Genomic DNA, 114,806 nt, shown 5'->3' with positions numbered 1-114,806 from the left:
TGGCAGACTGCTCGATGAGGTGCCTCCCGGCCAGGTATCCGCCCAACTCGTCGTCCACCGACACGGACGGCTGTTCGCTGGCCAGGGCCCGCTGCCCCACGAGGACGCTCGGCGTGCCGAGCCGGCGGATGTGGGCCAGCCGGTCCTCGATGGGGCCATGCGATGCCACCAGGAGGCCGCGGACGCGGTGGGCCTGGAACATTTCCAGATAGGCGTCCTCCCGCTCCCGGCTTCTGTTTGAGTTGGCCAGGAAGACCGAAAGGCCGTCGGCTGCGGCACGCTGCTCCACACCCTCGGCGATGGTGGCAAAGAAGGGGTTGCTGATGTCCGGCGCAATGTACGCGATGGTTGCACTGCTGCCACGGCGCAACTGCGAGGCGGCGTCGTTGCGCACGAAACCCAGTTCGTCGATGGCCCGCTGGATGCGCTCACGCTTTTCCTGGGACACCTTGTCCGGGTGGTTGATGAAATGCGAAACAGTGCCTTGCGCAACCTGCGCGAGCGCTGCGACTTCCCGGATCCCCACCCTGGCAGCCATGGCTTAGTAGAACTCGACGGTGTTGACGCGGTTCAGCAGCGGTTCGCCGTCGAGGAACCGGGTCGCATTCGCGGCGAACAGCTCGGCGATGAGCCGTTCCTCGTCGTCGTTGATTGCGGCGGCGTGCGGGCTGATGAGGACGTTCGGCATTCCCCACAGCCGGCTGTCCGCCGGAAGCGGCTCGGCGTCGAAGACATCGAGGGCGGCAAATCCGATCCTGCCCTCTGCCAGGGCTCCGACGAGGGCGGCCTCATCCACCGTTGCCCCCCGGCCCACGTTGATCAGCGTGGCTCCCGGCTTGACGCTTTCCAGGACCGTACGGCTCAGAACCTGGTGTGTCGCCGTCGTGCTTGGAAGGCAGACGACGATGGCATCCGCCCCGGCGACTGCTTGAGCAAGTTCTTCCATGGCGAAGATCCTTTCCACGCCCGGCACCTCTACCTGCCTACGGTGGGCACCGATGACACGCGCGCCCAGGGCGGTCAGCTTTCCGGCTACGGCCCTGCCGATGCCCCCGAGGCCCACCACAAGGACGGTGACCGACGACAGCTGTCTGAGCGTGCGGCGCTCTCCCCAAGTCCGGTTCCTTTGATCGTTCTGAAGCCTGGAGAGCTCCTTCATCCCGGCCAGGACTCCCAACAGCGCAAACTCTGCCAGCGGCTCCGCGTGGACGCCGCCAGAGGTCGTGAAGGCAATTCGCTCCAGTTGCTCCTGGCCCAGGCCCGCAGCCCGCACCTGGCCGCCGCCTCCGGCAGGCGTCGTGTGGACCCACAGCAGCCGCCGGTTCGCCTCAACCGTGCGCCTGAGCTGCGACGACGACTGATCCGGCACGCCATACAGCGCATCTGCCGAGTCGATCAGGTTCTCGAACCGGGACTGCTCTTCCGGGGTGCGCGTGAAGGTTTCATCGCCACGGTGGTCGCCGGGGTAGCGTTGCACGGGTAGTAAGGCCTGGTCCCGGACAACCTCCAACCTGGGCTCGGTCCGCTCAATAAGCTGGCACAGTTCCTCGGACAGCGGGGTCGGCACAACAACTCGGAGTGTCTTCATGGGTCCACTGTAATTGAACAGCTTGACACGTTTCATTACCCATAGGTAAGCCTGCCAGTGACTAAAAGACTTACAGGGAGATTTCCCTCGTCTCGGCTGGTCATGTCTCTGATAGGCCGGCGCGGAGCATGAATGAAAGTCATCCAAAATGGGATGAGCGGCCGAGAAGGCCCAATGGCCACACGTGTACAGGGTGTAGACAATGTCCACACCCCCCTTTAGCCGGACAACCGATCACATTCCCGCGCCACCGATCTGCGTTAAGGAGACGGGAAGCAGCGAAAACTCTTCAAGAGATCTCCCCCAGGTCATGTCGTCCACACAATCCGTAGCCATGGGTAAGTGATGGCCAACACCGGCCACCGGAACAAGTCAGAAAGAGTGCGAATAGCCCCCACATCACAGCAGGCGGAGGGCCCACCAGCCAGGACCCTGAACCCGCCACCCACACAACTTCACAGGCCACCGCGGCGCCAGCCACAGGCCGCGGCCACAGTCAGAGGGACCCGCGGAGGGTCAATGTACACACATTAAAAGCAAAACCCCCTCTGACGAGGGGGAATGCGTGCCCGAGGTGGGACTCGAACTGCATTCCAACCCCTGCAAACACTGGGAACTCCCGGAAACATGCGGAATCCGGCCCGGTCCGAACGCCGTACGGCACGGTCCAAGCCCTAAATTGTGGACATTGTCCACACGCTCTTTTCCCACTTCGATGCCCGATCCAACCAGCTCGCGCGCCTGCCTGGGCGCCGGAGTTCACTAACTCGCCTGATCCAAAACCAGTCCCGCGCGTTCTCGTCTCGCCCTCCCCTTACCGGCTGGTCGGCTACGACGACATCCCAGAATGGCTAACACGCAAAGGCAAACCAGGATGTGCCGGCTGAGACCAGAACGACGAAATATCCACTACCGGCGTTAACCCACGGGAGTGGAAGTACAGGAGCCTCGGCCGCCCGCCGGGAGTCGGCAATACCCAGCTGAGGAAGAACCTGAAGCAGGCCACCTCCACCATCCGCGGCAAGCGCCTCCACGTCACCGGCGAGCTGCCGGACTGGGAGGAACTGCGAGACGCCGGAAGTGCCCTCAAGACGCCCTATTTTGCTGCTTGGCCCCCAAAGGCGGTCGTTACTCACGCTATTCCCGGATGGGAGTGTCTGAATAACGGTGGATCCAGGGTTGGCCTGACGCGCCGGGCGTTGCCTGGCGGGGAGGACTGATCATGGGCGACACCATGGATTCCATGGCGACTGATGTGGATCAGCAAGAGTTAGCGCGGCAGCTCCTGGCCCAGGCCAGGGCGCAGGGCATCGACCTCGTCGGCCCGGATGGGCTGTTGAACCGGCTCACGAAGAACGTCTTGGAGACCGCGTTGGAGGCGGAAATTGACGAACACCTCGGATACGAAAAGCACGATGTGTCCGGGCGCGGGAGCGGGAACTCCCGCAACGGTACCCGAACGAAAACCGTGCTGACCGAGATCGGGCCCGTGGAGATCGATGTGCCGCGGGACACCGGCTCCACATTCGATCCGCAGATCGTGCGGAAGCGGCAGCGTCGGCTGACCGGTGTTGATGAGATCGTTTTGTCGTTGAGCGCTACGGGGGCTCACAACCGGGGAAATCGCGGCCCACTTCGCGGAGGTGTTCGGCGCCACGGTCTCCAAGGACACCATTTCGCGCATCACGGAGAAGGTCATCGGGGAGATGACAGAGTGGCAGGACCGGCCCCTGGACCGGGGGCAGTGTCTAACGGTCGTTGCGAATCCTGATCGTGAGGGATTCCAATGCCCAGGTACGCCCCGAACAAGATGTCGCCTGAAGTCAAGCGTCGGTATTTCGAGCTGATCCGGCAAGGGCTCAGTGGCTCTGCTGCCTCATCACAGGTCGGCGTGTCGCTGAGCTGCGGCTCGCTGTGGTTCATCGACGCTGGCAGCGTGGACTTTGTAGACAGGCCGATCAGCCGCCGATACCTGACCCAGGATGACCGGATCGAAATTGCAGATGGCCTCGCCGCCGGCGAGTCAGTGAAAGCAATCGCCGCTCGGATCGGGAAAAGCTATCAGAGCGTCTACCGGGAGATTTCGCGCAACCGCAAGCCAAATGGCCGCTACCAACCCTGGTACGCCCATGGCCAAGCCCATCAACGTAGGCTAAGGACTAGAGAACGCCGCCTCGCTCTGGATAAGGCGCTCCGGGACGTCGTGGCCGGGAAGCTTGATAAGCATTGGTCACCCGCGCAGATCAGTCGCTGGCTCAGGCGCCGCTGGTCCAAACGCAGGTCCTGGCATGTCTGCGCCGAGACCATCTACGAAGCCGTCTACCGTGGCCTCATCGCCGCGCAGGACAGCCTCACACTTCGCACAGGCCGGACGTACCGCCATAAACGTGGACGCGGCAGGACCCGTGAAGGGGCGTTGAAGCAGTCCACCAACATGAAGCCGATTAGCCAACGCCCTGCAGTCGTCGAGACTCGCACCCGCATAGGGCACTGGGAAGGCGATCTCATCATTGGCTCCGGTCAGCGTTCGGCCATTGCCACGCTCGTCGAACGCAAGTCCAGGCTCACAGTCCTCGTCCCGATCCGGGGTGGGCGGACAGCCCAGATCGTCGGTGATGCTCTCATCCAGGCGTTTGCGATCCTTCCAAAAGCTCTCAGGGGGACGCTGACTTGGGATCAGGGCAACGAGATGTTCCACCATGAACGAATAGAGCGGGAGACGGGACTTCGTATCTACTTCGCCGATCCGCATTCCCCGTGGCAACGCGGGACGAATGAGAACACGAACGGCCTGCTGCGCCAGTACTTTCCTAAGGGCACCGATCTGGGCCTGATCACCGATGAACGGCTACGGGAAGTCAGCATCGAACTAAACGACCGGCCACGGGAATGCCTAAATGACCGCACCCCGTACCAACTCATGGCACGATGGAAACGCCAGCTCCAAACCACTTAATTCGCAACGATGGCTGGAAACCGCCGGGTCTACCCGGTGATGTTCATCGACGCGATTCACGTCAAGGTCCGTGACGGGCAGGTGACGAACCGGCCGGTCTACGTCGCAATTGGTGTCCGTGTTAACGGCGAACGCGACATCCTCGGGTTGTGGGCCGGGGACGGCGGCGAAGGGGCCAAGTTCTGGCTTTCAGTGCTGACCGAAATCAAGAACCGCGGCGTCGAGGACGTCTGCATCACCGTCTGCGACGGGCTCAAGGGCCTGCCCGAGGCCATCAACACTGCCTGGGAGCAGGCCGTCGTTCAGACCTGCATCGTGCACCTGATCCGCAACACCTTCCGCTACGCGGCCAGGCAGTACTGGGACGAAATGTCCCGTGATCTTCGCCCGGTCTACACGGCATCCTCCGAGGCCGCAGCGAAGGAACGCTTCGTCGAGTTCTCGGCAAGTGGGGCAAGCAATACCCCGCGATCACCCGGCTGTGGGAGACCGCCTGGAGCGAGTTTGTGCCGTTCTTGGACTACGACGTCGAAATCCGGCGGGTCATCTGCAGCACCAACGCCATCGAATCCGTCAACGCCCGCTACCGGCGCGCGGTCAGGGCCAGAGGCCATTTTCCCACTGAGCAGGCGGCCCTGAAATGCCTCTATCTCGCCACCAGGGCACTAGACCCCACAGGCAAAGGCAGGGCACGATGGGCCACACGATGGAAGCCGGCGCTCAACGCCTTCGCCATCAGCTTCGACGGAAGAATCAACTAAATGCCAACCGTGGATCCACCGAAAATCGGACAGTCCCGATGAGATGACTGCCGATCTTGGTGAGTTCGCTTCGCATACGCATGATTTCCCGTGCGTGGGCTGCAAGTCGGCGGTCTTCTGCGGTTCTTTGTGGCAGGTTCGTCAGGCATGGGATTCGTTCGTCGATTCCGAAGATCATTATGCAGCGCGTTGTTAGTGCAGTGCTTTCTGGACTGACCGTTGGTGCTGATCGCACGAGGATGCTGATCTGGACGTCTTGACCGTCGACCAGGATGGCTCTTGCCTCTACTTCGACCAGATACCCGATCTTGATTGGGTGGTGGAAGTGGATGCCTCCTGAGTACCTGTGGCTCGGGCTCCATGCGGACTGAGGAGAACGGCACAGGTAGCGGTGGCCTCGCTTATCCAGCGCATGACAGTGCCGCCGTGGGCATTTCCCGCCCAGTTTGCCGTTTCTGGTCCTGCGACGAAACGCAGGGTGCTTTTCGGTGTTGTCCCTTGATCTGAGTAGTATTCCGCGAGCATGGCTTCTTTAATGCGCTGACGGACAGGGATACGCTCCAAAGCAAGTCGCTGTCTAATATTGTCGTCAGGTGTCGTTTGTTCCCAGCGCCTTACGGGGTGGGGTTTTCCTTGCTTATCAACGGCCACCAGAACCAGGATGCAGTGCATGGCACGGGTGTAATCCGCTTCGTGCAGTGCACGAGCGTGCACCGATACCAGCACGTGGATGCTGGAGTTGCCGGTGTGGATGACGCGGGCATCGACCTCAACTACGTCTCCAGGCCCTATGTAGCCGTCGTAGCGCACATTTCCAACGTAGGCGGTTACGCAGTAGCTGGCGCTCCATGCGGAGGCGCAGGCATAGCCGGCGCGGTCGATCCATTCCAGTACGCGGCCTGCTTGGACTTGCCGGCCGGATTCGTCCATGTCTTGCGGGGTGGTTAGAAAGCGCAGCGTCAGCCGGTCGTTGCGGACCTCTTGCGCGCTGTCAGAGCTCGTTGCAGTGATTGTGTTTCCTCTTTTTGGTTGTGAGGCTTCCCCGGCGAATGAGAGCGGTTTGGTGGGCCAGTGCGGTGGCCGATGACAGCGGTCAGTGGGTCCGGCAACAGCTGACGGCCCGTCCGTCAGTCTGTTTCAGGGCCCTGGCAAAAGTGGCAGTCTGAGTCGCAGCTGTCTGTGGAAGGCGGTTGCGAGGGTGATTTGGCATTTGGCTTGTTGGCATTCAGTGGGAGAGTCAAAGTCTGGATCCTGTTCTGTGCCGGGTCGTGGCGTGCTGCGTGGCGGGTCAGTGGGTGCTGAAGGCGGCCGTTCGGAGACTGCGAAGGGTGCGAAGGACGATGGTGAGGATTTCGAAGTTTCTGTTGGTCGAGGTCTCGCCGGTGAGTTCCGTGAGAGCTTCTGCAATGAGTCCGAGACGGCTGGCGATGGCGGGGCCGCTTCTCTGCTCCGAGACGTCATCGCGCGGTGTAGCCAGGGCTCCGGCTGCGCTGATGAGGACGTCGTAGAAGTCTTCGCGGAGCGCGGCCCGTGCCATTGTTTCCCAAGGGTCGGTGCGTGGCAGTGAGTCGATTCTGCTCAGGAGGCGTCGGCCGTCGATTTGTTCGAAGAGGTTGAAGTACGTTGCGGCCAGCGCGGCTGGTGCTACGCTTGCGGGCGCGGCCGAGCGGGTGATGTCCAGAAGCGGATAGTGGTAAAGCAACGCAGCAGCTTGGTGTGCCAGGGCGGCAGGTGCTCCCTTGGCTTCTAGTTCAGCAGCGCCGGCTTGGATGTCTTGAAGCTGGTTGGGCTGCAGCAGTGTGTGCAGTTGGCGAGTGAGGTTCGCGACGGGCTGGCGGTATCGTTCGATTTCTGCCGAGACATCCAGGGTTCCTGTTTGATGTTTGAGGAACCAGCGGCTGGACCTGTCCAGAAGGCGCCGCATGATCCGGTCCATGCGTTCTTGGGTTGATGACGGCACGTGTCCGTCAAGGCTGCGGATAACACTGAAGAATTCCGGTTGGTTCCAGATCCCGGCTGAAATGAAGTAGGCCCGCACGGCATCGGCTTCGCTGACTCCTGTCTCCTCGCAGAGACGGAAGACGAAGGTGATACCCGAGTGGTTGAGGATCCTGTTTGCAAGGGACGTGGCGATGATTTCCCTTTTCAGCGGGTGCGCCTGCAAGTGCTTCTGGGCATGTTCTAGCAGTTGATGGGGAAAGTATGCCGTCAGTTCCTGCTGCGCCCACTGTTCGTCCGGGATGCCGCTGGTAAGGATCTCGTGGCTGAGGGATGATTTCATGTGGGCCAGCAGAATACTGATTTCTGGCCTTGTCAGGCTTTTGCCGTGCTCCAGACGCTGGAGGACTTCCTGGTCGCTTGGCATGGCATCCAGTTGGCGGTGCAGTCGGCCTTTGCTTTCCATGAACTTCATTGCCCGGAGGTAGACATGGGTCATCGAACTGCTGTGTCCCGCGGTCGTTCCCAGCGCAAAGTTTTGTTCGTAGTTGTTGGCGAGGACTGACTGTGCCACATCATCGGTCATGCCGCTGAGTAGCGCGGTCCGTTCGGTGGCGGCGATATCTCCTGCCGCGACAGCGGAATCCAGCAATATTTTGATGTTGACTTCGTGGTCGGAGCAGTCAACTCCGGCAGAGTTGTCGACCGCGTCGGTATTGATCCGGATTCCGCTTAAGGAGGCTTCGACCCTTCCTCGGGGAGAAACCCCGAGGTTTCCGCCTTCGCCAATGATTTTTGCCCTGACCTCGTTCGCGCTAATTCGGACGGTGTCATTTGCTTTGTCCATCGCTTGAAGGTCGGATTCTTCACTGTGCTTGATGTAGGTGCCGACGCCGCCGTTGAAGAGCAGTGTGGCGGGCGCCTTCAGGATTACCTTGATGAGGTCCTCGGGCGTGAGTGTGACGGGCCCTTCGTATCCGAGTGCGTTTGCGGCCTGTGGCGAGATACGGACTATTTTGGCGTTTCGGGAGAATATGCCTCCTCCTGGTGATATGACGCCGCGGTCGTACTCGTTCCAGGAAGAGCGGTCAAGTGCAAATAGCCGTGCTCGCTCTTGGAATGACAGCTCCGGGTTCGGTGTCGGGTCCAGGAAGATGTCACGGTGATCGAAAGCCGCTTTTAGCGCGATCTTATCTGTGTAGAGCATGCCGTTACCGAAGACGTCCCCGCTCATGTCGCCAATCCCAATGGTGTCGATGACGGCCGATTCCCACGGGACGTCGGACTCCATTAGATGCCGTTTGATTGATTCCCAAGTGCCGCGGGCGGTGATTCCCATCGCCTTGTGGTCATAGCCGGCTGTCCCACCGGAAGCGAAAGCGTCGTTGAGCCAGTACCCGTGCCCCGCGGCAATCTCGTTGGCGAGATCCGAGAAGCGCGCCGTTCCCTTGTCGGCGGCCACGACCAGATAGGGGTCCTCGGCGTCATGCGTTACGACATCGTCCGGTGGCTGGACAGTCCGGCCGTTACCCGAAGCGATCACGTTATCGGTCAGATCCAACAATCCGTTGATGAAGAGTTTGTAGGCGTCCCGCTCAGGGCTGTCCACTGGGCCTGTCCCCGAGGCAGCTTTGACGTAGAAACAGCCCTTTGCGCCGGTTGGCACGATTACAGCGTTCTTGACGACCTGGGCCTTGACGAGATCCAGAGCTTCAGTGCGGAAGTCTTCCCGGCGGTCACTCCAGCGAAGACCCCCTCGGGCGATGGAGCCAAACCGGAGGTGGATTCCTTCTACTGTGGGCGCGTAAACCCAAATCTCGTGCTCGGGGCGAGGTTCCGGCAACAGCGGCAGCTGCCCGGAAGCGATTTTCAGGGCAATGTAGTTTTTGGCTTCACCTCCCGGAAGGGACTGGTAGAAATTCGTTCGCATAGTTGCCTGGATGGCCTCCATGTAGGAACGGATGATTCTGTCGTCGTCCCGTGCTGTGATGTCGTCGAGTTTTTCGAGAATGGCGTTTAGGGCCGGCTCTGCTGGTCGGCCTTCGTGGTCCTCGTCAGGTGCGAAGCGGGCACGAAAGTATGAAAGAAGGTCCGCCGTTAGGGAACTGTGTACGGCCAGGACATGGGCGACGCGTTCCAGTGAAAAGCTAAGACCGCATTGTCTGAGGTACCGAAAGTAGGCGCGAAGCAGGAGAGCTTCACGGTACGAGAAACCCGCTGCTGGAACGAGCGCGTGGAAGGCATCAGATTCTGTCTGCCCGGTCCATACTGCCCGCATCGTCTGTTCAACCCGAGTGCGAAGGTCTTCGCTGTCGGGCTGATTGATTGTGGTGCTGATGCCCAGATCGTAAATCCAGACCGCTGGATGTCCCTCCGGAGCCAGCCGGTAAGGCCTTTCATCGTTGATCAGAATGCCCAGATGCCGGAGAGGCGGGACGATGTCTTCGAGGGATAGTTCCGCCGAGGTGATGATCTTCAATCTCCCGTTGCCAGACGCGAAGTGTGGCCGGGAGAACCGAAGGACGTAGCCCGGGCGTCCGTTGGTGTCCTGCAATCCTTCAATGGAAAGGCAGTCCCCGACCGCTTCGGCGGCAGTAAAGATTTCCCGGTATGAGAGGGGGAACGCGCCGATCCAACGGATCAGCACATCCGCCCGGTCTCCGGTGAGTCCTGCAAGCCGCCTGAACTGTGCGTCCCAGTCTGTGATCCAAGCAGCTAGGCAGGAGGATGCTTCGGAGTGGTTTTCCGGTCGGTGGGTTTCACCTTCCGCGTTGGCATGGTCGTGGAACTGGTCTTCGGTCAGGTGCGGCATTGGGTCTTCTTTGATCCTGATGAGGGGTGGTTTATGTGGTAGCCAGGCTCGCCATGACAACGGCGGAGAGGAGTTCCACGACCGCAAGGTGTGTGGAAATCTCGATGTTGTCGACCTTGGCGTCGACGATTCCTACGACAGAGTTAATGAGGCCGACGTCGACACCGCGGCGAAGCAGGGCAGCCTCAAGGTGAGGAGTGTGGACGAGCCGGTGGTTGCCGAGGCGGGTGGCCAGTGCGGCAGCGATAGCGTAGCAGCCCCAGTTGGAGCAGGCCGCCGTCACCAGTGCTTCAACCCTGGTGGTGGCGCCCAGCCCTCCACCGCAGGCGCAGGAACCGTCTGCACCGTGGGGGATGTGTGCTGCAACCGCATCGGAGACGTTACCCATTCCGATTTCGTTGCCGCCGTCCCCAACAGCCACGGTGGGGACGCCCAAGTCATGGGCAAGGTCGAACACGTGGTCCACGCGTGCCCGGTCTTGGCCGAAGTTCACGCCGCGCATGTTGTAGTAGAAGCCGTTCCTGTTCCGGCCAACGCGTTCGGTGGAGAACAGCAGGGCCGGCTCGTATTCTTCAAGGACCTGCCGTGCCGCCGCGGGAGCCTCGTCGTCGTTGGTTGTGAACGGAACAAGTGCAACAGCCAACAGCGTCCCGCCCATGTTGGCTTCACGGGCCTTGTCCGGCGGGAGGACCGTGAGGCCGGCCGTTTCGAAGATCGGTCCCAGCGACGGAATGAGGGTTTCCTCTGCGAGAACAATCGGGGTGACGCGTTTGCCCAAGGCCAGCGCCCTGGCGATGACCGCGGCGCCGGCCGGTCCGTCGTTCTCTCCAATGGTCGGTGAGATCCAGGCGCGGGAGACCGATCCTGTTGTCATCAGTACGGTGGACTTGTCGGGAACGGCGGCGAGAAGATCAGCGGCCCGCCCCACCAGGGGCCAGCCGTCCTGCGTTTGCAAGGCAGCTTCATAAAGGTGCTCCACACCTCGACCGCCGATGTCGACGTTAACGATGCGGTCGAGCCTTCTGTCCTGCGGGGACAGTGTCCGGCTCAGTGCAGATGGTTCGTAGGTGGTCAGTTCAGGCATTTTAGCTCCCAAGGATGAGGGTGGACATGGCGTGGGTGTCGTTGAATTTGACGGCTAGCGCATCAAGGGACTCGTCAACTGCCGATGCGACCTTCAGCGGTCCGCCGGTTCTGCGCAGGGCGTCGAGAGTCGGCTTTAGCCGCAGGGAAACCCGTGCCCCTGGCTGACCGTGTGTGTTGACAGTCAGGATGCCATGCTCGCGGAGCAGAATTGCTCCAAGGGCCGACGTGGTCTCGGCGGGCACCAGGGTCGTTTCGGTGAGACCGGACCTCTGCAGAGCGATCGCGTGGACATCGTCCTCGTGGATCATGGGGCCCAGATCGCTTCGTTCGACAACAGCACCCAACCGTGCTTCCAGTGCGTCGGAGATTTCCTGCCCCGATGCCGATTCGGTGAGGAGGTCTTGCGGGTTGAAACCTTGGAGTGAGCGCAGGGCGCCGGCGGCGATGGGAGCGCGTGCTTCTGCCCCGACCTCGGAGGCTTTTGCCGAGGCGGCAGCGACCAGATCGGGACGGCCAACCATGATGCCTGCACGCGGACCGGCCAGTCCGGCCTTATCGCAGTTTGTGATGCTGATATCCGCACCGAGCTGCAGGGAGGGCACGCCGCCGTGGAGGACGGTTCGCAGGCGGGCGCCGTAGGCTTCATCGAGGAGGACGACGGCTCCTTCGGCCTGGGCGAAGCCGACGGCAGTGAGGGTGTCCTGGTCTGCCAGCCGTTCAAGACTGGAAGTCACGGTGGTGACGATCACCAGCGCCGGACGGCTGGCGCGGATGATTTCGCGCCAGTCCTGGTCGATGGCGACTTCGTGACAAAGAACGCCGGCAAGCCTCGCTCCCCGCGGCACGGACGCGTGGGACCGGGCCCCTGCCGGGACGACGGACACGACCGGCTGGTCGGCGGCGAGAGCGCAGATAGCGGCGATGATGCCAGCTGTGGTCCTGTTGAACGCGGCCGCTGCGTCATCCGGGCGTCCGCCGAGGTGACTGATGGCTGCGTCCTTTAGCTCATCGGCGAACAAGCCCGGACCGACCCATTCCTCGGCATACGTTGCCAGGTCCTCAGGCCGGAGGGGAAGGTCTCGTTGGTTGCCGGTGTAGACCGCCACTGCATCTGCCCCTGAGGCCCGCACCCGTTGGGCAGCGATGGCCTGCCCGTGCCTCAGGCGGCGGCCTTCTGCAATGCTGGAGTCGATGATGGTTCCGCGTGCGTAACCGACCATGGGGTCGATGGGGTTGCCAAAGCGGTCTGTTTTGACCGTTGACACTGTGGCTTGGTTAGCTGACAAAACGGCTCCTATGTGGTGCTGCGGGTGTCGCGAAGACCGGAGTTGGTTGAGGCCCGATTGTTGTGGTTCGTGCCAAGGTAGTGGCTGCGATGGTCTTCATGAGGGCGATGACGTGCTGATGGGTCTCCAGCGGGATTCCATCTGTCTGCAGTGCCGTGGATCCGGTGGCTCCGTCTCGTGCTCCTGCTGCGATGCAAGCCCGGAGCAGGAGGTCTTCTTCTTCCGGGGTATGGCATACTTCGGTGTCGCCGAAGCTGGCGGCCAGACCGGCGGTGAGGGCGTAAGCTCCCCAGTTGGAGACTGATGCGCTGATGGTCACCTGGGTCTTGGTGACGGTGTAGATCCCTGAGTCGCAGCCCGACCGGCAGGTGCCGTCGCCCGGGAGCCTGCTGGCGATGCGGCGCCGGTGGGCGCCAAATCCGATTTCGTTGCCGCCGTCCCCGATGCCGATGGTCAAGACCGAAGACCTGTTGGCCAGGTTGGCCAAGTGGTGGAGTTGGGCCACGTCGTTGGCGGAGCGACAGTCTCCCCGCACACCGTGAAACCGTCCTTGGGTACCGGGGCCATCCCTTTCGATGAAGATCACGGCTGTGGGCCGGTACAGCGTGATGAGCCGCTGGGCTGCCTGTCGGCCTTCCTTTTCCCCGGCCTCTACCAGTTCGATTTCCGGGCGGGCACCCTGGGGGTAGGTGAGGGCATCGATGGCTGCCCTGACCGCGGGCTCGTGACGGGCTTCGGTGACGAAGACGATTCTGGCCTTCAATGTCGAGGCAATAGCCCGGCCGAGTACCGCAGCCCCCATCGGCCCGTCCGTCTCACCCTCTGGAAGCCAGGGGCCGATGCCTGCCCCGGTGGCGATGAGCACGGTTGAATTGGTTACTACAGAAGCGTGCAGCCTTCGTTCAGCAAGCCCGGTAAGTGGCTCTCCGAAATAGTCGCGGCATGCGCCGTACAGGCCCGAGACGATTCCGGCGGGGAGCTTGCCGTCTGCTGGCCTAATTTCAATGGTCATGAGCCGGTCAAGGCTTTCCATCACGGCAGCGAGGTGGCGTTCGTCGGCGACTGGGGCGGCGGTGGGTGCTTCGTCGAGCGCGGGAGTAACGGATTGGCTTGTCATGGCTAGTGGTCGATCCGGCTCTTGTACGTTTCCTTTAGCAGGAACGTGCAGGTGACACTGATGGCGGCCGCGATGACGACGTATACGGCGACGAGCTTTGATTCACCGGTGGTGCTTACCAACCATGCTGCGACGAGGGGTGTCGGTGCGCTCGAGATGATTCCCGAGAGCTGGTAGGCCAGGGAGGAACCGGTGTAGCGGTAGCGGGACGGGTACTGCTCGGCGTAGATGACTGCGTGCAGGGAACCGGTGGAAGCGTGTCCGATGCCAAGACCCAGGATGAGTGCAATCCAGACGAGGGGCTCGGAGGCTGATTCCAGGAGCCAGAAGAAGGGGAAGGCGTAGAGGCCGAGGAACAGGGATCCTGCTCCGTACACCTTCTTCCGTCCGAAGCGGTCTGAGAGCCATCCGAAAACGGGCTGGAGGCAGAGGTCCACGGCGGCACCCATCAGCAGGCCGGTCACAGCCCAGGTCCTGGGCAGGTGAAGGGTTTCAGTCACATAAACGAGCGAGTAAACGGTGATCAGGAAGTAGCCGACGTTTGCTGCGCTCTGCAGGAAAACAAGGTTCAGGGTGCGGCGCTTGTCGTTGGCCAGGACTTCGCGGATGGGCAGCTTGGCGACTTGGCCTTCTTGTTTCACCTTCTTGAAGGCGTCGGATTCGGAAACTGCAAGGCGGATGTACATGCCGACAACCAGGAGCAGGAAGCTGGCCAGGAAGGGGACACGCCACCCCCAGCTGAAGAACGCTTCATCGGGGAGAGCTGAGACAGCGGCGAAGGCGCCGGTGGAGAGCAGCAGCCCGGCGGGAACACCCATCTGCATTGTTGCCCCGAAGAGGCCGCGACGGCCGTCGGGTGCGTGTTCGACGGACATGAGGGCGGCGCCGCCCCACTCGCCGCCGAGGGCGAAGCCCTGGAAGACACGAAGGACGATCAGGAGGACAGGGGCCCATATGCCGATAGCGTCCTCTTCGGGAATGAGCCCAATGAGGCCGGTGCACAGGCCCATGATCATCAGTGTCAGGATCAGCATTTTTTTGCGGCCGAGTTTGTCGCCGAAGTGTCCGATGACGACGCCACCAACAGGCCGCAGCAGGAAGGCCACAGCGAAAGTTGCCAGCGAACTCAGGGTGGCGACGGCCGGCTCCAGGTCCGAGAAGAACACCCGGGGGAAGATCAGTGACGCGGCCGTCCCGTAGAGGAAGTAGTCGTACCATTCGATGGTCGTTCCGATGAATGAACTGGCGGCGGCTTTGACTGAGACTTTGCCCTTGGTGTCAACCGGAACCGGTTCGATTACACCTTGACTCATGATGGGTCCTTTCAGTCCGGGGCTATTGCCGGAACAGGCTGGGTAGGAAGGGCTTGTGCGGCGTTTCGGGCCGTACGGCCGGTATGGCCTGTGGATGGCGGGAGAAGGCGGGTGGGGAGTCCTGCGCACCTTCTCCCGCCGGCCTTTAGAGAGCGATGGTGACGCTCTTGCGCTGGGTGTAGCTTTCGAGGGCTCCTTCGATGGAGTACTCGGCACCGATGCCGCTTTGTTTGCGGCCACCATAGGACATGCCCGGGAGCTGCCCGCCGGCTCGATTGATCTGAACCCACCCGGCGTCGACGTTTTCTGCCATCCGGAGGGCTGTGGTCAGGTCCTGGGTGAAAACATAGGCGGCAAGCCCGTAGTGGGTGTCGTTGGCCCATGCGGTCACTTCAGCTTCGGTCTGCCAGGGGATGGCGACCAGCACGGGGCCGAAAACCTCTTCACGGGCGATCCGCCAGGTGTTGTCCACGCCGGCGATGACGGTGGGTTTCAGCTGAAGCGGCGTCGTCCCGTCCAGGCCAGCGGAGGGGCCGCCGGTCAGGAATTGTGCACCCTGCTCTTCGGCTTCCCGGACGAATTCGGAAATCTCCTGGTACCTGGTGGTGTTGATGACCGCGCCCATGTCGGTGGCCTCGTCGAGGGCGTCACCGATGACGAGGTCCTCCACTGCAGCGATGACCTTGGGCATAAAGTCATCCCAGATATCGGCGTGGACAAAGAGCCGGGAGCCGGCAGTGCATGACTGGCCCTGCCGGGCAAAACGCATCGCTGCAACAATGTTCTTTGCCGTCTCCTCGGTGTTGCTGTCCGGGAAGACAATTGCGGGGCTCTTGCCGCCAAGTTCCAGAGTTGCGTGACCGATGCGGTCTGCTACTGCGTGCAGGACGCCGCGGCCGACTTCACTGGAACCGGTGAAGGAGACTTTAGCAACGTCCGGATGCCCGGCCAGGGCTGCGCCGGCGTCGGACCCGCGCCCGGTGACGAGGTTGAGAACGCCGGCGGGGAGGATTTCAGCGGCGAGTTCGCAAACCCGGATGACGGCCAGGGGTGCGTCCTCCGCTGGTTTGAGGATCAGCGTGTTGCCGGTGGCCAGGGCCATACCAATCTTTACGGCACCGAGCACCAGCGGGGAGTTCCACGGGATGATGGCTGCGACAACACCGAGGGGGTCGCGGGTGGAGTAGCTGAACAGTCCTTGCCCGAGGGGAAGTGTTTCGCCCTTTTGTTCTGAGGCGGTGCCGCCGTAGTAGCGGAGCACCTCGACGGTGGAGGCTACTTCGCCGCGGGACTGGGTTCGGATCGCGTTACCGGTCTCAGAAGCGAGAAGACGGGCTATGTCCTCTGCGTTCTCAGCTACGGCGTTGCCGAGGCGGGTCAGGAATGCTCCGCGTTCACGGGCTGGCAACAGATGCCAGGACTTGAAGGCTTCTGCCGCAGAGGCGACAGCACGGTCAACGTCGGCTGCGGTGCTGCGTCCGATGGTGGCAACAGTGCTGCGGTTGCTGGGGTTTTGGACTTCCAGGGTTCCGCCGTCTTTCGGATCGATCCACTGTCCGTCAATCAGAAGGCCGGTTGATCCCTTGGTGGGAAGCACGAGGTTCGTTTGCGCGGTCATGCGTTAGTTCTCCTTGGTTTGTGCAATCAGCTGCAGGCCGAACAGCTCTTCGTAAATTTCATTGACGCCAGTCGAATCCTGGCCTCCCAGCCCCTTCGCCCGCGCTGCGTTATACGTCTGCATGACGAGCTGACTGAGTGGCATTGGGAACTGCCCAAATTCCTTCAGGCACAGGCTGATGTCCTTGTGCATCAGGTCAAGCGCGAACAGCGGCGGCCGTTCCTCCGTGAAGAGCGTCTTGCCGAAGTGGTCCAGCATCTTGCTGCCTGCTAGACCGGCTCCGAACACCTCGGTGAGGGTTTCAAGGTCGCCGCCAGCCTTCACCGCGGCCGCCAGTACCTCACCTGCCGCCACCGTGTTGATGGCAACCAGCATGTTGTGGCTGAGCTTTGTCAGCTGCCCGGACCCAACGGGACCGCAGTGAACAATGCGTGCGGCGATTTTCTCGAGGTAGGGGCGGACGTTCGCGAGGTCCTCATCGCTGGCCCCGACCATGGTCAGAAGGGTTCCCGCGGCGGCGCCAGCGACTCCTCCGCTGACGGGCGCGTCGAGGAAGTGACCACCTTGGGCCTCCACGGTCGCAGCGAGAGCGCGCGCGGTTTCAGGGTCGACGGTACTGAAGTCGACGATGGTGACACCTGCAGCGGCACCGGCAAGCACGCCGTCCGGTCCCTCAACGGCGTCCCTGAGGATCGCTGGGTTGGGCAGGCTGGTGAAAACAGCTTCGGCGCCCTGGGCAGCCTTCGCCGGCGATGAGGCCGCAATTGCCTCCTGCTGCACAAGAGCGTCAACAGCATCGGTGTTCGGGTCGAAGATCTGTACGGTGTGCCCGGCGCCGAGGAGCCTGGCCGCCATTCCGGAGCCCATTCGGCCGACGCCGATGAATGTGAGTGTAGCCATGAGATTTCTCTTTCTGGTTCGTGTCCTTCTGCCTGCAGATGGACTGCCTGGACAGAGATTGCAAGTACTTATTTCAGAATGCACGGTCAAAAGCGTTAGGTAAAGAGGTCAAAAACTACCCCTATATGAAACTCACACTTACGCTAAAGCCTGTGCAGGTTGGCGGCTAGGGTTAAGACAGGGTTCGGCGGAGGAATTGCCTGGCCCGGTCGGTCTGTGGATTGGTCAGCACCTGGGCAGCCGTACCTTCTTCAGCCACGACTCCGCCGTCAAGGAAAATTACTCGGTCAGCCACTTCACGTGCGAAGGCGATCTCGTGCGTGACGATCAGCATGGTCATGCCTCTTTCAGCCAGGAGCGTCATGGCTTTAAGGACTTCGCCTACGAGCTCGGGGTCGAGTGCTGACGTGGGTTCATCAAAAAGAAGACAGTCAGGGTTCATGAGGACTGCTCTGGCTATGGCCACTCGTTGCCGTTGTCCGCCGGAGAGTTGGGAAGGGTAGGCGTCTCCCCTGCCCTCAAGGCCGAGCGCCGCCAAGAAGTCCAGCCCTTCTTTTTCGACGTCTTTTCTAGGCCGCCGCTGAACAGTGACAGGGCCTTCGACAAGGTTTTGCAGCACCGTCATGTGCGGGAACAGGTTGAAGTGCTGAAAGACCATTGCGAGGCGGGAGCGCTGAACTGACATTGCCCGTTCGTTGAGCTCGTGGAACTTCCCGTGCTTTATTTCGTACCCAACGGGTTGCTCGCGGTTGAAGACGAAGCCGCGATCGGGGCGTTCCAGCCGGTTGATGCAGCGAAGCAGGGTGGATTTGCCTGCGCCGGAGGGGCCAATGATGCAAACCACTTCCCCACGGCGTACCTTCAGATCGATTCCGCGAAGGATCTTGGTCGTTCCGTAGCTTTTCTGAAGGCCGCTGACGCGAATGAAGTCGGCGTCGCTCTCAGGTGAGTGGGTCATCTGTTTTCTCCCTCATGAATGGTGGCGTGGAAAGACCGCGCCCAATTCGTTTTCTCATGTTGATTCGGGTACTTCCTCCGTGGATCCGGCGCTCAAGCAGCGCCTGGAGGAATGTCAGGACCGCGACCACGATGAGGTACCAAATGGTGGCTGCCAGCAGGAGCTCAATCACCAGCAGGTTGTAAGAGGCGACGATCTGGGAGCCTCTGAGAAGGTCGACAAAGCCAATCACGGACGCTATGGAACTGCCTTTGACGAGCCCGATGAAGTTATTGCCCATAGGCGGCACGATCACTCGCATGGCCTGCGGAATGATCACTCGCGACATCCGCTGAAAGGGGGTATGGCCGATTGACTTGGAAGCTTCAGTCTGTCCGATGTCGACGCTTGTGATTCCGGCGCGCACGATCTCAGCGATGTAGGCAGATTCGTTCAGAGCCAGCGCGACGAATGCTGCCGTGGCTGCAGTTAGTATGTCATTCGTTGAGATGTCGAGAAATGGACCTGCCGCGAAAGGAACTTGGAGCGTCAACCGCGGGAAGACCAAGGCGGCGTTATAGAGAAGCAGGAGCAGCACGAGAGCCGGGATCGCGCGGAAGAGCCATATCCAGGCGATTGCAAACCAGCGCGCAACGGGATTCTCCGAGAGGTTCAGCAGGGCAATTGCTGTCCCCAAGACAACCGCGGCAACCATGGAAGCGACGGACAGGACCACCGTTCCAGCAAGCCCTTCCAGGAGGCGTGGAGCGAAGAGGAAACCGGGAACTGATGCATAGTCGATCCGGCCGCCGGCCGCTGCCCAGAGGAAGGTGACCACGGCTAGGAGGATAAGCGCCCCCGTTACCCACCGGCCCACGTGCCGCAGGGGAACGACGGGAACTTCGGTTTCTGGTTTTTGCGTTGTTATTGTCATTGCACTACTTGCCGCCGTTTATGACCGAAGACTTAACTTCCAGGTCTTGAAGGTTCCATGCCTTCATGATCTTGGAATAGGTGCCGTCGTCGATGAGTGACTGCAGAGAACGCTGAACGGCAGTCGTCAGTTCTTTTCGTTCTTTGCTAAATCCAAATCCTGTTGGCTTCATGTCGATAATTTCGTCGTCGATCAGGTCGAAAGCTTTACCGTCATTGACGGAGGTGGCGATATAGCTCAGAGTGGCCAGATCGCCGGGGAGGAAGTTGATACGTCCGGATCGGAGCTGGGACTGCATCTGCGAGGTGTCTTCGGTCTCCGTGAGACCGATCGGTTTTTTGCCCGCTGCTACGCAGTTGTCGCTCCACTTGCGTGCACGGTCGACCGTGATGGTGCCCGTGACCGCGGCAGTCGAGAGCCCGCACAGGGAATCTGGCTTGGAGACCTTGTCGGGATTCCCCTCCGGGACAAGAAACACGACGCCGTCCATTCGATAGTCAACGAAGTCGATCTCCTGCTGGCGTTTCGCCGTGTCACTCATGCCGGCGTTGAGAGTGTGGATGCGGCCGGACTTTAGGCCGGGGATAAGGGCCGCATAATCGATGTCGGCATGTTCCGGTCGCAGCCCGAGGCGCTTGGCCACTGCAACGGCGAGATCCCAATCATGCCCGACCAGGGTCGTGCCGTCTGCCGCATAGAAGTTGAGGGCGGGGAACGTCGCCGGGCTACCTACCACGAGGGTTCCCCGGTCCTTGATGTCTGCGGGTAGGAGCGCTGCCAGAGCTGGATCGGAGGCGATGGCGCCCGTCACCTCGGATGTATCGACAACTCCCGGGCCTAGCTTGCCGGACGATGTTTCAGCAGCATTTCCCGTTGGAGAAGTCGGGGTGGAACATCCGGCCAGGGTGGCGCTTACTAGCAGCCCTGCGGCAAGGATGAGTTGGGTGATTTGGGATCGGTTCATTGGTTCTTCCATCTCAAAAATTGGAGTGATGAGCGGTGGAGTTCGGTCGCTGATGGGACCGGAGCGTACCGGTGCTGGAGTTGATCCACATCACACCGCTTGGCGTAAACAAAAGGCTAGGGCGTCCAATGAGTCGGCACAAGCGTCTTTTTCTTGCCTAATGCGATAGAAAATGTTTCCCTAGACATACCGAGGGGTCTCGCTGGAAAGGTCGACCACCGTGATAAATGTTCAGAGGCTTCGTCTCTTGAGAGAGCTATCCTTCTTGGGAACGATTTCGGCCGTAGCGGACTCGATGGGACTAACGAGGCCGGCAGTCTCCCAGCAGCTTTCCCAGTTGGAGAAAGATACTGGGCTGGTCCTCGTCGAGCGGGCTGGACGCAGTGTACAGCTCACGGGGGCGGGACTACGGCTTGTTGAACAGAGCCACGAAGTCTTTGAGTCCCTCGAGCGGATCGACGCTGAGATTGCGGTCACGAAGAATTCAATTTCTGGAGACATCAGGATTTCCGCATTTCCGTCGTTCTCGTCAACTGTGCTTCCGCCGGCGATGGCACTGCTGCGCTCGACCCACACCCTGCTGAAGGTCCAAATGGTCGAGCACGAGCCCGCAGAAGCACTCGTGGACTTGATGACCAAACGAGCAGATGTTGCCATCCTGGACAACTTGTCACACCAGGACCCCCGAAACGAGGCAGTCCTTTACCAGCCTCTCTTTGTAGACGACTTTTACGTCGTCATGTCCGAAAAGCATCCGTACCGCAAGCTGGACACCGTCCCCCTTCGGCACCTTGCTGAGGAGGACTGGGCATTCAATAGATCGGCGCGGTACTACCACTCATCGATCGTTGACGCCTGCTTGGCGGAAGGCTTCCGTCCCAACATCACCTGTGACTGCAAAGACACCACAACGGTCCTACAGATGGTCCGAGCCGGGCTAGCGGTATCCGTACTACCCGGGCTTGCTCTCGTTGGATCAACCAACGGACTGATCATCAGGCCCCTGGAACCCTTGATCAATCGAGAGGTACTTTTCGCTACCCTGAAGGGCAGGGCGGGGCACCCCGCAATCCTTGAGTGCTTCCGGGCAATGCGAGCCGCTTACGTGCGCCGAGTGCAACCAGGCCTAGGAACTGCAGCACTGTCGAACCAGCCTTCACTCACACTGCACGGCTTGGAATCAGAGCGCGATTCAGTCTGAGTAGATGTGGTCAGCGATCAGCTGAATGAGCGCCGAGCAACCTCAAGCAGGGGGAGCAAAGGCACGTGCGTGCGTCCGGTCGAAGTACACCTCAACCTAACACAGGCCGCCGCTTTGAGCCCCAAAGTTCCGTCGGCGCCAACACCCGGTGACAATCCTCATGGGTTATCCACTGCTACTGCTGCTCCGGGAGCTAATCTGGGCGCCAATATCCAGCGGTGGATAACCCGAATTGACCCCAACTATGGACGGAACAGAGTCACCCAGTGCAACTTGTGCGAGCCTTTGCCAAGGTTGACGGAATCTCCATTATCGGCTGTTAAATCATGGAAGTAAGAGTGGATACGAGAACACGGCTTTTTAGGCGTTTTCGCAGGTCAGGCCGCCTTTACGATGTCGCCGCAACGAAAACATCCCTACAATAACTGCGCACGGGGCTGAAGCCGTTACAGTCCCCTCGAGGGGCGCCAAGTCCGGGTGTCACGCCGGGCCGGCCGTAGGGATGCGTCCTCGACGCGCAGTAACAAATGCCAGCGCGCCCGCCAGCGCACCCGCTAGGGATATAGCGGTGGCGATCCCGTAGGCATCAGGCGAGAACTGGCGAAGGCCAAACGCGAAGGGCAACCAAATTACCGTCCACTGGAATACATCCACGAGCCCGCCCCCACGCCGTCCGCGCGTTAAGCCCACGAGCGCAATGATGGAGAGTCCTGCTTGATCGATTGAATCCCAAGCCGGCGAGGTTTCGCCAGCCGACCGGCAACGCTGAACAATGTCTGGGCTCATCGTCGCAAACAGACAGGAATCCATTGATGACGGTCGGGCGCAGCGCGAACTAGCTGCAGCCAAGCAACTTGCCGATCAAGCCATCCGAATCGAGAATCTTCGCTTCGTTCGCTCACAGCCCGACGATCAGGGGCTGGCCAGGCGTTTGAACGGCCTTGATCTGGTTGGCATGATCCGTCTAACCAGTTTCTGACATGGGACGATTTCTCAGACTCCAACTTCACCGACGGCACCCTGGACGAGTCGAACGTCTCAAAAGCCGACACGCGCCTTGCTAATTTGACGCGGAGTCGCGCCTAGCGAACTTACTTCAAGGACGTCGATTTCCGCCAAGCAACACTTGCCACTGGGAATTTTCGGGGTGCGACGTTTGTAGGATGAGACATGCAAGGCATTGATGGGCGCGGCGCCGATTTCACGGATGTTCACCTTGAGCTTGCCAAGCTCGGGCACGCTGACCTGCACGGGGCGATGCTGACGGGCGCAACCTTGGACAGCTCTGGAACAGTCGGGACGTGCCACGAAGAGACCACCGTATGGCCAGCAAGATACACACCCGCGACCACGGAGTCGCTTGACGCCTGCGGACCCGAAAACTGGAAACCTACCGAGCGAGACAAAACATAGTAGGAGTGCTAGCTAGCTAGCGTCGTTCGTGTGCACCGGCACCGCCCCTCAAAGCTTGGCGATAGCGTCGCGCCAGAGGTCAATAACGATGACGTCGTGCATCTGGGCGCCGTAGACATCCACTACGGAGAGCACGTTCCCGACCGACCCGGATATGTGGTATTCCCGCACGGCGATCTCGACTCAACCGCGGCCGGAAACCTTTCTCGAGGATCTGTGCGTAGGTCAGCCCGCGAGAAGCCGTCCACTGGAGCCTCGGAGGATCAGTTCGGTTTCTGCGCGAAGGGTCCCGCTTGCTTCCGGGACGCCGTTCACAAGATCCAGCATCCGTACGGCGGCCAGGGCACCGCATTCCCTGAGAGGTGAACGGATAGTGGTCAGTGGCGGCGTGGTGAAGTCTGCGCCAAAAATGTCATCGAAGCCAACGACGCTGAGACGGTCTGGCACAGCTACTCCTGCGGCCTGAAGTTCCTGCATGAGTCCGATCGCCAGGAGATCGTTGTAGGCCATGACCGCGGTCGCGCCGCTAGCTCGGATATCACGCGCCAAGAGGCGGCCACCCTCGACGGTGGGTTCGTTGGATTCGAAGCACAGTGACCGGATCCCGGACCACTCGCAGGCAGCCTTCACCCCTTCCCATCGCCTGGCAGACATCCACGACTGCGGGGGCCCTGCGATGAAGGCCAAGTTCTTGTGTCCGTTAGCTGCCAGGCTTCGGATGGCTTGGCTAATTCCCTTTTCCACGTCGGGGGTGACGCACGAGACGCCTTCCACCTCGCGGTTGATGACAACCACAGGCTTCTCCCGGGCGAGCGTCCTGATGTCCTCATCGCCCATGCGGGGGCTTGCCAGAATGAGGCCGTCCACAGTTGGCATCATCCGGCGTGCCGCAGTCAGCTCGGTGGCAGCGGACTCGGAGGACTCGGCCAGGATCAAGGTGTAGTGACGCGAGACAGTTGTGCTCTCCGCCCCGCGGATGACGTTGAAAAACGTCGGGTTGGTGATGTCGGCGACGATCAAGCCGAGGGTACCGGTCCGGCCCGTGAGCAACGCCCGGGCCATAGGATTTACCTGGTAGTTCAGCTCGACGGCGGCAGCCTCGACGAGCTTCCGCGTTCGCGTGCTGACCCTTCCCGGCTTGTTAAGCGCCCGGGAGACTGTGGACGGGTTCACTCCGGCTAACCTGGCTATGTCGTAAATAGTTGCGGTGACCTTACCCGCTTGGTTGTGTTGCAGTGCAGCCGCTTGGTTGTGTTGCAGTGCAGCCGCTTCATGGTGTTCTGCCGTCAAAGTTCTGTTACCGTTCCTTCCCCGGGGAGCCGGCTACGTTTTCCGGCTCGCCGTCATTGCCTGCCGGAGACGGCCTGGACGGCCGGAGTGGGTATGAATTGCTGGACGAGTACTTTCCCGGGATGGTACCCGGGAACGATCCGGCTCGGTGCCGGCAACACGTTGTGTGCCGGCACCGAGCTTGGTGGGTTCAAATTGTTTGTCCCGCGTCCGCGAGGAGCGTGCTACCGGTCATGATGGTGGACAGGTCGCTGGCACAAAACAGGACAACCCGAGCGATGTCGTCCGGGGTTCCCATTCGGCCGATGAGACTGTTGGTCATGACCGCCATCGCCCCGCTTGATTCGGTCCGGGGGTGTGCCGCAGCAGCGGCCATGTTGCCTTCGGTGGGTACGAAGGTAGGGGCGACGCCAAGAACACGGATTCCGAGCGGAGCGAATTCGAGCGCCATCTGCTTCGTCATGCCGCGGACGGCGTGTTTGGATCCGACGTAAGCAGAGAGTCCTGGCGCCGTTCCTGCGAATCCGGCGGTCGAGACGATGTTAATGATGACTCCCCCGTTGTTGCCGGCGCTCATACGGCGTGCAGCTTCGCGGGAACCGTTGAAAACGCCCCGCGTGTTCACGGCGAACACGTCTTCCCAGGTCGCATCCGGTGTTTGGAGTACTTGGACGCTCGGGAAGATCCCGGCATTGTTCACCCAAATATCGATCCCTCCGAACTCTTCGGCCCCGGCTTCGGCGGCGGCCCGGACTGATTCGGAGTCGGTGACGTCCATAGCGACACCACGCGCCCGCTCCGGGAAGCGTTCAGTGATCTCGACTGCTGCGGCGTGGGCCTTGTCTGCGTTGACGTCGCCGATGAGGACGTTGGCACCGGCTTCAGCCAACCGGAAGGCTATGGCTTTGCCGAGCCCTTGCGCACCCCCGGTGACGACCGCCTGCCGCCCGGTCAGGGACAGGAGGTCAGCGACGGGTGTCGTGGAGACGTCGGCGAAAGCCGTGGTCATGAGAGGACCTCGACGTCGAGTTCGTTGTGCTGGGCGACGCTGCCGAGCCATGCCAGGCTTGGCTTCGGTGTACGGGCGAAGGTGTCCCTGTCGACGGCGATCAGGCCGAAGGTGGGTTCCCAGTGTCCCCACTCGAAGTTGTCCAGGAGGGACCAGTGGAGGTAACCGCGCACGTCGATGCCCTCGGTCATGGTCTCGTGGAGGCCGTGCAGTGCTTCCCTTGTGTACCTGATCCGCTGCTCGTCACCGGCGGTCGCGATGCCGTTCTCGGTGATGAGGACGGGCACACCTTCCGTGATCTCCCAGGCGTGGCGGACGGCCATGCTGAGCGCGTCCGGGCGGTATGCGGTGCCTACCAGCGTGTTGTCGGGGTGGGCGGGGTGCGGGACGAGGCCGTTCGCGTCCACTTCCTGGCTGGAGTATGCCTGAACGCCGACGAAGTCGTCGCCGCGGCTGCCCTCCAGATAGACGTCTTCTTTGCCGTATCGGATCTCAAGCAGTTTCTCCTCCCCGCCAGGGGCTGCGGTGAGTGCACCGGCGGCAATGGTCCATCCGACTTTGGCATTGGTGTTGGCCCTGATGATGTCGCGGGCGGCGTGGTGGATGGCAGTGAAGGCACGGCCTATCTCGGGATCTGCGTAGGTGAGGAATTCGCTGTGGGTCTTTTTCTGCTCTCCTTCCGCTTCTACGGTGGGGCTCTGCCACTGGGCCTCCGGGCTCTGCTGCATTCGGCGCATGGCGGTCATGATGGCGGCCTGCATGTTTGGTTCGTTCATCGTGACCACCCACTCAACGCCGTCGAGGATGCCTGTGGCGGCTTGGACGTAGCGCTGGAACTTCTCCGATGCGTCCGGGGCCAGCCAGCCGCCCTCGTTCGCGAACCACTGGGGAGTGGTGAAGTGCTGCAGGGTGACGACAGGTGTGATGTTCCGTTCGAAGCAGTACTCGATCATGCGGCGGTAGTGGGCGAGCTCTGCCTTGGAGAAGTGCCCGGAAACGGGTTCGATCCGGGACCATTCGAGGCTGAACCGGTAGGAGTTCAGGCCGGCATCCGCGAGGAGGGCGATGTCCTCGCGGTAGCGGTGGTAGCTGTCGCAGGCGTCTCCGGAGAGTTCCATTCCGGGTGTGGTCTGCTCGCGTACCCACCAGTCGCTGTTGACGTTGTTGCCTTCGATTTGGTGGCCTGCGGTTGCGGCGCCCCATAGGAAGCCGTCTGGGAAAGTCGTCATGTCATCCTCTTCTGTGATTGTTGTAGTGGTCCGGCCGTGGTAGCGGACGGGCACGCTTCAAATTGCGGTGGCTGTGTGGCTTGGGACTTTGGTGTTTTCCGGCGTGATGGGCCCCGCGCCACGGAACCGGCCGGGGCCAGCGGTGTATTCGGAACCGTCCGGGAAGACAACACGGGCGGACGTCGCCGCGGGGATGTCGGCGTCGATGCGGAGCTCTTCACCGTCGAGCTGCCAATGAACGCGGATCGTTCCGTTCGGTGTTTCGTACCACCCGCGGGCCCACGTGAGGGCCGGACCGGGGGTTGGAGCGATGATGATGGAGCGCCAGGCCGCCGACCCGTGGTCCTGGCGCAGGCCCAGGGTGTACTCGTGGAGGAACCGGAGCACAGTTCCCTTGCTGTAGTGGTTCAGGGACTCGTATGCGTTGCCTTCGTCGTCGACCCCTTCCCATGCTTCCCAGATTGTCGTGGCGCCTTTGTCGACCATGTACAGCCACGACGGGGCCGTGCGCTGCAGGAGCAGTTCGTAGGCGACGTCCGCCCGGCCGGCGTCGACGAGCACGGGGAGGAGATCGCCGGTGGAGAGGAATCCTGTTCCCAGGTGTGTGTCCGCGGAGCGGATGAGGTCGACGAGACGATCGACCGCATTCCCGCGGACGTGCTCGGGCAGTAGTCCGAAGGTCAGGGCACGGACGTAGCTGGCCTGCGTGTCGGTGGCGGTTGTCCCGTCCTGGCGAAGGTAGGCGGCACGCCAGGCGTCACGAACCGCATCAGCGATCTGTGTGTACTTCGACGCATCTTCGGCCCGGTTGAGCACGTGGGCGATACGGGCAAGTGTGGTCACGGATCGGTAGAGGTATGCCGTTCCGACTTCGCCTTTGTCTTCCATGAACCAGGCCATCGGGTTGTCTTTGATAGGGTCGATCAGCTTCCCGTCTGCGTCGCGTTGCTTCGGCTCGGTCCATTCCCCCCAGTGGAAAGTGCCGTCCCACAGGTATTGCTCGAACGGCTCCGGTTCGGGCGAGGTCTGGGCGCGCGTGTGATGGCGGGTCGTGGCGGCTTTTTCGAGGGCCCACTGTACCCAGCGGGCCATGGCGTCCCAGTTTTCGGCCAGCACTGTGTCATCGCCGTATGCCTTGTACAGTTCCCATGGCACGGCGACGATCGCGTCCCCCCAGCCGGCGGATCCCGTCATCATGGCGAACTGGTCATCGAGATTGTTCTTGATCCGGCGGCCGTCCGGTGAGAAGTTGGCGATGCGTCCGTCCTGGAGCTGATCGTCCCGCACGGAGCGCAGCCACTTCCGGCTGAACCCGTGAACGTTCCGCAGTCGGGTGGCCGTGGAGACGAACACCTGGTAGTCACCCGTCCAGGCCATACGCTCGCGCGTGGGGCAGTCGGTCGGTACATCCACGGCGTTTCCGAGGAAGCTCCACTCGCCGATGCGGTGTAGGTGATTGAGGTCCTCGTTGCTGCAGGAGAATTGACCTGTCCGCTCCAGGTCGCTATGGACGACCTGCATTGTCAGGGTTGACGGATCCAGGGCCGCTCCCTCGCGGCTGATGCGGGCGTACTGGAAACCGTGGACCGTGTGGCGCGGTTCGAAGACCGCCCTTGCGGGCCCGGCTATGACTTCGTCGCACTGGGAGAAGATTCGCGCCGGCTCTCCCGGCCGGTGGGAGTCGAGGTGGGAGGTTGAGAGGTCGCCGTCCGGGCCAATGTGTTCGCCGTACTCGATCACGGTCCTTGTGCCCTCGGGGCCGAGGTCCTCGAGTCGGATCCACCCGGATGCGTTCTGGCCGAAGTCGGCGACCCACACACCCGGCCTGAGCTCGCAGATGCGCTCCGGCGGGCGGGAGTCGATGACGCGCACCGGCGGGGCCGGTGACCAACCGATGGCCGGTCCCTCGACGACGCCGACGAGGGCTCTCGCCGGTGCCGCCGCAGGCAGCGTGAGGTCAACGGTTTGACCGTCCATGAGGTCCGCGCGGATCGTCGTTGACGCCGCGCTCGTCCAGGTATCGTCTGTGAGGACGACCTGATGAGACCCGTCGGCCAGTTCGATGTGCAGTTCGGCGCGGGCGGCGAGGGTGGTGCCCCAGCCGGCAGGCAGGCGGAATGCGCCGACCTGGCCGCGGTACCAGCCGTCGGAGAGTTCAATTTCCACCCGGTTATGCCCAGGCTTCAGTGCGGAGGCCACATCTGATGCCTGCGCATACAGCGTGCGGTCATACGAGGTGGATCCGGGGGAAAGCTCAGCGGTTCCTGCCCGCTGCCCGTTGACCGCAGCGGTGTAGACACCGAGAGCGGTCGCGTAAAGGCGGGCAGACTTCACGTCGCCGGGCAGCTCGAATCCGGCAGTGAGGATATACGCGGGTCTTTGGCCGTAACCAGGGGCCTCTGTCTCCACCGGGGAGATCCACGCGGCGTTCCAGTCCGGGTCGAGGAGGCCGACTTCGAACGCAGACCAGTCAGACCAGTCTGCAGTCACCGCGGAGGGGCGCACACGCCACTGCACCCTCTGCCGGCTGCGCAGCGGCCCCCACGGCCACGCAACATACAGGTGGCCTGTGGTCGTTACCGGATGCTGTGGTGCGCCGTCGACAAACGCTTCGAGCTCAAACTCCCGGGCAGCGCCGTCGAGAGCGGGTTTCCAGGACAGCCTGGGGGCAGATCCCGTCACCGGAAACTGATCGCCACCACTGTCAACGGTCAGATCGTAGGGCACTTCGCCCATTCGTGGTCCTTCTTCCTGTGGTGCGGCGGCGCTTCTAACGGATTGATTTGACCTTGGACGCGATGACCAAGCCGCCCAGGAGGGCAAGGACAGCGCCGGAAAGGTACAGGAGTGTGTAGTTCTTCTCCGCTCCCACGGCGCCCAACGTGATGATCAGGGATGCGATGAGTGGGGCGACGGCGCTGGGAATTTTCTGCGCGAAGGCCACGACGGCCATGTAGCGCCCGGTCTCGGTACGGTTCGGGAGAATGGCGAAGATGATGGCCTGATCCACTGTCGCGAACACCGCGATGGCCGTCTGCATAAGAACCGCGCCGAGGATCAGCTGGGGCAAGGACCACGCGAAGGCCTCGGCTACCGCTCCTGCGACGAAGAGAACCGCAGCGATGAGCACGAACAGGCGCCGGCGCTTGAGTTTGTCCGACAGGAACCCGCCCAGCAGCGCTCCCCCGGCGGCCGCGACGACGCCCAGCATGCCGATGGTCGCAACAACCCCGGCGACCTCCCGGACCGGGAGCTCGAGGCGCTGGGCGTAGAAAAAGGTGCCGAAGGTGGTGTTGAAGTACAGGCCCATGAAGAACACGAACCGGCCCAGCCAGTTCCAGGCGAAGTTGGGGTACTTGCGCACATTGAAGCCGTAGCTGGCAACCAGCGACTTCGCCGTGACGTCCGAATGGACGACGAGATCCTTGGAGCTGCCCTCGGGCTTGATGAGCGGGAACAGCGCCAGGAGCACGGCGCCGATGACACCGGGCACAACGAAGACCAGCAGCGTGTTCGACGACACCGCATAAGCGATTCCGATGCCCAGGACGGGCGCGATCTGTGTCATCAGCCCGGTGAGTGCGGAGACCCGGCCGCGCTGCTGCTCGGGCAGCTTATCGGCCATCAGGTTCTGAATGGCCGCACCGGAAATGGACCATCCCGTCATGCCCAGGACCCAGCCTGCGCCCACAATCAGCAGGTTCGGAGCCGAGCCCATCACGATCAGCCCGGCCAGGCCAATCGCCGTGCCCAGGAAGATGAACGGGGTGCGCCGCCCAAACCTGGAGCGCATGCGGTCGCTCCAGATGCCCACCATTGGACTGAGGACAAGGTAGATCAGCTGGGCAGTGCCGGTGATATATCCGAGGATCTCCTCCTGACCCGGGGCCAGTTCTGTAATCCGCACCGCGATGCCGTAGGACAGCGGCACCATCATGGCCATCGATGCCCCAAAGCTGGCCAGCATCAGCCAAAAAATATAGCTCCGACTCACGGGTGACTGGGGCTCCCCGGCATTGGCCGCAGCAGTGTTCTCCGCCTCACCTGTGGGGGGCTGGTTACCTGGCACCGGCTGGGCTGCGGCGATGCCGTCTACAAGGCCTGTGGCCTCACGCTCGTTCGTAGTCACCAATGACTCCTTTATCGGGTGGCTCTTCGCCTGCTCGCATCGCAGACGGACAGGCGGGCGGAAGCCGCACCCAGTAAACAGTAACCACTGTGGTTACTGTTCAGAATAGTAGCCATCATGGTTACAATTGGCAAGACGCGCTTGCGCCGCTCTGCCGGCAGACACAAAGGACCATTCCTGTGACCACCACTTCCGAAACAGACGCCGGGAAGAAGACCGCCACGCGGCGCCGCGGCCCTTACGCGTCGACTCCGGCGCGGCGTGCGGAGATCGTGCGTGCCGCTTTAGCGAGTTTCGCCGAGCACGGCTATGAGCGTGCTTCCCTTCGGGACATTGCCGCCCGGGCGAACGTGACCCACGCCGCGCTGCTCCGGCATTTCGCCACGAAAGATGATCTCCTCCTGGCCGCCCTCGCCCAACGCGACGCCGACGATTTGGACCTCGCCCGCAGCATCATTGAATCAAAAGTGCCTAAGGAACGGGTTCTGAGCGGCGTTCTCCAGGAGGAATTCGCGCATCCCGAACACCTGCGTAATTGGCTGGCCATCACGATCGCGGCAACGAATCCCAGCCACCCGGCACACGATTTCTTCATCGCCCGACGCGAGAGAATGCGCCAGCATTTCACCACCAAACGCCTTGCCACCACTCAGGACAGCGAGGAACTCAGCGCCGCTGACAAGGTGACGATGGTGATGGCGATGACTGACGGACTCCGGATACAGTATCTTCTCGATCCCGAGCGGCCTACGCTGCACATCATGGAGACGCTGATGCGGCTCATCGCCTCGCCCCAGGACGGGTAAGCGCCGGATTCCCCGTTGACGGCTGAGGGGGAATCATGTATGGCACGTGCATGCCGGACCCAATGGCTGGTAACCCCCTCCTGGCTACGGACCCGCCCCCGTTCCTCGACGTGCAGGTGCTCGCATTATCCCGGAAGTGGCGCTCCCTCAAAGGACCCTCACGTGTCGTACAGGGCTCTTCTCAATAATGCGGCGGCACCTCGGCCCGTCCATTTCCAGCCAGAGGACATGCCCGTTCGTTGTCACGTCCTCCACACGGCCTCCATCGAGGATCCTTCCCTGTTCGTGAATCTCGATCCTCAGGCCAACAAGCAGGGTCCAATCGTCCTCGGGCTGCCACATATCCAGTCCGGCCGTCACCCTTAGTGTCCTTGCTTTGTGTTCACCCAACACCTGATCATCGGGCGCGCCAGGATGGACGTTCTCTCATTATGCCGAAAGGAACGTCCTCGGTGAGGGCCACGCTGAGTCGACCGGGCGCCTCCTGAATGACAAGGATGCCGCGTCTGCGTTCCTTGAGCGCGTTTTTTCATGGTGTGGGTCACGGCCTGGTCAAGACTTACGTCCAGACCATCCTTGTCCCTCACGCTGATGGTGACGGAGTGACAGCAGAAGGTTTCATACATGAGGAACTCCTCGTAATCGCGAACACGGAATCGACGGAACACACCCATCTCCTCCGTCCAAGCCTTTTATGCCGCTCCGGGAAAGGGGTCGGCCGGTATGCCAGCCCCTCCCCCGGAGTGCCTAACCGTGTGTACTCACTGAACTGACCAGGCACCGTCTGAGGGCAGGACGGCCCCCGAGACGTTCGTTCCGTCATTGCTGAGCAGGAAAGTGATGGAAGCGGCCAGCTGTGCGGCCTCTGCCACCGGGGGGATCATCTGCATGAACGGTCCCAGCCGCTTTGCGCCCAGTTCCGAACTGAAGTTCGCCTCAATGCCTGTAGCTACGGGTCCGGGGGCGACCGCATTCACACGGATACCTTGCGGTGCGTACATGAATGCGGTGCTGCGGGTCATGCCGAGAACGGCGTGTTTGGAGGCCGTGTAGGCCAGTCCAGCGGAGTTCCCGCGCAGGGCAGCCTCCGAGGCAACGTTGACGATGGAGCCCCGTCCGGCCGTGATCATGGAGGGAAGGACGGCGCGGGTCAGGCGGAACATCCCATCGACGTTGACCGCGAACACCCTGCTCCACACGGCATCGGAGACCTCGTGCAGCGGGGTCATGTCATCCATGATCCCGGCGACGTTTGCCAACGCGTCAATCCGGGTCCCGGCTGCTTCCACGATCCGGGCGATGTCGTCGTCCCTGGTGATGTCGGCCTGCACCGCAACTATTTCTGCCTGCGGGTGGGCTGTGACCAGTGCCTCCAGCCGGTCAGCGGCGATGTCCACCGCGATGACCCGACCGCCTTCCCGGACGATCCTGGAGGCGGTGGCCCGGCCGATGCCGGAGGCCGCGCCCGTGACAATAACAGTCTGGCCTTCAAATCGTCCCGCCGAGATGCGCTCCGCCCAGGGCCCTGTCTGGGCACCGGCCTGATCGACCTCAGTGTCCTCGCCTGGGGCCACTCCCCCGTTGGCTTCGAGCACCAGGTGGTCCAGGCGTGATTGGGGGAACTGGCCGGCACCGAGTTCGACCAGTTGCTGGAGGGCGAAGTGTCCGATCGGTGTCAGGGCTGCTTCGTCCTGTCCGGCGTCGGTGAGCATTCCCCGCAGCAGGGGACCACCGACCGGATGGTCCAGCCATTCCCGGATGGAGCGCGAGCCGGTCAGCGGTTTGATGGTGTCGGTCATTTCGCTCCCTCGAGGGCAGGGACGGGGCGGCTTTCCGTTTGCCCGTCCAGGAGGATGGCTGCCTCATTGACGGAGGGTTTGATCCCGCCGAGGCCGGTCCAGCGGGCACGCAGTGCGTGTGCCGAGGCTTTTGGTTTACGGTCGCGGGTGAAGACGCCTTTTCGGTTGCCGTCCACACGGTGGATGCCGTTGGAGGTCTGGAAGTCCGCGAAGTTCCAGACGTGTTCCCCGACGAAGGCGTCGATCCTGTCAAAAACGCGGTGGTTCATGGCGAGGTAGTTCTGCTGGTATTCCTCGCTCCAGGGCATGTCCCAGACGGAGTGCTGTCCGGGCATGGTGTCGGCGCCGTATTCGCTCATCATGATGGGTTTGCCGAAGGCCTCCACCCATCCACGGAGGTCGGTTTCGAGGTAGTGCTCGGCGGTCGCGAGGTCTCCGGTGAAGACGTACCAGCCGTAGTAGCGGTTGATGCTGATGACGTCGAACAGGTCGGCGATTTTGTCATTCTGGAAGGTGGCGAACATGACAACGGCGTAGGTCAGGGGGCGTGTGGGGTCCAGTTCCCGTGCGAGCTGAACGAGGGGTTCGAAGTATTCGCGTGCGCCGTCCTCGTTGGAGGCCGGTTCGTTGGCGATGCTCCACATGACAACACTGGGGTGGTTCTTGTCGCGGGCGATGAGCTCGCGGATGTGCTGGGCGTGGGCAGCCTGCGTTTCGTCGTTGAAGGTCTCCGGGGAGAAGGTCGGCTTCGGCCCGATACCTGTGAGTCCTCCCTGGACGCCCAGATTAAGTCCGACGGCGGCTGTCTCATCGACGACGACGATGCCGTTGCGGTCGGCGAATTCCAGCACTTCTTCGGCGTAGGGGTAGTGCGAGGTTCTGAACGAGTTCGCGCCGACCCAGTCCAGCAGCTGGAAGTCGTGCACCAGGTAGGCGTTGTCGTGTCCCTTACCGCGGACCGCTGTATCTTCGTGCTTGCCGAACCCGGTGAAGTAGAACGGTGTTCCGTTGATGAGGAACTGGGTTCCGCGCACTTCGACAGTCCTGACACCGAACGGCTGCATGTAGCTGTCGATTACCTCACCATCGTCGAGGAGCTCCACGACCAGGTCGTAAAGGTATGCGGCCCCCGGTTGCCACAAAGTGACATCCTCAATACTGAACGTTCCTTCGCTTCCGTCCGCGGAAGCGACTTCGTGTCCGGCCGCGTCCAGTGCCCGGACGCGGACGCCGGTTTCATGGCTCGCCGCCACGGAATAGTCGATCACGCCTGTATCGCCGATGACGTCGGTGACGATCGTGACATCCTCGATGTGGCGCTCTGGTTTGCTGTAGAGCCAGACCGAGCGGGCCAGGCCGGCGTAGTTGTAGAAGTCGTGCAGGTACGTCTGCTGGCGGCGCCCGTCTTTGGTCACGGTGATGCTGCCGGGGGGAATGCTTGCACTGGTCAGCTCATTGCTCACACCGACCGTGAGTCGGAATTCACCGCCCGGGGAGACGTGTTCGGTGATGTCGGCTTCGAAGGGGGTGTAGCCGCCCACATGCCGGGTGACAAGGACGTCGTCGACGTACACTTTGCCCTCGTGCGTGGCTGCGTCCAGGCGGAGGAGCACTCTTTCCCCTGCCCAGCCGCGCGGCACCCGTACCGACCGCTGATACCAGACCCACCCCACTTGGTCACGGATTTTCGGATCGGTGAAGAGGTCGTTGTAACTGGACGGGACGGGGGCCTCAAGCTTCGTGTCCAGGGTTCCTGTCCAGGGCTGGCGGATCCCGGCATCGTCGAGAGCGAAGCGCCAGAGGCCATCGAGGTTGACAAGTTCACGGGTGGTGGTGGAACGGGGCTTAAGCACTGAATTTCCTCCTGAGGAATGGTCAAAATGGTTGGGTGATAAGGACGTGGTGGTGCGACAAGGGGCTGCCGGTTGTTCCGGTTTGTCGTGGGTTCGCTGCGGTGTTGGCTGCTCTTAGCGGACTGAACGGACCGCCAGCAAGGTGATGAGTCCGCCGGTCAGCGCCAGTGCCCCAGAGCTGAGGTAGAGCAGGACGTAGTTCTTCTCATCTCCCGCGGTTGCCAGCGACAGCAGCAGCGTGGCGGCGAACGGGGCAATCGCCCCGGGGATCTTTTGCGAAAAACTGGTGATGGCCATGAAACGTCCCGCCTGCGTCTGCCTGTGGGGCAGGACGTCCAGGACCAGCGCCTGGCCCACCGCGCTGAAAACCGCGATCCCGAGCGAGGACAACAGCGTGCCCGCGACAAGGGTGGTTACATCGTTCGCGAAGGCGGTGATCGAGGCGCCCAGGGCGAACAGGACCGTGGCGGCCATGATAAACGGCCGACGCCTGGCCCAATGGTCAGACAACCAGCCCGCTCCCAGAGACCCCACGGTGGCGCTGAGAACGCTGGCTGCCGAGACCACCGCCACGACCGGGGCGACCATGGAAACTTCAATCTCAAGGCGCTGGGCGTAGAAAAACGTGCTGAAGCTGGTCGTCAGTGACAGCCCGAAAAAGAAAACGAATCTGCCCAGCCAGGTCCACGCAAAGTCCCGCTCTCTCCGCGGATTGAAAACAAAGCTTGCAAGGAACCCCCTGAGTGAGAGCGGTTCGTAGAACACCACCCCCCGGGTGTCTGGGTCCTTCACGAAGATGATGAAGGAGGCCACACACACGGCTCCGACCAGCGAAGGGATGGCAAAAACCCAAAGGGCCTCTTTGCTGACGACTCCGATGAGGAGGATTCCGGCCACCGGTGAAACGTGCATCGCCAGTACGGTGAGCGCGGAGACTTTCCCCCGTTGATGGAGGGGCAGCCGGTCCGCCTGGTAGTTGCCGATCGAACCCACCGCGGTGCCCCACCCGATCGTGCACAACACCCATCCCACTGTCAGGGTGAACGGATCGGGTGCGAACGCCATGATGGGCGTCGCGGCGAGCCCCAGGACGAGCCCTCCGACCGTGAACGGACGACGGCGGCCCCAACGGCTGCGGGTCCGGTCACTCAGGATTCCCGTGAGGGGTGAGGCAAGGAGTGAAAAGACGGCCCCAATGCCGATCGTGTAGCCGAGCAATTCCTGCCGGCCCGGTGCCAGCGCATCGAGTCGAAGCGCGAGCGTGAACGCCATCGGGACGATCAACGCCATAGCCCCGCCGAAGGTCGCAACGATCAGGAGGCCGATAGTGCCCGCACTGACCGTTCCCGCCCCTGATACAGGCTGGCGGGACGGCTCGAGCGGGTCACCGGACGGGGCAGGCAGCGGCCCGGCCGCCTCGGGCAGACGGGGAGCCTCGGTTTCCGCGTAGACCCGGCCCTTAGGGTCCGGGGTCTGCGCCGTGCCGTTTGGGGCCGGTGCGGTCAACCGCACATCTTCTGCGTCAGGCATAATCGCTGACTTCAGTTCGTGAGACGGAATTGTTTATCTGCCGGCTGATGGTGTCCAGGGTGCGGAATACGGCAATCGTTTCTGATCCGGGATGTATCGGATGTTCGGTGGCTCCTGAACGGATGGCCTGCCCGGCAGCCCTGAGCATGGGAACGTACCCGTTACCTTCGCGTTCGTGCTCCATCGGTTGGGGGGCGAACATTGTGGCCCAGGCGCCTGCGTGGACCTGAAGGGTCGTCGATGTCCAAAACATGCCCGGGATCGTGATCCATCCCAAGGCGCCGCTGATTGACGCCGAGGGGTCGACAAATTCGGTCATGGAACTTGCGCAGTGGGCAAACTGGCCCCCGTCGAAGTCCAGGGTGAAGTGCTCGGCGAAGTCGAGGCCGTCTTCCCGGAGGCGTCCGCCCGCGTGGATGCCTGTTGGCTCGCCGAAGATCGCGTGAGCCAGCGTCACGGGGTAGATCCCTTGGTCCAGCAGTGTCCCGCCGCTGCGTGCCACGTCCCACCGGCTGCCGCCATCAGCAATCAAGGGAAAGCCGAAACCCGCCCGGAGGCTTGATGGTTTCCCGATCAACCCGGAATCCAGGAGCTCGAAGAGGTGCCGGAAGGCAGGGTTGAATTTCATCCACATGGCTTCCATGAGGAACAGGCCCAGGCTTTCGGCCAGGGCGAACAGCTCCTGGACCTCGGCCGCATTCAGGGCCATGGGCTTTTCGACGACCACATGTTTGCCGGCGAGCAGCGCCTCACGGGCCATGGCAGCGTGGGTCGCGAAGGGCGTTGCCAGGTACAGCACGTCAACGGCGGGATCACTGATCATTGCTGCGAAGTCGTCGGTCCAGCGGGGCAGCCCGAACTCCGCCGCGAAGCGGGTTGCGTTGGCTTTGTCTCTGCTGAAGACAATGACTACCCGGTTGCCGGGAATGAGTTGCAGGTCAGGAACGATGCTTCGGGATATGGTTCCGGCCCCGGCGATAGCCCAACGCAGCGGGTCTGGAGGTTCGGTTGTTTCGTTCATGGTTGTACCTCTCAAAACTCGGGGGTGGCGGCGGGTTCAGGCGCACCGGCTGAGTACTCAAAGCGGTCCACTCGAGCCTGCCCGGCCAGCGCTTCCACCCCGATGACTCTGCCGGCGAACCCTCCTGCCACCTCGGTGGAGAGGTACCGGCCATCAATAGCTGCCAGAACTGTGAAGCCGTCCTGCATGTATCCCAGCTCCAGGCGGTCAGGCCCAGTTCGCACACCGTGCTGTTGGGGGTTACCCACTGCCCGCAGGGCAAGGGGCACTCCGGGGGGGATGCCGTTCCTGGAAGCGAGCGTTTGGTCCATCGGCCCAATGACGGCACGGGCCGAAAGTACGTCGCCACGGCGCTCTATTCCTGCCCAGTGCGCGTCATCAATACGGACGATCAGTGACAGATCACCGGCCGGTGCTTCCACGTTTACCTGCCATTCGGCGTCCCGTGCCCGTACCGCGAGCAGGTTTGCGGCTTCTCGGTCCTCAGGCTTGCGGCCTGCGTTCAGGGTCACTCCCCCGGTTCCGTCGAGGTGGCAGAAAGTTGCCGGCGAGACGCCGGGGGCGATCCAGCGCGGGTGCAGTTCGACCGCCCCGAAATATTCAACAAAGGATGTTGTGGGCTGGGGCTCCTCGTGGCCATCCGGAATGACCACCGGCCACTCGCCGGTCCAGTCCACCCCGGCGAGGAAGGTCTCCCGTCCATTTACGTGGAAGCGGGGGAACTCTCCGCGCGGCCGCACGCCAAGATAGACCATTGCCCAGCTGCCGTCAGAGAGTTCCACCAGGTCAGCGTGACCGGTGTTCTGTACCGGGTGGGAAGTGCTGCGGTGAGTAAGGATGGGGCCCTCGGGGTGGGCCTCGTAGGGGCCCGTGACCGTGCGGGAGCGGCCGATGGTTACCGCATGGCCCGGGCCCGTTCCGCCCTCGGCCACCAGGAGGTACCACCAGCCGTTCCTCCGGAACAGGTGGGGGCCCTCAGGGTGGGAGAGGCCAGTCCCCCGCCAAATCAGCTCCGTCTCCGAAAGCAACTGGCCGGTAAGTGGGTCAACCGTTGCGTGCGCGATGCCGCCCCTCGGGTCAGCCCACGCGAGGTGGCAGCGCCCTTCCTCGTTCCATGACAGGTCCGGATCCCATCCTATGGCGCCACTGGTGTAGACCGGGTCACTCCAGGGGCCTGCGGGGTCCTCGGTGTGAACGATGAGATGTCCTTTGCCCACGTCCGTGATGTTGGTCGTTGTCATCCAGAACCGTCCGTCGTGAAAACGGATGGTCGGTGCGTAGATGCCTTTGCCCGCCCCGGCGAGGCCGGGGCTTACGTTGAGCTGGCTTTCGCGGTCCAGGACGTTGCCGATTTGCTCCCACCTTCGCAGATCCCGGCTGGTGAACAGCGGGACGCCAGGGAAATACTCGAAGCTTGAGTTAATCAGGTAGTAATCCTCACCGACCCGGCAGATGGACGGGTCAGGATGGAAACCGGGAAGTATCGGCGCTGCCCCCATCACGCGACGCCCGCCTGGACGTTCTGTTCCCGATGGATTTCGGCCATCCGGTGGCGTTCTGCCCGGCGCTTCTCCTGCTCCACCGGGTCTGCAATCGGTGCCGCCAGCAACAGTTTCTGCGTATAGGGGTGCTCCGGTGCGGATGTCACCGCGTCCGCGGATCCTGTTTCGACGATGTCCCCTTTGTAGACAACGCTGACGCGGTGGCTGATGTGCCGGACAACGGCCAGGTCGTGGGAGACGAAGAGATAGGCAACCCCCGTGCTGCGCTGGATGTCGATGAAAAGATCCATCACCCGGGCCTGTGTGGACAGGTCCAGGGCCGAGACCGGCTCGTCGCAGACGATGAGTTTGGGTTTTGGGGCGAGGGCGCGGGCAATGGCGACGCGTTGACGCTGCCCGCCGCTGAACTCCCGCGGCAACCGCTCTCCAGCGTCACGTGGGAGGCCGACCTGGTCCAGCAGCATCTGGACGCGGGCTCGTGCATCACTGGCCGAGGCGCCCTGCACCACGAGCGGCTCGCTCAGTGTGTCCCCGATAGTCAGTGAAGGGTTCAGCGAGGTGTAGGGGTCCTGGAAGACGACCTGAATGTCTTTGGACAGGGTGCGGCGGTCCTTGGGGCTGGCGTGGGTGATGTCCGCTCCACGGAAGCGGATGCTTCCTCCGCTGGGCTTCACCAGGCCCAAGACAGCGCGGCCGATGGTGGTCTTTCCGGATCCGGATTCTCCCACCACGCCCAGAGTCTCACCCTCACCTATGCTCAGGGACACCCCGTGCAGGACCTCGATGGCCTTGGCGCGGAAGCCGCGGCCGGCAAAGGCGACGCGGAGGTCGGTCACGTCCAAAAGTGGCGTAGTCATCAGTTTCTCTCCCCAGAGGCCGCCGCGACAGGCACGGGCGGGTCAGTCCGGACAGTATGCTCATCGAGGATCGACCCCAGAAGCATCTGCGTGTATGGGTGTTTGGGTTCCCGGAACAGCTCCAGTGCCGTTCCCGATTCGACAACCTGCCCGTTCTGCATCACGGCGATCCGGTCGCAGATGTCGGCGACTACCCCGAAGTTGTGCGTCACGAGCAGGACAGCCATGTTCAGTTCAGCCTGCAGGTCCCGGATCAGATCCAGGATTTCGGCCTGAACGGTAACGTCGAGGGCGGTTGTCGGTTCGTCCGCGATGAGCAGTTTGGGGCGGCTCGCCACCGCGCCGGCGATCAGGACGCGCTGGGCCATTCCACCGGAGATCTGGTGCGGGTAGGAATCGAAGGTTCGTTGCGGGTTTTGGATTCCTACCCGCTCCAGGAGGGCAAGTACCTTGGCCTTGGCATCTGCGCCGGACATCCGTGCCGAGGCGCGGATTCCTTCCACGAGTTGGGCGCCGATGGTGTAGGAGGGGTCCAGGTTCGACATGGGCTCCTGGGGAATGTAGGCGATCTCCCGCCCACGGAGCTCACGCAGTTCCCGTTCCCGGAGGCCGAGAAGACCGCGGCCCTCCAATTCGATCGTGCCGCGCACGATCACAGCTTCGGACGGGAGCACGCCCAGGATGGAAAAAGCTGTTTGGGTCTTGCCGGACCCGGACTCGCCGACCAAGCCGAGAGTCTCCCCAGCACGAAGGCTGAGGGTGACACCTTTGACGACTTCATTCAGCTGACCTGACGGCGTCGGATAAGCGATGACCAGGTCCTCGACGGACAGCAGGTCATCTGAGGTTCCATCGCCGGCATTCCTGGCTTGGGCCTGAACGTGGGGCGTCGCCAGTTTGGACGGCTTCAGTTTCACGCCTTCGAACGCGTCACGGAGTGAGTTGCCCAGGAGGACGAGGGACGCAGTGAGCGTGCCGAGCAAAACGCTGGGCCAGACGAACTGGGTCGGGTCAACGTAGAGGTTGGTGAAACCGTCCGCGATCATCGCGCCGAAGCTGGGAACAAGGTTCGACCCGACACCTAGGAAGGCGAGGCCCGACTGAAGACTGATCGCGGATCCGGCCAGGAACGCGGCGGCGATGATGATGGGTCCACGGACGACGAAGAGGACGTGCCGTCCCAGGATCCGTAGGTTGGACAGGCCTGACACCCGTGCAGCGTCCACATAGAGCTCATTTTTTACACCGATCACGAGGTTCCGCACGATGCGGTAGATCCCGGGTGAGAGCAGCACACCGAAAATGAGCATGGTGGCGCGGTAGTCGCCCTTGGTGACCGGCATGAGGATGATCAGCAGCAGCAGTCCGGGGAAGGTCATGATGAGGCTGAAGACCCACTCGGTTGCGCTCCGCAGCCGCCGTCCGAAGTATCCGCCGATGAGACCGAAGGTGACCCCGATGATCAGGGCAACACTGGCGCCGATCAGGCCTGCAATGATGCTCGTGTTGATCGAATGGAGGAGCCGGGACGCGATGTCGCGACCGTTCTGGTCTGCGCCCAGCGGGTAGCCAGGCGTCCCTGGAACGGCGTTGATGGCATTGAGCTGGGCTTCATTGGCTTCGTGCGGGGCGATCCAGGGTGTGAGGAGGCCGAGGACGATGATGACCAGCAGCAGGGCCGAGGTGATGAGGGCCTGTGGGTCCTTGAGGAGTCTTCGCAGCGGCGACTTCCGGGGCGGGGCTGCCAGCCCTGGATCGATGCTGAGTTCTTCGATGCTCAATTGATTCTCGCCTTCGGGTTGAGCCAGCCGTTGACTACGTCGGTGATGAGGTTCACAGTGACCACGAGCATGACGCTGAACAAGGTGATGCCCATGATGATGGGGATGTCGCCCTGCAGGGACGCGTTGAATGCGTACTGGCCGTAGCCGGGAAGCGCGAACACGTTCTCGATGATGAGCGCTCCACCCAGCATCTGGATGAATTCAAGGGACAGCACGGTCAGTGCAGGGCTGGCCGCGTTCCGCAGGGCATGGCGGAGCACGATGGAGCGTGTCGGGATGCCGCGGGTCCGCAAGGTGCGAACGTAGTCTTTACGGAGTTCATCGATCATGGACCCGCGGACCTGGGCGGCCATGTTCGCCACTCCCCCGATGACCAGCACGATCACAGGAATAGTGATGGATGCCGCCCATTTTGCGGGGTTCTGGGCGAAGGGGGTAAAGCCGGTCGCCGGCAGCAGCTTCAGGTTCACAGCCAGCACCGTCACCAGGACAATGGCGATGAGCAGCCCCGGGACGATGTAACCCACCAAGGAGAGGCCTTGGGCCACCTTGTCAGCCACACCGCCGCGTGACGCCGCCCAGACACCCAGCGCGACGCTGATAATCACGGTAATAATCAGTGCGGTAACGACCAGGGAGAGCGTGACACCCAGACGGGACGCCACGGCCGGAGCGACCGGCTGGCTGGTGAAGAGGGACGTTCCGAAATCACCAGTCAGGACCGACCCGAGCCAATCCAGGTATTGGACGATAGCCGGCCGGTCAAACCCGAGCTGGGTCATCAGGCCCTTGATGGACTCCGGTGTGGCTGCGCTGCCCAGGCGTTCGCGGGCCACGGATTCCAGGGAGCCGCTAAGGAGGAAGAACGTGATCAGGGTGACGAGCAACGCGAGCACGATGCCCGCGCCAAGTCGTCGTAGGGCATAGGTGATCATGAGCTTCCTCGCGACATTTCCTCTGGCATCTTCGAACTCCTTTGTCGTGTGTGATGCCGCCTTGTGGCGGTTGGTGCCCATATGTGTGGATGCACCGTAATGCATGGGTGGCTGAAGCTGTGCCCGGCAGCGGGTTGCAACGAAGGCAGGGCCTGGAAGCCGGATGATCCGGAAGCGGTTGAACCGGTTTGCGGGGTAAGGGGTGGAAGGTCGGGCCCTCCACCTTTTGATGTCAGGGACTTAGCCGCCGCTTACGGCGAAGTCACGAACCGTGGGCAAGACGACCACCGAGGGAAGGAAATCGATTCCGGGGGCTGTCGCCCAGAGCGTGCCGACGTAGGCGATCGGTGCGTTGAGGGCTTCCTTCACCGTGTACTCGCTGACCTTTTTGTACAGGGCCGAGCGGGCACTTTCGTTTCCCTCGTTGGCGACGTCCTCCAGCAGCTTGCTGAATTTAGGATCCTGCCATTTGAAGGGGTTAAGGAACGCCTGGGGCGTGTACATGTCGCCTACCTCGCGCCCAGCCTCGTTAAGTCCTGCGAACCACAGCACCGCCGGATACTTCTTAGAGGCTATCGATGAGGCGGTGTTCTGCGGGGGGACGGGCTCCCAGGTGATCTTGATTCCAATGTCGGCGAGGGCCTGGGTGATGACGGGCTCGAAGTTTTGGGAGATGACGGTGCTGGGCATCGTCATGGCGAAACCGTCCGGATAGCCTGCTTCCGCGAGAAGTTTGCGTGCTTTGGCCGGGTCGAAGTTGTAGGTGCCTTCGAGCTCGGAATTATAGGCGTCCCCATTCGGGTTGAATACCTGGACCGTCGGTTTCCCGACTCCGTTCAACAGCGCCTTTACGACCTGTTCGCGGTCAAATGCCAGGTTAATGGCCTGACGGACCTTCACGTCAGCAAGTGCGGGGACGATTTCGCCCTTGCGGTCAGCCAGTACGAGAAGGAGCGCAGCCGTGGCCTGGACTTCCTTGACGGTGAAACCGGCCCCTTCGGCCTGCTTCCGCTGCGGAGCCTGGATCAGGGCTGCCTTGACCTCGCCGGCCTGGAGCGCGTTGTATTGCGCGGTCCGGTCCTGGATCACGCGGACTTTGACCGTTTTAAAGGGATAGGCGGCCGAGTTCCAGTGATCTTCCCTGCGCTCAAGCACGTATTCGGTGCCGTCCACCGTCGCGTCTGTGAGAACGTAGGGACCCGAACCCGCCGGGCGTAGTTTGGTCGTCTCAGCCGGCAACGTGTCAGGATCCCCGATAACCCCGGTGGCCTGCCCCAAATAGTTCAGGAGTGACGGTTCCGGTGAGGACAACTGGATGACAACCGTTGAATCGTCAGGCGCCGAAACGGATGTCACCTTGGCGAGCTTGGACTGCTGCTGGCCCGGAGTTGCCCGGGTCCGCTCCAGTGTCCCAACAACATCCTTCGAAGTAACCGGATCCCCTGCGCTGAACTTCAGATCGCCGCGAAGTTTGAGAGTGAGAGTGCGCAGATCCTCCGAGTACTTCCAGCTTTCAGCCGCGTTGGGCTTGACCTTCCCGTCTTTATCAACCATCAACAGAGTGTCAAAGATCGATGCCCAGATGTAGGACTGCTGGCCCTCGGCGAGCTGTGCCGGATCCAAGGACGCCGGCTGCGCCTGCACTGCGATGCTGAGCTCCTCATTGCGGGAGGCCGTCTGCCCGGCCGCCGGGTCTCCTGCCGGGGATGAGCAGGCAGCGGTAGCCAGAAGTGCTGCAACAGCCAGAGAGGCGGACGCCGCACGTGTCAGCGATCCGGCTCGGGGCAAAAGTGAAATCATGTTGGGAGACTCCTTTGTCGGTCAGGGAAAATAGGAAAGTGCCATTAATATGCGTGAGGGCTGAATCCCCAATTCGCGCAACTCGGTGATCAGCATCACAAGCAAAGCATTATTGAAACGATAAAACAACCGGTTGCCGCAGAAATTTTGAGGCTTTCTGTAACAGTTTTTTGTAGCTTTATGAGGGCATGCAAAAGCGAATGTCGAGGCTCTTATAGGCCGGTCCACGTACGTGTAATACGGAGTTATCAAGCTGCAGGACGCCGAAGCGTCACTGGCTATGCTGATTTATACTCGCCGTCTATTTCTTTCACGGGTAGCATTTATGGGGGCGTACAGAACGCCTCATATTGACGTTTTCTTGATGTTTAAAGAAATTAAGGAATCAGATTTTCGATATGAGGTCACCAATTTTCTGTTTGGCGTCCATGACCGATTGACCTGTGAGTGCCCGAAAACCCTGGGACACTTCCGCAGCGAGGTCGAAGGATGGATCGACAAGCCATTGCATGCGTAGCCCGCTCCAGAGTGCCACCATCTGGCGAGCAACGCTGACTGGGTCCGGACCAGGCAGGGCGTATCCGTTCGCCTGGCGCCTCTTCACACCCTCCGCAAATTCGAGGACAGCGTTCTCCCGATGGTCCTTCAAGTACGCGTGTGCCGGATGTTCCGGATTCACGGCCTCGGCACTCAACGCGAGAAAGAGGCGAGTTATCGACTCATCCTCCCCGCTAAGCCGCGCGAGCTCGGGTGGGGGCCACTCATCCCGAAGTGCATGGCTTCCCTGGAACTCTTCCGTTAGCAACGTCCGGCTGTCCTGGTCGGCCAACTCCATGGCCGCCACCAAAATATGTTCGCGCGACGGGAAGTGATACAGCATGGCGGTTTCACTCATAGAAGCACGCGACGCTACCTCCGCGGTCGTCAAGGCGCGGTGGCCCTTCTCACGAACGATATCCAGAGCGGCACGTGCGACCGCAAGACGACGTTCCACCGTCTTGGCGTACGGACGTCGAGTCCGCGTTGTGGTCTCCATGTTTTGAAGGATAGACCAAAACTGAGTGCCACACCAGAGTTTTAAGAAACTCGCGGTCTCGTTGGCGTCTTATGTCGTACAGGCCCGCAGAAAACTGCACTTTACTCAATATTTGGGCTTGCCACCCAGATAGACGCTTCGGCCACCAGGCACGCCCGCTGAAAGTTCGGATGCAGAAAAGGGGCCCCTGCCCCGTACTGGACCTCAGAGACGTCTGACGCTGCGCTGCTGCGCTGTGATCGGTGGTCCCGCAGGTGGGCCACGGTGGTCAAGGCTTTGAACCGATCCAGCCTTGAGGGCTAGCGCGTTGTTTCAAAGCCGGAGTCAGCCTCGTCCCGGCGTGGGGCTACGGCATCAGCAGGGGGACCGTCTACCAGTACCTGCGCCGCGCCAGGGTGGAGTGGACTGCTCCCCTACCGGTCCTGTTGGCGTGCCGCAGCCGGCGCGGACCGTATCTTGACGGAATATCCGTTATCGGCGCGGCAACATGGGCGGGGGATAGGTTCTAAAAGTCCTCCCTTACTCCCGATGAGGGATCTCTCCGCTGGCGTCGGGACTGCCTGCGGATCTCCGTCGATCCATGAAGTTGACGGGCTCTGAATTGCGGCTGACAGCAGTTAGCGAACATTGTTTGGCCAAGGCTCTCGCCATCATCGTAGGAAGCTTCTTCGCGGACGGCCGCTAAGGCTTCTCACGAGGCGGCGTCCTTCCACCGCGGCCATGCTTGCGCGAGCGTGGCAAGCCCCTCCTGGAACTGTGCCCGCCCCAGACCAAAGCGTAGGTGCTGCCCGGTGTGCTGGAACATGATGTCCGCGGCGAGGAGTACTCCGTGATGCTCAACAAGCCATTCTGAGAAAGCTTGTGCCTTCGAGTCGGTCAGCCAAGGATATGCGCAGGTGCCCTCGACAGTGGGGATCCAGTCCCAGCCCGGCGTGGAGGCAACGAACGAGGCAAGGGCCGCGGAATTGGTCCGTACGAGGCTGTTGGCCCTGTCCAGAAGGGCCGGTGCTGCCTGTAGACCGGCGATAGCGAGGACTTCACTTGGGGCGCTGGTGGCCAAGGTGGTCCAGTAGCGGTGGTCGAGGAGCTTGACGGTGACTGCCGCGTTCTGGGTAACGGTCCAGCCGATACGGACGCCGGCCATGCCAAGCACTTTGGATACTCCCCCGACCGTGATGGCGTTGGGAGTCATGGCAGCAGCAGATGGAAGCTGGCGCAGCGGATCAAGCTGGATCCCACGATAGATTTCGTCACTGAGCAGGAACGCCTCGGTTCCATCAACCAGATCAAGGAGTTCCGCAAAGACCGCCCGCTCGGTAAGTGACCCCGTGGGATTATGGGGGAAGTTCGCGACCACGAGCCGCGTATCGGGCCGCAGAGCGTTCCTGATCTCAGAAAGATCGAGCTGCCAATCGTTCTCACGGCGGAGGCGAGCCTCAGTCACGTCAGCACCAATTGCCCGCGGAACGTCGATCAGGAGCTGGTAGGTCGGACCAACAACGATCACACCCGGCCGCGGCCATAGCGGTGAGTGTTGTGGCCAGAGCGAGCGGCGCCCAAGCGGCAGCACCCGCTGTCGCTCCTGCGACGGCGGTTCCGGCTGCCCCGCCCGCGATTTTGAGCGCTCCGACCCAAATGAAGATCTGGCCGCGGGATTCGAGGGGGCGAATTCGCTGCGGGCTGCGAGAGTAGCTGCAAAGAACAGCGCGTTGGCAACCCCGGCGAAGCAGAAAGTGACGAGTGAAGCGGCCAGTGTTGGCGTGAAGACTACTGCGGTCAGCGTTACGGCTACGAAGACAGCCAGGAGGCTCATGAGCCGGTCGGCGCCACCGCGAAGCGGCCGGACCATAAGACCGGCTGATCCGAGAAAATTCCCTGCCCCCATAGGCGGCGACGAGTAATCCGGCGGCGGGGCCCCGCCCAGTGCAGGAGCGATGGCCACTGCGTAGATGGGTAAGGCGGCGACTGAAGACGCCACTGCCACGGTGAGTCCAAGGGTGCGGCGAAGGGGACCGTTTTTCCACATCAGACAGAGCGTCTGTGCCGGCGATGGCACTTTGGTTGCCGCGTGAGGTGGTTCTTGCTTGGGGAGCGCGAGGACGGCTCCGGCTCCGAGCACGGCCGCTGCGGCGAGGACCATCACGGCGGTCAGCGGGTCCGTAATTGCCGCTATCCAGGCGACGGTGGCGGGGCCAAGGGTCGCGCTGAGCCCGTACGTAGCGACGTCCCAGCTTTGCGCCCTGCGTTGGCTGCGTTGTTCCGGCCCGGCGATGGAGGGCAGCCGGCTACTGATCCCGCCGGTGAGCATCGGCCCGAAGACCCCGGAGCCAAACAACAGCACCGCCGTCCAGAAGGCTCCGGCTGGAATGAGCAAGGCTGCAGCCCCGAGCAGCAGCCCATGAAGGACGGCGGAGAAGGCGATGACTTTGCACCCGTCACGGGCAGTATCGAGCTTTCGGCCGATGAAGGGTCCCAGCAGATGCGGTGCGGTGATCGAGGCACCCAGCAGTCCGGCCACCCAGCCGGGCAGCCCCTGTGAGTGGGCCAGCAGCACGATAGCGACTACCGCTCCCCCGTCAGCACTGTGAACCAGGGTCGCGGCGAAGACATAGCGGGCCAGTGCCCCGCCCCGGAGTTTCGTCGCGCCTGAAACTCCCGCGCCCGTACTACCTGTGGAGGCCGAGCGCATCGATGACTCCGGCAACACGGTGGCGCTGGTCCTTGCTCAATCCTTGGATCGGCAGCGGCAGGCAGGCGGTGGGAGCCAAACCCAGTTGCTCGGCGATGGCCGCAACCACACGAATGCTCCCACCGAACTCGGCGAACAGATTCCATAACGGTCTAAGGCGCTCGGATTCGGCCAACGCATCCGGGATTCGCCCTTCCAGTGCGGCCCGGGTGATCTCCAGGGCCAGGTCGGGCAAGGTGCCGCCGATGACCGAGTACCACGCATCGCAGCCCGCAGTCAGTCCGGCCGCCGCATAGGCGTCACCTGACACCCCGATCGTCACGTGTTTGGGAACGATCGCACGGATTTCTTCCACCCGTGCCTTAGCCTGCTGCGGGTCACCTGGCACGCCGGGGATTTTGATGGAAGCGATGCCCGGCAGTCCGGCGATGCGTCCGTAAAGCTCGGTCGTGAAGGTGAAGTGCGTGGTGCCCGGATTGTCATAGATGACGACCGGCAGCGACGAATGCGCCGTGACTGTCCGGAAGAGCTCGAACACATCATTCTCAGTCAGGGGCTGATAGGTCATCGGCGCCAGCAGCAGGCCAGAGGCACCGGCCCGCTCGGCGTTCTCCGCGTTCGTCAGGACCTGAGAGGTCCGGAGCGCCCCGACACCAACCATCACTGGCGTCCCGCCGGCATGCCGTACAGCCAGGTGCGCAACCCGGCTTCGCTCCTCGCTGCTCAGGTAGGCGTAGGAACCCGTGGAACCAAGGGCGGTGATGGAGTCGACCTTGGCTTCGCTGAGCCGTTCAATCAGGCGGATGAACGAGGCTTCGTCGACCGCCTCGTGTGCCAGTGGTGTGAGCGGGAAAGCGCTCAGGCCGGTGAACATGTCTCTGACTCCTTTGCTGTATCAGGACGGGTGCTCAGCTTTGGGCGCCGTTGTCCCCCGCGCTGCGCCGCGGCGCCGGCGAGAACGACGAGCAGGATGCCCAGGACCTGCATGGCCGAGGGCTGCTGGTGGAGGATGAGCAGTCCGAGGAGGACTCCGACGGCCGGTTCGAGGGCCATGAGGGTGCCGAACGCTGTGGGTGTCATTCTGCGCAGGGCGAACATTTCCAGCGCGAACGGCAGCACGGGCGGCAGGATGGCGAGCCCGGCCGCGGCGGCCAGGATCCCGAAGGTGAGGTGGGCTGCAGTTTGCGGGATGCCGAGGACGGCTGCTGTGGCTGCCCGCGATGGGCACGGTCATGGAGAGCGCCCCGATTCCGGTGAAGCGGTCACCGATCCGCTGGGTGACCAGGATGTAGGCGGCCCACCCGACCGCTGCCAGCGCCGCGATGGTGACGCCGGTCAGGTTGACGTCGCCCTGCCACGGCTGGGTGAGGAGCACGACGCCGAGCAGCGCCACCGCCGGCCAGATGAGGGCCATTTTGTTGTGGCTGCGCACAGCGGCCACCGTCAGCGGGCCGAGGAATTCAATCGCGACGGCGGTGCCCAGCGGGATGTGCTCAATCGCGGCGAGGAACCCTATAGTCACCAGCCCGGTGGTGATACCGAGACCGAGCAGCGGCAGCATGTCGCTACGGCGGACGGAGCGCAGCGGCGGGCGGGCAATCGCCAGGAGAATGAGGACTCCCATGCTCAGCCGCAGCCATGCTCTTCCGGCCGGGCCCACCGCTTCGATCAGGTCCACCGACAAGGCGGAACCCAACTGGACTGACAGGATCGCCATCACGGCCAGTCCCCACGGCGGGACCGGGACGTCCAAATCGCTTCGGATGCGCACGTCAGTTCCCTTCCTGGATTGAAGGGGGCGCCGCGATCCGACGGCGGGCGGTCCTGACATCCGGCCCGAGCCGATCCAGTCGACCGGCGAGGTCGTCGGCCGCGGCGTTGAGCGCCTCGTCAGACATGGGCTGGAGCGAGTCGAGGATAAAAAGTGCTGTTGTGGTGTCTTCGCGGAGTTGGGTTCTCCGGCCCTGGCGCCAGTTCCAGCGCCGGCATGTCACACCGTCGTCATCGCACCACACCACCTCGCCGGACTCAGGGTGTTCGACCACCCCGACTCCCCCGGTGACGGTGTCGAACGGCTCCGTGCCGGCAGCGCGTACCAGTCGGGGTGCCCCGGTGTAGCCGGTGAGGTCCTCCCCGCCCAAGGGGATCTGGTGCAGCACTGATACGGCGTTGTAGATATCGGTGAGCCGGTTGACCCGCGGGAGGTTCGCGTCTGCCCGGCGCAGTAGCGCTTCGAGGCTGTTGCGGGTGCGCTGCGGTTTGGCTCCGAACAACTTGTAGGCCTCCCGCCATGCAGCAATATGAGGAAGGTCCTCCACTGCCCGGCCATCCAGTGCTTTTCGGGTCGAGGCCTCCGCCGCCTGCAGCAACGTCTCACTTGCCTGAACGCTTGGTCCCGGTACCAGCCCGTCTACCGCCAACAGGACAACGCAGTAGTCCGGCCGCAATGAGAAGACTGCAGGGTCAACCCAGGCACGGTCCAAAAATTCCTGAAGCGTGCCGGGGTCACGCATCCGTAGCCTCCGCCCTGAGCCCGGACCCCACGCCCGGCTCGAAGACGGCCAGGGAGAACCTCGCCGGTTCCGCGCTGGCGTTTGCGTAGGAGTGGTCGATGTCCCCGGGGAACGAAACAGCATCACCGGTATTGAGAAGAAAGATTTCTTGGGCAATTACTACGGTGATGGTTCCATGTTGTACCTGCAACAGCTCCCTGGTGCCGGGCGAGTGGGCCTCACTCTCGTGCCTGTCCCCCGGGCCCAATGTCCAGTCCCACAACTCAACAACATCCGGTGACTCGGTGCCGGCCACCAGCACGCCACGGCCACCGGAAACGGAGCTCCACAGGGCAGCAGCTTCACCATTGCGGGTAACGGTCACCGGCTTAGGGCGGTGCGACTCGACCAAGGCGGGCAGCCCGATACCTAGCGCATCGCTTATCCGCAGCAAGGTCCCAACACTCGGGTTCGTTGCACCCTGCTCTACGTTGACCAGCATGCGGCGGCTCACCCCCGCAGCATCTGAGAGGTGATCGAGGGTCCAGCCTCGCGACTGTCGTTCCTGCCGTACTCGCCCACCAATGGCGGTGGCAAGGGCAGTTGTACTTTCATCCATAAAGTGCTCATACTGCACTGGAAGTGCAGTACGCAGCTTTGAGTGCAATTAGGCGTGAACAGCGCCGATGCGCCTGGACTTCCGTGCCAGAGGCCCTGTGCCGGGCGGGCACTATGTCGCTGGTAGGCTTCCATCGAAACGGGGCAGGCCCGGCTCGGTGCGCAAACCTCTTGTCGGCGCGGCCGTCACTGGGTTGGTGAGAGTGCCGATTGCTTCGACGTTCACTGCGACCTGGTCCCCGGGGAAAAGAAAGCGTGGCGGACTCATGAAGCCGCCGCATCCGGCGGGCGTGCCGGTGAGGATCATGTCACCAGGCTGCAAGGTGAAATGGCGGCTGAGATACGCGATGAGGAACCGCACACCGAAAAGCATGTCGCGGGTGTTTCCGTCCTGGACAGTCTCCCCGTTGACCCAGGTCCTGATCCTGATGTTCTGGGGATCGGGAATTTCGTCGTTGGTGACGATGAAAGGCCCGATCGGGCAAAAAGTGTCCAGGCCCTTACCTCTGACCCATTGCGAGTCTGAGCGTTGCAGGTCGCGGGCGGAGATGTCGTTCGCCGCCGTATATCCGAAGACCACAGATAGCGCTTCGTCTTCAGGAATGTTGCGCGCCTTCTTCCCGATAATGACTGCGAGCTCGCCTTCCCAGTCAACTTCGGTCGTTAGGACTTCGTCAACAACGATGGGCTTCCCTGGACCGGTGATGCTGGAAGCCAGTTTGGGGAACAAATAGGGCGCCTGGGGGGTGGCGAAACCCATGTCACGGATGGTATCCACGAAGTTGAGTCCGATTCCGAATATTGCTCCACCGGGATACGGAGCCAAAAAGTCAGGCTCTTGGCATGGATCCAGGGAATCATCTATTTCAGGTACCTCTCCGGCTGCAATGGCAGCGAGGTCCGTTTGTCTCAGAAAGCGCCAAACCCCCTCGTCCTCGACTGCTAGTCGGTCAGCCCCTTGGTGTGCGATTCGTGCGATCTTCATCTATTTTCTCGTTCCTGCTGCTTGGCCGGAGTAGTTGATGGCCGGGTCGTAGCCGAGACGGCGGGATATGGCTTCGGCGGTACTGGCCACTACGGCGCCGATCCGCGAAAGTTCAGGGCTGATCCGATCGGTTACGCCGGCGACGCTGATGGCGGCCACAGGGCGTCCCATGTTGTCGCGGATGGCAGCGCCGCAGCAGGTGCTAGAAGGATCGATTTCACCATGGTCCTCGGACCAGCCGCGTTCGATGGTGCGGCGGATTTCTTCATCCAAAGCCTCGCGCGTGGTGATGGTGTGTGGGGTAAAGCGGTGATAGACGATTTTGGAGAGGATCCGCTCCCTCTCATCCTCGGGGAGAGCGGCCAGGTACGCCTTTCCGACCGAGGTGCAGTGCATGGGGCGCCGGGCTCCGACGTCGCCATGAACCGCAACGGTTTGCGGGCCCTTGTCCCGGTAGATGAAGACCATCTCTGTGCCGCGGGGAACGCCTAGATTGACGGATTCGCGGGTCTGTTGGACAAGCATTCTCAGGTATTCCGGTGCGATCTGGGCGACGTCGCTTGACTGGACGGCGGCAAGGGCAAGGCGGGCCGCTGCCGGCCCGAGGTGCCAGACACCTGCGTGTCCGATGTCGTCAACGTAGCCGCGCTGCCTCAGGCGCTCCACCAGCCGGTAGGTCGTGCTGCGGCTGACTCGGACGGCGGCCGCGATCTCCCCGGTCGTCGCTCCCCGCGTCGTCGCCAGAAAGTCAAGAATTGAAAGGCTGCGGTCCAACGCGGACGCGGCGGCCTGGTCTCTCACATCACCCACCTCCTGCGTCGTCCCACTGGATGGGAATGTTGGGACGCTCTTGTCTCGCTCATCGATAAATTCAGTCATTCCGGTGCTCCACCTCACATTTCACTAGGAGTTTCCTGATTTCCTGCCCTAGCATCGAGTGTAACAGGAATCCCATTCAGCGAGACGGCTTCCTAATAAATGAAACTTTGAAGCGATTGAGGAGCAGGAATTGAGTAAAGATTCCCAGCAGGTGGACCCGGAGGTCCTCGAAACCCTGAAAAAGGTCAGCACCGCCACGCTGGCGACCCAGCTGTTCAAGCACGGCCTGCGTCAACAGTTCCTGGTCGGTGTGGCACCGGTGGGCCAGGTGAAAGAACCGTTCGCCGGAGAGGCGTTCACGATGCGCTTCATCCCCGCCCGTGAGGACCTGGACACCCTTGAGGGCCTCTCGGGTGAGGACAATCTCCAGTGGGCAGGGGTCGAACAGCTTCAGCCCGGCCACGTGATGATCATTGACAGCCGCAGCGACATCAGCGCAGCCTCCGCGGGCGATATGCTCGTCACCCGCGCCATGCACCGGGGGGCCAAGGCCTTCATCACCGACGGCGCATTCCGCGATGGCTATGTCCTCGAAACCCTCGACATTCCCACCTATGCCCGGGCCATCACCGCAACCACCCGCCTGACCAGCTTCCATGTGGCAGATCTGCAGGTTCCCGTCGGCTGCGCCGGCGTCGCGGTCTATCCCGGTGACATCGTTGTCGGCGACGCTGACGGGGTGATCATCGTTCCCCGCGCGCTGGCTCCTGTCATCGCCGACGACGCCCTGGAACAGGAAACCCGCGAAGCGTACCTTCACACCCGCGTACACAATGGAGAGTCCCTGCTGGGCGTCTATCCCCCGAATGAGAAGACGATGGCGGAGTACCAGGAATGGAAGGCATCACGATGAACGCGGATAAATCGCACCTCGCTGCCACGTACGAAGCTCTGATCAGGACCTACTTCGATGGGTGCAACGAAGCCGACGTCGAGAAAATCGCGGCATGCTTCACCGCGGACGGGGTCCACTACTTTCCCCCCAGCATGTACGGAGGAGCGTGGCGCGGGAACCGCCAGATCGGAGAACGCTGGGCTCAGCTGGTCGCAGACAAGGGCTCCGCATGGACCATCGACCGCCTTGTCGTGGCGCCCGGCTCCCATCAGGCGGTCATCGAATGGACACACTACAAGACCCGTGAAGGAACAATTCTTCGGGGCGACGAATGGTATGTCTTCGACGAGGGGACGGGCCTGATCAAGGAGATCCGCGCCTATTACGCAGCGGCCCAACATCCAGGCGTCCCCGTCACCGAGCTCGAAGGGTTCGATTACGCCGGCCGGGGCTATCACCTCACCTGCCCGATCCCCCGCCCCACAGCCAGCGAACCAGCTGACGTCTAAACAAACTTCAGCCCGCCGACGACGACGGGCACGAGACAACGGAGACTCCCCTTGAAGTACTTGAAAACACTTGCCGCCATCTCACTGGCCAGCGCCATGCTGGTCACCGGATGCAGCGCACCCAAACCGCCCAGCGCCGCCAATGCACCCGTCGGCGACGTAACCCTGCCCACCGAGCCGCTGACCATCAACGTTGTCGACGTCGCCGGAAACCTTCAGCTCAGCCAGAAAATCTTTGACAACTACCAGAAAGAACACCCCGAACTGGTCAAGGAATTCACCTTCCAAAAGGTCAACGCCCCCGAACTTGTCGGCAAGCTGCAGGCTCAGCAAAAAGCCGGCCGCCTGGACATCGACCTCGTCCTGACAGGTTCGGACGGCATGGCATCAGGCCTGAAACAGGACGTCTGGTACGACCTCCTCGCACAGCAGAAAGACAAGCTTCCCGACCCCGCCGCCCTCTACGACGCCAACGTCACCAAGTTCCAAAAGCTTGCACAGGGCAAAGGTCTTTCCTTCGTCTTCTACCCCGGAGGTCCCCTCCTCGAATTCGACCCCGCCAAGGTCCCTAACCCGCCCAAAACCCCCCAGGAGCTCCTCGCCTGGGCAAAGGCCAACCCGAACAAGTTCTTCTACGCCCGGCCCGCCAACTCCGGCATCGGACGCGCCTTCCTGATGGGGCTGCCCTACATGCTCGGCGACAAGGACCCCAAAGACCCCGTCAACGGCTGGGAAAAGACCTGGGCCTACCTGGCCGAGCTGAACCAGTACATCGACTACTACCCCACCGGCACCGCCCAGACCATGACCGAACTGGCCCAGGGCAACCGCTGGATGATTCCCACCACCACCGGCTGGGACATCAATCCCCGCGCCATCGGGCAGGTCCCGGCAGACATGAAAGTCAGCGCCTTCGACAACTTCACCTGGGTCGGCGACGGACACTTCATGACCGCGCCCAAAGGCATCGAAGGCCAGCGACTGGCCGTCGTTATGGACTTCATGAAGTACGCGCTGCAGCCCGAGCAGCAGGCCTTCACCTACGACTCCGGATACCTGTACCCGGGACCTGCGGTCAAGGATGTTCCGTTGTCCATGGCTCCCCAGGAAAGCCAGGATCTGATCAAGAAGTTCGGCCGCCCTCTCTATGACGACCTGATCAAGAGCCAGCCGCTGGAGATCCCGCTCGAAGCCGACGCCATGGTCTCGGCCTTTGACCTCTGGGACCGCAACATCGGCGGCGCCAAGGTGCAGAAAAAGTAACCGGCGAAGAATAGCTTAGGAGACCAAGACATGAACAGCACTAATACCAAACCCCAGCTTGGACAACTCAGGCTGCAGGGTGTCACCCGGAAATTCGGCGACGTGACAGCCCTGGACCATCTCGACCTGACCATAGAAGGCGGCGAGTTCATCGCCCTCCTCGGCCCGTCCGGCTGCGGAAAATCCACGGCTCTTGGCTGCCTCGCCGGCCTGCTGCCTCTGAGCGAAGGCGCCATCTGGGCCGACGACGTCCGCATCGACACCCTCCCCTCGGAACGGCGGGAATTCGGCATGGTCTTCCAGAACTATGCACTCTTCCCCCACCTGAGCATCCGCGACAACGTCGGCTTCGGCCTGAAAGTCCGCGGAGTCAACAAGCAGGAGATGCGCTCCCGGGTCGATGAGGCCCTGGCCATGGTCGACCTGCAGGAGCACGCTTCCAAGCTCCCGGGCCAGCTCTCGGGCGGTCAACAGCAGCGTGTGGCGATCGCCCGCGCCGTCGTCCTTCGCCCCCGGTTGGTCCTCATGGACGAGCCCCTCTCCAACCTGGACGCGAAACTCAGGCTCCAGATGCGCACGGAAATCCGCCGGCTGCACCAGAGCCTGAAGCTCACCACCATCTACGTGACACACGACCAGGAAGAGGCACTGGCCCTCGCTGACCGCGTGGTGGTCCTGCGCCGGTCAAAGGTCGATCAGGTCGGGCCGCCCGAAGAGGTCTACAACCGGCCCGTCAACACCTACGTCGCTTCCTTCATGGGCTTCCGGAACCTGTTTTCAGTGGAAACAACCTCCCCCGCCGGCCAGCAGGGCATCGTCGGAACCCGCTCCCACGGCAACTCCTTCCAGGTCACCGCCCAGCGCCCGATCCAGGCCGGGAAGGCCATCATGGCGATCCGCCCCGAAGATTTCCAGCTCGGCGCGGTGGATGGAAATTCCCTGAGGGTCCGGGCGGTCGTCGTGGAGTTCTCCGGACACACCTTCGTCGTCGAAGGCGTCACCGAGGCCGGCGAGGTCATCCACCTTAGGCTTAAGGACCGGGTCAGGGCAGGGGATACGTTTGAGGTCGGCTTCTCCCCCTACAGCGCGCTCCTGTTCACCGGCGACGCATGCTCCGACGATGTCGTCCAGGCCGCAGCGGCCGTACAAGTCGAGGTCTTCTCATGACCGCCCAGACCGACCGGGCAGGTACCCCCAAGCTGAACTTCCGGCACAAACTGGCGGACCGCGGCATCGACCCCCTGCTGGTCCTGCTGCTCCCGGCGGTGCTGCTCCTCGGCGCACTGTTTGTGTACCCGATGTTCTACGGCGTCAGCATCTCAATGGACCCGCTCAATGGTGGCGGACCGTTTGCCAACTACGTGAATTTCTTCACCGATCCGTTCCAGTCCTCCACCATCTGGAAGACACTGGGCCTGGCACTGCCGGCCGCGCTGATCAACGTCGGCGCATCGGTACCCATCGCCATGCAGATGCGCCGGAAGTTCCGCGGCAAGCGGCTCCTCACGGCAGTTCTGGTGCTGCCCGTCAGCCTCGGAACGGTGCTCGTGGCCGATGGCCTCCTGCGCTACTTCTCCCCCACAGGGTGGTTCAACCAGGTCCTCATGGGCCTCGGACTGGTCGATGAGCCGGTACGCCTTATCTACAACTACGCAGGCGTGCTGTTCTCCCTGATCATCACCGGATTCCCGTTCGCGTTCCTGCTGACCCTGTCCTATCTCTCCGGCATCGATCCGACACTGGAGCGGGCCGCAGCGACACTCGGTGCAACCAAGTGGCAGCGCACGAAGTACATCGTGATGCCGCTGCTCGCACCCGGGCTGGCGATGACCTTCTGTCTCACGTTCGTTCTGGCATTCGGCGTCTTCCCCTCGGCAAACCTCGTCGGCGAACCCACCGGATCGACGCGTGTTCTGTCCATCGCGGCATACCAGGCAGCGTTCGAACAATACGACTTCTCCCTCGCCTCGGCCATCGCGGTCATCATGGGCGTCGTGGAGATGGTCATCATCGGTGCGGTCCTGATCCTGCGCAGCCGCTTCTATGAAGGATCCACAGCAGGAGGCAAAGGCTGATCATGACAACCACAACCACTCCCCCCAGCACGTCCCGTCGGGCAACCGAACCCTCAGCTGCACCCACGGGGAACAAACGCTCACTACTCCGGATCGCGGTCTGGGTCGCTGTCGGATTCTTTCTCGTCAACCTCGCCGGGATCATCCTCTCCGTCATCGTCAACGCCTTCGGAACAACCTGGTTCAAGGGACCGCTCCCCGCCGGCTTCACGGTCGAATGGTTCGGCCAGGCCTGGCAGGACTTCAACCTCGGCAACGTTCTGATCACCACGCTCCAGGTGACCTTCAGCGTCCTGGCACTCTCGCTCGCCTTCGGTGTGCCGGCTGCCTACGCCCTGGCCCGCCGAGATTTCCCCGGCAAGAAGCTGGTCATGCTGCTCATGCTGCTGCCGGTCATGCTCCCTCCCATCACCTACGGCGTCCCGCTGGCGACACTGATGTACCAGCTCCAGCTCGCCGGCTCCCTCACCGGAGTCATCCTGGTCAACCTCGTCCCGGCCCTTCCGTTCGTCATCCTGGTCATGACCCCGTTCATCGGTCAGCTGGACCGGAACCTGGAATCGGCCGCGCGCATGTGCGGGGCAAACACCTGGAAGATGTTCCGGATGGTGCTGGTGCCGCTGCTCACCCCGGGCATACTCGCAGCCGGTGTGCTGATCCTTGTACGGACCGTCGCGATGTTCGAACTGACGTTCCTTGTGGCCGGGCCCAAGAGCGAAACGCTCATCGTCGCCCTGTACTCTGCCGCGTTCTCCACCGGAATCCGCAGTGCCCAGACCATCGATGCGATGGCAGTCATCTACACCGTCATGACCTCGGTGCTGCTGATGATCGCGCTTCGGTTCGTCAACCCCACCCAGATTGTTGGACAGGTGAAGGGCGCCGCAGACGATGACTGACCAAAGCACCATCCAGCGGATCGAAATCTTTCCCCTGGAGCACAAGCTGAAGGACGGCGGCTTCGGCACTTCCAAGGTCAGGGTCGCAGTGCGAACTGCGACCCTGGTCAAGGTCACGACCTCTGATGGCGTCGCGGGCTGGGGCGAGTCCTTCGGGCCGCCCCGCATCGTTGCTGCTTATTTAGAGGACCTGGCACGCGGAGTCATCGGCCAGCCACTGGAACTGAGGGAAGGTGCATGGCTTAGCCGGCTCAACGCCGGATATCACCTGACCAAGGGCGGACTGCACGTTGCCGCCATCAGTGCCCTGGACACCGCGATGTGGGACGCTGCCGCGAGAACCTACGGCGTTCCCGTCTCGGCCCTCCTCGGCGGACGGGTCCGGGATGAGGTGACCGCCTACGCCTCCACCGGCTACTACCACGAATCAAACGATAACGGGATCCTTCGGGCCTACATCGAAGAAGCTGTTGACGAAGGGTTCACTGCCGCGAAGATCAAGGTCGGTTCAGGCGTACGCGACGATGTGGAGCGCACAGCCATCACCAGGGACCTCCTGGGGCCGGACGGGATGGTCATGGTGGACTACAACGCCAACGCCACGGTCGACACCGTCCTGGCATCGCTGCGTGAAGTCGCGGACTTCAATCCCTACTGGATCGAGGAGCCACTGCCACCGGATGAAACACACGGGTGGGCGATGCTGCGCAACAACACCGACCTCCCCTTGGCTGCAGGCGAGGCTCTGTACACACGGTTCGGTTTCCGTGACTACATCGCGGAGAAACGCATCGACATCGTCCAGCCCAACCTCTCGGTCTGCGGCGGATTCACCGAAGCCAAGGTCATCGCACAAATGGCCACCGCGTGGAACCTCCGCGTCGCCCCCCACGTCTGGGGAACCGGCATTCTGATGGCCGCGACCCTGCAACTGCTGTCCACCCTCCCGGGGTCGCCCTTCGGTGAAAGAAACGCCTACCCCCCGCTTCTTGAATACGACCGGGGCGAGAACCCATTCCGTGAAGGCGTCCTCAAGAAACCGATACTGGCCCGCAACGGCCAGGTCACAATTCCGACAGGGAACGGCCTCGGCGTAGACATCAACGAAGACGCAGTGCGGATGTGGGCGCTGCCCTCACACACACTGGACATCACCTCCCCGTGAAAGAGAAGTCATGAATCACCAGCCCCCCAACACCACCTGGGCCTCCCCCGAGATCACCACCGGGCACGGGTCCCTCACCGGCCGCACCGCGTTCGTCACCGGAGCCGGGCGGAACATTGGCCGTGCCATAGCCATCCGCTGCGGAGCCGAAGGCGCCCGCGTAGCCGTCAACGATGTTGACGCGGCCGCGGCCCAGGCCGTCGTGCAGGAGCTGCGGAACGCCGGCGTGGAAGCATTCGCCGCCATCGGCGACATGTCCGACTTCACCCAGGTCGACCGGGTGTTCGCGGAGACCGAGGAAGCCCTCGGCACGGTCGACATCCTGGTCAACAACGCCTACGTCCGTTGCGGCGACACCGCATGGGGCAACTTCCTGTCAGTGGAGCCAGCCGACTGGGAACTGTTCGTCAGCAAAAACATGAACATGCTTTACGGCTGCACACAGCGCACAGCACGCGCCCTTGCCGCCAAGGAAATAAAGGGATCCATCATCAACATCAGCTCCCACGGAGCGGAACGGGCACACCGCAATCACATCCCCTACGACTCCGTCAAAGGCGCCATGGAGTCCTTCACCCGCGCCGTCGCCGTCGACCTCGCCCCATGGGGAATCCGCGTCAACGCCCTGCGCCCCGGCGCAATCGCCGTCGAGGGAGAACCTCCCATGTGGGACGGCAGGAAAGACCTGCGCGCGGCCCAGATCCCGCTGGGCCGGGCAGGAACACCCGAAGACATCGCCGCCGGTGTCATCTTCCTGGCCTCCGCAGAATCAGCATTCGTCACCGGACAGACCTTCAATATCGACGGCGGCATGCTGGCCCAAGGGCGCGCACCCCAGGTCGAAGGCGTGCCCGTCATGCACCCGGGAAACGCCGCAACGGTTCCCGCCACCCTCCTCCACTGATCCCTCCCCTTAGAGTCAAGGATTCCAGCACATGACCACCATTGCAGGCACCAACCCCTACACGGGCACACAACTGGACCCGGTAGCTAAAGAAACCTCCCCGGCTGACGTTGACCGCATCGTCGAGAGCGCGGGCAAGGCCTTCGCCTACCTGGAGAGCATCGGCAGAACCGGACGGGCCGGGCTGCTTCACGTCCTCGGGGACAGCCTGGACCTGAACGCCGAAGAACTGATCAAGGCCGCTGATGAAGAGACCGGAATAGGCCCGGCCCGGCTCAGCGGGGAACTCAAAAGGGCCAGCTACCAAATGCGGTTCTTCGCCGAGGTCCTGGTCGAAGGCAGCTATCTGGAGGCGACCATCGACACGGCAGGTGACACCCCGATGGGACCGCGCCCGGACCTGCGCCGCATGCTCCAGCCCCTCGGCCCCGTGGCCGTCTTCGGATCCAGCAACTTTCCCTTCGCGTTCTCCGTCATCGGCGGCGACACCGCCTCGGCGCTTGCCACAGGCTGCCCTGTCGTCCTCAAAGCGCACAGCTCACACCCCCGCACATCCAAAATCTCGTACGACATCATGGCCGCCGCGGCCACCAACTACGGGGCGCCCGAAGGAACCCTGGGAATAGTATTCGGTCAAAAAGCGGGAACCGCCCTGGTCAGCCACCCCCTCATCCAAGCAGTCGGGTTCACCGGCTCGCTCGGCGGCGGCGCCGCGCTAATGGACGCCATCAGCCGCCGGGCACAGCCAATCCCCTTCTACGGCGAGCTCAGCAGCATCAACCCCCTGATCGTCACCCCCAACGCCGCAACCGAGCGCGGCACCGACATCGGGGCCGGCCTTGCAACCTCCATCACGACCTCGGCCGGGCAGCTGTGCACCAAGCCGGGCGTCGTCTTCGTCCCACACGGTGAGGATGGAGACATTCTGGTTGCCAGGCTTGTGGACGACCTCTCAGTCAGCACGGTGTCACCTCTGCTGAACCGCAGGATTTTCGAGAGCTATGCCGCCATCACCGGTGCTCTGAACGATCAGGAGGACGTGGAGCGGGTCGCCACCGGGAAGGTCCCGGCCGGGGGCGGATTCCGTGTCACCCCGGTCGTCTACAGCATCGACGCTTCCCGGCTGAGCCGGGAGACTGTTGAGGAATGCTTCGGACCCTCTGCCATCATCGTCCGCTACGGGACGCTGCCCGAACTCGAACAGGCACTGTCGATGATCGAGGAATCCCTGACCCTGACCATCCACCTGGGCGAAGGCGAAGGCGATGACGACCTGGCGCGCCGGCTCACAGAAATCGGCCGGTCACGAGCTGGCCGGATCATCTACAACGGCTACCCCACCGGCGTCAGCGTGTCTTGGGCCCAGACCCACGGCGGGCCCTGGCCATCGACCAACTCTCTGCACACCTCCGTCGGAGCAACCGCCGTCCGCCGGTTCCTGCGCCCAGTCACCTACCAGGACGCCCCCGCCATCGTCCTCCCGGACGAACTCAGGAACGGCAACCTCACTGTCCCCACCCGGGTCAACGGGCAGCTGCACCTTCCACAACCCTCGGCATGACCATGACAGCAGAACTCCTGCTCACCCGGCAAGAAGACAGCGCCGACCAAATACCGCCATTGCAATGCCCGGACAACTGCGACTTCTGCACCAGCCCGGAAACGGACTGATGAAAGTCCACCTCCAGACCGACCAGCTCCGCGCCGGACTGGACTCCCACGGCGCGGAGCTGGTCTCCCTCCAGAACAGCACCGGCAAGGAACTTCTCTGGACAGCAGGAACGCAATGGCCGCGACACGCCCCCGTACTGTTCCCGATCATCGGACGGCTCGCCAATGACGTCCTGCACCACGATGGCCGAGGCTACCCGATGACGCAGCACGGATTCGCACGAGACAACCCATTCACTGTCTTGGAAACCACCACCCACACGGCACGCTTCCTGCTCCGCAACAGTCCGGCAACAGAAGCAATGTTCCCGTTTCCCTTTTCGTTGGAAACCAGCTGGTCAGTCAACGGGTCATCACTCGACCTCACCTTTACACTCACCAATACGGGCCGTGCGCCCATGCCTGCATCCCTCGGATGGCACCCGGCCTTCCGGTGGGACCCGTCCCCGGGATGGCAGCTTCTATTCCATGAGGAGGAAACCGACGCGATCCGGCGGGTCGACGCCCAGGTGCAGCTCACCGCTGCCCGGCATCCGACACCTGTGCATGAAAAGGTCCTTACAGTGACTGAAGATCTTTTCGCTGACGGAGCGATCATTTTTGAGTCAGTTAAGAGCCGTATCGTCCGGTACGTCTCGCCGGACGGGCCGCTACTGGACCTGGCCTTCGGCGACTTTACGCAGTTCACAGTGTGGAAGCAGGCGGGTGCGGACTTCGTGTGCCTTGAGCCGTGGGCAGGCCTGCCCGTTCCCGCGGCACATCGCGGGGAAGTACTCACAAGCCCCGGACAAATGCTTGTCCAACCGGGTGAAGAACGAAATTTCAGCTGCCGGATTACCACCCATCCCTAAGATCGCCCTGGAAGAAACGCCCACCACGGATGCAGCAACAGAGAAGAAACCATGGAAAGCCTGCCACAACAATGACTCTCGATATGTCCCATTGGAGAAGCCTCAGCCGCGGCGAGGAAATTGAAGTCCTCGACAACGACCTCGTCATCGCATGCGGCGTCGTCGTCGTCGATTACACGCACGATCGACGCGTACTCTGGCTTCGCCTGACCTACGGAGGCGGCAGACGGATGTTCCACCATGAAGACGGCTGAAACGTCCGTGCAGCCTCCCGAGGTCAATAGCGTCCCATAAAGCCTCCTCAAAAAGGCGCACGTCAGGGTGCGATAAGATTTCCGACTGGCGCCTAGCGCTGGCTGAATCACCTTGCAGGGCATTACGCCGGGTCGGGAAAGCGACGGCTCACAGACCGGGCCGGTCACCCTACGAGCGTCATCGCCCCTACCGGATCCTTCAAGGGGACCAGACGAGGACCCTAAAAAGGACCCCAATCGCTCAATTCCAGGGACTTTTGACCAAGCTGTCGGCTCGAAATCCATAGGGGCAGGTGTGAAGCCATACGGGGAGGAGTTCTTGCTGGCCATCCCTAAAGTGGCCCCTCTTTCGTTGGACGAACGACGCCACATGAAGAGGTTTAGACAGCGCGTTCCTCCGCGCCTGACTTTCGAGGTTCATATCCCAGTCGGCGGGAAATCGCGGCCGCGGTTGCCGCTACCAAGGGACCAAAAGTACCAGTCTGCTCCTGCATTCGATTGGCAGGTCCCGCCACACTGATCGCTGCCACGACGTGCCCTGCGTGGTCGAAAACCGGGGCGCCGCAACAGGTACTGGATAGATCGAACTCCTGGTGTTCCTCTGTCCAGCCTCGCTTTAGCGAGAGCTGTATGTCGTCCTCCAGCCTCGCCCTTGAGGTGATGGTATGGGGAGTATGGCCGGTGAGCTCAAGCTCGCGCATGAGTTTTGACCGCTCATGCTCTCCCATGCCTGACAGGTAGGCCTTACCAATAGAAGTTGCGTGCAGCGGACGGCGGGCTCCCAGTTCGGCACTTACCCGAACTGATTGGGGTCCAAGCTCGCGATAGACGAAGACAATCTCATGACCATTGAGGACCCCAAGGCTTACACTCTCGCGCGTTTGCTGAGCCAACGCCCGGAGTAAGTCAGGAGCAACGTCCATCATTTCGACGGATTGCACCGCAGCCATTGCGAGCCGGGCGATTGAAGGCCCGAGTCTCCACTGGCCGGTTGGGGTTTGGATGATGTACTGATCTTCATGCAACCGCTCCACCAGCCGATATGTTGCACTGCGACTCATGCCCAGGGCTTTGACCAAGTCGGCCGTGGAAGCTTCCTTGTTTCGGGCAAGGTAGTTGAACAGTTCCAACCCGCGGTCGAGGGACCCCTTCCCCATGGTCGTGGTGGACGCCATATCGTTGCCTCTCCGTTAGTTCAAGTGCAGGAAGACCTGCGTTCCGCAGTGATCTCGAAAGTGGTCGATAGGTTCGGGAACCTGTGCGCCTGTCCGACTTATCCCTGTAGCCCTTGGAACATCTTAGTCCCGTTTAGTGGGACGTTGTGGTCGATGGTTTCAGTACATATCGAGATATCTACAATCCTGCCCCTTGAGCTCCCCGAATCGGCTTTAGTGGGCGCGGGGAGGAGGCTGCAGCGGACCGGGCGATTCCCTTCCGTACGCGCTTTGCCGTGGGCTGGGGCGGGGCGAGCTCAGTGTGCAGTCGCGGCGGCTTTGGCATCATGGCGGTCGTGGAGGTCCTGTTCGATCTGCTCCAGACTGCGTCCCTTTGTTTCAGGGACGAATTTCAGGCAGAACAAGAATCCGACGATGTTGCATGCGACGAACAGGACCATCGTCCCGGCTAAGCCCATCGACTCGCGCAGCAGGGGGAAGCCGAAGGTGATCGCGAGAGTCGCGAACCATGTGACCATGCTGGCCATGCCCATGGCCGCCCCCCGGACGCGGAGGGGGAAGATTTCGCCCAGTACGACCCAGTTACCTGGGCCCCAGGTCAAGGAGTAGCTGACAAACATGACGGCCATGGCGATCAGCATTGACATCGGGTTAATTTGATCACCCTTACTCGCTTCGAAAGCCATTGCTGACATGGAGACTGCCATGCATGCGCTTCCAGTGACCAATAGGGTCCTGCGGCCGACTCGGTCGATGAACTGCAGTCCAATCGCCACGGAGACTACCTTGATCGTTCCCAGAATGATCGTGAACATCAGCGCGTTTTCGTGCGGCAGGTTCAGGCCTTCGAAAATTGTGGGGGCGTAGTAAGTCACCATATTCAGTCCGGTAGCTTGGCAAAGAATGGGAATACCAACACCGACGATGATGGACGGACGTACCCATTTGGCCAGGAGTTCTCTGTGCGAGCTTCTGGCTTCCACGCGGGTAATCGCTTCGATGTCCGATGCCGCTTCCTCTGCGGACCGTGTGGCATGGAACAGGCGCGCTGCCTCCTCTGTACGTCCTTTGGTCATCAGCCAACGGGGGCTTTCGGGCAGGAAGGGAAGGCCGGCGACGAGCAGCAGTGCGGGCAGAGCGCCGCTGGCCAGCATGATCCGCCAGTTTTCCGTTTGGGCGAGGAGAAAATTGACGCAGTAGCCAAGTAGAAGGCCGGTTACGATCATCAGTTGGTTCAGGCCCGCCAAGCGGCCGCGCGCTTTCGCGGGTGCCATTTCGGACAGATAGACCGGCACCAGCGCTGAGCATCCACCCACCCCGAGTCCGAGGAAGATTCGACCGGTAATCAGCGCAGCGTTGTTCGGTACGACGGCGCAGGCCAATGAACCCACAATGAAGACAACCCCCAGAACCAGGATGACGCGGCGACGGCCGATGCGGTCGGACAGCCGCCCTGCGGTAACCGCTCCAATGATGGCGCCGATGGAAATTCCGCCGACGATCAAGCCAGTGGTGAGCGCGTTCTGGGGAAAACCCGGAGTCTTATAGATGTAGGACAAGGCTCCCGCAATGATCCCCGTTTCGTACCCAAAGAGAATGCCGCCCAAGGCCCCGAAGAAGTAAATCAGGACAGGCCTTGGCACCGGACTGGTCCGTCCCGCAATGGAGGACCCCTTGGTAGTAGACGACAATTGAAGACCTTCCGGGGCCGAGCGCCGACCGAAATATAGGATGAGCAAGTATCATCCCGATCACCGGGACGCATGTGTACCCACTGGGATGGTTCCTCCGAATACGTTAGCTGACTGTTGAGCCCACCACAACACGCGGGCGCGCTGCCAAGGCTGTTTAGGCCTAAAGACTTTGCCTTGATGTCCCTGGGGGCTGACCGGGAAGCCACAGTGGGCCAAGGCTCCGTCAGCGTGCGGCGCACGTCAACATGACGTCAGGCTGTCACTCAAGTACCGTCAGCATAGGGATCCAGAAGGCGTTTCTACACCCCCTTTGGCCAAGAGTCTTAGATTCCGGCTGACAGTTGGTCGCCCTCATCAAGTGCTCGGCGTTCCAAAATGGTTACGTCCAGTCCGGCCAGCTGCCCGGCTGGTCTTTATGATGGAACTTCCCCGGTCCGGCTAATTGGACGCTCCACCGGGCTGGGAATGTCGTACGCGTGTCCACACTTCACCGGAAGTTTGTCCACACGCTTAGCCTAAAAAGCCTCTGGCCTGGGAAAACATCGGGTCGGTAGGTGGTCTACGGTCCCACACACCGTCACTCCTCACCGGTTCTGGGTCCGGTGACCGCTGAGCCATGGGCTTCACAGACTCCCGCGGCCAAATGCCCCCGGCACAGATACGGTGATCCGCCCCAGCCCCATCTTTTCTACGCTCAGCGATGAGTTTCGCGGAAATCCCGGCAAGCGGTCACGTCGGAACCAGCGCCGATTTCATCTATATGGGGACCGCCCGAAGTAGCTTGCTGCACAGCCGAAGGGAGCACGGCACAGACGAACTTCGATTCACCGGCGCTCAGGGCCTACCGGCGGCCCGTTGAAACAGTGTTGACACTGTCAACACGTGTTTAGCCCGACAAACACGCCGCCGGCCAGCCTGCCAAGCGCGGGGAGCACCTGACGGATGGAAAAGCGGAAAGAATATCCCGGCCAGGTCACGTCGTCAGAACAACTCGGAGCAATGGATGAGTGATGGCCAACAAGGGCCGCATGAACAACCGAGAAGCGAGGACCTATCCCCCCACAAGCCAGCAGGCGGAGGGCCCACCAGCCAGGACCCTGACCCCGCCACCCACACAACTGCACAGGCCACCGCGGCGCCAGGCACAGACCGCGGCCGGTGTCAGAGGGACCCGCGGAGGGTTAATGTCAACACATTAAAAGCAAAAACCCCTCTGACGAGGGGAAATGCGTGCCCGAGGTGGGACTCGAACTACATTCCAGCCCTTGCAAACACCGGGAAGCCGCGAAAACATGCGGACTCCGGAGCAATCCGGCCCAGTTCCAGCCGATCCGAGCCCTAAAGTGTGGACAATGTCCACACCCCAATTTCGGCCCTTCAGAACTATCAAACCCTCGACCGCACCCTACAGCGAAGGAACTCCGTTCTTCTTTGCCCTGAAAGAATTGACGCACTCGAGGACCGCTTCCGGCATCAGGATCTAGCCTTGGCCCGCGATGCAAGTCTTAGCGATTAAGAACAGCCAGAGAGCAGCGTCTCTTACCCGACGTAGGCAGGTGGGAGGACATAGTCCGCAGCCTGAGGGAGAAGCTTCGGGGCCGTGTGAGGCCCTGTGGCGAGCCAGTCATTGCTGATCTCGGTTGCTTTGGCGGCCTGAAGAACGAGTTGCGCGGCGAGGGCCGAACCGGTGATTTTCGCGTAGGCCAGGGCCGTTTCGCCGACAGCCTCCGTATGCTCGAGAAGCGGAAGCAGGTGCGCCGAAGTGACATTGCTTAGTTCCCCGACCCGTTCTCCGTTGAGACGGACTTCGACAAAGGGCCGCTGAGTCCCGTTTTTCAACGTGTAGATCTCTTTGTGGAGAGTCACGAACAAGAGTCCGACACCTTCGGATGGGACGTAGCGGGACAGAACGTCGAAATGGTTTTCCTCCTTCAGGATCTGAATTCCAGACCCCCACGGCAGTAGTGTGTTCACGCCCGTCGGGGCCTCGTTGAGCGGAGCGATCATTGCCGGTTCCGGCAGTGCAACAGTGACACGGGCGCGAAGTTGATCCCCCTCGTCGTAGGCCCAGACCCGAGCAGCGCTAGCGGCGACAAGACCGCTGGCAATAATTCTCCTTACTGGTTGCGCGTAACGGACCGCGTCTTCACGGCTCAGGTAGCCGAGCACTCGCCCATTCCAACGCACACTGATCGCGTTCGAGTCATAGGGGTTGTCCGGCTCCGCCACCAGTTCTACCTGAAGACTTTCAACTTCACCCTCGCTCCTTTGAGCGGTCAGGGCACCACTGGCACGCAAGGCAGCCCTTATGCCTTCGCCGTATGCATGCTCGCCCACAACTTCGACATTCGGCCACTCCGAGCGACCAAGCGACATATGATAAGGCTCTCCCTTAGGGGTCGTAGCGTGATTCCGCCCTGAGGCCGGCGTGGCCGCTTCAAAGGAAACCGGATGAGGCGGAGTGGCATTACCTGAAGCTTCAACTCCGGCGCTGACGGCCGGGGTCGGGGCAGACACATCAGAGTTGCCAGACCACGTCTCGTCCTCCCACGCCTGTCGGCGCCTGCGCCGCTTCCGGATCAGGAACAATAGCCCGACAATTCCCGCAGCCAGCAGTATCCCCGCAGGGGAAGAAAGCGTCACGACCAACAGCAGCAACCCAAGCAAGGTCCACTGGGCAATTACACCAGCCTTCTCGATCCCAGCTACGCCCCGGCCGCCGGCGTTCAATTTTGCAGGGCTCTCACCGATGTAGTTAAGGACATTCGCTGCCTGTCCAAGGGTCAGGTGCATGAGACTGGGACGCGTGCCCGTTACGCGGGCGACAGCTGCGCGCACGAAGTTTCGCTGGAACTTCGATGCCGCAGCCGTACTATCGGGGGCCAGGAGCTGCCGCCAGGTTTCGTCATCAATCAGCACGCGACCGGCCGAGCCGCCAGCGGGACTGGATCCCCGTGCACCGGGCTTCACTACAGGGCGGCGGTTCGAGCTGCTGGTCACATAGGAGATCCCAGTTTTGGGGATTCTCACGGTACTCGTTGTACGGCCTGTCGCCGACTTCGTCACCCGAAACGGGCCAGCCCCAACACTAGCGCTCACGCCACGCTTCGAAGCCGTGATGCGCACAGGTCCAAAACGCTTTGACTTGCGGTAACGAAAACCCAACCCGCACCCCCATTAGGCACACGAAAAGCCAGTTCTCCTCGTACCAGAGATTCTATGCGTCGCACTTCGGGAATAGGACAGTTCCAGCCAACTCCACCTATTCGTGAACAATCCGCTAAAGAGAGGGTGAAAGCCGCTAAATCGGTCGAAGTCATGCCGCTCGATACTTTCGCGCCGATAGACAAGTACAAACACGAACTGCTTGTCATTCTGATAAGTCCCCATGATCGCTGGGAGGGTCCTCCGCGCAACCAGGGCGCTACCGCGCCGACGCCGGAACCGAAAACTTTCCAGAAGAACGAACACACCCTCCGCGACGAAGTTTTCGCCCCCGGCGCCGGTCCCCCAAGTTGCACTCCGGCCCCTCAGCCCACCGGATGGTCCCCTACCAGAACGACGCCCATAACCAACAACCGCAGAAGAAACAGCAATCGCAAGGGTGAAGGAAACGGGATCATGGAAAAGCTCACGATCAAAACACCATCAGATGTTCTCAGCTTCATCGGGCACACCCTGGGCTTCTGGCCTCAGGAAAGCCTGGTCTGTATCACGATGCACGAGAACAGCATCGGCGCGACCCTCCGAATCGATCTCCCCCGCCAACCAGGGCAGGAACTCCCCTACGCACGGACCGTCGCCCACTACCTGGCCAGCGACACCACCGCCACGGCCGTCCTCTTCGCCGTCTACACCAACGAAACCACCCAAACCGGCTCAACCAGGCCGCAGGCCAGCACCATCGCCGCGCTCACCGGCGTCCTCGCCGAACAAGGGATCACCATCCGGGACGGGCTCTTCGCCGGCAAGGACACCTTTTCCCCCTACGACGGCGAACCCGGCACCAGCATCGCCCTGCCCGTCAGCTCCACACAAGCCAGCGCCATTAACGCCGAATTCATCTACCGCGGCAGCTTCGTCGAACCCACCGACCGGATCACCCTTCCGAGCAGCAGTCAGGCAGAGGCTAAAGCGGCCGCCGTCGAACACCACATCGAGACCATCAGGACCGAACCAACAGACACCGCTCTCCAGCAGGGCCGGAAACTCTGGGCCGACATGCTCGCCTCCAAGGATTTCCCCAGCGATGACGACTGCCACGCGCTCGTCGCCAATCTGCAGTTCCCCGCAATCCGCGACCGGCTTATCGCCGACATCGCCGGCGTCGATGAACCTATGCAGCACATCCTGTTCGCCCAGACTGCAACCGCCCCAATGTGGTCACGCATCGAATGGGCACAACAACTGCTCCTGCACGCCTACACCCGCACCAGCCCGGAACACGCAGCGCCGGTCCTCACAGCCATCGGCTACATCAAACAATGGATCTGGACGAGATCGTCGAGGATGATGAAGATGCGGTGCTGCGCCCCGACGATTTGTCCTGAGGGCGACAGCGGGGATCCAGAATGCCGCCAAGAACGATCAAATCAACAGGCTGTGGAGCCGGTCACGGGGCGGTCCTGATACGGCGTTGTTGAGCTACTACCTGACAAGTGTACTGACCTGTCTGTCTGGTTAGGGTGTAGTGTCTGCTGTGATGGAACACTCACAGAGCTCTTTAGCCGACCCGGTTGGCACTCCTGCCCTTTCACAGCCCTCTCCTGTTGGCGCGCGGGAGCGTATCATGGCGGCCGCCTACGAACTATTCGCGCAGCGGGGCATCCGCGATGTCGGCATCAACGAGCTAATTCTGCGTGCAGGGGTTGCCAGGGCCACGTTTTATCAACACTTCACCTCCAAGGATGAGTTGGTACTCGCTTTCCTGGAACGCTGCCACCAGAACCTCACGGTCGAGCAGATCATTGCCGAATGCAGAACGAGCTCCGAGGACCCGGCAGCCCAGTTACTGACGATTTTCGATGTTCTGGACGGGTGGTTCCGGCGGGATGACTTCCAGGCCTGTGCGTTCGTGAGCACCATGCTGGAAATGGGCCCTACCCATTCCTTGGGAGAGGCATCCATCGGCTATCTGGCCCAGGTAAGGGCCTTCATGCGAACACTCGCTGAGGAAGCGGGTCTGGACCAGCCAGAGGCTTTCGCCAGGTCCTGCCACATTCTGACGAAAGGGTCCATTATCTCGGCGGTCGAAGGGGACAGAGAGGCGGCCGTCCTGGCCAAACGTATGGCCGTTTCACTCATCTCCGCCCACGGGGGCATCCTAGCCCTGACCGGCAGCGGTCTGGCGATGCCCGAAAACACGAGAACCGGCTCCTGACAGGGGCTTTCCGGCCCCCGGCGCCGGGAAGTTGAGGCAGCTGTGCCCAAAGACGGACCCCCGCACCTTGTTGAAGGAGCCATCATGGCGTATTCGCAGTTCGACCAGTTCCTCCAGGAAGCCACCTATCGTGAACAGGGGTCAGATTCGACTCTTGACCCGGACTCCTTGTATGGCCTCTACACCAGCTGGTGCAGTGTGTCCGGCAACACCCCGCGCGCTGAGCGCGCCTTCTGGGCTGCGATGCGTGATCGCGCCGGTTCAGGACAGGCCCTGCGCATGAAGGGCCCTGCGGCCGCGGACTACATCCTGACCAGCTACCCGGCCTTGGTGTGAGGCCCACGATGACCACAACGTCAAGCAGCTACGTTCCCCGGGGCATGCATGAGCCACGGGGGGAACGCCCCTGGTGCCCAACGTGTGACACCGACCTGCACCTCGAGCTTGATTCGCCGTCCGTGCCTGGACGGAAGGCAGGCACTCTCGCGGTGGCCGTCCTCTGTTCCAGCTGCCGCAGGTCCCGGGTGGTGAACACTACAGCAGAGCATCTGGCCGCTCTGTCTGCGCGGCCCACCGGTGGTTCTCGGTTCCCAGATCCGGAGGAGCCGTGGACCGTTTAGCTGAGCAGGATACTGCGTCTGCGACCGGCCAGGCCCGGGACTTTCTTGCTAGTCTGTTGCTGCGCACGTCCCAGGGTGATGATCAGGCATTTAGTGAGTTCTACCGCCGCACATGCCGACAGGTCACGGGATTGGTCCGGCGCGTGGTCATTGACCGGGAGCTCAGTGAAGAAGTGGTCCAGGAAGTATTCATTATCGTGTGGCAGGATGCAGCGAAATACCGCCCCGCTGCCGGGACTCCGATGGCGTGGCTGATGACCATCGCCCACCGAAGGGCAGTTGATAAAGTTCGGGCAGCCCAAAGCAGCCGCAATCGTGACCATCGATGGGCAGCGACCGCGCCGAGCGCCTACGACGGCGTACTCGATGCCGTGGCAGAGAAGGTGGACGCCCAGATCCTCACCGCTTCGTTGGCATGCCTCTCGGACCTGCAGCGCGAATCCATTGTCCTTGCCTATTTCGGCTCGTTGACCTGCCAGGAAATCTCGGTGAAGCTCTCTGCGCCGCTGCCTACGATCAAATCCAGAATCAGGGATGGACTCCAACGGCTCAGGGCCCATATCGACCTTGTATGATCCCGCGACACCTGGTATGGCTGAGCCCAGTACATTCCTGGTGGATTGAAAAACTTGTTGGCACCTGGCGTCACACTCCCCAAGCCCCCTTCGCCACCCAATGGCCACATCTCACAAAGCGGCACAAAATTCCTGCAGACCTGGGCGCGTGCTCCTGGGCGAGTGCTACAGAGGACAGGCCTGGTGCATCCTCCAGCCTTCAGCAGGGGTGTAAACCGCGACGACATTGCCCGCACCAAAAGCCGTATTTGATCCCGGGGTATGCCGCAGAACTGCCGAGGAGCACGTCAAACCCCGCAAAGCATCCTCCGCCCTGGCTAGAGCATCGCCCACATTGACGCAGGGGAGAACGGAACGCCCAACCGTCTGCACCGTGACGTATTCCACGAAGTATGGCATGGGCAGAAACATGACACATCCACCGGCCCCGGGAATAGGGCCCAAAGTCACGGCGGTTCCCGGTCCAAAGCAACGACGGGAAGCTCGAGCAGGGCCACGGCCACCTTTGCGATTCTGAGTTCTGAAGAGCCACCAGCTTCCGAGACGGTTCTACATTTCCGCTTCTGAAGAGGCTAAGGCAAAAGACATCTCACGGTGCTAAGGCGTCAAGTACCAGTCCTGCTATTCAAGGCTGTTGCGAGAGATAAACGATCAGCATGCCGATCAGGCCGAGTGCCCCTGACCCGAAAGCCACGGGTAGTACAACTTTTTTCTGCCGAAATAGGATGCCGGTTTTTTGCTTGTCAACGAGGGAAAACAAAACGGTAGCAAAGAGACCAACGCCGCCAACCGCGAAGAGTGTCAGCCCGAAAGCAGTCATCCGCCGGCACCTGTAGTCGACGCCTTTCTCACCCAAACGACCATGGTTAGCCCAGCGAGCACACACAACGCATAGAACGGCCACTCGCCGCTACCTGTCACTACGTGGGTAATGAGCATGATGAGCGCGACCACAGTCAGGGCAGAAGTCCCGACGGTCATTATCAGCTTATGCCCTGGCGAAAAGGGCCCTATTCCACGCATACTCAGCTCTTTTCTAAACGTCAGCCTCGCTACTTAGCGACAATACCGGCCATCTAGTTGGTACACATCTGCTTGCGCCATTTCCGCTGGAGGTCCGCTAATGGGGAAATCACGCATCCCGGTAACCCCTGTCCAAGAAGTTCCCCGAGATGTCGTAGGCGCAGGGCGGCAGCACAGCATCACGACCGATCCCGGCCGTTGGGAAGAGTCTTGGTTTGTTTGATGAGGTTCTGGTCAGGCTGCAGACGCGAAGGCGTGTTGCTCGTCGAATAGGTTCCGGCTTTGAAGGCAGTAGTAGAGCTGGCCGAGGAAGCGGTTGAAGAGGTTGCGTTGGGCAGCTGCATGCCAGTCGCCGGCTGTTCGGCGCCGTCGGTAGTGTTCGTAGGCGCCTGTGGAGCAGTTGAGTGAGGCGAAGGCCCAAAGAAATCCTGTATTCATGAGCCGGTGGTTTTTGACGTATCGTCGGCCGACGTAGGTCTTCTTTCCGGATGCGCGGGTGATTGGGGCTGATCCGGCGTAGGCCTTCAGTGCTCGGGCGTCGATGAATCGGGTGGGGTCATCGCCTACTTCGGCGAGTATTCGTGCGCCGAGTTGGACGCCTAAGCCTGGAAAGCTCAGAAGGATTTGCGCGTCGGGATGCTGCAGGAATGCCTCTTCAACAGCTTCGGCGAGTCGGTCTGCTGCTGTGCATGCAGCATCAAGTTGCAGCAATAGGGATGACAGCTGCATACCCATGGCGTCCTCGACGGTCTGGGGATGCCGGGCGTAGTTGGCACGGAAAATTTCTTTGAGCTTTGCTGCTTCCGTCTCGATTCCCCTGCTGCGGCCTGCTCGGCGGAGAGCTGACTGCAGCTGTGTTGTCGTTAGTTTTGCTGCCCGGGCAGGGGTCGGGGCAAGGGTCAGGATGACACGGGCATCCTCACGCGTGAGACCGTTTTGTTTGCAAAGGAACGCCTGTAGCGCGGCGGGATAGTAGTAGCGCAGGAGCGAGCGGACCTGGTTGGCTATTTGCTGCCGGGCCCAGACGGCGTCTTGTTGAGCACGGGCGAGGACGGTGATGGCCCGGGCCAGTTCGCTGTCCTGTGGCAGGGGCCGGTGGGCTGCCATGTCGGTGCGCAGGATGTTGGCCAGAACCAGGGCGTCGCCGTGATCGGATTTCTTGCCGGAGAGCGCGTACCGGTCCCGGTATCGGGCGGCTGAGAGCGGGTTCACCGCGTAGATTTGTCGTGTTCCTGTTCGCAAGGTGGCTACGAGGAGTCCGTGGCTGGTCTCGATCGCCACCGGGATCGGGGCCCGCGGGTTGTCTCCGTGCTCGGCGCGCAGCTCCAGCAGGGCCTTGTAGCCGGCGGCGTCATCGGTGATGCGTTGTTTTGCTAGTAGCTCGCCGGCCTCATTGACGAGCGCGATGTCGTGGTGATTTTCGGCCCAGTCGAGGCCGCAGTACACGTTCAATTCCTGCTCCTAACTCTTCTCCCTGTCATGGGTGAGCCTGTTCGGGGCACGCGGCGACCTAATTCCAGGACTCGTTGGTCCGCCATCTCACTAGCCGTTCGTGACACCGGCTCATCCAGGGGGCCTCAGTCTTATTCAAGAGCTCGGCGGCTCGGGAAGTTAGAGGGAGGTCGCCCCTTGATGGGCTCGCACCACAAAGAGCTTCAGCCTGTAAGTCCTGCGGAAGTCGCAGACACTCCGCAGGAACCGGTAAGCCGTTGGTCCTTCGAACAGGGAAAGGTCAAGCCAAGCTGTATGACGGGTTTCAAGACATCCAATGCGCCGAGTGGCAGCCGCTCTTTTGCGAGGCCTCCGGGACCAGGAAACTTTAAGGTGTCCACCGGCGCCGGGTTGTCAGGAAACCCGCCGCTTCAGCGGCTTCGGAAGATCAAAACTGGAGCCGCTAATACAGAATTAGGAAATGTGATGACCATAGGAGCATCAGGTAGCGGAAAGGCTTCACTTTCGCAGGTATTGCTGGCGACTGGGCGGCGTGATGAACTCTTTCGAACCCCAAGTCAGGGCAGTCCCTAAGAGTGCGGGTGACGAATAGCGGGTGTGGGGTAGTTTCCTGAAGGGCGCGCCGTCCGGTGTGTTGCAGGACAGAATCCCTTGAAGGGGATTGTCATGAGAACGATCAACCGTATTCTGACCGTAGTCGCCGCTGTGTCGCTGGCGGCCGTCACCGGGTGCGCGGCTCAAGGCGGGGATTCGTCCGCGCCTCCGCCGGCGGCCAGTTCCGCCGCACCCTCTGCCGGCGGGTCGGAGCCGGCGCCCGACGCGGTCATCACTATTGAGGATTTCACGTATGAGCTTCCGGTGTCGGTGACGCCGGGTGCGATGGTGACGGTCACGAACGCCGACAGCGCCCCCCACACCTTCACGGTCAAGGGCAAGGGCGGGGTCGACATTGAGGTCCCCGGAGGTGGAACGGGGATTTTCCCGGCCCCGGACGCCCCGGGTGAGTACGAGATTATCTGCACCTTCCACCCGCAAATGAGCGGGATGCTGGTCGTCAAATGAGCCGCCCCGAGCTGAACCGGCATGACCGGCTTCTGTGGGTGTTGCGGGCCGGGGCCGCGGCGGGCTTGGTGGTCAGCGCTGTCATCCATGTTCAGCTCGCGCCGGATTATCAGCAGGCCGCCCCGGGCGGGATCGGGCAAGGCACACTCTTTCTGGTCCAGGCCGGGGCCGCGGCCGTGGCAGCGGTGTTCGTGCTGCTCAAAGGTTCCCGTATGGCGTTCGCTGCCGCCGCCGTGGTGGCGTTATCGTCCTTGGCCGCGGTCATCCTGTACCGATATGTCCAAGTCCCCGCTGTCGGGCCGCTGCCGTCGATGTATGAACCGGTCTGGTACACGGCGAAGACCGTTACTGCCGTCGCTGAAGCGGCCGCAGGCGCCCTGGCGGTGGCCGGGTACGTCCTGCTGCACAGCAACCGGGCTGGATCAGGACCGGTTTCCCGGGGCCGGCGCCGCGGTGCGCCGGCCCCCTGATCCGTCATCCGGTGACCGCTTGGAGGTCGTATCTGGCCGTCCGCATGGCGGTGGCCTGCAAAAACATGTGAACCCGGCCACATCAGTACCCATCCTTTTCTGGAGCGGGTGCGAAGTACTGTTGTCCCCTTCTCTTGGGGTGCCAACATCACACGTGCGTGTATGAGGAGAAATTGCAATGAATAAGACACTCCGCTTTATGGCTGTTCCCACATTGGCTTTGGGCGCCCTTGCCCTTTCAGCTGCCCCGGTCATGGCCCATGACGGCGCTGAGCATTACCAGTCCACCCTGGGCCAGTTGAATGGCAGCTCAGCTTCGGGCAGCGTCACTGTTGATGTCACGGGCAACCAGGCCCATGTTGTGCTGAACGTTTCCGGCCTGGCAGCGACGTTTATGGACGCCCCGTACCCGCACGTCCAGCACATCCACGGCGGCGCCAAGGGCGTCTGCCCGGCACCGTCGGCGGATACGAACGGCGACAAGGTTGTTAACACCACCGAAGGCGCCCCGTCCTACGGCGGCATCGTCACCACCTTGTCCACCAGTGGTGACACCAGCCCGGCAGCAGGCCTTGATCTTAAGGTCGCCGGCCAGGGCGCTGCTTACACCGTTGACCGGACGTTCGAACTGAATGCTGAGACCAAGGCCGCCCTGAAAGCGGGCACCGCGGTTGTGGTGGTCCACGGCCTTGACCCCGCAACGCTGAGCCCTGCCGCGCAGGCAGCCAAGAGCGACCTTGTCCCTGAACTTCCGCTCGCTGCTACCTCCCCCGCCCTGTGCGGGACCCTGACCGCCGGGCAGATGAAAATGCCCACAGGCGGAGCAGCAACCGGCATCCCCACCGAAACCGGCACCGACACCGGAGCCCTCGCCCTCGGCGGCGGCCTGGCACTTGTCGCCCTCGCCGGCGGAGCCTACGCCGTCCGCCGCCGCACCTCCGCAGCAGCCTAAGCACCAGCTGATCGGATCACTACCGTGACACCCAAGAACCCCGGCCACCGCAGAGGCCCCCTGGCCTCCACGGCGGCCGGGGTTCTGCTCCTGCTCACCCTCGCCGGCTGCGCCGGCGGACCCGCCACCACCCCCGACGCCGGACCGGCTCCTTCGGCCCCGGTCTCAGCCCCTGCTGCCCCTACCACTCCCAGCGCTCCACCGTCTGCGTCCGCCCCGGCCCCCGCCGCGGACACACAACAGCTCCCGCCGGTTATGTCCGCGTCGGCTCCCGTCACCCTGACCATTCCCTCAATCGGGGTCCGGACGGACCTGATCCACCTTGGACTGGAGGAAAACGGTTCCCTCAAGGTGCCGGAGGACACCGGTAACGGGGCCCCCGCCAGCTGGTACGACGGTTCCCCCACCCCTGGGGAACGCGGACCCTCCGTCGTACTCGGGCACGTCAACTCCCCCAACGGTCGCGGCGGCGTTTTCGCGGACCTGCGCAAACTCACCCCCGGCGCTGAAATCACTGTCTCCCGGGCCGACGACAGCACCGCCGTGTTTACCGTGGACCGCGGCGAGCTCTACCCCAAAAACGGGTTCCCCACCCTGAAGGTCTACGGGAACACTCCCGGGTCCGAGCTTCGGCTGATCACCTGTGACGGCTACGACCCCGCCACCGGGGAGTTTGATGACAACTACGTCATCTACGCCACCCTCAAAGCCTGACGACGGCCCGCCACCGACAGACGGGGCGGCCAGGATGGAAAAAACGATGAAACAGCACAAGCCTCTGCTGCTCTCACTTGCATTGACGGCTCTGCTGCTCTCCGGCTGCGCAACAGCGGCCGGGTCCGTTACCGCACCACCGGAACCCCCGACACCGGTAGCCTCAACTGCTTCGACCGGGGACGGGCACACGGACAGTCACGGCGGCGGACACCACGGAAAGTCCTCAGCCCCTGCCGCCACGATCGAGGGGCCCAGCGACGCCGCAAAAATGGTATGCGGGGATCAGCCCATGGACCGCCTCACCGCCATCCTGGACCTTGAGCAGGACCCGCACACAATCAATGACTGGGCCGACAGCACCTTCACCTGCACCTACCACCTGAATGAAGGGGACCTGGTCATCTCCGTCAAGGAAGCCAAGGACAAGGCCACGGCACTGACCTATTTCGACGCGATGCAGGCACTGGCAAAAAACGCCACGCCCATCGAAGGCCTCGCCAATCTCGGCTTCCCCGCCTATGAAACCGCCGACGGCTCAGCAGTCTTCCAAAAAGACAGCTTCATCCTCCACGTGGACGCCGCCGACCTGCCCGCCACCCTTGGACCGGAGAACATCACCCGTAACGCCCTGGCCTACCAACTCTCCACCACCATCCTCGCCTGCTGGATCGAACACCCCTAAGAATCAGTCCGTGCACAACCAGGGATCCGCACTGGCGGGCTCCCACCGAAAGGTCCACCAATGAAGGCAAGTACCAGAACCGGCAGCTCACTCGTACTCGCGGCAGCAACAATCCTGGTTCTGTCAGGCTGCGGGGGCATGTCCGGAACCGGCACCACGGCAGCACCGACGCTGACGGAACAATTCCCCCCAACGCCTGCCGCCACCACAGAGCCCGCTCCCCCCGTTTCCCCTACCGGGGCCTCACCCGCTGAGGCCGCGGCGGAAATCTTGATCAAGGGCTTCAAATACCAAGGCGCGGAGACGGTTAGCCCCGGAGCGCAAATCACCGTCATCAACGAAGACGTTGAAGCCCACACCATCACAGCCGACACCATCAACGCCTTTGATGCCAACATCCAGGTCGGAACCGGCACCTTCACCGCACCAACCGAGCCCGGAACCTACACCTACCACTGCATCTTCCACGGCAACATGAAAGGCACCCTCACCGTAAAACCGGCACCCTAACCCGTCCCGCCGAGGACCTTCTGAATATCAGTGGATCCGTGGTTAGTCTGACACGCCGGGTGCTACTGGCGGGAAGGACTGAGCCTGAACGGAACCATGGAACCTATCGCGACGGAAATGACCCCGGCCAAGTCCGAGAGTGCTATGCACCGAAACGAGGTCCTTGACCGGCGCACAAACACCGGCCCCAACAGGACCCCTCCGGATCACAGGATTCGCGGGCGCCTGGGTCCCGTACCCCGCCAAACCAATTCCGCAGCTCCGCCGAACACACACCGGAGGACCAGCACAATTCCATGCCGGATGGAGTGACCTGGAACGGCCGGCAGTAGCCGCTGTAAGCGAATCATGCTGATGGCATGAGCGATCGCAGCGATTTCCTGGCATAGGTAAGAACCGAGCTGTCAGAGGCTGAACTGGCCATCCACAACGGTGATGCCGCCCCGCGCAGGGCACTCTGGTCCCGCAACGAACCCGTGAGTGTCATGGGTGCTTGGCGCAGTGCTTCCGGACAGCAGGAGCTGGACAACTTGTTCACCGCCCTTGCCAATCAGTTTTCCGACTGCAAATTCGAACTCCTCGCCTACGACGTCGTAGGCGAGATGGCTTATACAGCGGGACTGGAACATACGTCAGCCTCAGTCAAAGGCGAACATCGAAATCACATGCGCGCTGGTGGCCACGCTTCAGCGCTGTCGTCGTAACACTCCGGCCTGATGCTCTCCTCACTCTCCCAGATATAGATGGCCTGCTTTCTGGCATCGAAGAACGTGTGGCCGAAATCGCTCGTGGCTGTGGTGATCGTGGTACCCGGCTCTCGCGTGCTGGACGGCTGACTCGGCAGAGGCTGCGGGCTCACCGGTGTCGGAGTGCTCAGAGTGCTCGCATGGGATCGAAGCCATAGAACGAACGGAACAACACCCACCGGTCGTTCTCCCAGCCCTGCCGGCCCTGCCCGAACACCACGGCGGTGACCGCGCTGGTGAGATTGTCGTAGCGGATGTGTTTGGTACGTCCCAGTCAGTCTTTTAGTGTTTGCGCAGTTGAACAAACGCAGTCATAACTCGGCCGATACATCTCATCAGAGCGTGATAACTGCCACCGTAGTTTTGTGAGGCCTGCGGGGGAAGGTTCAGCGAAGCCGCAAACTGATCAACTTTGGTGACCAGAGAATCGCGGCAACATCAGTTTGCGGCTCAACGGCCTCCACAGGTGGCGGCCAGTACGGCACCGCGGCCTTACAAGCCCTGCGTGATGTCCCCGGGCTGGATCGTCACCACCTGGAACAGGCCGGTTTCCTAGCTGACGTCCGCCCCGGCCATGCCAACGACGGCGACGGCGACGGCGACGGGCATGTGCGATACCAGCAACCCGCCCGGCTGCAACAAACACGTCCAATCACCGAAGGGGTAGACCGCCCGCTCAACTGCAGTCAGCCGAGTAGCGCTACGCCGAATTCAGCGACGACGGCCCGCAATTCACTGAGGTAGCGCTGCGCTTGGTCGGTGAGCGGAATCGCGGCGTGGCCGATCCAGCCGATTTCGATGCGTTCGTCAACGTCGAGCGGGATGGCGACGATCTCCGGGTCGAGCTGCCCACTGATGATTCCCGTCGAAATCGTGTAGCCGTGGAGCCCGATCATGAGGTTGAAGATCGTCGCACGGTCAGAGACCCGGATCTCCTGCTTACTGGACAAGGTGGAGAGAATCTCCTCGGCGAAGTAAAAAGAGTTGTTCGCACCTTGATCGAAGGTCAGCCGCGGCAAGCCGGCAAGATCTTCTAGAGTCGCTCGCTCTTTTGAGGCGAGCGGGTTGTTCCGTGAAATGAAGATGTGCGGATCGGCGAGGAAAAGCGGAGTGAACGCGAGCCCGGATTCGCGGAGCAGCTTGTCGATGATCTTCCGGTTGAAATCGTTCCGGTAGAGGATGCCTATCTCGCTGCGGAGCGTCCGGACATCCTCGATGATGTCCCAGGTACGGGACTCACGGAGCGAGAACTCGTATTCGGCCACCTCAGTGGCCTTTACCATCCGGACGAAGGCGTCCACCGCGAACGAGTAGTGCTGCGTTGACACCCCAAGCAGACGTCGCCGCGGTGGCCTACCAAGGTAACGCTGCTCGAGGAGAGCGAACTGCTCGACGACCTGCCTCGCATAGCCGAGGAACTCTACCCCGTCGGCGGTGAGGGTGACCCCGCGGGCGGAGCGAACCAGGAGCGCACGGCCCACCCGGGCCTCAAGGTCCTTCATCGCGGCGGACATCGTCGGCTGCGCTACGTAGAGAAGATCGGCAGCCGCGGAGATCGACCCCTCAGCTGCAACTTCTATGAAGTAGCGCAGCTGCTGCAGGGTCAATCCGCTCGAAATCTGAGGCATAGGAAAATACTATATGAATGCATAATAACCACTAGTTACTTGATACCCGTCGGAAGGTTGCAGCATGGATACATCCCCTTCTGAAAGGCCGTCTCCGGCCATCATCAACGGATTGGCAGCCCATGGCAGACGACTTCACCTTCAGCATCACCACCACCCGCTTCGACGAGGACTACTCCCCGTCGGAAGGCTCCCGGATCACGACGAATTTCGCCAACCTGGCACGGGGCGAGCACCGCCAGGAGAACCTCCGCAACGCCCTGACCATGATTCGGCGCCGTTTCAACGATCTCGCAGACTGGGACAACCCGGACCGGGACCGCTACGCGCTCGAGCTTGAGATCGTTTCCGTGCAGATTCAGTTCACCGCGGACGGCACGGATCAGCAGTTCCCGCTGTTCGAGGTTCTCGATATCCAGATCGTCGACCTGCTGAACGGGGTCCGCCACCAAGGAATCGTCGGCAACAACTTCTCCTCCTACGTCCGAGACTTCGACTTCAGCGTCGTACTGCCGGCGGCAGCCGGGTACTCAGGCAAGCCCACGGTGCCCGACGACTTCGGCGATCTTCACGGCAAGCTGTTCCAGCACTTCCTCGATTCCCCGGTAGGCCGGGAACGCTTCCCGCAGCCGCCAGTGGTCTGCATCAGCGTCTCCACAAGCAAGACGTACCGGCGAACCGGGAACCGTCACCCGGTCCTGGGCGTCGAGTACCAGCAGGACGAGTTCTCGCTGACGGACGCGTACTTCGCAAAGATGGGACTGCGGGTGCGCTACTTCATGCCACGCGGCAGCGTTGCGCCGCTCGCCTTCTATTTCCGGGGCGACCTGCTCAATGACTACTCCAACCTGCAGCTCATCGGCACCATCAGCACCATGGAGACGTTCCAGAAGATCTACCGCCCGGAGATCTACAACGCGAACTCCGCCGCCGCCGCCGTCTACCAGCCGAGCCTGGGCGAGCAGGACTACTCGCGGACCCAGATCGCTTACGACCGCGTCGAGCGCGGTCAGCTCGCGATCACGCAGGCGAAGTACACGGAGGAGCACTTCATCACGCCCCACAAGGATCTGTTGGACCAGTGGACCGCCAACTACCCTGCCCTCGTCAACTGACCCACGGAGAATCGTTAATCATGAACACACTTTTGCCCACCACCGTCGTCGGTAGCCTGCCGAAACCATCGTGGCTCGCACAGCCGGAGACTCTTTGGTCCCCGTGGAAGCTGGAGGGAGATGCGCTGCTCGAGGGCAAACAGGATGCGCTGCGCATCGCCATCCACGAGCAGAGCCTGCGCGGCATCGACATCGTCAGCGACGGCGAGCAAACCCGCCAGCACTTCGTCACGACCTTCATCGAGAATCTCAGCGGGGTCGACTTTGAACAACGCAAGACCGTGCGCATCCGCGACCGCTACGACGCGAGCGTACCGACCGTCGTCGGACCAGTGAGCCGTGAGCGGCCGGTATTCATCGACGACGCAAAATTCCTCCGCGCAACCACTGACCGGCCGATCAAATGGACTCTTCCCGGTCCAATGACGATGGTGGACACGCTCTACGATGACCACTACAAGAGCCGCGAGAAGCTGGCCTGGGAGTTCGCCACGATCCTGAACCAGGAGGCGAAAGAACTCGAGGCGGCCGGCGTTGACATCATCCAGTTCGACGAGCCCGCGTTCAATGTCTTCCTCGATGAGGTCAAGGATTGGGGAGTGGCTGCGCTTGAGAGAGCCGCAGAAGGACTGCGCGCTGAGACCGCCGTGCATATCTGCTACGGCTATGGGATCAAGGCGAACAATGACTGGAAGGCGACGCTCGGCTCACAGTGGCGGCAGTACGAGGAAACGTTCCCGCTGCTGCAAAGCTCCAGCATCGACATCATCTCGCTGGAATCCCAGAACTCCCAAGTGCCCATGGACCTCATCGAGCTCCTCCGCGGCAAGAAAGTCATGCTCGGGGCAATCGACGTCGCAAGTGAGACCATCGAGACCCCGGAGGAGGTCGCCAACACCCTCCGCATGGCCCTCCAGTTCGTCGATGCGGACAAGCTCATCCCCAGCTCCAACTGCGGCATGGCACCGTTCCCCCGGGACGTCGCACTGGCCAAGCTGAGTGCTCTCAGCGCAGGGACGAACATCATTCGCGAGGAACTGGCCCGCTCCGCCCCCAGCGTGTCCTAGCGATGTTTCACGCCTACCCCGCAGAGACTTGGCTCGAGGCTCCCAAGCAAAGCTTCCCGTCCTCCCTCTCGGCTGACGAATTCAAGGCACTGTTCCGTGGGCACCCGGGAGGTGTCGCCGTCATCACGGCCGATGCCGGCGAAGGACCGGTGGCACTGACGGTATCGTCGGTCGTGTCAGTGAGTGCGGAACCTCCATTGCTGATTTTCTCGGTCTCGGCACTGTCCTCTGCGTCCGAAGTGCTTTCGCGCGCCGATACCGTCGTCGTGCACCTGCTGGACGCACACGACGTCGACCTGGCGAAGTTTGGAGCGACCCCTGGAGCCGACCGGTTTGACCAGACGCACCGCTGGTCGCCCCTTGCAACCGGCGAAGCAGTGTATGACGACGTCCGCGCCTGGGTGCGCTGCGCCGTCATCAATCGCATGGAGGTGGGGACCTCCACAACCATCGCCGTTCACGCCTTGGAGTCCCGCGTGATGCGTGACGTCCAGGCGGGCGAACCCGGCGACGCACTGGTCTACCACAACCGTTCATGGCACCGTCTGGGCGAGCATTCCAAGCTTGAAGGCTGAGCGCCCTAGCCGCCGGCGCAGATCCCCGGAGCGACGGCATCGCCGTAGTCGCCAGCCGGTCCGCCTAAAACCACCCATAAGCATGTCGGGGGGTCATAAAGACCATCCCTCACGATGAAAGATCCCTTAAACCATGACATCAGCCGTAGCCAGCCCAGGTACCAAAACCGCCTCTACCCTGCAAGAAAATGCGTCTCCGGAAAAGTTCCGACTGATGCTCATGATGGCCCTCACGCTCGTTACAGGTGTCGTTGACGCGGTCGGCTACCTTGCCCTTGACCGCGTCTTCACCGGAAACATGACCGGCAACGTGGTGATTCTTGCGATGGCGTTGGCCGGGGCGCCGAACCTGCCAGCTTTGGGCCCACTGGTAGCACTTGGTGCCTTTCTCCTCGGCGCAGCGGTTGCCGGATTTACGCTCCAGTCAAGCCCGAAAGGCTGGAACCGCCGGGTCACGCTCCTCCTCACAGCGGGTTGTATCGCGTTGACGGGAACCGCCGCCGTCTCCCTCATCGTGGAAGACGTCGGCCGGCAGTCCATTGGTGTCATTGTTGCCGCCGTTATCGCCATGCACATGGGCTCCCAGGCCCTGATTGCGCGGCATTTGGGCGTACGAGACATGACCACAGTGGTCATTACTTCCACCATGACTTCCCTCGCCGGGGAGTCGCTTGTGGGCAAGCAACGGCCCCGGTTATTCAACCGACGGCTGGGCGCTGTCCTCGCTATGTTCGCCGGGGCCGCCATCGGAGCGATCCTGCTCCAGACACATTTCAGCGTCCCGATCGGCCTCGGCATCGCCATCACCGCCGCGGTGACCGTCCTGGGAAGTCGCCGCTGGCATTGATGCGGTACATCCCGCCGGCTACACCGCACCAGATCGCGGACGATCGGGGAATCGATCACAGCTTCCCCGACATGTATCCAGGCGGCCTGGCGCCGAACGCTCGTTGTCAAAAGCGCTGTTCCTCGGTCAGGTCCCCTTCTGATACGACGCATCCAAAGCGGCCTCGTGGACCGGAGCAAAACCGGACTCAACACCGAAGCCGGGCGGTCTTGGGTGCTGGCGAATCTACATCAATTCCGGTGAACTCATGCCTTAGTCCCTGCTGCCGCCGGAACGTGAGCTGTGCCTGGAATTCGGCATTGGCCGCTAACACCCGGGAACCGAAAAGTGGGCTGCTGCGCTTTGAATTCGTTCGAGTCTCTCAAGCTACCCACGTCACCAGTAGCACGATTACGGGCTACCTCGCCGTCGATGAATTGACAGGGGAAACCTCGCTTCTTCAACAGGCCGTCGACCGCTTTCCAGTGGTGAACCTGCTGGACCTTGGCATGGCGACAGCCATGGCCTGCTGGATCATTGAAAGCCTCCGAGAGGAACCTAACCGTCTCTTCGAGGTTCAACGTATTTGCAGACGAGGCCAATATCCCCTCGACACTTACCGAGGACTATGAGACTGCCAGGAAAACGAAGCCTAAACCATAACTGCCGAATGGTGTTGGCACTTTGCCTTGGGGCGAGGACGGCACGGCAGAACTGTCATGCAAAACGCGACCGGTTGGACACCCGCTTATACGACTCATGCAGAGTCACGTCAAGGTTTGTCAACACTCAAAAGCAAAAAAGCCACTGACCTGCGGAAACACCGTGCCCGAGGTGGGACTCGAACTACCTTCCAGCCCTTGCAAACACTGGGAGCCCGCGAAAACATGCGGAATTCGAAGCAGTCCGAGGACAGTATCACCCGATCCGAGGCCAAGACTGTGGACAATGCCCACACCCCATTTCGCGCCCGCCGAAGCGTTCAGCCGAAGACCGCAGCCCGCAACCCTCAACCCGCAACGACGGGATGCGGTTCTTCTTTGTCATGAGAGATTCGCCTCGCACCTCAACAGACCTCAGCGCTACAAGAATCCGATAACGACCCACCTTTGTGGAGGCTCCGCATGCCCAGCCACAGTCACGGCGAGGGTTCTGAACCGTCCATATCTTGGTAGGTCATGCCGCTTGGTTACTCGGCATCGATAGACAGGCAGAAGTTCAATCGCTGCTTGTCATTCTGATATGTCCAATGATCGCTGGGCGGGTCCTCCGCGCAACCAGGGCGCTACCGCGCCGACCCCGAACCGAAAACTTCGTCATCGAACCGGTGGAGCGTTGGCTCCAGCTGAAGTTTTCGGCCCCGGCGCCGGTCCCCCAAGTTGCACTTCGGCCCCTCAGCCCAGCGGGTGGTCCCCTACCAGAACGACGCCCACAACCAACAACCGCAAAAGCACAGCAACACAAGGGTGAAGGGAAACAAAGGGATCATGGAAAAGCTAACGATCACAACACCATCAGATGTGCTCAGTTTCATCGGGCACACCTTGGGCTTCTGGCCACAGGAAAGCTTGGTCTGCATCACCTTGAACGAGAACAGCATCGGTGCGACACTGCGCATCGACCTCCCCCGAGAGACTGGTCAGGAAATCCCTTACGCACGCACCGTCGCTCATTACCTGACCAGCGACACCACCGCCACGTCCATCCTCTTTGCCGTCTACACCAGCGAAACCGCCCAGCACGGACAGGCCAAACCCCACGCCGGCACCATCGCCGCTCTCACCGGGGTCCTCGCCGAACAGGGCATCACCATCCGGGACGGACTCTTCGTCGGCGACGAAACCTTTTCCCCCTACGACGGCGAACCCGGCACCAGCCTCGCCCTGCCCGTCAACTCCACCCAGACCAGCGCGATCAACGCCGAATTCATCTATCGCGGCAGCTTCGTCGAACCTACCGACCGCGTCACCCTGCCAACCACCAGCCAGGCAGCAGCCAAAGCGATCGCCGTCGAACACCACATGGACACTATCGCATCCCAACCCACCGACACCGCGCTCCAACAGGGCCGGCAACTCTGGGCAGACATGCTCGACTCCAAGACCTTCCCGAGCGACGACGACTGCCACGCCCTGGTCGCGAACCTGCAGTTCCCGGCGATCCGCGACCGGCTAATCGCAGACATTCCAGGAGTGGACGAGCCAATGCAGCGGATCTTGTTCGCCCAAACCGACCAGGCCCCGAAGTGGTCACGCATCGAATGGGCACAACAACTGCTCTTGCACGCCTACACCCGAACCAGTGCAGAACACGCAGCCCCGGTCCTCACGACCATTGGCTACATCAACTGGTGGGAAGGCAGAGGCAGCAAAGCCCACCAATTCCTCCAACTCGCACTCGACACCGACCCCGCCTACCGCCTCGCCCGCCTCAGCGACCAAATGATCGGCTCCGGCATCGTCGCCGGCTGGAACATGAACAAAGACACCGCCTACAAAACACTGCCCTTCGAACTGCCATAACGCAGGATTGTTGTAGGAGTTGAGTAGAAGGCCGGAACATCGGCGGCGGTCCAATTCGGCAAGTTCACAGATCTATAGCGCCAAGGATTCTAACCATGTGCGGAGGCCGCACCGGCCTCGGTAGGTGCCTCGAGGCCGGTGCTCTTGGTGCCGCCGACCGCGGGCATAGCGATAACGGCGACAACGGTGAGTATGGCACTGACCAGCACGGCCACGAAGACTGCAGTAGTCGCAGACACAATTGTCTGGGGGTCAGAATCACCGCCGGGGACGCCGGCATATATCGAGTTAGCTACTGCCCCGAAAACGGCGACGCCGATGGAGCTTCCAATCGAACGGGAGAAGAGATTAGTACCCGTGACTACGCCGCGCTCATTCCATTCGACACTTGACTGGGCGGCAATGAGGATCGGGGTGGCTACCAGCCCCAGTCCCAGTCCGACGACGAAACAACACGCCGCCACAACCGGAACGTTGGGGGAAGTGGCCGTGAGTGTTAGGACCGATGTACCGATGACAGCGACCATGACACCGATCAGTGCCGTCTTCCGGTATCCGATGCGAAAATAGAACCGGCCAGCCTGTGAAGCACTGATCGGCCAGCCGATAGTCAGTGCTGCCAGGGCGAGCCCGGCCAGAACCGGGGAGGTCGAGAGGGATCCTAAGAGGAACGTGGGCACGTAGGCAGTAAGGCCGAACATGATTGCACCAATACCGAAAGAGATCATCGACGTCGTGGCCAGCAGACGCCTGGACACTACCCACGGCGGTAGCACCGGCTCGGCTGCCCTCCTCTCGACGAGAACGAACACCGCGAACAGGAGCGCCCCGACTCCAAACACGGAGATGCTGGTGACGGAGTTCCACGCCCATGCCAGGCCGCCCTCGAGAGCCCCGAGGATCAGCAGGCTAAGGGAAAGAGTTAGCAGTATTGCCCCCAAATAGTCCACATGGTGTTTGCCGCGCTCGATGCGTTCGTGGAACGCTCGGATCAGCATCCACCCAGCCAGGAGGCAGAGTGGGATGTTCAGCAGGAAGATCCCGCGCCAGATGCCTAGCGACGCGAACAAGCCGCCTAAGGTTGGGCCCGCGACTGACGAAAGTGCCCAAACGCTGGCAAGGTAGCCTTGCACCTTAGCCCGTTCAGTCGGCGTGTAGATATCGCCGACGATGGTCATTGCCATCGGCAGGACTGCTCCCGCGCCCAGGCCCTGCAACACGCGGAACGCAATGAGGGCGGGCATGCTCCACGCAACTCCGCAGAGGATCGAACCGAGCAGGAAAAGACCGATACCGCAGAGGATGATCGGCTTGCGGCCGACAACGTCAGACAGCTTGGCGTAGACGGGCACGCAGACAGCCTGTGCCAACAAATAGGCCGAGAAAAGCCAGGGAAAGGAAGTGAAGCCGCCCACGTCATGCACGATTGAAGGTATGGCCGTCGCAACAATCGTCGAATCAATCGCCACCAAGCCAGACGCAACCATCAGGGCAATAAGGACGGGGCCCCGCCGGGACCGAAACCCGACTCCGTCGGCAGTCGCTGTCGTCACTACCAGCTCATTTTCTCCATGGTTGTGCCGTACGGTACTTTTTCACTCAGGCTGACGGTAAAGGTCTCAGGGCTGCTACGCGTCACCAGCATGCCCTGCTTCCGCAGTTTCGCATTCTTAAGCAGTTTGCCCACCGCAGTATCGAGGCGGTGCTCCAATTCTGCGCGTCGCTGGATCGTGAAAGTGATGGAATTATCCGAACTGTAATTCATTGCCGTCGAAAGACCTTCCGAAAGTGATGTTGCTCTTCAAACCGAGCATGGCGGGTTATGGCAGAGCGGACGAAAGTGGAGCACTGGATCATGGTCAATCCCACAACAAAGCCCGGCTTTAGTGGCAGTGCGATGGTTGTCCCGCTTAAGCCTCATTCTCATATAAGGCTAAAAGCGACCCGCACGGGCCGCTCATAGCCATCCACGCCAACAACGCCCGAATATGCGCCATTTTGTGGCCACCGATCCGCTCCTGGTCCAGGCTCTGCCCGCTCCCAGCCGGAGAGGGCAGAGCCGGTGACAGTTGACTGACGGTTATTGTGTGAGGTCTCGTCCCTTGGTTTCCGTTAGGAAGAACACACAGGCGGCGGTGATGAGCCCGGCAATCACGAGATAGAGCGCGACCGAAAAGGAAGTCCGTGTTGCTGCGTAGAGGGCCGTTGCGATCAGGGGCGAGAATCCACCGCCCAGGGTCTGGCCGAGCTGGTAGCCCATCGATGCGCCGCTGTAACGAAATTTGGTGGCAAAGAGCTCACTGATCAGCGAGGCAAGCGGGCCGTAAATCATTCCGCATAGGATAAGTGCAACTGCCATCGCCAGCGTGATGAGTATGGAGTTCCTTGTGTCGATCAGCGAGAACATCGGAAATGACCAGACGGCAAAAGCAATTCCACCTGTGAGTATGACCGGCCGTCGACCTACCCGGTCAGAGATAGCTGAGCTCACCCAGTCGCTGAGGCCGTAGAAGACGAAAGCGATGGTTAGCGCAATGAGACCCACACCCGCGTCAAGCTTGAGGTTGTTGGTGATGTAGCTCAATAACCAGGTCACTACGCCATAGGTGAGCGTGCCGAATCCGAAACTGATTCCCGCCGCGAGGAGAAGCTCCTTTGGGTTGGCCTTTATCACTTCGAGGATGGGCTTACGGGTGATCTTTCCCTGCGTCTCGGCGTTCTTGTATACCGGGGTCTCTTTGAGCCGAAGCCGAATGATGAGGCCAGTCACGACGAGGATGATCGACGCAAGGAAAGGGACGCGCCAGCCCCACGCTTCGAACGTCTCCGCTGGCATGAAACTCAGAGCGAAGAGCACCCCCGTTGAAAGCAGCCCGCCTACCGCTGACGATGCCGGGATGAATCCGGTATAAAAGCCCCGCTTTTCCCGGGGAGCCGTCTCGCTGACCATCAGAATGGCGCCACCGTATTCTCCGCCAAACGAGAAGCCCTGCACGAACCGCAGGGTGACGAGAAATAACGGTGCCCAGATCCCAACAACAGCATAGGTCGGAAGAAGTCCCATGGCGGTCGTTGAAATCCCGGCGATGAGCAGCATGGCAACCAGGACGCCCTTACGACCGCGGAGGTCACCGACATGCCCCGCCACCAGGCTACCGAGCGGGCGGGCAATGAAACCGACGGAATAGGTCCCGAACGCGGCAAGCAGGGCGACAGTCGGATCGAAGGTCGGAAAAAACAGCTTGCCGAAGACCAGGGCGGCAACCGATCCGTAAAGCACAAAGTCGTATTGCTCGATGATGTTGCCGACGACGCTGCCGGCGACAGTGCGGTGCAGCAGCTTCTTCTGGTCTGGCCCGAACTCCTTGGATTCTGCGGGTTGGACGATGGGCACGTCCTGTTCCGCCTTTAATCCAGTAGTCAGCAGGGCCTGCGACTTCGTTGTCCGCATGTGTTCTCCTGGGTGTTTTCCGCCGGCACCAAAGGCGACCGGGTTACAGGTGGATCCCGCCAGACGCTCTTCTTCGTGCGGCCGGGTCGGTACGTCGAAGCTAGTTCGATTCAGACCGTGCGTCAAGAGAAACTTTCGTATATCCTATCTAACTTTCATAATGCGATACTTCTGACCTTGTGGCCCTTTAAGCAATGCCACTAGTGATAGTGCCGGCGCAGTTCCCCAGCGAAGGAATGCCAGGCGTATCGGAGGACTGGCAAAGCGGTCAGGTGTTCCGGCACGCACGCTGCTGTACTACGAAGAGCAGGGCTTGGTGGCTGCATGAGCGCGCGCGGATGTCCCAGAAATCGATCTTCTGATCCACAACCGCGATGCGCTCACTCGCTACATTGAAGCCCTCGACACCGCAGCTGGCCGCTCGCAGAAACTCTGCGCGGGTTAGGACCAGCTGATCTGCGGCACGGGCTCAGCCCGGGATTGCAGTAGCGCCAGGTCTCCCTAGGGCATCCAGAGCCGCAGTGGGGATTGTGATTCGTACGCTTTTCCCTGCGGAAAGGACACGAGTTCGAATTGCATTCCCCACGGCGCCAGGAAGTAGACCCAACGCTGGCCCTTGCTGGCTCCTGAACTTGAAGTCGGTTCCCCGAGCACCTGGATCCCCTGGTTTCTGAGATAGTCGACAGCCACGTCGAGGTCCTCGACATAGAAGGCGAGGTGATGACCGCCAATGTCACTGTTGCGGGGCTGTTCCCGCCGTTGATCCGGGGTGGAGTAGTTGAAGACCTCAAAATTTGCCCCGTTGAAGCAGCGGTAGAAGCGTATCTCCGCCAGTGTCGCCTCCGGGTGGACGTTGAGCTTTGTCCGCATCAACTCGGGGTCTTGCGGGTACGGCCCCAGCGAGTAGACATGCTGGCACCCTATGACGTTGACGAAGAATTCGTGAGCTTGCTCCATGTCGGGCACTGTAAACCCGATGTGGTCCGTTCCACGGATACCCGGCAGTCCGCGCCGTTCCTTGAGGGCAATGTCTTGCTGTTCGGCGTCCTGGTTCATGTGGTTCTCCAACAACTATTTCTAGCGATCGAATATTTCAGGGTGATCAAGCAGGGCCATGCGGGTTTTGCGGACATGCATGGCCAGCAATTCCTCCGCAGAGCGGGAGTCACGACGGCGGATGGCCGCCACAAGGAGCCTGTGCTCCAAATGCGTGTCGTCCAGTCCCTCGGGACCGATCAGCTGCACGTACGCGCGCCGGTAATGCTGGGTGGTGTTCCAGAGCCGCTCGACCATCTCCAGCAAGGTCGGCATGCCCGCATCCTGAAAGCTCAACAGGTGGAATTCACGGTCCAGTTCGACGAAGTCCTCCACCACCTGGCAGTTCTCCATCTCGCTGGCCAACTGGGTGAGCCGATCCAAGGTTTCAATGCTGACGCTGTCGATGGCCTGGCCCAGCGCGAGCGGTTCAAGCCGTTCTCTGATCAGATACGTCTCCTGGCACTCAGCGAGGTTCATGGAACTGACCCAGGCTCCAGATGAGGCGACCAGTGTTACGAGTCCGTGCGATTCAAGAATTCGCAAGGCTTCACGGATCGGCAGCCTGCTGACGCCGAACTCTTCTGCGATCTGCTCCTGCCGGATCCTCGTGCCAGGCGCGAGGTCCCCGTCGAGGATCCTCTGACTTAGTTCGTCTGCGATGCGCTGGCTTGCAGCACCCGACTTCTTCAACAGAACAGCTTGGGTGGACATACCTACAGCATACGGGCTGAGGCTGAATGGATCCATTCATGGATGTCTGGCGCACAAATAGTAGCTTTGCTCCTTGCATTGGATCCATTCGTCCACCTATGGTTGGACGAACGCGAAAACGATGCACGTACGCCCCATGGGAGCCAAAGATGTCAACCACTACGCCCTTGACCTACTCGACAGAGTGCACAGAGTTACGCACAACCCGCGATGACTGGGACGCAGCAGCTCCCGAGTTGCTCGAATCCATGCTGGTTCAGATGCACACCATCCGCATTTTTGAGGAAGTTGTCCTGCAGCTGGCGGCAGAGGGCTTGGTGCACGGCCCCGCCCACTCCAGCATCGGCCAGGAGGGCGCAGCGGTGGGATCCATTCTGGCGCTGCGGGGAGCCGACGGCGTGAACGGCACCCACCGCGGCCATCACCAGTTCCTGGCAAAGGGTCTTGCCTATCTGTCCCCGAACGGTATGTCGATCATCGACGGGATAAAGAACGACCAGGTCACGGAGTTCATCCGACGGACGATGTCCGAGATTTTGGGTCTCAAGGCTGGCTTCAGCGGTGGGCGGGGCGGGTCGATGCACCTGCAGTGGCTTGAGGCCGGAGCGCTGGGCACCAACGCCATCGTGGGTGGCGGAGTGCCGCTTGCCGCTGGCAATGCTTGGGCACAGCGCCATGACACAGAAATCCAGGACGACGGCGGGCAGGCAGATGGGATGGGGGTCACCGTAACCTATTTCGGTGACGGCGCCTCGAACATCGGGTCAACGCTTGAGACCATGAACCTGGCCGCTGCCTGGCGCCTGCCGCTGTGCTTCTACATCGAAAACAATCTCTACGCTGTCTCGACCCACGTTTCCGACGTAACAGGGGAACCTCGGCTGGCAGCTCGCGGCCCCGGCTTCGGAATCAGGTCCTGGCGCGTAGACGGCATGGATCCCCTCGCGGTCTACCTTGCCCAGAAGGCAGCCGTGGATTACATGCGCGCCGGTAAGGGAGCAACTCTTATAGAGGCGGAAACCTACCGCTATTTCCACCAGAACGGCCCCTTCCCCGGCAGCGCCTTCGGCTACCGGACCAAGGAGGAGGAGAAGCAGTGGCGTGACCGCGACCCCTTGGCCAAACTGGCCGCAGAGATGACCCGTCGCGGACTCCTCACGGACGAACAATTGAGTGACCTCACCTCGCACATCACCGAGCAAATCACCCGGATTGTGGACGACATCACGGAGAAGGACCCGGAAAGCACGAAAGGCGCCCGCCGGATCCGCCCCACTCTTTGGCCGGATCCGGCAGGGGTGGATACCGACATCAGGAGCGATCCGGCCCTGACAACCATCGAAGAGCAGACAGAAGCCGGCACGGTGGAGCGCCGCTTCGTGGACGCCATTGCAGATGTCCTCGGCCGCCGGATGGACGTGGACCCCGGGGTGCTGGTCCTCGGTGAGGACGTGCACCGGCTCAAAGGCGGCACCAACGGGGCTACCCGCGGCCTGAAAGATGCTTATCCCGATCGGGTCCTGGGCACACCAATCAGCGAGAACGCGTTCGCCGGCCTGGCAGGCGGCCTGTCCATGACCGGGCGCTATAAGCCGATCGTGGAGTTCATGTATTCGGACTTCCTATGGGTAGCCGCTGACCAGATTTTCAACCAGATTGGCAAGGCCCGGCACATGTTCGGCGGCCAGTCCTCCATGCCTGTGGTGCTTCGCTCCAAGGTGGCAATGGGAGCCGGCTATGGCTCCCAGCATTCCATGGACCCGGCAGGCATCTTTGCCAACAACCCGGGCTGGCGCATCGTAGCGCCGTCAACACCGCACGACTATATCGGGCTCATGAATACAGCTTTGGAACTCCAGGACCCGGTGCTCGTTCTTGAACACGTCGACCTCTACGGGACCAAGGGAAGCATTCCCGAAGGGAATCTTGATTACGAGTTGCCTGTCGGCAAAGCTGCCATGCGGCGGGCAGGCGAAGGCGTCACCGTACTGAGTTACCTGAACATGGTGGACGTTTCCCTGCAGGCGGCTGAGCAACGCCCGGATCTGGACCCGGAAGTTATCGATCTGCGCTGGCTTGACCGGGCGTCCCTGGACTGGGACACCATCGGCGCCTCAATCCAGAAAACCAACAACGTGCTGATCGTCGAACAGGGTGCCCGCGGCACCTCATATGGCGGCTGGCTCTCGGACGAGATCCAGCGCAGATTCTTCGACTACCTCGACCAGCCCATCCAACGGGTTACGGGGAAGGAAGCCGCGCCGAGCATCTCGAAGGTCCTTGAGGCTGCCGCCAACGCCGATCTCGACGACGTCCTTGCCGGCTTCGACGAAGTAGCCCGCAACCTCGGCCGTTCCTGAACCCGATCCATCGAAGGACATTCATCATGGCAACCATCATCACCATGCCGGCCGTCGTCGCAGACGCCACCGAGGCAGCACTCCAGGACTGGCTCGTGACAATAGGCGATACCATTACCGCCGGACAGCCCATCGCCGAAATTGAGACTGAAAAAGCCACTGTTGAACTACAGGCTGAATTTCCGGGCACCATCGGAAGGCTGTTGATACAGCCGGGAACTTCCGTGGGCGTCGGTGAGCCCATTGCGGTGCTCGTGGAAGCGGGGGAAGACGAAGCGTCCATAGACAAGCAGATCGCCTCGGCCGGCGGCGCCTCACATAGCCTTGCCGAGCATCCCGTGCCCGAGGACACTGAAGCACCAACAACCCGGCGGGATACGCGGCCTGCGGCTCCGGACGCGAGCCAGGAACCGTCCCGCAATGCTCAAGGAGGGGACACGCGCATCTTCGGGTCACCCCTGGCCCGAAAGCGCGCAAAAGAAATGGGCGTCGACCTTTCAGCCTTGGCGGGCTCCGGACCCAACGGCAGGATCCTGCGCGGCGATGTTGAAGCTGCCGGAAGGCAGCAGGCAGCCACCCCCGAGTCAACTCCAAAGCCGGAAGAAACTGTCGTGCTGTCCTCAGCGGAAGCGCAGCAGGCGCCGGGGGTGCAAAACTTCCAGGACGAGCCCCTCTCGGGCATGCGCAAAGCCATCGCACGGCGGCTGACCGAGTCGAAGACTACCGTTCCCCATTTCTACGGTTCCATCGACGTCGAAATGGACGCACTCCTGGCTCTACGCAAGCAAATTAACCAGGACACGTCCGCTCAGGGACAGAAAACAACCGTCAACGATCTTGTCCTGAAAGCCCTGGGAGGTGCCCTTGTGGACGTGCCAGCTGCGAACGCGTCATGGCAAGGAGACGCCATCCGTCGCTATTCCACAGTGGATGTCTCCGTAGCCATCGCAACCGCAGACGGACTGCTGACACCGGTGGTCCGCGGCTTGGAAAGCCTTTCCCTCAGCTCTATAGGCAGAACCATGGGCGACTACAAAGAACGCGCGGGCGCCGGCCGGATCCGGCAACAGGAACTCGAGGGCGGATCCTTCAGCCTGACCAACCTGGGGATGTACGGGACGCGGGAGTTCTCCGCAATTCTCAACCCGCCCCAAGCCGGAATCCTGGCCGTGGGGGCGGCCGAGCAACGCCCGGTGGTGCGCGACGGCCAGCTGGCAGTTGCCACAGTTATGAGTTGCACCCTCTCCGCGGACCACCGGGTTATCGACGGTGCGGTGGCAGCCCAATTACTGTCCGCCTTCAAGACGCGCATTGAGAGCCCGCTCAGCATCCTCCTGTAATCGCATCCCCCACTGAATCCTGTTGCGCAAAGACGCGGCATCCAGCGAAAAGGTTTTATCCATGACTCAATTAACTGCCCAGCAAGGCGAGTTGCCAGGGGACCTGCTGCAGGCATCCCGTAAGTCCGCCGGGCACGTTATTGTTGATACGCTCGCCTCCCACGGCATCAAACGGGCCCATGTGGTGCCAGGTGAGAGCTTCCTGGACGTTCTTGACGGACTCCACGACTCGTCCATTGAAACCATCGTGTGCCGTCATGAAGGTGGCGCCACCTACATGGCCGAGGCTGACGGCAAGATGAACCAGCTGCCGGGAATCGCGATGGTTACCCGTGGTCCCGGCGCCGCCAATGCCCATGTTGGCCTGCACACCGCGTGGCAGGACTCCACCCCCATGGTGCTGTTTGTGGGTCTGATCCCCTTCGCCCACCGGGATCGTGAGGCCTTCCAGGAGTTCGACATCAAAGCCTGGTTCGATACCGGCGCCAAGCGCGTGATGGTCCTCGACCATGCCGAACGCGCTTCGGAAATCGTCGCCGAAGCCCTCTTCGCAGCCATAAGCGGACGGCCAGGCCCCGTCGTCGTTGGCCTGCCCGAAGACGTTATCCGCCAGCAGATCCCCGCCGAACTCCATCCACCCATCCCGGTCGCCACCGGTGGAATGACCACTGTGGACGCGGCCGCGCTGGCCGATGCCCTGGCCGCATCGAGCAAGCCATTGTTCGTCACCGGGGGAAATGACTGGACCCAGGAAGGCGCCGACCAGCTCACGCACTGGCTGGAAAGGCACCACATCCCGGCCGCCGCCGAATGGCGCACCGAAGGCACCATCCCCTTTGATTCGCCCTCCTACGTCGGCCCAATCGGCTACGGCCGGCCCCGCCCTACCTATGACCTGTTGGAAGAAACCGACCTGCTGATCTTTGTGGGCACCGTGCCGGGGGATGTTATTACCGACGGATTCCTCTGCCGCCAGGACTGGACCAAAAAGAACTTCCTCGTCACCATCGACCCCTCCCTCCGCGGCCGCTCCGGGCCCGTCTCCTACCAGATCCTGGCCAAACCGGACGTCTTTATCCGCGATTTGGCCAAAATCGAACTTCCAGTCAAAGACGAATGGGTGAACTGGACATCGAAAATGCGCGCCGAACAGGAAGCCTTCGCCGCTCTTCCCCCGGCGACGCCGTCGGCCGGTGCGGCACGGATGGACACCCTGATGGCCAACCTCGTCCCAACCCTCCCGCATGACGCCATGGTCACCCTCGGCGCCGGCGAACACACCAACTGGGCGCACCGCTACTTCCCCACCCAGCGCTACGCTTCCATGATCAGCGCCCGCAACGGGTCCATGGGCTACTCCATACCGTCCGCTATCGCCGCATCACTGGAATACCCCGGCAGGCGCGTAGTGACGATCGCCGGAGACGGCGAATTCCTCATGAATGGGCAGGAGCTGGCCACCGCGGCCCAGTATGGCGCCACTCCCCTGGTCATCGTGATGGACAACCAGGAGTACGGGACCATCCGCACGCATCAAGAGCGGCATTACCCCGAACGTGTTTCGGGCACCCAATTGAAAAACCCGGAGTTCGCGCTCATGGCACAGGCCTTTGGGGGTTTCGGGATCAAGGTGGAACGCGACGCCGATATTCCTGCCGCCATCGCAGCAGCGCTCCACGCGATCGATGAAGACCAAACGTTTGCACTCATCCACCTGGTGGTTGAGCAGAGGGTCAAAGCCTACTAACCCTCCCCACCAGTCTCGGCCCTGTCGAAACCGGCCAACGGCGGTTGAGCCTGCCGAAACCTACAACTGTTAAGGACTTCCCTTTATGACTGTTTCCACAATGTTCCCTGCCATTTCTCCCGAGCGGGAGGCTAGCCTGCTCGCTTCCGTTCCGACCGGCCTGCTGATCAACGGCGAGTGGCGGGACGCGTCCGACGGCGGCACGTTTGACGTGCACGACCCCGCCACCGGTGAGGTACTCGCCATCCTCGCTTCCGCCACAAGCGATGACGCGATTGCAGCGTTGGATGCCGCGGATGCCGTCCAGGCTTCGTGGGCGCGGACCGCACCCCGGGTGCGGTCGGAGATCCTGCGCCGGGCTTTTGACCTGGTTACCGAACGGGCCGAGGACTTTGCCCTGCTGATGACCCTGGAAATGGGCAAGCCCCTGGCCGAAGCCCGCGGCGAAGTCACCTATGGGGCAGAGTTCCTGCGCTGGTTCTCCGAGGAAACCGTCCGCGACTACGGCCGCTACCTCACCACCCCCGAGGGCAAAAACAAGATCCTGGTCCAGCACAAACCGGTGGGTCCATGCCTGCTCATCACCCCCTGGAATTTCCCGCTCGCGATGGCCACCCGCAAAGTCGCTCCCGCCGTCGCGGCGGGCTGCACCATGGTCCTCAAACCCGCCAAACTCACCCCGCTGACGGCGCAGTACTTCGCGCAGACCATGCTCGACGCCGGCCTGCCCGCCGGCGTCCTCAACGTCGTCGCCTCCTCCTCCGCGTCGGGAATTTCCGGGCCGCTGCTGAAGGACTCCCGCCTCCGGAAGGTGAGCTTCACCGGCTCCACCCCGGTCGGCAAGCGGCTGATGGCCGACGCCGCCCAGAACGTGCTCCGCACCTCGATGGAACTCGGCGGGAACGCCCCCTTCATCGTCTTCGAGGACGCGGACCTCGACAAAGCCGTCGAAGGGGCGATGGCGGCGAAGATGCGGAACATGGGTGAAGCCTGCACCGCCGCCAACCGTTTCCTCGTCCACGAATCCGTCGCAACCGAATTCACGGCCAAGTTCGCCGCGGCGATGGGCGCGCTGGCCACCGGCCGCGGCACCGACCCCGCCACCCAGGTGGGCCCGCTGATCGACGCCGGCGCCAGGGACGACGTGCACGCACTGGTGAGTGCCGCCGTCGACGCCGGAGCAACAGCCGTCACCGGCGGCGCACCCGTGGATGGTCCCGGCTACTTCTACCAGCCCACGGTCCTCGGAGGCGTGCCCAACGATGCTGCGATCCTGGGCCAGGAAATCTTCGGACCCGTCGCCCCCGTCACCACCTTCACAACGGAAGAGGACGCCGTCCGGCTGGCCAACGCCAGCGAATACGGCCTCGCCTCCTACCTGTACAGCCGCGACTTCAACCGTCTCCTGCGTGTGGCAGAACAGATTGAATTCGGCATGGTTGGGTTTAACGCCGGCGTCATCTCCAACGCCGCGGCACCCTTCGGCGGCGTCAAGCAATCCGGCCTCGGCCGCGAAGGCGGATCAGAGGGCATCGCCGAATACACCACCACCCAATACATCGGCATCGCCGACCCCTACGCCAACTAAAACCGCAAACGCCAAAGCGCCTGCCGGCCCAGTAGAGGACCGGCAGGCGCTTTTAGGTGGTTCATGGAAAGCCAGCTGAGCAGGTGCAGGGCTACCGCGAGAATTCGGTCGGCGGGCTGTCGACCCAGTCCTTGTAGATCGGGTCCTCGGGATGCCAGGCTCCCCAGTGCGAGACGCGGGGGACGCCCACGATGTCCCAGTCCGAGTTGACGGGCCGGACGTCGATCCAGTCCCAGATGCAGGTGCGGTGAAGGATTTTCCACACGCCGTCGCGCTTTTCGCACAAGTCGCGGTAGCGGCCGGCCTGGAACATTGTCACCTCGGGGTCCTTGAACGGGACCACGCAGATGAACGTGCTTTCGCGCTTGGCCCGGTTGCCGTCGATCTCGGACAGGACGTTGGAGATGTGGTGGCTGCAGCTGTGGATCTTGTCGTGCCAGGTCATGGCTGCATCAGCCCACTCCTGGCCGTTTCCGACATAGCCGCCGTGATTATCGAATGAATCAGGCCAATATGTGGATTTCATCAGCTCGCGGTCGTGCCGGTCGGCGCCCCTCGCATACAACATGAGGTTGTCATGGAGGGCTTGTTTGTCATACAACTCAGTCAGTTGAGCATCTGTGAGGGACATGTATCCAGACTTTCTATTCCAAACGCCAGGCAGCTTCTTTGCGGCCCTCGTGAGAAACTACGCTAAAAGCAGGCGTTGCTGGACGGATAGCATCTTGGGCGCCATGCAGTTGGGAAACTGCGTCAGGCGCGCCCGCTACCGGGACGGCCTCCGTCGGCACCGTGTAAGAACCCGCATGCGCCGCTGACCTTAGTGCCGCCGTCAAAGGCGTGCCACTCAGGCCAGCAGGCGTGGAATGGTTCCTAGAAGGTGCGCGCGGCAACCCGAACCGGTTCGGCGCGCTTCAGTGCGTCACGCAGCCGTTCAGCGGGCACCGGCGCGGCGGGAGCTTCGAGCATGCGGTCGTCCGGGGTTGCGGGGTCCGCCAGGTAAAGCTTGGTGTAGGCACGGGCTTCCGGCTCGAAACGCCAGCTCTCAGCCAACGGACCGGCGTCCACTGCATCGAAGCCCAGTTGCTCGATAAGGCTCATGACCTTGGTCTTGGCGGAAGCGTCATCGCCAGCCACGGGCAGGGCGGTACGATCGGGGGCGCCAGAGGGGCGCGCCAGCTGGGGGATGTGGTGCGCGAGGATGTTGTTAAAGGCCTTCGTCAGGCCGGCTCCTTGAAAGTGCCGTAGCAGGAGCTCGCTAGTAGTCACCCTTTCCTCGTCGAGCTCTGCAACCCTTCCGTCCCGGAACGGGTAGTAGTTTGTGGTGTCGAGCACCGCCTTGCCTTCAAGCAGGGACGCAGGAATAGCAGTGTGCGCGGTCAGCGGCACGGACAACACAACTATGTCTCCGGCCGCCGCCGACTGCTCGATGGTGCCTGCGGAAGCCAGGGGACCCAACTCTGAGACGAGGCTGGCAAGAGTCTCCGGGCCGCGGGAATTGGACAGCACTACGGGGATGCCGGCACTTACGGCGAGACGAGCGATGGCAGCACCGATGTTCCCGGTGCCAATGATTCCAAGGGTGGGCATTTTTTGTTTCCTCAGTCGAGAGTCGTGGATGGGGCGGGAACCTGAAAGCTACGGCCCGTTGATGGCACGCACTGGTGGGTGGGCCTGGCGTTAAACGTATCCTATGTTCGCGTCAGCGTAAACATAGGCGGTTTTGGCGATAGACTGGGCACATGGCCAGCCGAACTTCCACCCCCCTCACGCACCCTGACGTAAGTGAACTGGACCTGTTCCGCCTGATGGCTGCCGTGACTGACCCGGTGCGGCTGGGGATCGTCATCAAGCTGGCTGGCAGCAACGAGGACATCCCGTGCACCGACTTTGCCCTGCCAGTGACAAAGTCTGCCGGGACCCGCCACTTTCGGGTGTTGCGTGAGGCTGGCGTGATCCATCAGCATGACGTAGGTGTCCGCCGCATGAGCCGGCTGCGCAGCGATGACCTGGAAGTGCGCTTCCCCGGCCTGCTGAAACTGATCCTCCAGGAGGCTGCCCACTTCAACCACGGGGATCGTCAGGCCTCCTGACCTGGAGCGGCACGCAGGATCCATCCCGGGGATGCCCCGGGTTCAGGTGCCGGAACGGTACGCGGGACATGACCGGTCGCATCGAGTACGTTGTCCAGCCAGTCCACGCGGTTAGTGAAACGCTTGGCCTTGTGCGGAGCGGTCCACCGGTAGGCATCGTTTTCCCAATTGATCTTCAGCCGCCGTCGGGACGTCAAGGCAGTGAAGGTATGGATGAGCCACGGATTGCCCAAGCCGTCAGCCACCACCAAGTCCGGTCCCGGCAGGAGTCCCAGGAGGTCTTTGGTTTGCAGACCGGCTTCTTCAAACAACTCTTCAAGGGTCTGCTGTTCAGGCGTGGCCCCGGCTTCCATAAATCCGGTAATGCAGTGCCAAAGGCCTCTGTCGTGGCCAAGATTTCCGCTTCTTCTGAACAGTGCAATCTTGTCCCGCCACTGGATGACGGCCGCTATCACGGTCCGGTCCGCTGGGATGTCATGCGCAGCGCGCGAGGGAAACCTCCCGCCGGACGCCGCATCAACGACGCTCATATTGTCATTCCAACGCACAGCAACCGCTCTGTCTGCTACACGACGTCGATCGACTGAGCGTTGACGAGCTCGCGGAACTTGGCGCCGTGCCAAATGAGCGGCTCGTTTTCGCCCACTCCGAGCTTCTTCACCTCAAGCAGCGCCATCCAGTGATCGCCGGCCTCTGAAACTTCGTGGACCGAGCACTCGAGCCACAACGCCGCATCTTCTATGAACACTGCCCCGTCCTCACCGACGTCGATAGCCACCTGCTCAAAACGTGCAGCACGGTCCTTGCCTGCGAGCTTGCGGGTCAGATGTCCCTGCCCCTTGCCAAAGATCGAAACCCCAAGTGAAGCCGCATCCTTGATCTGCTCCCATGTCTCCGACGACTTCTGCACAGCTACCGCGACGAGGCACGGTTCGAGCGACACGCCAACCATGAACGATGACGCGACGAGTGCATGCTTCTCGTCGCCGGATTCGACCGCGAGCACCGCCACTCCTGACGGAAACTGTGCGAACGTGCTTCTCACCAGCAAAGGGTCGTTGCCGAATGCGCTGACCTTCGGCCGGGTCATAAATTTTTGGGTCATGGGTTTTCTTCCTCTCGGTGCCCGTGTGGGAACTATCGCTCTTTGACCATTCCCGGGCCGAATACGTCTGGGCAGTTACGCGGCCGTCTGGCCGCCATCGATAGGCAGTGCGACGCCGGTGATGTACGAAGACTGCTCACTGGCGAGGAACAGGACGGCATTGGCTACTTCTTCTGCGGTTCCGACGCGACGTGCCGGAACCATATTGATGAGATAGTCGGCGGCGGCAGGGTTTTCCGCCAGAGCTTCTTCCATCATTGGAGTCCTTATGGGGCCAGGGCAGATGGAGTTTGCGCGGATATTCCGCTCCGCGTATTCGAGGGCGATGGTGCGGGTCAGCCCGAGGAGGCCGGTCTTGGCTGCGCTGTAACCGCCGTAGAGAGGCGTCCCCATCAAGGCTGCAGCCGAGGCCACGTTGACGATCGATCCCCCGCCCTGCTCGAGCATGGCGGGAATTGCATACTTCATTGTGAGGAAAGCGCCCCGGAGATTTACGTTAATCATCTTGTCGAAGTCCGACTCCAGCGCCTCATGGTGCTGCACCATGGGAGCATTTGCCCCTGCAATATTGCAAAGAATGTCGAGGCCACCGAACTCGCTAATTGCCAGATCAACCATTGCTTTCGCGTCTCCAGCTTTTGAAATGTCAGCTTGGATCGGCACCGTTCGGTCTCCGAGCTCCACAGCCGTTTTCTCCTGGGCCCCCGAGAAGTCCGCCAAGACGATGTTTGCGCCCTGCTGATGAAAAAGGCGGGCAGTTGCCAAACCCATGCCTGAGCCGGCACCGGTGATTATTGCGGTCTTGCCTTCGAGTACGTTGCTCATTGCTATTCCTTCACGTCCGGGGAAGCTCACGGGATCTCCTTTGATCTCAGTGCGTAGCCTTCTTGCTGACTTCGCCCACAATCAACGCTAAGTGCGGGTGGGGCTGCACCGGGATGGCCATCGGCGCCAACAAGGAATGAAACCGCGCCAAAAGTGTGTCCTCTCGCGGGGCCGGCAAAAGCCCTTGCGCCGCATGTCGGCAACCAGAGGGCGGGAATAAGAAGGCTCCCCGCAAGCCTGAACTGGATGACCAGTCCGGCTTCCGGGGAGCCCGATGGCTGTCTATCTACTTTGCCGTGAGGACCGCGTCAAGGCTTCGGTTTTCGTTCGTGCTTTGTCCTGAATTACCAGGTGCAAAAGCCTTTGTGAACACAAAGCCGCGGTAGTCGTCGGCGACAACTTCTTGAACCTTTTTGACGTACTTGTCGAAGCCACCCGCATACGGAATGAAATAGCGCGAGCCGTCGTACTTGTTGACATGGACCATGTAGTTGTCCACGGCACGGCGCAAGAGCGGCGCCGCAATCTCATTGCAGTGATCGCCCCACTCCCGCTCTGCCTCAAGGCTGGCCTCGATGCGGACTGCGCCCTTCTTTTCGGCCTGCGCAATGATGTCGGCCACCAAATCAACGTGTTGGTTGTTCCCCACGAAGAAGTTTGCGAGCACACTCGGGCTTTGCGCACCGGTAAGCATAAACAGGTTCGGGAATCCATGCGTCATCACCCCCAGATGGGTCTGCGGCTTATGCTTCCACCGGTCGCTCGGCTGCTGGCCGTGCTCGTTGCGGACGTTGGCCTGGTCGAGGGCGCCCGTAAAGGCCTCGAAGCCGAGGGCAAAGACGATCAGGTCAACCTCGTACTCATTGTTCCGGGTCTTAATCCCCGTCTTGGTGATGCGCTCGATCGGATCACTTCTCAAGTCCACGAGACTGACATTGCTTTGATTGAAGATCGGGTAATACCCGGTATCAATGCAGAGCCGACGGATGCCAATCGGGTAGGAGGTAGGCATGAGCTTCTCGGCGGTCTCGGGATCGTCGATCATGTCGCGGATCTTGCCGCGGACGAACTCTGCGACGACGTTGTTGACATCGATGTTCGTCCCCTGATCGGAGAAAGTTCCGAGCAGGGTCTGGCCCCCGAAGGCCCATCTGGACTCGAGAATCTGCTGCTGCTGTTCTTCCGAGAAGTCGGAAGCCTTGCCCGCAAAGCCCTGCATAACATAACCGACCGGGGAGTTATATGACTCGTCACGCAGTTGCAGAACCTTCTTGTTGAGGCGGGCCTTCTTCCTCCTGTCCGCCGGTCCATTGTGTGCGGGGATCGAGTAGTTCGGGGTCCGCTGCAGGACGTAGAGTTGCGCGGCTGTTTTGGCCATTTCCGTAGCAGCCTGCACACCCGAAGACCCCGTTCCAATGAGGGCCACGCGCTTGCCGGCAATCTCAACGGGGGTTTGAGGCCAATGTGCGGTTTGATACCACTCCCCCTCGAAATCGTCGAGTCCCGGGAAGTCCGGCTTCCGCGGCTTGGAGAGCTGTCCTGTCGCCATCACCAGATAGCGAGCCCAAACCGTTCGGCCGGTATTGGTCTTGATGAGGTACTTGTTCTCCTGGGGCTGCCAATCGGCGGACGTCACCCAGGTGCTTAGTGAGAGGTTGCGGCGCACATCGAGGCGGTCCGCCACGTAGTTCAAGTACCGCAGGATTTCGGGTTGTGCGGCATATCGCTCGCTCCAGTCCCATCCCGCGTACAACTCGGGATCAAACATGAAGGCGTAGCTGTGGCTCTCCAAGTCCACGCGGGCGCCCGGGTAGGCGTTGTGATACCAGACGCCCCCGACGCCGTCTGCTCCTTCGAAGCCGTGAACGTCGTGTCCCAGGTCGGCGAACCGGTGGAGGGCGTAGATGCCCCCCATGCCCGCGCCGATGACGACGACGGAATATTCCTCAGTCTCACCCGCGGGGTTCTGGAGGTGGTTGTTTGACATGGCTTCGCTCCCTGGACGCGCGTCTTCACTGGTCACTGGGCGTCACCACTCGTTGGATGGAACAACCCATCCTGGTTCTGTACTTTTGAAAAGCCCACCGGATCTCCTTTGATGTCAGTGCGTCGGCTACTTCGCCGATCTTTGTTCACAAATAACGCTAAGAGCCGCCGGGTCCTGACCGGCATGGCAATGGACGCCAATAAGGCGGGAAAATGCGTCAGCTATTCACGCTTCGACCGGACGTGGGTCAACTGCTCCGGGTCTCGGCCAGCGAGACGACCGCCACGGCACTCGTGGTCTCCACACCCAGTTGATTGATGGCCTTCATCGTGACCTCAGCGCACGCTCCGTGGGCCTCGTCCCGGAACACGCGGGTGACCTCGCCTCCGATCCACTGGGTGTCACCGAAGACACCGGGCTGTTTGATGCGCACCGAAAGCGATACGAGATCCGCGTCGTCCCCCATCCAGTTGGTCACGCAGTGTGCCATCCACGAGACGCGCTGATTGCCGTTGTCGTACGCTCCCGGCATGCCGATGGCGTGCGCCATGGCGGCGTCCTGGTGCCCCAGGCTTGGGAAGGGCTCGGAGAGGAAGTGCTCGGGACCGAGGTTCGTCGGCGCGCTTGGGTCCCCGTTCCTCACCCGCTCCTGTTGGCGCACGCGGGTCTCGACGCCGCGGTAGCCGGCGGTACCGATCGCTCCGGCATAGTAGGCGGTCATGGTGATGAGGTCGAGCGGCCCCTTGACTACCTGCGGTATAACGTCACCGACGGACACCGTCTCGGCAAAGCGCGTGCGCTGACCGCGGATCTCCTCAGCCAGGATCGCGGCCCGGATCTGTTCCTTCTCCTCGTCCGTGTAGACATGGGGGTCGCGCGGTTCGTGCATCCGCTGGCCCTCGGAACTTCGAGCCACGCAGACGATCGTATTGCGGACGATCCCCACAAGTTCCTCGCCGACGAAGTAATCGGTGCGCCCCACCTGCTCCACCAGGCGGCCGGAGCGGCGGCCCACGCGTTCACGGACGTCCTCCACGAAGGCTCGGGCGCGGACCCGCTCGCCCAAGCGGATCGGTCGTCGGAAGTCGAGGTCGGCACCGAGGTGGATAGCCTGGATGCCCTCCGACATCCCCATCGCGACTTCGGCGTCGCACACGGAGTAGAGGAATGTAGGGGGTGCGATCCGGCTGCCGTAACGCGTTGTCTGCCCGTACGAATCCGACAGCCACAGCGGGTTCTCGTCACCGATCCCCCATGCGTAGTGGCGGATTGAGTCGGTGCTGGCCTCCTCGTTCCATTGCACAACAACGGCGGACTCACCGATGAAGCTCTTCATGTAGGCGACGTCTTCATCGGTAATCTGCTTTGCCGGTACGCCCGTGGTGGCGGCGGTCATGGTGTTGGTCCTGACGAGGCGCTGGGGACCGATACAACAGCGTCGACCACCGTGACGGTTGATGTTGCCGGGTCCGCAAGGATCGGATTGAACTCGAACTCGTGGATGTTTCCTTGCTGTTCCGCCCACGCAAGAATGTCCATCACCGTAGCGGTGAGCGCGTCGAGGGTCTTCCCGCCGGCTTCCCCGCGAAGGCTGGTGGCCACCACGCGCGCGTCAGAGATAGCTTGGCGGACCTCCGGCCGGGACACTGGCAGCGGAAGGATACTGATATCGTCAATCGCCTCAGTCATGCCTCCCCCCGCCCCGATGACGAGGACTGGACCGAACTCGGGATCGCGCCGGAGCCCCACGAGGACTTCGGTCTTCCCTGGGGCCATCGCCTGGACGGAGATCGTCGCGGCCTCCCCCTGGATGGATGTGAGCTGGGAGGCTGCCGCGCGCGCGCTGTCGGAGTCATTGACGCCTATGAAGACGCCTCCGGCGTCGGCCTTGTGAAGGATCTCGGCATCATCGATTTTGATCGCTACCGGGAAGCCGATTTCCTCGGCAGCCCGGACGACGCCGTCGACATCACGGACGGCGCGGCTTGCCGGTACAGGAACGCCGGACTTGGCCAGGGATTCGGCCACCTCGCGCCAGGTCAGGTTGCACGTCCCGCCCGTTGTTACCGCCTTGAGCGCCGCCCCTACCAGCTCGCCGCGATTGGCACGGGTGCGTTGGACCTGCGCCCAGGAGGATGCGGCCGCGACGGCATCCAATGCCCGCCCGGCTGTGGGGAGGGACAGGACTCCCGCCTTGCGCAGGACTCCTGCCTGGGCAGCAGTGACCCGGTCGTCCTCGGACAGGGGGACCACCATGACACGTACTCCCGCCGGGATGGTCATAGCGGCGAGACCGGCCGCCAGCTCATCGAAGTCGTGCGCAAGCCGGGTCGCCGTCACGATGACCCATCCGCCGGACGTCGTGGCGAGAACCCGCTCAACGATGCGCAGGTAGTCAGCAGTTGTGGACTGTACTCCGACGTCGATGGGATTGCCGAGGTGATTGCTGCCCACCGCCTCGCCTATTGAGTGGAGCGCTTCCGGTTCAAGATCGCGGAACGCCAGGCCGCGGTCGTCGGCCAGGTCGTTCCAAAGCCCTACCTGGGCGCCGGAGGTGGTGACTACGGTCAACTCCTGGTCGCGGCCGGAGAGCCGCCCGTGGAAGACGTCGAAGGTCTCGGTCAGGTCAAGGAGCTGCTCCGGCGAGGTGCACACCATTCCGAAACGGTGGCGGAGGACGCTTAGAGCGACGCGGCCGCTGCCTGCGAGTTTGCCGGTATGGGACTGGGCGCTCATCGCGCCGCGGGTGGACCGACCCAGCTTCAGGATGATGACCGGGACACCGCGATCCCCCGCAGCGGTTGCAGCGGCCTCGAGATCATCGTTTGCGCTGAAGCTCTCGACGATGCAGGTGAGGACATGCGTGTCCGGATCAGCGCCCAGCCACTGCGCCCAGTCGGTAAAGCCCGTCGAAATCTCGTTCCCGGAGCTGGCCCAGGCGCTCAATCCGCTGGCGCCGCGTGCGGCGAGGGACTGCATGAGCGCGTTTCCCAGTCCGCCGCTCTGGCTGAACATCGCCACGTGACCGGCCGGAATTGCGCCGCGTTGCAGGACAGATGAGAAGGTTGCGGTCAGTGACCGGCCAACGTGCATGAAGCCGATGCAGTTAGGGCCGATGAGTCGGGTGGTGCCCTTAGCCAATTCCGCACGGAGCAGCTCGTCGCGGTCATGCCGGCCTGTTTCACCGAAGCCGGCGGCGAACGCGACCGCGAAGGGGACGCCAAGCGCGACGCATTCGCGCAGATCCTCGATGACCCTGTCGGCGGGCCCCACGAGGACGGCGACGTCGGGCACCTCGGGGAGGTCGGAGAGCGTCTCCACCGTGGGTACACCGAGCACTTCCTTGTGCACGCTGCTGACCGCGTAGTACCGCCCCTCGAATCCGAGGCGGGATAGGTAATCGAGTGTCCGCCCTGAGGTCTTCCAGGGATCCCGGGAGGGACCAACCACAGCTACACTCTCTGCCTTCAACGGGTTATCGATGCGCACGGGGCTCAAAACAGCCTTGTTCTCCAACATTTACATTCCTCCAGTCCGTCGCACGGTCGCCGGCCTTCGGGTAGCCGGAATTTCTATTGCCTCGACCACCACGCCGAGATCACGGTCGGTGTCAAAGTAGGCGAATCCGCCATCGCCGCCCTGGCCATAACCGCGCGCTGTTTGGGTAACCCGGTAGCCGGCTCCCTCCATAAGCGCGATCGCCGCATCCAGGTTGTCCACGAATACACCCAGGTGGTGGAGGCCGGTGCGGCCCTGCTCGGTGAACTCGTGGTAGATGCTTGGGCCGGCCAAGGGCTGGATGAGTTCAATCTGCGGATTGGAACCGCCCATGGCGAGGCGCATCGCGAAAGCACCTTCCTCGGCGCCAAAGCGCGACCAGGGCATGAACTCCTGGTCGTAGTGGTAACAATTCCACTCTTCGATGCCGAAGGCGCGTCCGTACAAGTCGATGGCCTCGTCGAGGTCCGACACGAGGATCCCCACCTGTCCCACGCTTCCGATTGGAACAGGACCTGCGGAATGGACCTCCGGGAGGCCTCCAAGGTCCTTCGCGGCGCCGGGCGTGGCACCGTTGCCACCATCCCCGAACTCTCTCGTTGTGATAGTTGCTTTCATAATGTAATAACTACGCTACCCTTCTGGCTGCTGTCAACGGATAAACTGCTGCCCCTGCGGGCAGGGACCCTTGTCGTGGCCTTGTGGCCCTTCTTTCGCCATGTGCGTATGATTTCCGCATGGCAAGTACAGCTAAGACAGCCGCTAAAACGTCCACCGACACCGAAGCACCGAAGGACTTGGTCCAGTCGGTTGCCCGTGCGCTCAACATCGTTGATGTCGTTGCGGCGTCGAAGGAGCCGATGCGGGCTCAGTCGATCGCGAGCGCAGTCAACCTGCACATTGCGACGACGTCGCATTTGCTGGCGACACTTGTACATGCCGGTTACCTGGAACGTAACGAGCGCACCTACAAGCTCGCTGCCGGGAAAATTCTGGATCTAAGTTCGCGGGTGGAAGAGGACTGGCGTCCCTCTCCGCTGGCACTCCGTCTCCTGAAAATGGTGGTTGAAGCGACTGGCGAAAGCGCCTACTTGTCCGCATGGCAGGGAGGCACCGTCACCGTGGTTGCCGTGGAGGAAGGCAGCCACGCCGTCAGGGTGGCCGACCTGCGGGTCGGTGTTTCCGGCGACATCCATGCACGCGCCTCCGGGAAGGCACTCCTCGCCTTCGGTCCGGATTCACAAATGGAACGGGTCCGCTCCGTCGATGGTGAACTCACCAGACGAACCGAACACACGATCACCACCCTTCCTGAATTCCTGGCCGATCTTGAGTTGACCAGGTCACGTGGTTACGCACTGGACCACCAGGAATACGTCCTGGGCGTCTGTGGCATGGCAGTTCCAATCTTCGAAGGATCGCAGCGCCCCCGCACCGCATTGTCGATTACGGTCCCGCTTCATCGCTTTACCAACGAGGAGCACTTCCAGCAGTGCCTCGATGCCATGATGGAAGCCCGCCGCCTGGACGACGAAGAAGGCGACTCACCCCAGCCCTAATACGTCAAGTTCCAGTACGGGCCCCTCCTCCGCACAAACGTTCAAGGATGTCCGGGGCCCGTCCTCCAAGCGGGGGAAATCCGACGTGGCAAGGTAGGCGCACAAACGCATGCCTTTCGCCACGCGAACCGAAGTGGAACCCAAATTCACGCTGATTGACTCCGCGTTTCCATCGCCCGTCCTGCTGTACGACGATCCCTCGCACAGCAACTCAGGGGCACCTGTACTGTCGAGCGTTGCCAGCTTGACGACGACCGGTGTCGGGCCAACTGCGGTCACCGTGAACCGGCAAATAACAGTGCCCATGATTTCGATATCGTCATCCAGTGGCTCCGAAACGAAGGCGTGCACGTCCTTATGGGCATGCAATGCCTCCAACAAGCGCGGACCTGAGTTCGCACCCACTTTGTAGCCGGGGAAAAATGTCCGCCCTCCGATCGTCGGGACGGGGGAATCCACTGACGACGCCGTCAGGGCAGCCATGATGGCCGTGGGATCCTCTGTGTTGCTGGGGCGCAGTCGAAGTTGCACCCGCTCGGCGCCCTCAGGCGGCCAGCTTGAGAAGCACCGCCATTCATCAGCTCCCATGGAGAAAACAGTCACAGGATGCTTAGAGTGGTTGCGGCCATCACGCACTTCCTCCAGCCAACCAAGTTGGAGCGACGTCGGGTCAAGGCTGTCGAACGAAGATGCCGGCCCGAACGAGCGGGCCGGGAACCAGCCGCCCATCAGGCCATGCGCCCAAGGTCCTATCAGGAGTCGATCATGGGCGTTCCTCGTGCCGGCGGCCTCCCGGCGGACAAAACTGGCTACCGTTCCCGGAAGGAAAATGTCGAACCATCCTCCGATGACGAAAGCTGGCACTTCAACCCGCCCGGCCAGCTCGGGATCCACCAGGGAACGGCTTCTATCCCGCCAGTCCTGCAGATAGGGCGCGAAATCACCGGCCTCCTCGAGCAGTTGGTGGAAGGTGCGGATGCGCCCCTCTGCGACGTTCCGCTCCAAGGCTGCGATCCGCGGCCGGCTTTCCTCATCGATTCCGCTGCTCGCCAGGAGAACTGATACCCAGTGTGCAAGGAATCCCAACACGACGTTGTCATCCTCATAAAGCCAGCCGGAATGGACGTCGTCAGCGGTCACAGCGGGAACGATGCCAATGAGGCCTTCAGGGTTCCTCGCCGCCGCCAACCATTGGCTGAGACCTACGTACGAGCCGCCCACCATACCCACGTTGCCGTCGGACCATGACTGTTCACGTACCCATTGGATAGTGTCCACACCATCGTCGGCTTCATTCACAAAAGGCACGAACTGGCCTTCGCTCCGGAACCGTCCCCGTACGTCCTGAACCACCACCACCCATCCGCACTCCACGGCGCGCAAAACGTTAATCCACGTGTTGGCATGTGCTGGGTCATCTTTGCAGTAAGGCGTCCGTATCAGCACTGTGGAGCGGGGTTCCCCCTCACTTGGCCGATACACATCTCCGGAGAGAGTAACGCCGTCGCGCATTTTGATAGGGACATGCTTTTCAACTATGAGCTTCATGGCAACCTTCGCTGTGTTGCTTCCACATCGGCTGGGATGCTCACCCGGCGGTTTGGACCATGTCGAGGCGCGGGTAGTGGTCAAGCAGTTCCGCACCGTTGGCCGTGACGACAACGAGGTTCTCGAGACGTACACCTCCCACCCGGTGCTCCCCTTCGATCCCTTCGATGGCAATGACCATGCCTTCTTTGATCTCCTCAGGATGGGCAAGTGACCACGAGCGCGTGATAGTCGGCGGGTTGTAGTGGATTGCCCGCGATCCTGCGTTGACGAGGCCGATCCCGTGTCCGAGTTCGATGCTGAAGCATTCCGCCTCGGACGGAAAGCCGAGGTCTTCCGCGGGTGCAAGTACGGCGGCCACGTCAGCCGTGCTGGCGCCTGGTTTCATGAGCGACATCGCCAGATCCAGGCGGTCCGTAAGCTTTGTGTAGGAGGAGCGCTCGGCTGAGGTGGGAGCGCGGCCGACGACGTACTGGCGGTAGAGGCACGCCGTGTACCCCATGTAGGAAGTTCCGCAGGTGAGCAGGTACGCGAGATCGCCATGCTCAACGATGCGGTCTCCGCCGCTGATCCCCCGGGGGAATGACAGTGGACCGGAGAGCAGACGGGCAGCTCCCACTTCCGCGCCGGCATCTTCGATGGCGCGGCGGGCCATCAAGGCAATCTGGGCCTGCTTGGTTCCGGGCCGCAACGCGGCCCGTGTCGCCTCGAAGCCTGCAGTGCTCAAGCTCGCTGCCATCGAGATACAGGAAATTTCGTCAGCTGTCTTGATCGTTGAGCATTCGAGCAACAGCGGGAGCCCGGGGATGGTCTCGATTCCGGCATCGGCCAGCGCATTCATGCCTGGCTCATCGATTTCGCTGACTGCGAGACGCTCGCCCGCGAGGGAACGTGCGGCGAGCTCATCGCGAATCTGTGCCGCGAAAACAGCTGACAGTTCGGCAATGGCAGAACTGGGCGCCACACCGCCAAGCCAGGAGATGGCTGGGCGCCAGTGCTTGATCCAGGGAGCCTGGTCGGGCATTTGCTGGAGTGATCCCGCCGGCGCGAACACGATTGGTTCGTCGTCTGCGAAGAACAGTGCGTAGCCGACCTGGAGCGAGAATTCCCCCCACCAAAAACCCGTCAGATAACGCACATTGTCCGCGCCGGTGAGCAGCAGCGCCGGTATGCCCTTCGACCGCATCAGTGCCCGCATACGGTCAGCGCGTTCACGGCGCATCCGGTCGAGATCAACGCCTACGTGCAGTTCTGTACGCGCCGGTCCGAAGTGCAATTTCTGGTGGTTTTCGGGCATCGTTGCCTTGGCCTTTCATTTTTTGTGCTGAACGGTGGTCCCGCGGCTATCGAGGCGTCGTCCGCGGCGATGCGGTCGGGCCTTCCGGGAGCCACGGGCGCCCCGTAGAAGTTCGGGAGGCCCACCGGTTGTCCGATGAGGTCAGTGATCATCCGACGTTTGTTCTGAGATAACGCTAAGAGCCGGCGGACCTTGAGCGACACGGCATAGGACGCCAATGACGTAGGAAGCCATGCCAGAATCCTGATTACGGTGCTTCAGTGGCCCGCGTTGCCTGTGCAGCGGCAACCCATGCCGGGTCGCGCCGTTCCACGAAAGCCAGGGCGCCCTCACGTGCTTCCGGTCCGCTTCGCAAGGGAGCAACGATTTCTTCCT

At 61.9% G+C, this 114,806-nt stretch carries 101 protein-coding genes and 3 pseudogenes (2 of these 104 cut by a window edge); 42 read left to right on the top strand and 62 right to left on the bottom strand.

What is annotated here, in order from left to right; all coding sequences use genetic code 11:
• Together ABIA70_RS11290 and ABIA70_RS11285 are read right to left on the bottom strand one after the other, a co-directional pair.
• Positions 1-538: the 5' portion of a LacI family DNA-binding transcriptional regulator gene (locus ABIA70_RS11290; RefSeq protein ID WP_354147649.1), read on the bottom strand. 473 nt of this gene lie to the left of the window's left edge; the window shows 538 of its 1,011 coding nt (coding positions 1-538); the start codon lies at positions 536-538; the stop codon falls past the left edge of the window.
• A gap of 3 nt (positions 539-541) precedes the next feature.
• Positions 542-1,588 carry a D-2-hydroxyacid dehydrogenase gene (locus ABIA70_RS11285; RefSeq protein WP_354147648.1) on the bottom strand — a complete coding sequence of 349 codons (1,047 nt, stop codon included), beginning with the start codon at positions 1,586-1,588 and terminating at the stop codon, positions 542-544.
• Positions 1,589-2,831: 1,243 nt separating this feature from the next.
• Between ABIA70_RS11285 and ABIA70_RS11280 the strand changes: the two are divergent.
• From ABIA70_RS11280 to ABIA70_RS11270, 3 genes and pseudogenes are all read left to right on the top strand, one after another.
• Positions 2,832-3,327: pseudogene (locus ABIA70_RS11280) on the top strand (transposase); the annotation flags it as partial.
• A gap of 47 nt (positions 3,328-3,374) precedes the next feature.
• A complete protein-coding gene (locus tag ABIA70_RS11275) occupies positions 3,375-4,544 on the top strand; it encodes an IS30 family transposase (RefSeq protein ID WP_354147647.1) in 1,170 nt (389 codons plus the stop codon).
• Positions 4,545-4,568: 24 nt separating this feature from the next.
• Positions 4,569-5,305, top strand: a pseudogene (locus ABIA70_RS11270) (IS256 family transposase); the annotation flags it as partial.
• A 285-nt stretch (positions 5,306-5,590) separates the two neighbouring features.
• Here the strand turns inward: ABIA70_RS11270 and ABIA70_RS11265 are convergent.
• The 11 genes from ABIA70_RS11265 to ABIA70_RS11215 all read right to left on the bottom strand — a co-directional run bounded on the left by ABIA70_RS11265 (position 5,591) and on the right by ABIA70_RS11215 (position 20,210).
• On the bottom strand, positions 5,591-6,235 hold the full coding sequence (locus tag ABIA70_RS11265; RefSeq protein ID WP_354147646.1) for a hotdog domain-containing protein: 645 nt from the start codon (positions 6,233-6,235) through the stop codon (positions 5,591-5,593).
• Between the two features lie 358 nt (positions 6,236-6,593).
• A complete protein-coding gene (locus tag ABIA70_RS11260; protein WP_354147645.1) occupies positions 6,594-10,055 on the bottom strand; it encodes an NAD-glutamate dehydrogenase domain-containing protein in 3,462 nt (1,153 codons plus the stop codon).
• A 31-nt stretch (positions 10,056-10,086) separates the two neighbouring features.
• Entirely contained in the window at positions 10,087-11,139 is a 1,053-nt protein-coding gene (locus ABIA70_RS11255; protein WP_354147644.1) for a glutamate cyclase domain-containing protein, read from the bottom strand.
• Position 11,140: 1 nt separating this feature from the next.
• Entirely contained in the window at positions 11,141-12,427 is a 1,287-nt protein-coding gene (locus ABIA70_RS11250; protein ID WP_354147643.1) for an aminotransferase class I/II-fold pyridoxal phosphate-dependent enzyme, read from the bottom strand.
• Positions 12,417-13,544: a glutamate cyclase domain-containing protein gene (locus ABIA70_RS11245; RefSeq protein ID WP_354147642.1), complete on the bottom strand. Its 1,128-nt coding sequence runs from the start codon at positions 13,542-13,544 to the stop codon at positions 12,417-12,419. The genes ABIA70_RS11250 and ABIA70_RS11245 overlap by 11 nt, the downstream gene beginning before the upstream one ends.
• A gap of 2 nt (positions 13,545-13,546) precedes the next feature.
• On the bottom strand, positions 13,547-14,857 hold the full coding sequence (locus ABIA70_RS11240) for an MFS transporter (protein WP_354147641.1): 1,311 nt from the start codon (positions 14,855-14,857) through the stop codon (positions 13,547-13,549).
• Positions 14,858-15,002: 145 nt separating this feature from the next.
• Positions 15,003-16,475, bottom strand: a complete 1,473-nt coding sequence (locus ABIA70_RS11235) for an aldehyde dehydrogenase family protein (protein WP_354147640.1) — start codon at positions 16,473-16,475, stop codon at positions 15,003-15,005.
• 3 nt (positions 16,476-16,478) lie between these two features.
• Positions 16,479-17,375, bottom strand: a complete 897-nt coding sequence (locus tag ABIA70_RS11230) for an NAD(P)-dependent oxidoreductase (protein ID WP_354147639.1) — start codon at positions 17,373-17,375, stop codon at positions 16,479-16,481.
• Between the two features lie 172 nt (positions 17,376-17,547).
• Positions 17,548-18,333, bottom strand: coding sequence for an amino acid ABC transporter ATP-binding protein (locus tag ABIA70_RS11225; protein WP_354147638.1), 786 nt, complete (start codon positions 18,331-18,333; stop codon positions 17,548-17,550).
• Positions 18,317-19,150: an amino acid ABC transporter permease gene (locus ABIA70_RS11220; RefSeq protein ID WP_354147637.1), complete on the bottom strand. Its 834-nt coding sequence runs from the start codon at positions 19,148-19,150 to the stop codon at positions 18,317-18,319. The genes ABIA70_RS11225 and ABIA70_RS11220 overlap by 17 nt, the downstream gene beginning before the upstream one ends.
• Before the next feature lie 100 nt (positions 19,151-19,250).
• Complete coding sequence (locus ABIA70_RS11215; RefSeq protein ID WP_354147636.1) at positions 19,251-20,210, bottom strand: ABC transporter substrate-binding protein; 960 nt, start codon at positions 20,208-20,210, stop codon at positions 19,251-19,253.
• Between the two features lie 220 nt (positions 20,211-20,430).
• Here ABIA70_RS11215 and ABIA70_RS11210 point away from each other — a divergent pair, with 220 nt between their 5' ends.
• Both ABIA70_RS11210 and ABIA70_RS11205 read left to right on the top strand, forming a co-directional pair.
• Positions 20,431-21,411, top strand: a complete 981-nt coding sequence (locus ABIA70_RS11210; protein WP_354147635.1) for a LysR family transcriptional regulator — start codon at positions 20,431-20,433, stop codon at positions 21,409-21,411.
• A gap of 772 nt (positions 21,412-22,183) precedes the next feature.
• Positions 22,184-22,390 carry a hypothetical protein gene (locus ABIA70_RS11205; protein ID WP_354147634.1) on the top strand — a complete coding sequence of 69 codons (207 nt, stop codon included), beginning with the start codon at positions 22,184-22,186 and terminating at the stop codon, positions 22,388-22,390.
• 59 nt (positions 22,391-22,449) lie between these two features.
• On the opposite strand, the gene ABIA70_RS11200 is transcribed toward ABIA70_RS11205, so the two are convergent.
• Positions 22,450-22,662, bottom strand: coding sequence for a hypothetical protein (locus tag ABIA70_RS11200; RefSeq protein WP_354147818.1), 213 nt, complete (start codon positions 22,660-22,662; stop codon positions 22,450-22,452).
• Here ABIA70_RS11200 and ABIA70_RS11195 point away from each other — a divergent pair.
• Positions 22,582-22,824 carry a pentapeptide repeat-containing protein gene (locus ABIA70_RS11195; protein ID WP_354147633.1) on the top strand — a complete coding sequence of 81 codons (243 nt, stop codon included), beginning with the start codon at positions 22,582-22,584 and terminating at the stop codon, positions 22,822-22,824. The genes ABIA70_RS11200 and ABIA70_RS11195 overlap by 81 nt on opposite strands.
• A gap of 48 nt (positions 22,825-22,872) precedes the next feature.
• Here the strand turns inward: ABIA70_RS11195 and ABIA70_RS11190 are convergent, their stop codons facing one another.
• From ABIA70_RS11190 to ABIA70_RS11165, 6 genes are all read right to left on the bottom strand, one after another.
• The gene (locus ABIA70_RS11190) at positions 22,873-22,995 is read right to left on the bottom strand and encodes a hypothetical protein (protein ID WP_354147632.1); all 123 of its coding nucleotides are present in this window, start codon (positions 22,993-22,995) and stop codon (positions 22,873-22,875) included.
• A gap of 54 nt (positions 22,996-23,049) precedes the next feature.
• Positions 23,050-24,114: a LacI family DNA-binding transcriptional regulator gene (locus ABIA70_RS11185; protein WP_354147631.1), complete on the bottom strand. Its 1,065-nt coding sequence runs from the start codon at positions 24,112-24,114 to the stop codon at positions 23,050-23,052.
• Positions 24,115-24,304: 190 nt separating this feature from the next.
• Positions 24,305-25,123: an SDR family NAD(P)-dependent oxidoreductase gene (locus ABIA70_RS11180; RefSeq protein WP_354147630.1), complete on the bottom strand. Its 819-nt coding sequence runs from the start codon at positions 25,121-25,123 to the stop codon at positions 24,305-24,307.
• Entirely contained in the window at positions 25,120-26,352 is a 1,233-nt protein-coding gene (locus ABIA70_RS11175) for a glycoside hydrolase family 1 protein (RefSeq protein ID WP_354147629.1), read from the bottom strand. The genes ABIA70_RS11180 and ABIA70_RS11175 overlap by 4 nt, the downstream gene beginning before the upstream one ends.
• 57 nt (positions 26,353-26,409) lie before the next feature.
• Positions 26,410-29,088 carry a family 78 glycoside hydrolase catalytic domain gene (locus ABIA70_RS11170; RefSeq protein ID WP_354147628.1) on the bottom strand — a complete coding sequence of 893 codons (2,679 nt, stop codon included), beginning with the start codon at positions 29,086-29,088 and terminating at the stop codon, positions 26,410-26,412.
• A 34-nt stretch (positions 29,089-29,122) separates the two neighbouring features.
• A complete protein-coding gene (locus tag ABIA70_RS11165; protein ID WP_354147627.1) occupies positions 29,123-30,481 on the bottom strand; it encodes an MFS transporter in 1,359 nt (452 codons plus the stop codon).
• Positions 30,482-30,660: 179 nt separating this feature from the next.
• Between ABIA70_RS11165 and ABIA70_RS11160 the strand changes: the two genes are divergently transcribed.
• On the top strand, positions 30,661-31,287 hold the full coding sequence (locus ABIA70_RS11160) for a TetR/AcrR family transcriptional regulator (protein ID WP_354147626.1): 627 nt from the start codon (positions 30,661-30,663) through the stop codon (positions 31,285-31,287).
• A 761-nt stretch (positions 31,288-32,048) separates the two neighbouring features.
• Here ABIA70_RS11160 and ABIA70_RS11155 read toward each other — a convergent pair.
• From ABIA70_RS11155 to ABIA70_RS11095, 13 genes are all read right to left on the bottom strand, one after another.
• On the bottom strand, positions 32,049-33,086 hold the full coding sequence (locus tag ABIA70_RS11155) for an SDR family NAD(P)-dependent oxidoreductase (protein ID WP_354147625.1): 1,038 nt from the start codon (positions 33,084-33,086) through the stop codon (positions 32,049-32,051).
• On the bottom strand, positions 33,083-34,939 hold the full coding sequence (gene uidA / locus ABIA70_RS11150) for a beta-glucuronidase (protein ID WP_354147624.1): 1,857 nt from the start codon (positions 34,937-34,939) through the stop codon (positions 33,083-33,085). Before uidA ends, ABIA70_RS11155 begins: the two co-directional genes overlap by 4 nt.
• A gap of 114 nt (positions 34,940-35,053) precedes the next feature.
• Positions 35,054-36,469, bottom strand: coding sequence for an MFS transporter (locus tag ABIA70_RS11145; protein ID WP_354147623.1), 1,416 nt, complete (start codon positions 36,467-36,469; stop codon positions 35,054-35,056).
• On the bottom strand, positions 36,462-37,490 hold the full coding sequence (locus ABIA70_RS11140) for a Gfo/Idh/MocA family protein (RefSeq protein WP_354147622.1): 1,029 nt from the start codon (positions 37,488-37,490) through the stop codon (positions 36,462-36,464). Before ABIA70_RS11140 ends, ABIA70_RS11145 begins: the two co-directional genes overlap by 8 nt.
• Before the next feature lie 11 nt (positions 37,491-37,501).
• On the bottom strand, positions 37,502-38,989 hold the full coding sequence (locus tag ABIA70_RS11135; protein WP_354147621.1) for a glycoside hydrolase family 43 protein: 1,488 nt from the start codon (positions 38,987-38,989) through the stop codon (positions 37,502-37,504).
• Positions 38,989-39,849, bottom strand: coding sequence for an ATP-binding cassette domain-containing protein (locus ABIA70_RS11130; protein WP_354147620.1), 861 nt, complete (start codon positions 39,847-39,849; stop codon positions 38,989-38,991). Before ABIA70_RS11130 ends, ABIA70_RS11135 begins: the two co-directional genes overlap by 1 nt.
• Positions 39,849-41,630 carry a dipeptide/oligopeptide/nickel ABC transporter permease/ATP-binding protein gene (locus tag ABIA70_RS11125; protein ID WP_354147619.1) on the bottom strand — a complete coding sequence of 594 codons (1,782 nt, stop codon included), beginning with the start codon at positions 41,628-41,630 and terminating at the stop codon, positions 39,849-39,851. The genes ABIA70_RS11130 and ABIA70_RS11125 overlap by 1 nt, the downstream gene beginning before the upstream one ends.
• Positions 41,627-42,568: an ABC transporter permease gene (locus ABIA70_RS11120; protein WP_354147618.1), complete on the bottom strand. Its 942-nt coding sequence runs from the start codon at positions 42,566-42,568 to the stop codon at positions 41,627-41,629. The genes ABIA70_RS11125 and ABIA70_RS11120 overlap by 4 nt, the downstream gene beginning before the upstream one ends.
• A gap of 240 nt (positions 42,569-42,808) precedes the next feature.
• Entirely contained in the window at positions 42,809-44,368 is a 1,560-nt protein-coding gene (locus tag ABIA70_RS11115) for an ABC transporter substrate-binding protein (protein ID WP_354147617.1), read from the bottom strand.
• A 385-nt stretch (positions 44,369-44,753) separates the two neighbouring features.
• Positions 44,754-45,404 carry a TetR/AcrR family transcriptional regulator gene (locus tag ABIA70_RS11110; RefSeq protein ID WP_354147616.1) on the bottom strand — a complete coding sequence of 217 codons (651 nt, stop codon included), beginning with the start codon at positions 45,402-45,404 and terminating at the stop codon, positions 44,754-44,756.
• A 691-nt stretch (positions 45,405-46,095) separates the two neighbouring features.
• Entirely contained in the window at positions 46,096-48,111 is a 2,016-nt protein-coding gene (locus ABIA70_RS11105) for an aminotransferase class I/II-fold pyridoxal phosphate-dependent enzyme (RefSeq protein ID WP_354147615.1), read from the bottom strand.
• Complete coding sequence (locus tag ABIA70_RS11100; protein WP_354147614.1) at positions 48,071-48,967, bottom strand: dihydrodipicolinate synthase family protein; 897 nt, start codon at positions 48,965-48,967, stop codon at positions 48,071-48,073. The genes ABIA70_RS11105 and ABIA70_RS11100 overlap by 41 nt, the downstream gene beginning before the upstream one ends.
• On the bottom strand, positions 48,952-49,212 hold the full coding sequence (locus tag ABIA70_RS11095; protein WP_502917196.1) for an EamA family transporter: 261 nt from the start codon (positions 49,210-49,212) through the stop codon (positions 48,952-48,954). The genes ABIA70_RS11100 and ABIA70_RS11095 overlap by 16 nt, the downstream gene beginning before the upstream one ends.
• An 88-nt stretch (positions 49,213-49,300) precedes the next feature.
• Here ABIA70_RS11095 and ABIA70_RS11090 point away from each other — a divergent pair, with 88 nt between their 5' ends.
• Positions 49,301-49,798, top strand: coding sequence for a hypothetical protein (locus tag ABIA70_RS11090; RefSeq protein ID WP_354147613.1), 498 nt, complete (start codon positions 49,301-49,303; stop codon positions 49,796-49,798).
• A 67-nt stretch (positions 49,799-49,865) separates the two neighbouring features.
• On the opposite strand, the gene ABIA70_RS11085 is transcribed toward ABIA70_RS11090, so the two are convergent.
• From ABIA70_RS11085 to ABIA70_RS11070, 4 genes are all read right to left on the bottom strand, one after another.
• A complete protein-coding gene (locus ABIA70_RS11085; protein ID WP_354147612.1) occupies positions 49,866-50,606 on the bottom strand; it encodes a B3/B4 domain-containing protein in 741 nt (246 codons plus the stop codon).
• The gene (locus ABIA70_RS11080; protein WP_354147611.1) at positions 50,599-51,204 is read right to left on the bottom strand and encodes a helix-turn-helix domain-containing protein; all 606 of its coding nucleotides are present in this window, start codon (positions 51,202-51,204) and stop codon (positions 50,599-50,601) included. Before ABIA70_RS11080 ends, ABIA70_RS11085 begins: the two co-directional genes overlap by 8 nt.
• 111 nt (positions 51,205-51,315) lie before the next feature.
• The gene (locus tag ABIA70_RS11075; protein ID WP_354147610.1) at positions 51,316-52,188 is read right to left on the bottom strand and encodes a fumarylacetoacetate hydrolase family protein; all 873 of its coding nucleotides are present in this window, start codon (positions 52,186-52,188) and stop codon (positions 51,316-51,318) included.
• Positions 52,189-52,989 (bottom strand): IclR family transcriptional regulator, encoded by an 801-nt coding sequence (locus ABIA70_RS11070; protein WP_354147609.1) that lies wholly within the window; start codon positions 52,987-52,989, stop codon positions 52,189-52,191.
• Positions 52,990-53,197: 208 nt separating this feature from the next.
• On the opposite strand from ABIA70_RS11070, the gene ABIA70_RS11065 reads away from it, so the two are divergent.
• From ABIA70_RS11065 to ABIA70_RS11015, 11 genes are all read left to right on the top strand, one after another.
• Positions 53,198-53,920 (top strand): ribonuclease activity regulator RraA, encoded by a 723-nt coding sequence (locus ABIA70_RS11065; protein WP_354147608.1) that lies wholly within the window; start codon positions 53,198-53,200, stop codon positions 53,918-53,920.
• Positions 53,917-54,411 carry a nuclear transport factor 2 family protein gene (locus ABIA70_RS11060; RefSeq protein WP_354147607.1) on the top strand — a complete coding sequence of 165 codons (495 nt, stop codon included), beginning with the start codon at positions 53,917-53,919 and terminating at the stop codon, positions 54,409-54,411. Before ABIA70_RS11065 ends, ABIA70_RS11060 begins: the two co-directional genes overlap by 4 nt.
• Before the next feature lie 51 nt (positions 54,412-54,462).
• Complete coding sequence (locus tag ABIA70_RS11055; RefSeq protein ID WP_354147606.1) at positions 54,463-55,674, top strand: extracellular solute-binding protein; 1,212 nt, start codon at positions 54,463-54,465, stop codon at positions 55,672-55,674.
• A 30-nt stretch (positions 55,675-55,704) separates the two neighbouring features.
• A complete protein-coding gene (locus ABIA70_RS11050) occupies positions 55,705-56,841 on the top strand; it encodes an ABC transporter ATP-binding protein (protein WP_354147605.1) in 1,137 nt (378 codons plus the stop codon).
• Positions 56,838-57,749 carry an ABC transporter permease gene (locus tag ABIA70_RS11045; RefSeq protein WP_354147604.1) on the top strand — a complete coding sequence of 304 codons (912 nt, stop codon included), beginning with the start codon at positions 56,838-56,840 and terminating at the stop codon, positions 57,747-57,749. The genes ABIA70_RS11050 and ABIA70_RS11045 overlap by 4 nt, the downstream gene beginning before the upstream one ends.
• A gap of 2 nt (positions 57,750-57,751) precedes the next feature.
• The gene (locus ABIA70_RS11040) at positions 57,752-58,648 is read left to right on the top strand and encodes an ABC transporter permease (RefSeq protein WP_354147603.1); all 897 of its coding nucleotides are present in this window, start codon (positions 57,752-57,754) and stop codon (positions 58,646-58,648) included.
• The gene (locus ABIA70_RS11035; protein ID WP_354147602.1) at positions 58,641-59,813 is read left to right on the top strand and encodes a mandelate racemase/muconate lactonizing enzyme family protein; all 1,173 of its coding nucleotides are present in this window, start codon (positions 58,641-58,643) and stop codon (positions 59,811-59,813) included. The genes ABIA70_RS11040 and ABIA70_RS11035 overlap by 8 nt, the downstream gene beginning before the upstream one ends.
• 10 nt (positions 59,814-59,823) lie before the next feature.
• Positions 59,824-60,717 (top strand): SDR family NAD(P)-dependent oxidoreductase, encoded by an 894-nt coding sequence (locus ABIA70_RS11030; RefSeq protein WP_354147601.1) that lies wholly within the window; start codon positions 59,824-59,826, stop codon positions 60,715-60,717.
• 31 nt (positions 60,718-60,748) lie between these two features.
• Complete coding sequence (locus ABIA70_RS11025; RefSeq protein WP_354147600.1) at positions 60,749-62,278, top strand: aldehyde dehydrogenase (NADP(+)); 1,530 nt, start codon at positions 60,749-60,751, stop codon at positions 62,276-62,278.
• 109 nt (positions 62,279-62,387) lie between these two features.
• On the top strand, positions 62,388-63,239 hold the full coding sequence (locus tag ABIA70_RS11020; RefSeq protein WP_354147599.1) for an aldose 1-epimerase family protein: 852 nt from the start codon (positions 62,388-62,390) through the stop codon (positions 63,237-63,239).
• A gap of 71 nt (positions 63,240-63,310) precedes the next feature.
• Complete coding sequence (locus tag ABIA70_RS11015) at positions 63,311-63,493, top strand: hypothetical protein (protein WP_354147598.1); 183 nt, start codon at positions 63,311-63,313, stop codon at positions 63,491-63,493.
• Positions 63,494-63,873: 380 nt separating this feature from the next.
• On the opposite strand, the gene ABIA70_RS11010 is transcribed toward ABIA70_RS11015, so the two are convergent.
• The 4 genes and pseudogenes from ABIA70_RS11010 to ABIA70_RS10995 all read right to left on the bottom strand — a co-directional run.
• Positions 63,874-64,668: an IclR family transcriptional regulator gene (locus tag ABIA70_RS11010; RefSeq protein WP_354147597.1), complete on the bottom strand. Its 795-nt coding sequence runs from the start codon at positions 64,666-64,668 to the stop codon at positions 63,874-63,876.
• 296 nt (positions 64,669-64,964) lie between these two features.
• Positions 64,965-66,311, bottom strand: coding sequence for a sugar porter family MFS transporter (locus tag ABIA70_RS11005; protein ID WP_354147596.1), 1,347 nt, complete (start codon positions 66,309-66,311; stop codon positions 64,965-64,967).
• A gap of 1,590 nt (positions 66,312-67,901) precedes the next feature.
• Positions 67,902-69,362: an HIRAN domain-containing protein gene (locus ABIA70_RS11000; RefSeq protein WP_354147813.1), complete on the bottom strand. Its 1,461-nt coding sequence runs from the start codon at positions 69,360-69,362 to the stop codon at positions 67,902-67,904.
• 12 nt (positions 69,363-69,374) lie between these two features.
• Positions 69,375-69,527, bottom strand: a pseudogene (locus ABIA70_RS10995) (DUF4236 domain-containing protein); the annotation flags it as partial.
• Between the two features lie 456 nt (positions 69,528-69,983).
• Here ABIA70_RS10995 and ABIA70_RS10990 point away from each other — a divergent pair.
• From ABIA70_RS10990 to ABIA70_RS10975, 4 genes are all read left to right on the top strand, one after another.
• On the top strand, positions 69,984-70,991 hold the full coding sequence (locus ABIA70_RS10990; RefSeq protein WP_354147595.1) for a DUF4192 family protein: 1,008 nt from the start codon (positions 69,984-69,986) through the stop codon (positions 70,989-70,991).
• Between the two features lie 160 nt (positions 70,992-71,151).
• On the top strand, positions 71,152-71,742 hold the full coding sequence (locus ABIA70_RS10985) for a TetR/AcrR family transcriptional regulator (protein ID WP_354147594.1): 591 nt from the start codon (positions 71,152-71,154) through the stop codon (positions 71,740-71,742).
• A gap of 84 nt (positions 71,743-71,826) precedes the next feature.
• Entirely contained in the window at positions 71,827-72,078 is a 252-nt protein-coding gene (locus ABIA70_RS10980; protein ID WP_354147593.1) for a hypothetical protein, read from the top strand.
• Between the two features lie 271 nt (positions 72,079-72,349).
• A complete protein-coding gene (locus ABIA70_RS10975) occupies positions 72,350-72,937 on the top strand; it encodes a sigma-70 family RNA polymerase sigma factor (protein WP_354147592.1) in 588 nt (195 codons plus the stop codon).
• 625 nt (positions 72,938-73,562) lie between these two features.
• On the opposite strand, the gene ABIA70_RS10970 is transcribed toward ABIA70_RS10975, so the two are convergent.
• Together ABIA70_RS10970 and ABIA70_RS10965 are read right to left on the bottom strand one after the other, a co-directional pair.
• Positions 73,563-73,757, bottom strand: coding sequence for a hypothetical protein (locus ABIA70_RS10970; protein WP_354147591.1), 195 nt, complete (start codon positions 73,755-73,757; stop codon positions 73,563-73,565).
• Between the two features lie 437 nt (positions 73,758-74,194).
• Positions 74,195-75,412: an IS110 family RNA-guided transposase gene (locus ABIA70_RS10965; protein ID WP_354147590.1), complete on the bottom strand. Its 1,218-nt coding sequence runs from the start codon at positions 75,410-75,412 to the stop codon at positions 74,195-74,197.
• Positions 75,413-76,078: 666 nt separating this feature from the next.
• Between ABIA70_RS10965 and ABIA70_RS10960 the strand changes: the two genes are divergently transcribed.
• The 6 genes from ABIA70_RS10960 (at position 76,079) to ABIA70_RS10935 (ending at position 79,805) form a co-directional block, all read left to right on the top strand.
• Positions 76,079-76,474 carry a cupredoxin domain-containing protein gene (locus ABIA70_RS10960; RefSeq protein WP_354147589.1) on the top strand — a complete coding sequence of 132 codons (396 nt, stop codon included), beginning with the start codon at positions 76,079-76,081 and terminating at the stop codon, positions 76,472-76,474.
• Positions 76,471-76,944 carry a hypothetical protein gene (locus ABIA70_RS10955; RefSeq protein ID WP_354147588.1) on the top strand — a complete coding sequence of 158 codons (474 nt, stop codon included), beginning with the start codon at positions 76,471-76,473 and terminating at the stop codon, positions 76,942-76,944. The genes ABIA70_RS10960 and ABIA70_RS10955 overlap by 4 nt, the downstream gene beginning before the upstream one ends.
• A gap of 178 nt (positions 76,945-77,122) precedes the next feature.
• Positions 77,123-77,896, top strand: a complete 774-nt coding sequence (locus ABIA70_RS10950; RefSeq protein WP_354147587.1) for a CHRD domain-containing protein — start codon at positions 77,123-77,125, stop codon at positions 77,894-77,896.
• Between the two features lie 24 nt (positions 77,897-77,920).
• Positions 77,921-78,610 (top strand): class F sortase, encoded by a 690-nt coding sequence (locus ABIA70_RS10945; protein WP_354147586.1) that lies wholly within the window; start codon positions 77,921-77,923, stop codon positions 78,608-78,610.
• A 46-nt stretch (positions 78,611-78,656) separates the two neighbouring features.
• On the top strand, positions 78,657-79,295 hold the full coding sequence (locus tag ABIA70_RS10940) for a hypothetical protein (RefSeq protein ID WP_354147585.1): 639 nt from the start codon (positions 78,657-78,659) through the stop codon (positions 79,293-79,295).
• Between the two features lie 60 nt (positions 79,296-79,355).
• On the top strand, positions 79,356-79,805 hold the full coding sequence (locus tag ABIA70_RS10935; protein ID WP_354147584.1) for a cupredoxin domain-containing protein: 450 nt from the start codon (positions 79,356-79,358) through the stop codon (positions 79,803-79,805).
• 404 nt (positions 79,806-80,209) lie between these two features.
• Here the strand turns inward: ABIA70_RS10935 and ABIA70_RS10930 are convergent, their stop codons facing one another.
• Both ABIA70_RS10930 and ABIA70_RS10925 read right to left on the bottom strand, forming a co-directional pair.
• A complete protein-coding gene (locus ABIA70_RS10930) occupies positions 80,210-80,434 on the bottom strand; it encodes a hypothetical protein (RefSeq protein ID WP_354147583.1) in 225 nt (74 codons plus the stop codon).
• An 803-nt stretch (positions 80,435-81,237) separates the two neighbouring features.
• Positions 81,238-82,179 (bottom strand): LysR family transcriptional regulator, encoded by a 942-nt coding sequence (locus tag ABIA70_RS10925; protein WP_251420218.1) that lies wholly within the window; start codon positions 82,177-82,179, stop codon positions 81,238-81,240.
• A 122-nt stretch (positions 82,180-82,301) separates the two neighbouring features.
• Here ABIA70_RS10925 and ABIA70_RS10920 point away from each other — a divergent pair, with 122 nt between their 5' ends.
• From ABIA70_RS10920 to ABIA70_RS10895, 6 genes are all read left to right on the top strand, one after another.
• Positions 82,302-83,294 (top strand): DUF1852 domain-containing protein, encoded by a 993-nt coding sequence (locus ABIA70_RS10920; protein WP_354147582.1) that lies wholly within the window; start codon positions 82,302-82,304, stop codon positions 83,292-83,294.
• Positions 83,295-83,314: 20 nt separating this feature from the next.
• Positions 83,315-84,361 carry a methionine synthase gene (locus ABIA70_RS10915; protein WP_157238346.1) on the top strand — a complete coding sequence of 349 codons (1,047 nt, stop codon included), beginning with the start codon at positions 83,315-83,317 and terminating at the stop codon, positions 84,359-84,361.
• A 2-nt stretch (positions 84,362-84,363) separates the two neighbouring features.
• A complete protein-coding gene (locus ABIA70_RS10910; RefSeq protein ID WP_354147581.1) occupies positions 84,364-84,936 on the top strand; it encodes a flavin reductase family protein in 573 nt (190 codons plus the stop codon).
• A gap of 214 nt (positions 84,937-85,150) precedes the next feature.
• Complete coding sequence (locus tag ABIA70_RS10905; protein ID WP_330188714.1) at positions 85,151-85,783, top strand: YoaK family protein; 633 nt, start codon at positions 85,151-85,153, stop codon at positions 85,781-85,783.
• Between the two features lie 299 nt (positions 85,784-86,082).
• The gene (locus ABIA70_RS10900) at positions 86,083-86,394 is read left to right on the top strand and encodes a hypothetical protein (RefSeq protein WP_354147580.1); all 312 of its coding nucleotides are present in this window, start codon (positions 86,083-86,085) and stop codon (positions 86,392-86,394) included.
• A gap of 855 nt (positions 86,395-87,249) precedes the next feature.
• The gene (locus ABIA70_RS10895; protein WP_231754779.1) at positions 87,250-88,284 is read left to right on the top strand and encodes a DUF4192 domain-containing protein; all 1,035 of its coding nucleotides are present in this window, start codon (positions 87,250-87,252) and stop codon (positions 88,282-88,284) included.
• Between the two features lie 89 nt (positions 88,285-88,373).
• Here the strand turns inward: ABIA70_RS10895 and ABIA70_RS10890 are convergent, their stop codons facing one another.
• From ABIA70_RS10890 to ABIA70_RS10880, 3 genes are all read right to left on the bottom strand, one after another.
• A complete protein-coding gene (locus tag ABIA70_RS10890) occupies positions 88,374-89,837 on the bottom strand; it encodes an MFS transporter (protein ID WP_354147579.1) in 1,464 nt (487 codons plus the stop codon).
• The gene (locus tag ABIA70_RS10885; RefSeq protein WP_104997716.1) at positions 89,837-90,049 is read right to left on the bottom strand and encodes a hypothetical protein; all 213 of its coding nucleotides are present in this window, start codon (positions 90,047-90,049) and stop codon (positions 89,837-89,839) included. The genes ABIA70_RS10890 and ABIA70_RS10885 overlap by 1 nt, the downstream gene beginning before the upstream one ends.
• A gap of 315 nt (positions 90,050-90,364) precedes the next feature.
• Positions 90,365-91,735, bottom strand: coding sequence for an MFS transporter (locus tag ABIA70_RS10880; RefSeq protein WP_157238368.1), 1,371 nt, complete (start codon positions 91,733-91,735; stop codon positions 90,365-90,367).
• A gap of 247 nt (positions 91,736-91,982) precedes the next feature.
• On the opposite strand from ABIA70_RS10880, the gene ABIA70_RS10875 reads away from it, so the two are divergent.
• Positions 91,983-92,063 (top strand): MerR family DNA-binding transcriptional regulator, encoded by an 81-nt coding sequence (locus ABIA70_RS10875; RefSeq protein WP_104999707.1) that lies wholly within the window; start codon positions 91,983-91,985, stop codon positions 92,061-92,063.
• A gap of 173 nt (positions 92,064-92,236) precedes the next feature.
• Here ABIA70_RS10875 and ABIA70_RS10870 read toward each other — a convergent pair whose 3' ends face one another.
• Positions 92,237-92,791 carry a VOC family protein gene (locus ABIA70_RS10870; protein ID WP_157238369.1) on the bottom strand — a complete coding sequence of 185 codons (555 nt, stop codon included), beginning with the start codon at positions 92,789-92,791 and terminating at the stop codon, positions 92,237-92,239.
• A 21-nt stretch (positions 92,792-92,812) separates the two neighbouring features.
• Entirely contained in the window at positions 92,813-93,484 is a 672-nt protein-coding gene (locus tag ABIA70_RS10865) for a GntR family transcriptional regulator (protein ID WP_104187981.1), read from the bottom strand.
• 149 nt (positions 93,485-93,633) lie between these two features.
• On the opposite strand from ABIA70_RS10865, the gene ABIA70_RS10860 reads away from it, so the two are divergent.
• The 4 genes from ABIA70_RS10860 (at position 93,634) to ABIA70_RS10845 (ending at position 100,519) form a co-directional block, all read left to right on the top strand.
• Complete coding sequence (locus ABIA70_RS10860; protein WP_157238370.1) at positions 93,634-95,844, top strand: alpha-ketoacid dehydrogenase subunit alpha/beta; 2,211 nt, start codon at positions 93,634-93,636, stop codon at positions 95,842-95,844.
• Between the two features lie 26 nt (positions 95,845-95,870).
• Positions 95,871-97,184, top strand: coding sequence for a dihydrolipoamide acetyltransferase family protein (locus ABIA70_RS10855; protein WP_354147578.1), 1,314 nt, complete (start codon positions 95,871-95,873; stop codon positions 97,182-97,184).
• 61 nt (positions 97,185-97,245) lie between these two features.
• Positions 97,246-98,931 (top strand): thiamine pyrophosphate-dependent enzyme, encoded by a 1,686-nt coding sequence (locus ABIA70_RS10850; RefSeq protein WP_157238372.1) that lies wholly within the window; start codon positions 97,246-97,248, stop codon positions 98,929-98,931.
• A gap of 85 nt (positions 98,932-99,016) precedes the next feature.
• The gene (locus tag ABIA70_RS10845) at positions 99,017-100,519 is read left to right on the top strand and encodes an NAD-dependent succinate-semialdehyde dehydrogenase (RefSeq protein ID WP_157238373.1); all 1,503 of its coding nucleotides are present in this window, start codon (positions 99,017-99,019) and stop codon (positions 100,517-100,519) included.
• Positions 100,520-100,610: 91 nt separating this feature from the next.
• Here the strand turns inward: ABIA70_RS10845 and ABIA70_RS10840 are convergent, their stop codons facing one another.
• Positions 100,611-101,150, bottom strand: a complete 540-nt coding sequence (locus ABIA70_RS10840) for a nuclear transport factor 2 family protein (RefSeq protein ID WP_104997708.1) — start codon at positions 101,148-101,150, stop codon at positions 100,611-100,613.
• A 242-nt stretch (positions 101,151-101,392) separates the two neighbouring features.
• The gene (locus tag ABIA70_RS10835; protein ID WP_354147577.1) at positions 101,393-102,109 is read right to left on the bottom strand and encodes an NADPH-dependent F420 reductase; all 717 of its coding nucleotides are present in this window, start codon (positions 102,107-102,109) and stop codon (positions 101,393-101,395) included.
• A gap of 152 nt (positions 102,110-102,261) precedes the next feature.
• Here ABIA70_RS10835 and ABIA70_RS10830 point away from each other — a divergent pair, with 152 nt between their 5' ends.
• Entirely contained in the window at positions 102,262-102,612 is a 351-nt protein-coding gene (locus tag ABIA70_RS10830) for an ArsR/SmtB family transcription factor (RefSeq protein ID WP_104997706.1), read from the top strand.
• Here the strand turns inward: ABIA70_RS10830 and ABIA70_RS10825 are convergent.
• The 7 genes from ABIA70_RS10825 to ABIA70_RS10795 form a co-directional block, all read right to left on the bottom strand.
• Entirely contained in the window at positions 102,600-103,142 is a 543-nt protein-coding gene (locus ABIA70_RS10825) for an NUDIX domain-containing protein (RefSeq protein ID WP_104997705.1), read from the bottom strand. The genes ABIA70_RS10830 and ABIA70_RS10825 overlap by 13 nt on opposite strands.
• Before the next feature lie 35 nt (positions 103,143-103,177).
• Positions 103,178-103,717 carry a flavin reductase family protein gene (locus ABIA70_RS10820; protein ID WP_104997704.1) on the bottom strand — a complete coding sequence of 180 codons (540 nt, stop codon included), beginning with the start codon at positions 103,715-103,717 and terminating at the stop codon, positions 103,178-103,180.
• A gap of 75 nt (positions 103,718-103,792) precedes the next feature.
• Positions 103,793-104,542 carry an SDR family NAD(P)-dependent oxidoreductase gene (locus tag ABIA70_RS10815; protein WP_104997703.1) on the bottom strand — a complete coding sequence of 250 codons (750 nt, stop codon included), beginning with the start codon at positions 104,540-104,542 and terminating at the stop codon, positions 103,793-103,795.
• A 286-nt stretch (positions 104,543-104,828) separates the two neighbouring features.
• Positions 104,829-106,565, bottom strand: coding sequence for a flavin-containing monooxygenase (locus tag ABIA70_RS10810; protein WP_354147576.1), 1,737 nt, complete (start codon positions 106,563-106,565; stop codon positions 104,829-104,831).
• A 211-nt stretch (positions 106,566-106,776) separates the two neighbouring features.
• Complete coding sequence (locus ABIA70_RS10805) at positions 106,777-107,925, bottom strand: FAS1-like dehydratase domain-containing protein (protein WP_354147575.1); 1,149 nt, start codon at positions 107,923-107,925, stop codon at positions 106,777-106,779.
• Positions 107,922-110,048 (bottom strand): acetate--CoA ligase family protein, encoded by a 2,127-nt coding sequence (locus ABIA70_RS10800; protein ID WP_354147574.1) that lies wholly within the window; start codon positions 110,046-110,048, stop codon positions 107,922-107,924. Before ABIA70_RS10800 ends, ABIA70_RS10805 begins: the two co-directional genes overlap by 4 nt.
• Entirely contained in the window at positions 110,049-110,645 is a 597-nt protein-coding gene (locus tag ABIA70_RS10795) for a VOC family protein (RefSeq protein WP_354147573.1), read from the bottom strand.
• Positions 110,646-110,764: 119 nt separating this feature from the next.
• Between ABIA70_RS10795 and ABIA70_RS10790 the strand changes: the two genes are divergently transcribed.
• On the top strand, positions 110,765-111,586 hold the full coding sequence (locus tag ABIA70_RS10790) for an IclR family transcriptional regulator (RefSeq protein ID WP_354147572.1): 822 nt from the start codon (positions 110,765-110,767) through the stop codon (positions 111,584-111,586).
• Here the strand turns inward: ABIA70_RS10790 and ABIA70_RS10785 are convergent.
• The 3 genes from ABIA70_RS10785 to ABIA70_RS10775 all read right to left on the bottom strand — a co-directional run.
• Positions 111,572-113,098 carry a CocE/NonD family hydrolase gene (locus ABIA70_RS10785; protein WP_354147812.1) on the bottom strand — a complete coding sequence of 509 codons (1,527 nt, stop codon included), beginning with the start codon at positions 113,096-113,098 and terminating at the stop codon, positions 111,572-111,574. The genes ABIA70_RS10790 and ABIA70_RS10785 overlap by 15 nt on opposite strands.
• A 76-nt stretch (positions 113,099-113,174) precedes the next feature.
• On the bottom strand, positions 113,175-114,431 hold the full coding sequence (locus tag ABIA70_RS10780; RefSeq protein WP_104997696.1) for a M24 family metallopeptidase: 1,257 nt from the start codon (positions 114,429-114,431) through the stop codon (positions 113,175-113,177).
• Between the two features lie 247 nt (positions 114,432-114,678).
• Positions 114,679-114,806, bottom strand: partial view of a crotonase/enoyl-CoA hydratase family protein gene (locus ABIA70_RS10775; protein WP_104997695.1) — the 3' portion only. 709 nt of this gene lie beyond the right edge of the window; only the last 128 of its 837 coding nucleotides appear in the window; its start codon lies beyond the right edge, outside the window; its stop codon occupies positions 114,679-114,681.

This window comes from Arthrobacter sp. 754 (assembly GCF_040548695.1).
In the GTDB taxonomy this organism is placed as follows: Bacteria; Actinomycetota; Actinomycetes; order Actinomycetales; family Micrococcaceae; genus Arthrobacter.
Note: the sequence above shows the minus strand (reverse complement) of the source record. Positions and strands in the feature narration are given on the sequence as shown.

Coding starts and splice junctions, on each gene's coding strand:
- ABIA70_RS11285 (WP_354147648.1), bottom strand. CDS start 1,588: ATGAAGACACTCCGAGTTGTTGTGCCGACCCCGCTGTCCGAGGAACTG.
- ABIA70_RS11275 (WP_354147647.1), top strand. CDS start 3,375: ATGCCCAGGTACGCCCCGAACAAGATGTCGCCTGAAGTCAAGCGTCGG.
- ABIA70_RS11265 (WP_354147646.1), bottom strand. CDS start 6,235: ATGGACGAATCCGGCCGGCAAGTCCAAGCAGGCCGCGTACTGGAATGG.
- ABIA70_RS11260 (WP_354147645.1), bottom strand. CDS start 10,055: ATGCCGCACCTGACCGAAGACCAGTTCCACGACCATGCCAACGCGGAA.
- ABIA70_RS11255 (WP_354147644.1), bottom strand. CDS start 11,139: ATGCCTGAACTGACCACCTACGAACCATCTGCACTGAGCCGGACACTG.
- ABIA70_RS11245 (WP_354147642.1), bottom strand. CDS start 13,544: ATGACAAGCCAATCCGTTACTCCCGCGCTCGACGAAGCACCCACCGCC.
- ABIA70_RS11240 (WP_354147641.1), bottom strand. CDS start 14,857: ATGAGTCAAGGTGTAATCGAACCGGTTCCGGTTGACACCAAGGGCAAA.
- ABIA70_RS11235 (WP_354147640.1), bottom strand. CDS start 16,475: ATGACCGCGCAAACGAACCTCGTGCTTCCCACCAAGGGATCAACCGGC.
- ABIA70_RS11230 (WP_354147639.1), bottom strand. CDS start 17,375: ATGGCTACACTCACATTCATCGGCGTCGGCCGAATGGGCTCCGGAATG.
- ABIA70_RS11225 (WP_354147638.1), bottom strand. CDS start 18,333: ATGACCCACTCACCTGAGAGCGACGCCGACTTCATTCGCGTCAGCGGC.
- ABIA70_RS11215 (WP_354147636.1), bottom strand. CDS start 20,210: ATGAACCGATCCCAAATCACCCAACTCATCCTTGCCGCAGGGCTGCTA.
- ABIA70_RS11205 (WP_354147634.1), top strand. CDS start 22,184: ATGTCTGGGCTCATCGTCGCAAACAGACAGGAATCCATTGATGACGGT.
- ABIA70_RS11195 (WP_354147633.1), top strand. CDS start 22,582: ATGCAAGGCATTGATGGGCGCGGCGCCGATTTCACGGATGTTCACCTT.
- ABIA70_RS11180 (WP_354147630.1), bottom strand. CDS start 25,123: ATGACCACGGCTTTCGCCGACGTCTCCACGACACCCGTCGCTGACCTC.
- ABIA70_RS11175 (WP_354147629.1), bottom strand. CDS start 26,352: ATGACGACTTTCCCAGACGGCTTCCTATGGGGCGCCGCAACCGCAGGC.
- ABIA70_RS11170 (WP_354147628.1), bottom strand. CDS start 29,088: ATGGGCGAAGTGCCCTACGATCTGACCGTTGACAGTGGTGGCGATCAG.
- ABIA70_RS11155 (WP_354147625.1), bottom strand. CDS start 33,086: ATGACCGACACCATCAAACCGCTGACCGGCTCGCGCTCCATCCGGGAA.
- ABIA70_RS11145 (WP_354147623.1), bottom strand. CDS start 36,469: ATGCCTGACGCAGAAGATGTGCGGTTGACCGCACCGGCCCCAAACGGC.
- ABIA70_RS11140 (WP_354147622.1), bottom strand. CDS start 37,490: ATGAACGAAACAACCGAACCTCCAGACCCGCTGCGTTGGGCTATCGCC.
- ABIA70_RS11135 (WP_354147621.1), bottom strand. CDS start 38,989: ATGGGGGCAGCGCCGATACTTCCCGGTTTCCATCCTGACCCGTCCATC.
- ABIA70_RS11130 (WP_354147620.1), bottom strand. CDS start 39,849: ATGACTACGCCACTTTTGGACGTGACCGACCTCCGCGTCGCCTTTGCC.
- ABIA70_RS11120 (WP_354147618.1), bottom strand. CDS start 42,568: ATGATCACCTATGCCCTACGACGACTTGGCGCGGGCATCGTGCTCGCG.
- ABIA70_RS11115 (WP_354147617.1), bottom strand. CDS start 44,368: ATGATTTCACTTTTGCCCCGAGCCGGATCGCTGACACGTGCGGCGTCC.
- ABIA70_RS11110 (WP_354147616.1), bottom strand. CDS start 45,404: ATGGAGACCACAACGCGGACTCGACGTCCGTACGCCAAGACGGTGGAA.
- ABIA70_RS11100 (WP_354147614.1), bottom strand. CDS start 48,967: ATGTTCACCGGCCTGAGCGCTTTCCCGCTCACACCACTGGCACACGAG.
- ABIA70_RS11085 (WP_354147612.1), bottom strand. CDS start 50,606: ATGCGTGACCCCGGCACGCTTCAGGAATTTTTGGACCGTGCCTGGGTT.
- ABIA70_RS11080 (WP_354147611.1), bottom strand. CDS start 51,204: ATGGATGAAAGTACAACTGCCCTTGCCACCGCCATTGGTGGGCGAGTA.
- ABIA70_RS11075 (WP_354147610.1), bottom strand. CDS start 52,188: ATGAAGATCGCACGAATCGCACACCAAGGGGCTGACCGACTAGCAGTC.
- ABIA70_RS11060 (WP_354147607.1), top strand. CDS start 53,917: ATGAACGCGGATAAATCGCACCTCGCTGCCACGTACGAAGCTCTGATC.
- ABIA70_RS11050 (WP_354147605.1), top strand. CDS start 55,705: ATGAACAGCACTAATACCAAACCCCAGCTTGGACAACTCAGGCTGCAG.
- ABIA70_RS11045 (WP_354147604.1), top strand. CDS start 56,838: ATGACCGCCCAGACCGACCGGGCAGGTACCCCCAAGCTGAACTTCCGG.
- ABIA70_RS11040 (WP_354147603.1), top strand. CDS start 57,752: ATGACAACCACAACCACTCCCCCCAGCACGTCCCGTCGGGCAACCGAA.
- ABIA70_RS11035 (WP_354147602.1), top strand. CDS start 58,641: ATGACTGACCAAAGCACCATCCAGCGGATCGAAATCTTTCCCCTGGAG.
- ABIA70_RS11030 (WP_354147601.1), top strand. CDS start 59,824: ATGAATCACCAGCCCCCCAACACCACCTGGGCCTCCCCCGAGATCACC.
- ABIA70_RS11025 (WP_354147600.1), top strand. CDS start 60,749: ATGACCACCATTGCAGGCACCAACCCCTACACGGGCACACAACTGGAC.
- ABIA70_RS11020 (WP_354147599.1), top strand. CDS start 62,388: ATGAAAGTCCACCTCCAGACCGACCAGCTCCGCGCCGGACTGGACTCC.
- ABIA70_RS11015 (WP_354147598.1), top strand. CDS start 63,311: ATGACTCTCGATATGTCCCATTGGAGAAGCCTCAGCCGCGGCGAGGAA.
- ABIA70_RS11010 (WP_354147597.1), bottom strand. CDS start 64,668: ATGGCGTCCACCACGACCATGGGGAAGGGGTCCCTCGACCGCGGGTTG.
- ABIA70_RS10990 (WP_354147595.1), top strand. CDS start 69,984: ATGGAAAAGCTCACGATCAAAACACCATCAGATGTTCTCAGCTTCATC.
- ABIA70_RS10985 (WP_354147594.1), top strand. CDS start 71,152: ATGGCGGCCGCCTACGAACTATTCGCGCAGCGGGGCATCCGCGATGTC.
- ABIA70_RS10980 (WP_354147593.1), top strand. CDS start 71,827: ATGGCGTATTCGCAGTTCGACCAGTTCCTCCAGGAAGCCACCTATCGT.
- ABIA70_RS10970 (WP_354147591.1), bottom strand. CDS start 73,757: ATGACTGCTTTCGGGCTGACACTCTTCGCGGTTGGCGGCGTTGGTCTC.
- ABIA70_RS10960 (WP_354147589.1), top strand. CDS start 76,079: ATGAGAACGATCAACCGTATTCTGACCGTAGTCGCCGCTGTGTCGCTG.
- ABIA70_RS10955 (WP_354147588.1), top strand. CDS start 76,471: ATGAGCCGCCCCGAGCTGAACCGGCATGACCGGCTTCTGTGGGTGTTG.
- ABIA70_RS10950 (WP_354147587.1), top strand. CDS start 77,123: ATGAATAAGACACTCCGCTTTATGGCTGTTCCCACATTGGCTTTGGGC.
- ABIA70_RS10940 (WP_354147585.1), top strand. CDS start 78,657: ATGAAACAGCACAAGCCTCTGCTGCTCTCACTTGCATTGACGGCTCTG.
- ABIA70_RS10935 (WP_354147584.1), top strand. CDS start 79,356: ATGAAGGCAAGTACCAGAACCGGCAGCTCACTCGTACTCGCGGCAGCA.
- ABIA70_RS10930 (WP_354147583.1), bottom strand. CDS start 80,434: ATGTTCCAGTCCCGCTGTATAAGCCATCTCGCCTACGACGTCGTAGGC.
- ABIA70_RS10925 (WP_251420218.1), bottom strand. CDS start 82,179: ATGCCTCAGATTTCGAGCGGATTGACCCTGCAGCAGCTGCGCTACTTC.
- ABIA70_RS10920 (WP_354147582.1), top strand. CDS start 82,302: ATGGCAGACGACTTCACCTTCAGCATCACCACCACCCGCTTCGACGAG.
- ABIA70_RS10915 (WP_157238346.1), top strand. CDS start 83,315: ATGAACACACTTTTGCCCACCACCGTCGTCGGTAGCCTGCCGAAACCA.
- ABIA70_RS10910 (WP_354147581.1), top strand. CDS start 84,364: ATGTTTCACGCCTACCCCGCAGAGACTTGGCTCGAGGCTCCCAAGCAA.
- ABIA70_RS10905 (WP_330188714.1), top strand. CDS start 85,151: ATGCTCATGATGGCCCTCACGCTCGTTACAGGTGTCGTTGACGCGGTC.
- ABIA70_RS10895 (WP_231754779.1), top strand. CDS start 87,250: ATGGAAAAGCTAACGATCACAACACCATCAGATGTGCTCAGTTTCATC.
- ABIA70_RS10885 (WP_104997716.1), bottom strand. CDS start 90,049: ATGAATTACAGTTCGGATAATTCCATCACTTTCACGATCCAGCGACGC.
- ABIA70_RS10880 (WP_157238368.1), bottom strand. CDS start 91,735: ATGCGGACAACGAAGTCGCAGGCCCTGCTGACTACTGGATTAAAGGCG.
- ABIA70_RS10870 (WP_157238369.1), bottom strand. CDS start 92,791: ATGAACCAGGACGCCGAACAGCAAGACATTGCCCTCAAGGAACGGCGC.
- ABIA70_RS10865 (WP_104187981.1), bottom strand. CDS start 93,484: ATGTCCACCCAAGCTGTTCTGTTGAAGAAGTCGGGTGCTGCAAGCCAG.
- ABIA70_RS10860 (WP_157238370.1), top strand. CDS start 93,634: ATGTCAACCACTACGCCCTTGACCTACTCGACAGAGTGCACAGAGTTA.
- ABIA70_RS10855 (WP_354147578.1), top strand. CDS start 95,871: ATGGCAACCATCATCACCATGCCGGCCGTCGTCGCAGACGCCACCGAG.
- ABIA70_RS10850 (WP_157238372.1), top strand. CDS start 97,246: ATGACTCAATTAACTGCCCAGCAAGGCGAGTTGCCAGGGGACCTGCTG.
- ABIA70_RS10845 (WP_157238373.1), top strand. CDS start 99,017: ATGACTGTTTCCACAATGTTCCCTGCCATTTCTCCCGAGCGGGAGGCT.
- ABIA70_RS10840 (WP_104997708.1), bottom strand. CDS start 101,150: ATGTCCCTCACAGATGCTCAACTGACTGAGTTGTATGACAAACAAGCC.
- ABIA70_RS10835 (WP_354147577.1), bottom strand. CDS start 102,109: ATGCCCACCCTTGGAATCATTGGCACCGGGAACATCGGTGCTGCCATC.
- ABIA70_RS10830 (WP_104997706.1), top strand. CDS start 102,262: ATGGCCAGCCGAACTTCCACCCCCCTCACGCACCCTGACGTAAGTGAA.
- ABIA70_RS10825 (WP_104997705.1), bottom strand. CDS start 103,142: ATGAGCGTCGTTGATGCGGCGTCCGGCGGGAGGTTTCCCTCGCGCGCT.
- ABIA70_RS10820 (WP_104997704.1), bottom strand. CDS start 103,717: ATGACCCAAAAATTTATGACCCGGCCGAAGGTCAGCGCATTCGGCAAC.
- ABIA70_RS10815 (WP_104997703.1), bottom strand. CDS start 104,542: ATGAGCAACGTACTCGAAGGCAAGACCGCAATAATCACCGGTGCCGGC.
- ABIA70_RS10805 (WP_354147575.1), bottom strand. CDS start 107,925: ATGACCGCCGCCACCACGGGCGTACCGGCAAAGCAGATTACCGATGAA.
- ABIA70_RS10800 (WP_354147574.1), bottom strand. CDS start 110,048: ATGTTGGAGAACAAGGCTGTTTTGAGCCCCGTGCGCATCGATAACCCG.
- ABIA70_RS10795 (WP_354147573.1), bottom strand. CDS start 110,645: ATGAAAGCAACTATCACAACGAGAGAGTTCGGGGATGGTGGCAACGGT.
- ABIA70_RS10790 (WP_354147572.1), top strand. CDS start 110,765: ATGGCAAGTACAGCTAAGACAGCCGCTAAAACGTCCACCGACACCGAA.
- ABIA70_RS10785 (WP_354147812.1), bottom strand. CDS start 113,098: ATGCGCGACGGCGTTACTCTCTCCGGAGATGTGTATCGGCCAAGTGAG.
- ABIA70_RS10780 (WP_104997696.1), bottom strand. CDS start 114,431: ATGCCCGAAAACCACCAGAAATTGCACTTCGGACCGGCGCGTACAGAA.